Below are 102,496 nucleotides of genomic sequence, written 5' to 3'. Positions count from 1 at the left end.
AACTCTCATGTTAAAAGTTTGATTTTCTGGTCTCGAATGCGCTAGTCTGTCATTCGTTTCCTTCGCTTTACTGCTTTTAGGTTTGTTATGTCTCCATAACGCGTTCTTTAAAAAATTCTCTCGTTTAGAATCTTTCAAGGTTGTTTCATTGTTCAGTTATCAAAGAGCTGTTCTCATTGCCGCTCTCGGCGACAACTTCTATATCATATAATTTTCATAGAATGTTGTCAAGCGTTTTTTTGAGAAAAATAAAAAAGATGTTTGAAACATCTTTTTTATCAAACGGAGAAGGAGGGATTTGAACCCTCGCGCCGGTTTCCCGACCTATACCCTTAGCAGGGGCACCTCTTCGGCCTCTTGAGTACTTCTCCGTATTGCCTACCGATTTCTCGATAACGCAAGTGATATTCTAACAAAGTATTGATTCTTTGTCAAACAATATCTTCTGTCTTTTATTCATAACTTTTATTTCTGTATTTTTTCGGTGCTTCCTCATAGAGGTTTCCGCCATGATCATCATTGACTACAATGACCGGAAAATCTTTGATTTTAATCTTTCGAACAGCCTCTGCTCCCAGATCCTCATATGCAATCACTTCGGAGCTTATAATTTTTTGGGATAGAAGGGCTCCTTCTCCTCCAATTGCAGCAAAATAGACGCAATGGTTTTCTTTGATTGCTTCGAGTACTTCTTTCGAACGCTTTCCTTTTCCAATCATTGCCTTTACGCCTAACTTCAAAAGGCTTGGTGTATATTTATCCATACGACTGGCCGTTGTCGGACCCGCTGATCCGATCACTCTGCCCTCCCTGGCCGGAGACGGGCCCATATAATAAATGGTAGCACCTTGGGGTTCAAAGGGAAGTTTTCGTCCTTCCTCCAGGCATTCCATAAAGCGCTTATGTGCGGCATCTCTTGCAACATACACTTCTCCTGACAAATAGACATAGTCACCGATCCGGAGAGAATCCGCTATTTCATCTGTGATTGGCAGTGTCAAATGCTTTTCCATGACAGGCTCCTTATCTCTTCTGTATGATTTCCACTCATCTTTGAACGATCCTCATTAGAGAATCCGACTTACGTGACGATTGACATGACAGCAGATATTGACTGCCACAGGAAGGCCTGCAATATGAGTCGGATAGGTATTCACATGCACAGCCAATGCTGTAATCCTGCCTCCGAGTCCGGCCGGTCCGATACCGAGATCATTTATTCTTTGAAGCATTTCCTTTTCCAGCTCTTTGACCCACTTTTTCTGCTTTAATGGCTCTTCTTCTCTGGTTAAGGCTTCTTTTGCCATTTCCGCTGCTTTCTCAAAATCGCCTCCGATTCCAACGCCGACGACCATAGGGGGACAGGCATTAGGACCGGCGTCCTTGACTGCCGTAAGAATAGCATTTTTCACACCATCCAAGCCTTCAGCCGGTTTCAGCATAAAAATTCGAGACATATTTTCTGATCCGAATCCCTTGGGGGCGACTGTGATTTTCACCTTGTCTCCCTTGACGATTTTGGTATGAAGAATGGCCGGTGTATTGTCATTCGTGTTTAGCCGTTCGATGGGATCCATAACAACCGATTTTCTCAGATAACCGCCGACATAACCCCGTCGAACCCCTTCATTGACTGCATCTTCCAAATATTCCCCGGTCAGATGCAGATCCTGACCGATCTCAAGAAAGACAACCGCCATGCCGGTATCCTGACAGATTGGAATCTGGTCATTCGATGCAATTTCCAGATTTTTTTTCAAATCCGATAGGATTTTCTGTCCGAGTTCGGATTCCTCCATTTTCTCTGCCTGGTCTAACTTCATCAGCATGTCATCCGATAAGGAGTAATTTGCTTCCATGCACATGGAAGCAATCTGGTCCCGGATCAGATCTGTATTAAGTTCTCTCATTTCCTTTTCCTCTTCCTTTTTTCTTAATTTCTTAAAAATCTAAGCCTTTTTTCCTGGAATAGTTCTAGAGCACATTTGGATTTTATATAGATCCCCTGGAAGAAAAATACAGGGATCCATCGGATCCCTGTAAATGAAAAACGATCAATTGTCATCATTCTCTGATTCCGTATCATCATCGAAATCATCAGAATCAACTGCATCCATATCCCTATCCAACTTTAAGTCTTCTTCCTCCTCAGAGTCCGATGCATCAATATCCATATTGGTATCCTGACGGACCTTAGCCATGGAAGCTACGAAAACATCCGGATCCAGATTGATCAGTTTCACACCGGAAGTAATTCTGCCGGAAAGAGCTGTATCTACAACTTTGATCTGGATGACAGTACCCTCTGTCGTGATCAGCATCATTTCGTCATCTTTATTGACTGCCTTGACACCAACCAGATTTCCTGTCTTCTCCATAAGCTTATAGCACTTGACTCCCTTGCCTCCTCTATGCTGGGTCGGGAACTCCGAAATCAAAGTACATTTACCAATGCCCTTGGCGGAAACGATCATCAGAGATTCCCCATCTTTTGCCAACTGCATATCGATCACATCGTCTCCCGGCGTCAGAGACATACCGATCACACCCATGGAATCTCTTCCTGTGGTCCGGACATCGTCTTCGTTGAAACGAATACTCATCCCATATTTGGTAAAGAGCATGATTTCATCCGAACCGGAAGTCTTCTTAACACCGATCAATAGGTCGTCATCTCTCAGACGGATGGCCATCAGACCGGATTTCCGAATATTCTGATACTCTGACAGTCTGGTTCTCTTTACAATTCCGGACTTCGTTGCCATGAAGAGGTAGGAAGTATCATCCATTTCTTTCATTGAGATCATAGATGTGATCCTCTCATCCGGCATGAGCTGGAGGAGATTGACAATTGCTGTTCCCTTTGCAGTTCTGGATGCTTCCGGAATCTCATATGCCTTCAAACGATAAACTCTGCCCAGATTGGTGAAGAAGAGAATATTATGATGCGTTGTTGTCATCATCATTTCAACGATATAGTCATCGTCCAAGGTTTCCATTCCCTTGATTCCCTTACCGCCTCTATGCTGAGCCTTGAAATTATCCGGTCTCATTCGCTTGATATAGCCGACCTTGGTAAAGGTAATGATCGTATTCTTATCCGGGATCAGATCCTCCATGGAAATTTCATCCTCGTCGAATCCGATGCTGGTACGGCGATCATCACCATATTTATCTGCAATCTCCTGAATTTCATCCCGAATGACGATCAGAAGTTTGTTATGATCTGCCAGAATTTCCTTCAATTCCGCAATTTCCTTCAAAAGTTGCTGGTATTCGCCCTCGATTTTGCTTCTTTCCAAACCGGTCAGAGCACGAAGACGCATATCAACGATAGCCTGCGACTGTGCATCTGACAGTCCAAACCGTTTCATGAGTTCATTCTTTGCAATCTGTACCGTCTCGGATGCACGGATAATAGAGATCACTTCATCGATATGATCCAGTGCAATCAATAATCCCTGCAGAATATGGGCCCGGTCTTCCTTTTTATTTAAATCATAACGAGTCCGTCTTGTAACGACATCTTCCTGGTGCTTGAGATAGACATTTAAAACATCCTTCAGAGTCAGGATCTTCGGCTCGTTATTGACAAGCGCCAACATGATGACACCGAAGGTATCCTGAAGCTGGGTATGCTTAAAAAGCTTATTCAGCATAATATTGGGATTGACATCCCGACGGAGTTCAATGCTGATCCGCATTCCTTCTCTGGATGACTCATCTCTTAAGTCTGTAATTCCATCCAGTTTCTTTTCCTTAACGAGATCCGCAATATTCTTAATCAAACGTGCCTTATTTACAGCATAGGGGAGTTCGGTTACAACAATTCTGTGCTTGCCGTTTTCCATCGGCTCAATATCTGTAACCGCACGAACACGGATCTTACCACGTCCGGTTTTATAGGCCTGTTCGATTCCGGAATGACCGAGGATCATGCCCCCTGTCGGGAAATCCGGTCCCTTGATATCCTCCATTAATTCTTCAATTGAGGTCTCCCGGTCTTCATTGACCCGGTTATTGATCATACGGACACAAGCTGCAATCACTTCTCTTAAGTTATGAGGAGGAATATTGGTTGCCATACCTACCGCAATACCAGTTCCTCCATTTACCAAAAGGTTCGGAAAACGAGCCGGCAGAACCGTCGGTTCTTTTTCGGTATCATCGAAGTTCGGCATGAAATCAACCGTATCTTTATCGATGTCCTTCAAAAGAGCCATGGAGATCTTACTCAGTCTGGCCTCGGTATATCGCATGGCAGCTGCGCCATCTCCATCGACCGATCCAAAATTTCCATGTCCGTCGACCAGAGGATAACGGGTAGACCAGTCCTGAGCCATATTAACCAGAGCTCCGTAGATGGAAGAGTCTCCATGCGGATGATATTTACCCATGGTATCACCAACAATACGGGCACTCTTACGATGAGGCTTGTCCGGTCCGTTATTCAACTCGATCATGGAGTAGAGAACACGTCTCTGTACCGGTTTCAATCCATCCCTGGCATCCGGAAGTGCTCTGGATACGATTACACTCATGGCATAATCAATATAAGAGCTCTCCATTGTTTCTTTCAGATCGACATCTCGAATCTGATCAAAAATCTTGTCATCCATTTAAAAACCCTTCCTCCTAGATATCCAGGTTCTGTACATATCTCGCATTTTCCTCGATGAACTCACGCCTCGGCTCAACCTGATCACCCATCAGAACGGAAAATGTAACCTCCACATCAGAAGGATTATCCTCATCCATATTTACACGTTTCAGAATTCGGCTTTGCGGATCCATCGTTGTCTCCCAGAGCTGGTCTGCATCCATTTCTCCAAGTCCCTTATAACGCTGGATCTTATTATTCTGGTCTCTTCCAATCTCACTAAGGATCTGATTCAGCTGTTCATCACTATATGCATACCAGACCTTTTTGTTCCGCTCGATCTTATACAAGGGCGGCGTTGCCAGATAAACATGACCCTGACGGATCAATTCCGGCATAAAACGATAAAGAAAAGTCAGCATCAATGTTGCAATATGAGCGCCATCGACATCGGCATCCGTCATGATGATGATTTTGTCATAACGTAGTTTCGAAATATCAAAGTCATCATGGATTCCCGTACCAAATGCCGTGATCATAGAACGGATCTCGGCATTATCATAGATCCGGTCTTCTCTTGCCTTTTCTACATTCAAGATCTTACCACGGAGGGGCAGAATTGCCTGGGTTGCCCGGCTTCTGGCCGTCTTTGCTGAACCGCCGGCGGAATCTCCCTCGACGATGAAAATCTCACATTTACTTCTGTCTTTTTCTGTACAGTCGGCCAGTTTTCCGGGAAGAGAGAAGGAATCCAAAGCAGACTTTCTTCTGGTCAGGTCTCTGGCCTTTCTTGCCGCATCCCTTGCCCTTCTGGAATCAATAGATTTATCACAGATTATTTTCGCCGCATCCGGATGCTCTTCCAAAAAACGATCCAGCTGCTCTGTAACAACGCTTTCAACCGCTCCTCTGGCTTCGCTGTTTCCCAGCTTCTGCTTGGTCTGTCCCTCAAACTGAGGCTCTTCGATCTTGATACTGATAATCGATGTTAAACCTTCACGAATATCATCTCCGGAGAGGGCATCCTCATTTTCCTTCAAGAAACCGTGATCTCTGGCATATTGATTGACTGTCTTCGTCAATGCATTACGAAAACCTGTCAGATGAGTGCCGCCTTCCGGCGTAATCACATTATTGACAAAAGAATAGCAGGATTCCTCATAGGAATCGTTATGCTGCATGGCAACTTCGACTTTGATTCCATCCCGGATCCCTTCGCAGACAATCACATCCGGATAAAGCGCCTGCTTGCTCCGATTCAAATAAGTGACAAACTCTGCGATGCCACCCTCGTAATGGAATACTTCTTCTCTTTCCTGGCCTTCTCTATGATCGGTCAGAGTGATTTTTAAGGCCTTGGTCAGAAAAGCCGTCTCTCTCAGGCGGACACGAAGCGTATTGTAATTATAAACTGTCGTCTCGAAAATGCTTTCATCCGGTTTAAATGTAACCCGTGTTCCAGTCTGACCATCATCATAGGTGCCGACCTGTTTCAGAGGATACATGGTTTTCCCCTTCTCATATCGCTGTTCCCATATGATGCCGTCCCGCTTGACCTGAACGACCAGCCAGTCGGAGAGTGCATTCACAACCGAAGCACCTACGCCATGAAGACCTCCGGATACTTTATATCCTCCACCGCCGAACTTACCGCCGGCATGAAGAATGGTAAAGACAACCTCAACGGCCGGAATTCCGGCCTTTTTATTGATTCCGGTTGGAATACCACGTCCGTCATCCGTAACCGTAATGGTATTATCCGGATTGATTTCCACATGAATATGGGTACAATAACCAGCCAAAGCCTCATCTACAGAATTGTCGACGATTTCATACACAAGATGATGCAGACCACGCTCGGAAGTAGAACCGATATACATACCCGGACGCTTTCGAACAGCTTCCAGACCTTCCAAAATCTGAATCTGATCTGCTCCGTATTCTCTATTTTCTGCCATAAAAGAAAACCCTTTCTATCTGTCCATTTTTCCATCTGTCACATGGAAAACTTTATTCACCGGAAATTGACGCCGAATGAAATCCTCCATACCCGTGCAGGTAATGAATGTCTGTATATGTCCTATACCGGAAAGCAGATCATCCTGACGGCTCTGATCTAACTCCGAAAGAACATCATCCATGAGAAGAACCGGCTTATCCTTGATTATTTCTTCCACCAAACGAATCTCAGATAGTTTCAGAGAAAGAGCACAAGTTCTCTTCTGTCCCTGAGAACCGAATTTTCGCATTTCAATTCCATTCGATCGGATCAAAAGGTCGTCCCGGTGCGGCCCTAGGGAAGTCTGAGCAAAACGAATATCCTTTTCCCGGGCAGATCGTAACAAGTCCGAAAAATCGGAAACTTTACAGCTTGGCTGATAAATGACTTCCATGTCTTCCTGTTTTTTTGTAAGGCCGCTGTGGATCTCATGCGAGATCTCATTTAATTCATCGGAAAAATCCTGCCGTCTCTCTATGATCCGGCTGCCATAATGAACCAGCTGCTGGTCCCAGACATCCAGGGTTCCTTCCAGATCAGGATGAGTATAGAGATCCTTTAACAGTCTGTTTCTCTGATCCAGGACCTTATGATAGTTCTTCAAATCTTCGAGATAGATCCGATCCAGCTGGCAAAGTTCCCGATCCATGAAGTTTCGCCTCTCAGCCGGACCCTCTTTGATGATATCCAGATCTTCCGGCGAAAAGAAAACCAGGTTCAGAATACCAAACAGTTCACTGGCACGATGGATGGGCAGTCGATTGACAAAGATGGTCTTCGTTTTATTTCTTCGTAAATGTAAATCGATCCGATCCTTCCGACCTTTTTTTGAAACTTCGGTTCGAATATGAGCCTCTTCACAACCAAAACGGATCATTTCCCGATCCTTACTGCCGCGGTGTGACCGACTGGTTCCGCAAAGATAGACCGCTTCGAGAAAATTGGTTTTTCCCTGAGCATTGTTGCCATAGAAGATATTGATTCCCGGATCCGGACGAATCGAAAGCGCAGGATAATTGCGGAAATCCTTCATTTCAACTTCTTCTATGATCATTCTCTGACAACCTGATAGCTCTCATCTTCGAAGGTAAAGACATCCCCTTCGACCAGCTTTCGTCCTCGTCTTGTTTCTGTATCTCCATTCACCTGAACCTGACCATCCTGGATCATAATTTTTGCATCCAGGCCGGAACCGACGCATCCGGCCTTTTTCATGGCCTGGCCCAGGCGAATAAAGTCATCTCCTTCTCTCAATGTCACTTTTTCCATGATATGCTCCCTATTGGTTTCTATTTAACGATTGACCGGAAGAATGATATAGATATAAGTCTCCTCATCATCCTTAATGGAGCAGGGTGCCTTGGAATTGATGAAATAGAAGGTAACCTCCTCATCATCAATGACACGAAGAGCATCATTCAAAAACTTCGGATTGAAGGCAATATTGATATCCAGACCTTCCTTCTCAATTTCAATCTTTTCATCAAAAGAAGAATTCATGGTACGAATATTTAATTCCATCAGTCCATCTGTGACATTAATCACGAAGGGTTCTTTCTTTCCTTCGATTGTATAGAGAAGATTGGCACGATTGATACAATCCAAAAGTTCCTTTCGATTGATCCGAAGCTTGGTCTGATATTCCGAAGAAACCATCTGATCGATATTGTAATAACCGCCCGGAAGAAGAGTGGAGATCACCTTTGTCTGATCGAAGTCAAAACGGATAAAACGGGTCTCATTCATACTATTTTCCGAAACTTTGGAAATATAGATCTTGACCTGGTCGTCTGCACCGCCAGACAGAATCTTCGAGATTTCATTCAGACTCTTACCGGAAACAACAACATCACACTGGAAGGGGTTCGGATTCAAATCCTCATTTAAGAGAACATTTCGAATGGATATCCGATGTCCATCCAGAGATTCGATCCGAAGACGATTATCCTTGATCTTAAATTGCTCACCCGTCATCGGTTTCTGATCATTGCTGTCAGAAATGGAGAAAATGGTCTGCTGAATCACATCACGAAGCATCATCTGAGAAATAATGATTGGCTGCTCCTCTGAAACCAGTGGAAGAGTAGGAAAATCTTCCCCGGATCTTCCCATCGTTTCAAATTTTGCCTTACCACAGACAATCTTGGTTTTAAAAGAATCATCGGATTCGATTGTCACCTCATTCGATGACAAGGATCTTATGATTTCAGAAAAGAATTTTGCATTTAATGCAACCATTCCCCGTTCTTCAATCTGTCCTTCGATCTTCGTTTCAATACTAAGTTGTGTATCTGATGCAGTCAGAACAATTTCATCTTCTCTGGCATCAATTTTAATGCATTCCAGAATGGTTACGGTTGTTCTGGTAGGTACAGCTTTGGAGACAATATTAACTGCCTTTAATAACTCGCTTTGGCTGCAAACGATTTTCATTCGCTTTCTCCTTTCGCAAAAAGAGTATATATATAATTTTTTTAATAATAGTATTCTTAAGGACTGTGGAATGGTTGATAAGGTCTGAAAAAGGCTTAAAATGAAGGATCCTAAGGAAGGATAAATCAGAAAAACATGTGTAGATTCTGTGTTTCTGATTGGGATAAAGGGTAGATAAATAACTTCTCTTCTTTTCCTCTTACATGATCTTATTTTATCTTATTTTTGCTTTCCACAGATTTTACACTTCTTATCCTCTAAAATTTCAGGGCCCATCAACAGGTTATAAACATCGAAATCAGGACGGACTGATTTTCTTTTTAATGGCTTCGATCTGCTGACGGAGGTCTTCTTCCTTTTCATATTCTTCGGCAATTTTATTGGCACCATGAATAATGGTTGAGTGGTCACGTCCTCCAAGGAGATTTCCAATCGCTTCTAAGGGAACCGTCGTCATCTGCTTACAGAGATACATGGCAATCTGCCGCGGGCGGGCGATATTCTTTGCGCGGGCATTACTGGTCATTTGTTCCATGGACAGATTAAAATGTTCCGCTACAACTTCAATGATCAGCTGAGGAGTGATCTCTCTTGGTTTATCCGGAGAAATAATGTTCTGTAATTCCTCTTTGGCAATATCCATGGTAATCTCTTTGTTTTCCAGGCGGGAATAGGCGGCAAGCTTATTGATGGCGCCCTCGATTTCACGGATATTGGACTTAATATTTTCACCGATATATTGCAGAATGTCATCATTCAGGTTAATATGCTCGGTTTCTACCTTATTTTTAATAATAGCCATTCGGGTTTCGTAATCAGGATAGCCGATATCAGCCATGAGTCCCCATTCGAAACGGGAACGGATACGATCCTCTAAGGTCTTCATTTCTTTCGGTGGCCGGTCGGAAGTCAGAATGATCTGTTTTCCTGCGGAATGAAGGGCATTAAAGGTATGGAAAAACTCATCCTGGGTTGCTTCCTTACCTATTATAAATTGAATATCATCGATCATCAGGACATCAACGGTCCGATATTTATTCCGGAACTTGGTCATGGCAGAAGTATTGTTGGTAGAACGGATCGATTCGATGACTTCATTCAGAAATTCCTCGGAGGTTACATAAATGACCTTTTTATTCGGGTTTTCCTTCAGAATATAATTACCGATCGCATGCATTAAGTGGGTTTTCCCGAGTCCCGGTCCGCCGTAAATATAGAGCGGATTGTAGGCTTCCCCGGGCGTTTCCGCTACGGCCAGAGCTGCTCTATGGGCAAACTTGTTATTATTACCGACCACAAAGGATTCGAAGGTATAACGAGGATTCAGATTGCTGGAATTATTGACTTTGATGGTTTCAGAAATTGTTTCTGTTTTTCCGGGAAGGACAAATTCCAACTGATATTCTTTGCCCGTAACCGTAGCAATGGATTCCTTTAAGAGTTTCTCGTATTTTCTTTTTAAGAAATTGATACCAAGGCTGTCATTCTCCTGGGTCAGAATATAGATGGTATCCCCATCTAAATGATCGATTTTAAGCGGACGAATCCATGTCTTAAATGAAATATCCGGAATTTGGTATTCATTTTTTACAGCATCCAGGATTTGATCCCACTTTTCCTCTACTAGTTCCATAATCCTTCTCCAATATTATAAATAGGAAGAAACTCCTTTTACTTATCAACAGAATTACCCATGTTTAAAAAGCAACTTCCTATATAATAAACTACTTGTCCACAATTATCAACAAAATCAATGATCGGAAAGTCGTATTTGTGGAAAAGAGGGATATGTTACATTCACTTTTTCACAATTGCCGGGAAGTCTGTATTTTAAACAAGGAAAGGCTCTTGTTTTACATTTTTCCATCTTGTTTTCAACGATATCTGCAGATTTTATCCACAGACTTATCAACATCTTGTGGATAAGTTTTTAATAGAAACCTTGGTTTTGTACATGTGGATAAAGTGGATAACTTGTGAATAACTTTTGTTAATAAACCATGTTTATCTTCGTCTTTGGTATTATTTTTATCTTTTCTCTGAAAATCATTGAAATTCTGTGGTTTTTCTTGACTTTGAGGGATCCTTTGATATAATTGATGCTAGTGTTTTTTCTAAAAATATCTAAAAAATGAACGAAGGAGGTGGGCACATATGAAGATGACATATCAGCCGAAGAGAAGACAGAGAGCCAAGGTTCATGGTTTCCGTTCCAGAATGAGCACTGCCGGTGGAAGAAAAGTCCTTGCTTCCCGCAGATTAAAAGGAAGAAAGAAATTAACAGTATAATTGTTACTTAAACAGGCCACATTTTTTGTGGTCTTTTCTTCTTTTCAGGTTTATTAACGGGGTAAATATGGTTTTTAGCGAGTCACTAAAGAAGAGTCAGGATTTTCATAAAGTTTATGAAGAAGGTTTTTCCCTTGCGGATCCTTTCCTTGTAATGTATGTCTTGGAAAACCATAGCCAGATGAATCGACTTGGAATCTCTGTAAGCAAAAAAGTAGGCAATAGTGTAATTCGACATCATTTGACGAGACTGATCCGAGAAGCATATCGACTGCATGAAGAGATGTTTGGCACCGGGCTGGATATCGTAGTCGTTGTCAGGAATCGAGCAAAGAAGTCATCCTATTTTCAAATAGAAAAATCTTTGCTTCATCTTGCAGATCTTCACAAAATTACAGTTCAGACTGAGAGGAAAGACAGTTCATGCTGAAAAGACTTTTTATTTATTTGATCCGTCTTTATCAGAAATATTTGTCGCCTTTAAAGACGACAAAATGTCCTTATTATCCAACCTGTTCTCAGTATGGATTGGAAGCAATTGAAAAATATGGCGCATTAAAAGGAGGACTTCTGGCTTTCTGGCGAATCCTCCGTTGTAATCCTTTTTCTAAGGGAGGATATGACCCTGTGCCTTAACTCTAAAGGGGGTTATTTTGACAGAACTATATCTCACGGCATATAATGGTGCCTTCTTAGGACCCATTGCCAAAGGACTTGGTTGGATTATGGATAAGATCTATATTTTCCAAACCAATGTACTCCATATTAACAGTATTCCTCTGGCAATTATTTTATTTACCATTGTAATCTATATTGCTCTTTTTCCGCTGACCTATAAGCAGCAGAAGTTCTCTGTTCTTTCTTCGAAAATGCAGCCTGAAATGAAGAAGATTCAGGATAAGTATAAGAACAAGAGATCTGATCAGGCGGCTATGGCAGCTATGAATGAAGAGACCCAGGCACTTTATGATAAGTATGGCATTTCCCCGATGGGAAGTTGTGTTCAGCTGATTATTCAGATGCCGATCCTCTTCGCTCTTTATCGGGTATTCTATAATATCCCGGCTTATATCAACTCCGTTAAGAATGTATTCACCTCTGTTGTTAATGGTATTATTGCGACGGATGGTTATACTTCTAAAATGAAGTCATTGATTAGCGATGCGGCCGTAAAGAATATCACCAACGTGACCTTCAATGGTAAGGGTGGAGTAGCAGATAAAAACCATATTATCGATGTTCTCTATAAGTTAAGTGATAACGGGTGGGATATTGCAGCAAAGAAGTTTTCATCCATTTCTGATACTTTTGCAGATGCTCACCATCACCTTTCTTCCATTAATAATATTTTTGGTCTGAATGTCTCCGATACGCCTTGGAATATTATGAAGACATCCTTTGAAAGCCATGCTTATCTCATTGTGATTCTTGCTCTTCTTTTTCCTATTTGTTCTTATTTGTCCCAGGTCATCAATATGAAGGTGTCCCAGGTGAATAACAGTATGGGAGATGATGCGGCAGCTCGTCAAATGAAGACCATGAATATCATGATGCCTTTTATGTCTTTGATCTTTGCATTTACCGTACCTCTTGGTTTGACCATTTACTGGATTGCCGGTGCTCTTGTTCGTACCGTACAGCAGGTTTTCCTCAATCGTCATTTTGCTAAGATCAATCTTGATACTATTATTGAAGCAAATAAGGAGAAGGCAAAGAAAAAGGCTGAAAAGCGTGGCATCCGCCAGGCTCAGATTTATAATGCTGCAAATATCCGGACCAGGAATACGAATACCATGTCCGGTAAGGCAAACTCCGTATCCAGTCGTTCGGAAGAAATTGAAAAGGCCAATGAAATTCGTAAGAATGCAAAGAAGGGCTCCATGGCCTCGAAGGCAAATCTGGTCAGTGATTACAATTCGAAGAATACAAAGAAATAAGGGGGTTTGCTATGGAATATCAGAATTTTAAAGGGAAAACAGTCGAAGATGCCTTGACCAATGCATCAATCGCTCTTGGAATGACAAGCGATCACATCTCTTATGAGGTCATTGATAAAGGAAGTGTTGGTTTCCTTGGTTTTGCCAGTAAGGATGCTGTGATTCGGGTTCGCCTCGGAGAGGATTCCGAAGAGGATGCGAAAAAGGAAGAAATTTCTGAAGAAGATGATTCCGCAACTGCAGCGAATCAAGAGTCTGTTGTTGAAAACAGGGAGGAAAAGGATAAGGAATCTTCTGAGCCAGATCAGTTAAAGACGGTATCAGATGATCCTTCCCATGCAAAGGATCAGGATAAGAAAAACCTTTCCATCAGTGACGATGAAATTTCGAAAGTAGAAGATGTTGCTGAAAACTTCTTGAATGATGTTTTTGACAAGATGGGTCTCACTGTTTCTATTAAGAAAGATTATGATCAGGAAAGTAAATCTCTGAATCTGGATCTCGTTGGCCCTGATATGGGTGTGATCATTGGTAAGAGGGGCCAGACACTGGATTCTCTTCAATATCTTACGAATCTGGTTGTGAATCGAAAGACTTCTAATTATGTTCGGGTGAAGATCGATACAGAGAATTATAGAGAACGCCGAAAGGAAACCCTTGAGAATCTGGCTCATAATGTTGCCTACAAGGTGAAAAAGACTCGCCGGCCGGTTGCTTTGGAATCCATGAATCCTTACGAACGTCGTGTGATTCATGCTGCTTTGTCGGAGGATCCTTATGTGACAACGCATAGCGAAGGAGAAGAACCCTATCGTTATGTAGTTGTTACTCTGAAGTAATATTGGCTAAAGCCATAGTCCTTTCAATATCAGGATACAATCATGGCGGGAAGAGGGCTGTGAAATGGAAGGTGGATCATTCCCGCCTGACATTTTCACAGCTCTTTTTTTGAGAATCTCAGTTTATTCTTCTGGTTAGAGAATTTTATCCACTCTCATGGATGGAATGCTTTTTAATGAATAGGAGTTCTTATTTTGAGTGATACAATAGCTGCAATCTCTACCGGTATGAGTGATGCCGGAATCGGTATTATCCGAATCAGTGGAGATGACGCTCTAACAATTGCAAATTCTGTCTTTCAAGGAACCGATTTAAGAAAATGTAAACCGAATACTGTTCATTACGGTCATCTGGTAGATCAGGGAGAAATCGTAGATGAGGTTTATGCTTTGGTCTTTCACGGGCCGAAATCCTATACCATGGAAGATGTGGTTGAATTTGACTGTCATGGAGGAATGCGTGTATTAAGGGATGCGCTTTCTTTGATTTACCGGGCCGGTGCAAGACCTGCCGAAGCAGGAGAGTTTACCAAACGCGCTTTTCTAAACGGGCGGATTGATCTGTCACAGTCGGAATCCGTCATGGATCTGATTCATTCAAAGACCTCCTTCGAGCGTAAGGTCTCTCTTTCCCACTTAAATGGAAATCTATCGAAAAAAGTTCGAGACTTGAGGGAAAAGATCCTTCATGAAGCAGCCTTTTTGGAGGCAGCTCTCGATGATCCGGAACACTATTCCCTGGATCAATATCCTTCGGAATTGGATCAGAAAATAGAAGGTTGTATCCAAGAAATCGATCAGATGATTCGTTCCTATCAGCAGGGGAGCCTTCTGAAAAACGGTATTCGGACAGCTATTGTCGGGCGTCCCAATGTAGGAAAATCTTCGCTTTTAAACCTCTTGTCCGGTAAGGACCGGGCAATCGTGACGGATGTTCCGGGTACGACAAGAGATCTTCTGGAAGAAGAAATTGTTTTGAATGATATTCCTCTTCTCATGATGGACACGGCAGGCATTCATGAAACAGATGATCTGGTTGAGAAGATCGGTGTCAAGCGGTCTCTGGATGCTTTAAAGAATGCGGATCTTGTTTTCTTTTTGATTGATGGCTCAAGACCCTTGTCCCAGGAGGATCTATCTATTGTTTCAGATATTCCGAACGTTCCGACTCTGGTTCTTTTTACCAAATCGGACCTGGAACAGAAGGCGGATCCGGAAATCATTCGGAAAGCTTTGTCTCACCGACAAGAAAGCCGGATTCTTCATGTGAACTGCAAAAATGAGGAGACGGTCTGTATTTTATCTCATGAAATTGAAAAGCTCTTTTTGTTAGGCAATCTTTCGAATCCTGACCAGTTTTTGATCTCTAATGATCGGCAGAAATATGATATGGAAGAGGCAAGGAAAAGTCTGAAACTGGTGCAGAAGAGCATTCGAGATGGTATGAGTGAGGATCTCTTTACAATTGATTTAATGGACGCTTATCGATATCTCGGTTATGTCATTGGAGAAGAAGTGGAAGATGATCTGGTCGATAAGGTCTTTTCGGATTTTTGTATGGGTAAGTAAAGGAGAAAATCGTTGAATTACATAGATGAGACGTATGATGTAGTGGTCATCGGAGCCGGTCATGCGGGCTGCGAAGCCGGATTAGCTTGTGCAAGGCTTGGTTTAGAAACGATCGTTTTCACAGTCAGCATGGACAGTGTTGCTATGATGCCCTGCAATCCGAATATCGGTGGAAGCAGTAAGGGACATCTGGTTCGGGAAATTGATGCTCTTGGCGGTCAGATGGGTATCAATATTGATAAGACCTTTATTCAGTCGAAGATGCTGAATCCTTCGAAAGGACCGGCGGTTCATTCTCTTCGTGCCCAGGCAGATAAAGCCCGTTATAGTCTGGAAATGCGAAAGACCTTGCAGAATACTCCTCATTTGACTCTTCGACAGGCTGAAGTCAGCGAACTGATAGTAGAAGATGGTCATGTCGTAGGTGTGAAAACCTATTCCGGGGCAAGCTATCATTGTAGTGCAGCAATTTTATGCACAGGTGTCTATTTAAAATCTAGGTGCCTGTATGGAAATGTCATTGAATACACCGGTCCGAATGGTTTGAAAGCTGCAAATCACCTCTCTGCATCTTTGATTCAGAATGGAATCAAGCTTCGTCGTTTTAAGACGGGAACGCCGGCCCGAATGGATGGAAAAACCATCGATTTCAGTAAATTGGAACCCCAATATGGCGACCAGCCAATCGTTCCTTTTTCTTTTACCACGGATCCGAATTCGATTCAGAAGGAACAGGTAAAATGTTATCTCACTTATACCAATGAAGAGACTCATAATATTATTCGTGCTCACCTCGATGAATCCCCGATTTATGGTGGAGTGATTGAAGGAATTGGCCCGCGGTATTGTCCTTCCATTGAGGATAAAGTTGTTAAGTTCAGTGACAAGAAACGCCATCAGGTCTTTTTGGAGCCGGAAGGTCTGGACACGAATGAAGTCTATGTAGACGGCATGTCTTCTTCCATGCCTGAGTATGTCCAGTATCAGATGTACCGAACGGTTCCGGGTTTGGAACATGCACGTATCGTTCGGAATGCCTATGCAATCGAATATGATTGCCTGGAAGCAAATCAGCTTCTACCCAGTTTGGAATTTAAGGCAATTCATGGCTTGTTTAGCGGCGGCCAGTTTAATGGCAGCTCCGGTTATGAAGAGGCTGCCGCCCAGGGATTGATTGCAGGAATCAATGCTGCACGAATGATCCAGGGAAAAGATCCCTTGATTCTTGATCGGTCGCAGGCTTATATCGGAGTTTTAATTGACGACCTGGTGACAAAGAATAATACGGAACCTTATCGTATGATGACCAGCCGGGCTGAGTATCGTCTTCTTCTTAGGCAGGATAATGCAGACCTCCGTTTGACTCCAATTGGATACAAAGTTGGCCTGATTTCTGAGGAGCGTTATCAGAGACTTCTTAGGAAGAAAGGACTGATTGAAAATGAGATTCAAAGAGTAAGCGATATCTATTTTGGCGGTACAGAAAAAGTACAAAATTTTCTTCTTTCTCATGGATCAACCCCGCTGAAGAAGAGCCTTTCTTTTAAGGATCTTGTTTGCAGACCGGAATTGAATTATGACCTTGTTAGTGAATTGTCTCCTTCCGGTCAGGAACTTCCACAGGATGTAAGAGAGCAGATCAATATTCAGATCAAATATCAGGGTTATATTGATCGGGAAAGCAAGCAGGTTGAAGAATTTAAAAAATTGGAATCTAAGAAGATTCCGCAAGGCTTAGATTATGATCAGGTACCATCTCTTCGAATTGAAGCCCGACAAAAACTAAAGCAGGTTCGACCGATCAATATTGGACAAGCATCTCGTATTTCCGGTGTTTCACCTGCTGATATTTCTGTATTGCTGATTTATCTCAAGTCCGGAAAGTATTTGGAACAGGCAGAATAAGATATTTGACCAGAGAATTTAATGAGGATCTATCTATGGAATCTATCTCTTACCAGTATCTATGTGATTGTTTGGAAATGTTTCACGTGAAACCTTCCATGGAAGTTTATGAGAAACTAAATATCTATTATCAAATGATTGTAGAGAAAAACAAAGTAATGAACCTGACTGCTATTACGGATCCGGTGGGTGTTACTTTGAAACATTTTGCGGATTCTTTAGCCATTGCAAGTATTATGGACATGAGTCAGGACATGAGCTTAATTGATGTAGGAACCGGTGCAGGATTTCCTGGAATTCCAATCAAAATCTGTTTTCCCAATATACGTATCACTTTACTGGACTCGCTTCAAAAAAGACTGAATTTCCTGGACGAGGTGATTGAAAGACTTGGATTAGAAGAAATTAATTGCATTCATAGCAGGGCTGAGGATGGGGGAAGGAATCCGGACTTGCGTGAAAAATATGATATTGCAGTTTCAAGAGCAGTTGCACCTTTACAGATTTTATCGGAATATTGTCTTCCATATGTCAAAGTTGGGGGAGCTTTTATTGCCTATAAATCCGGTGAAACAGAAAAAGAAGTAACCGAAGCAAAAAACGGCATTCGTAAGCTGGGAGGCGGAAACATTTCCTGTCAAAAATTCACGCTCTATGATTCAGACATTCATAGGAGCCTGATTAAAATTGATAAGCTTGAGGCAACAAGTAATTTTTATCCGAGAAAAGCCGGAATGCCTTCAAAGAAACCTCTTCACTAAGAGGGCAAAGGAAAGGAAGTATGTTTCACGTGAAACATACGGAGAGAGCATACGGATAAAGAAAGACTATGATAGAAGCAAGGTAATTGCAAAGTCAGAAAATCAGAGCTTTGATCTCCATTTCGCACAAATCGAAGGAAAAATGAAATCACCGGAAGAAATCACCGAAAGAAATCACCGGAAGAAATCACCGGAAGAAATAGCAGTGAAGAATCATCATAATTCGCATCCAAATCAAGGAAGTTAGTAAGCAAAGAAAAGCTCATCGTGATATAATCATAATCATGAATAAGTGAAAAAAGAGGGAGAGGTGTAAATGAGCAGAATTATCGCGATTGCAAACCAGAAAGGTGGAGTCGGAAAAACAACGACTGCAATCAATCTGTCAGCATGTCTTGCAGAAGCGGGAAAACGTGTCCTTGTAATAGATATGGATCCGCAGGGAAACTGTACCAGTGGATTCGGCTTGAGAAAAAATGAGATAGAGAATACGGTATATGAGTTGATTCTGGGACAGAGTTCGTTGAAACAGTGTATCTATGATGTTGAGGATCAGGAAAATCTGCAAATTATTCCTTCCAATGTTAATCTTGCAGGTGCAGAGATTGAACTTCTCGATATAGAAAATGATCGCGAATATATTCTGAGAAATGAAATCGACTATGTAAAGGATGATTATGACTTTATTATGATCGATTGTCCTCCTTCATTAAATTTACTTACTGTAAATGCAATGACGACTGCAGACTCCGTTCTTGTTCCGATTCAATGTGAATATTATGCATTGGAGGGAATCAGCCAGTTAATACATACCATTGATCTGGTAAAAGACAGATTAAATGAGAAACTTCGAATCGAAGGTGTTGTATTCACCATGTATGATGCAAGAACAAATCTCTCCTCAGAAGTAGTAAATAATGTGAAGGAAAATTTGAACACAAGAATATTCCAGACCATTATCCCGAGAAATGTAAAACTTGCAGAAGCACCTTCTCACGGTCTGCCCATCAATCTCTATGACAGCAGATCCGCCGGAGCAGAAAGCTACCGAAATCTGGCAAAAGAAGTTCTTGAAGGAAAGGAAATATAAGATGCCGGCAAAGAAGAGAAGCAGGGCCCTGGGAGCAGGCCTTGACGAATTAATACCGAAGAAGAATACTAGCGAAAAGAAAGAAAGTATATCTTTTGAAAAGGGCACGGAGATCATAGTTCCTATCTCTAAGGTGGAACCGGATCGAAATCAGCCGCGTAAGAATTTCAGTGAAGACTCTTTACAGGAGTTGGCGGACTCCATTAAACAGTATGGAATTTTTCAGCCGCTTTTGGTACAAGACAAAAAAGATTACTTCCAGATCATCGCAGGAGAAAGACGTTGGCGTGCTGCGAAACTTGCCGGATTAAAAGAAATACCGGTCATCGTACGAAATCTTTCCTCTCAGGAGATTGCAGAGGTACAGCTTCTGGAAAATATTCAGAGAGAAGACCTGAATCCAATCGAAATAGCAGAAGGATATAAGGAACTGATTGAAAATTACCACATGACACAGGACGAACTGGCTGATCGTGTTTCAAAATCCAGAACGGCGATCACAAATTCTCTTCGTTTGTTAAAACTGGATGAGCGGGTCAGGAAGATGGTCGTAGAAGAAATGATCACAACCGGCCATGCCAGGGCTCTTCTTTCTATTTCAGATCCGGACAAACAGTATGAATTTGCCCAGAAGGTTTTTGATGAAAAGATGTCTGTCCGGGAAGTCGAAAAGGCTGTGAAGAAGCTTGGCCAGAATCATAAGGTTACAAAAGAAAAAGTCGACAGCCAGTTGAAGGCAGTCTATGAACAACTCGAAGAAAATTTAAAAGAGCTGACAGGAACCAAGGTCAGGATACATGCCAAGGATGCTTCAAAAGGAAAGATTGAAATCGAATACTATTCTAAGGAAGATTTGGAGCGTATCGTTCATTTGATTAGAAAATAATGAAAACTACAACAATAGAACATATGTTTGGAGAATAAGATGTTTGAGAAATATTTAGGAATTTCAACAGATTATATCGTAATTGGTCTTGCAGCTTTATGTCTTCTTCTTTTGATCCTGCTTGTGGTAGCCCTTGTTAAAATTGGAAAACAGAGAAAGAGGCTGGACGTCTTTTTCAAAGGAAAAGATGCCAAATCGCTGGAAGATACACTAATTCAAAGGCTCAATCAATTAGACGAAGTTGCGGAGCAGAACCAGGAAAATAAAAATGGGATTTTTGCTTTGAATAAGCAGATCAAATCCGCCTTCCAGAAGTACAGTATGTTGAAATATGATGCTTTTGAAGAAAACGGTGGGAAGCTCAGTACCATCCTTGTCATGCTTGATGAAAAGAATAATGGCTATATTATCAATTTTGTCCATGGAAATAATGGAAGTTATACCTATACAAAGGAAATTATTGACGGTAATTCAATCGTTCAGCTAGGAAAAGAAGAAGAGGAAGCACTGGACAAGGCGATTCATGGGGAACAGGTGTAAGGTGACATCTTACTATAAGGGATACATATGCATAAATATCTGAAGAGTATCGGTTTTCGAGGAATTGATCATGATGATCTGAAGATTCTGAAAGAGGATGTGCAGGCTCATCCGGATATGCAGAGCCTCTCTACGTCTTTGGAAAATGAACGAATCATGGAATACCGGAAAGACTATAGTTATCATTTGGGACTGGCACTGGTAGGCCAGGAAGATCCGGAGGATGGCTTTGAAAGTGACTATTTCTACCCCTATTTCATCGGAAGTTCCATTTCTTCAAATGAAGACCTGGTTGAGATCGTCAAGAATTCGGAGAGAAATAGTTATGAAGGTGTTTTGAATGATCCAAGACTTGGGATAGATTTGATCTTCTTCCTGACGGATGATATCGCTTTGATCGAAGAGGATTCGAGGTCCGGTCAACCGGTGAATCACGGTTCGATCCGCTTGAGTGGTCTGGCGGAAAGAGCAGTGGTCCTCCTTCCCCTGGAGGAAAGCATGAAACCGGAGTCAGACCCGAAGGAAGCAGAAGGATATGACGATCTGAAAGAGGCTGTCGGTGAAGATAGTAGTGACGCAGAGGAACTTTTTTCCGTCAGAGATCTTCAATTGACGATGTCTGCCTATGGAAGGATCGAAAAAGAAGATATACTTACGGTGGTTTCGACCTATATTATGCCCAATGGAATCGAATGTGATAAATATTCAGTTCTGGGAGAAATTTTGGATTGTAAAAAATTCATGAATGAGGCTACAAGACAGACCGTATTTGTGATAACATTAGATTGTAACGGCGTCAGGATGGATGTTGTAGTGAATACCGCAGATTTGATTGGTGAGCCCATGGTCAAAAGAAGACTGCAGGCAGATATCTGGTTACAGGGAAGCATTACATAATCCAAGGAATTTGACAAAATTGCAGATAGAGGTTTCTGTAGCTCAGCAGGATAGAGCGTTCGCCTCCTAAGCGAAAGGCCGGCGGTTCGAATCCGCCCAGGAACATGAAATACGCTACCGAAGATTTCGGGTGGCGTATTTTTTTAAAATAATTGTAAAGAATGACTGAAGAAAGTATTAGATATGTAAGATTATTGTATAAAGTAAATAATTTATATTCTGCATTCCAGACTTCAATGATATAATAAAAACTACGGGTAAGAAAGATAAAAAAGGTTCCAAACAAACGAGATCTTTTCATTCTTCCATTTGGCCCTTATAAAATCAGAAGTCACAGGGAGGCAGAGTAAGAAAATGCAGACAGGGAAACACGGCAATGGAATCGGAAACCGACTCATGTATGGGGCCGGCGAATTTTTTAATGGTGGTGCTTTTGTCATCATTAATTCTTTTTTCACAGTATTCCTGATCAAGGCAATGGGGATGCCGGCAGCACTGGCTGGAACCGTACCTTTGATTGGCCATATCTGGGATGCCGTTACCGACCCGATCATGGGAAATATAACAGACCGGACGACCTCCAAAATGGGAGCCAAGCGCTTTTATATGCTGATCGGATCTTTTGCTACGGCGATTACATTTGCGACATTGTGGATCCCTTTCCGAACAGACCATCCTGTTTCCATGTTCATTTTTTATGTTCTGATGTACTGCCTCTTTTCTACGGGATCAACAATACTTATGGTTCCTTATAATGGTCTGCTTCCTGATATGATCGATGACTACGATAATCGGTCTAAATTTTCCAATGTTCGTATGATCTGGTCGACCCTGGGAGCGATGGTTTGCGGTGTTCTCCCGACGATTTTAATCTCAGATACCAGAAATACGACCATGTATCTTCGCTGTGGAGTTCTCTTCGGCCTTCTCTTCCTGATCACTTGCCTGGTAACCGTTGCAGGTACCTGGGAAAAACAGCATCATCCGGTGAAATCCAAGCTGTCGGATAGCTTTGACCATGCCGGCAGTGCTTTTCGAAGCCGTTCCTTCCGTCTCTTTGTCGGCATCTATCTGGCCGGCCAGTGCGGCATGGACTTTGTCTCCGGCATGGCTGTATATTACGTTGATGATGTGATCAATGGATACAAAAACCACTATGTCACCTATCTTATGGCCGCCCTCATCCTTGCTCAGCTGATCGGTATGCTGATCTGGGGGCCGGTGATGGCGAAGACATCCAAGAGAACAACAATTCTGATCGGTGCCCCGATCCGGATCGTCAGTACCCTTCTTTTGATCCCCTTCTCCCATGAAGGAGCCAGCATTGTCCCTATCCTGATTCTTGCAGTCGGTATCGGTATCGGAAATGCGGCAACACTAACCAGTATTTTTGCAATCATGGCAGATATGCCGGATGTTGACGAATTGGTGACTTCAGTTCATCGCCCCGGTGTGGTTTCCGGTATGTCAACCTTTGCAAGAAAAATCTCTTCCGGACTTTCCGCATGGCTGATCGGTGTACTTCTTGCAGCCGTCGGCTACAGTGAGAAGTTAGCAAATGCAGGCACAAGGCAGTCCCTGTTTACACAGAGGGGAATTGCGATGATTTTCATTTTTATGCCGGTATTCTTATGCATTCTGCTTTTCATTTTCGGTTATCGTTTTCCGATGACGGAGAAAGAATTTAATATCATAAAGACAGAGATTCAGAGACGAAAGGGAAAGGACCAGTCAAAGGCAAGCCCGGAGGAGATCAAGGTCTGTGAGAGAGTGACCGGAATATCCTATGATAAACTATGGGATCCGGCAAATCAGTGGGTAGGTAAGGGTCATCGTATTCACAAAAAAACAAAATAGAAACCGGAAAAACGCTTGCATTCGGAAAACCATTATCATATAATAGTTTTCGTGCTGATGAGCGGGCGCGATTAGCTCAGCTGGCAGAGCACCTGACTCTTAATCAGGGTGTCCAGGGTTCGAACCCCTGATCGCGCATCGGAAGGTCTTAATTTTGCGGTTCACCGTGGAGTTAGGACTTTTTTTTATACCAAAAGGAGCATACGATATGAGACTCAGACATATTAAGGAAGCGGATCCTGCAATTCAAAAAAGCCCCTTCTGTATCAATGAGCCGACATCCTGTAAAGGACATTGGGCAGAGATCTTCGGAAATCAGAACCCGATCTACCTTGAGATCGGCATGGGAAAAGGGCGCTTTCTTATGGATATGGCCGAAGCTTATCCGGATAGAAATTTCCTTGGTCTGGAACGTTATTCCAGTGTTCTCTATCGGGCCGTTCAGAAGATCGAAGCAAAGGAAGAGCCGCCAAAGAATCTCTTCTTTCTTTGTGAAGATGCAAGAAAACTGAATGAGATCTTTGAACGAGGAGAAGTGGAAAGAATTTATCTGAATTTTTCCGATCCATGGCCGAAGGATCGGCATAAGAGACGGCGGCTTACTTCTCCGGATTTTTTAACGATCTACAAGGAACTCTTGAATGAAGGAGATCAGATTGAATTTAAGACAGATAATCGAGATCTTTTTGATTATTCTGTGGAGACCATTCGTGAATTTCCAGGCTTTCGTCTGGATGCCGTAACATACGACCTCCATCATGATGAAAAAATGAATGCAGGGAACATTATGACGGAGTATGAAGAACGCTTCTCAAAGGAAGGGAATCCTATCTGCAAATTGATTGCAGTAAGGGAGTTCAAATAAAAGCCGAATATCGGGAAGTCTTATGGGAGTGAAAATAATGAAAATGAATCATTGGAAGACAAATAAGACAGCAGGGAAAAGAATTGGAGCAGGGTTTCTTATTTTAGTGACAGCATTTTGTTTGACCTTTCCTTTTGGCGGAAATCAGGGAGTAAAGGCTTCGGAAACGGCGACAATATGGCCGGATCCGGGAGCTCTCCAGAGTCAGACTGCCTGCGTCATGGATATTGACAGCGGATCTATTCTCTATGGAAAGGATATGGACCAGAAAGAATATCCGGCCAGTATTACCAAGCTGATGACAGCACTCATTGCAGCGGAGCATTCTTCCATGGATGAGACGGTCACCTTTTCACAGGAGGCAGTCTTTGGCATTGAAAGAGGCTCTTCCAGTATTGCAAGAGATGTCGGAGAAAAGATGACCATGGAGCAGACGATGTATGGCATGCTTCTGGAATCTGCAAATGAATGTGCAGCAGCAATCGCAGAGCATGTTGGAGGCGGAGATTGCAATAAATTCATCGACATGATGAATGCAAAAGCAAAGGAACTCGGCTGTACCAATACTCATTTTGCCAACCCTCACGGCCTGCCAAATGAAAACCATTATACCACTGCCCATGATATGGCCTTGATTGCAGCAGCTGCATATAAGAATCCGGTTGTCGCCAAAATTGTCGGCACCAAGCAGTATACGATCCCGCCAACAAATAAGCATGTAGATCCGACGCCTTTAAATAATAACCATAGGATGCTGAATAACTATAAAGGCAATCAATGGCTTTATGATGGATGCCTGGGAGGAAAAACCGGTTATACCGATGTGGCTGGAAATACCCTGGTCACCTTTGCCAAACGGAATAACATGCTTCTTGTAGTTGTAATTTTGGGAGCGAAAACACCGGGACACTATCAGGATACAAAAACTCTTTTAGATTTCTGTTTTGCAAATTTCAAAGAATACAAGATCTCTGATCTTCTGAATAAGGATCAGGTAAAGAATGAGGGACTCTTAGGAAAAAACGAGAATCTTGTTAAAATTGGCGACGGCAGCATTGTTCTGCCTGTAAATGTAGACCCGTCTGCGGCAAAATGCTCCCTGGAGAAGGCAAAGGACACTTCTTCGAAGGAAGCTGAGAAAAAAGCCGGTAAGATTACCTATACCTACAATGGCAGGGATGTCGGCAGCGCAGAACTGACCTATACGGAACAAAAGAGTAAGACCTATCCTTTTCAGAATGTTGCAGCTAAGGATGGAGGAAGCCAAAGAAAGGCAATAAAAATCGACTTCCGAAAGGTCCTTCTCGGAATCATCCTTGTGATCTTTGTCTTAATTCTAATCCGGATCGGCATCCTTTACTGGAGAAAAAGGAGACTTCGTCATCCGAAGAGAGCAAAAATCTATCAGCAGGATTTAAGCAAATATAAGAAGATAAAAAATAATGATTCAAATTCCAAACGAAGGACCGGAAAGAAATAAAGCCTTTGGGCAGGATGATCTCGAGGACCGCCTGCATTCCTATGCAGAATCAGATTTTTACCCCTTCCATATGCCGGGACATAAGAGGCAGAGCCTGGGCATGGGAGATCCATACCGAACGGATATCACGGAGATCTACGGCTTTGATAATCTGAATCATCCGAAAGAAATCTTAAAGAAATTGAATGAGGATTATGCCCGGCTTTATCAGGCAGATGCTGCATATCTCATGGTGAACGGGTCCAGCGGCGGAAATCTTGCGGCCATTTTCTCTGCCTGCAAAAATATGGACGGGGTCCTGATCCAGAGAAATTCCCATAAAAGCATCATCCATGGTTTGATGTTGAAGGAAGTACGGACAGTTTATCAGATACCGAAAGCATGGCAGGAAAATCCGGAAATACCGGGTCTCCTGGATCCGGAGGAGACAAGGAGGATCCTGAAAAAGAATCCGGATATCCGGGTCATGATCGTTACATCTCCCTCTTATGAGGGGGTTCTCCAGCCGATCCGGGAACTTTCAGAGATTTGTCATGAGAAAAATGTAGCCCTGATCGTAGATGGGGCACATGGTGCTCATCTTGGAATTTCACCGGAATTTCCGAAAAATCCGATTCAGGAAGGAGCAGACCTTGTTGTCTTAAGTCTTCATAAAATGCTTCCTGTGATGACACAGACGGCTATGGTCCTGTATCGGGCCAATCCATATGTGAAGAGGGAAGACTTGGAAGACGCGATCCGGATCTTTCAAACGAGTTCCCCATCTTATGTCTTAATGGAATCTGCAAGCCGCGGTTTACATTTCCTCGAAAAAGAGGGAAAGATGCGCTTTCAAAAGTGGAAGGAAATGCTGGATTCCATCTATCATAAACTGGAAACGGATGGACCGGGGATTCGTCTCATGTCTCCGGTTGGCAGAGATCCTTCCAAGCTGGTTCTTTTTTCACGAGAGCCGGGTTTTCGTGGGGCGGATCTGATGCGGACTCTAAGGGAGGAGGACCATCTGGAACTGGAAATGGCCCTGGGAAATTATGCTCTGGCCATGACTTCCTGTATGGATACGGAAGATGGCATGAGACGCCTGACAGATGCGATCTTAAGAAGGAATCGCTCTGAGATTGAGATGAGGCGGGCCTTTTCAGGAGAAGACCGGAAAACAAAATCCACAGAGCTTCCGGCAAAGGCATTGGAAATCCGGGAAGCCTGGGATAGAGACTGGGAGAAGGTATCGATTTGGGATGCGGAAGGAAGAATCGCCCGGGATGAGATCTGTATCTATCCACCCGGAATTCCCCTGGCCGTTCCAGGCGAAGTGATCGGCCAAAACTGTATCCGGGAACTGGATCAGGCGATTCGGGACGGTCTTGAGATCGATGGATGCGATGAGGATGATAGGATTCGTGTTTTGAAATAGGAGAGCGTCATGGGACATATCTACATCTTATTAGGAAAAAGCGCGAGCGGAAAAGATACGGTGGCAGAGAAAGTCCTGTCCGATTTAAAGGAGAGGATCTACCCCATCATCCCCTATACGACGCGGCCGATCCGGGAAGGCGAAAAAGAAGGCGAGAGCTACCATTTTGTCACGGATCATGATCTGGAGGACCTGGACAGGCGAGGACTCATTATTGAAAGAAGGGTCTATCAGACTGTGGCCGGTCCCTGGACCTATTTTACGGTCGATGATGGAAATATAGACCTGGACCATAGAGACTATCTGACCATCGGGACCCTGGAGTCTTATCAAAAATTCGCTGCCTATTTTCATGAGGACAGGGTCCTTCCCATTTACCTCTATGTGGATGACGGAGTACGCCTGGAAAGAGCCTTGAAAAGGCTGAGAGCTGAGAAAGATCCAAACTATCGAGAACTCTGCCGGCGTTTTCTGGCAGATGAAGAAGATTTTTCGGAAGAAAAATTGAAAGCAGCTGGTATCGAAATTCGGATTCCGAATGAAAATCTGGAGGATACCGTTGCTAAAGTGGAAGAATGGATCATCGGTGAAAAAAGCCTGATCCATAAGACTTAATCAATAACAGGTTTTTCGGAGGCGGATATGAATCAGTCATTTGATGAGATTCAAGGCGAAAATGATTTGAAAAACTACTTCCGGACCGCTGTAGAAAGCGGAAAGGTAGGACACGCCTATATTTTAAGCGGGGAGAAGGGCTCGGGAAAACATATGCTGGCGGAGGCCTTCGCTGCAGCTCTTCTATGTGAATCACCCGAGAATGGTCAGGCCTGTCAGACCTGCCCTTCCTGCAGGAAATTCCGGCATCACAGTCATCCGGATCTGGTGGAAGTCCTTCATGAAAAGCCTAATGTGATCTCCGTAGATGAGGTACGAAGCCAGCTGGTCAATGTCATACAGACCGGCCCTTTGGAGGCCCGCTACAAGGTCTATTTGATACCGGATGCGGAGAAATTGAATCCGGCGGCACAGAATGCGATCTTAAAAACGATCGAGGAGCCGCCTTCTTATGCTGTCATTATCCTTCTGTCAGAAAATAAAAATGCCTTTTTGCCAACGATCCTGTCCCGCTGTATCAGTCTCGAAACGAAACCGGTCCGGCAGGATCTGATCGAGCGTTATCTCATGAGAAACTACAGACAGACCGATTATACGGCAGCTGTCGCTTCTGCCTTTGCTCAGGGAAATATAGGCCGGGCCATCGAACTTGTTTCATCGGAAGAATTTCACGACAGAAGAGAGTTTGTCATCCGTCTGATGGAAAAACTGATGCGGGCCGCAGATTATGAATTTGAAGATGAAATCAAGACCTTGAAAGAAGAAAAAGATGATATCGATGACATCTTGAATCTGATCACGATCTGGTTTCGGGATGTGTTATTATATAAAGCAACAGGCACAGATGAATTTCTTATTTTCACTTCCGAACGGTCTCTGATTCGAAAGATGGCAATGAAAGCCGGTTATTCCTATCTGGAGAAGGCCTTTCGGGCAATCCGGGAAGCAAGAAATAAACTGAAGGCCCATGTGAACTTTGAGCTGACGGCAGGACTTTTGATCCTGCAGTTAAAGGAGATAATGAATGGCTAATGTGATCGGAGTACACCTTAGAAACGGTGGAAAAATATTTTACTATGATCCGGGTGATAATGAGATCCGTCTCCATGATCATGTCATTGTAGAAAGCAGTCATGGTGTGGAATACGGAAAAGTCATGACAATGCCCCGGCAAATGGATGACAAGTATTTCAAGCATCCGCCGAAAAAGATTCTTCGGATGGCAACAGAAGAAGACGCCGTAAGGGATGAGAAAAACCACGAAAAGGAAGAAGAAGCCTATAAGATCTGCAAGCAGAAGATCCGTGATCATAAGCTCGATATGAAGCTGGTAGAAGCGGAGTATACCTTTGACAATAACAAGCTGATCTTCTACTTTACAGCGGATGAAAGGGTGGATTTCAGAGACCTTGTTAAAGATCTGGCCGGCGTTTTTCGGACACGGATCGAACTTCGTCAGATTGGCGTCCGTGATGAAACGAAGCTGATCGGCGGTATCGGTATCTGCGGCAGGGAACTCTGCTGCAGATCCTATCTGGAAGACTTTGCACCGGTCTCGATCAAAATGGCAAAGGAGCAGAACCTCTCTTTGAATCCGACCAAGATCTCCGGTGTCTGCGGTCGTTTGATGTGCTGCCTGAAAAATGAAGAAGACGCCTATGAGTATTTGAATAAAAAGCTGCCCCGTAAGGGAGATGAGGTGAAGACTCAGGACGGAAGAGTCGGAGAAGTGCAGAATGTAAACATTCTTCGGCAAAAAGTCCGGGTCATCTTTGAAGTGAATGACACCAGGGAAGTAGAGGAATTTGAAGCAAAGGATCTGATCTATGAGCCCGGCGTTCATAAAAAGGCACATCATAATAAGAATAATGCAAAAAATGCTTCGGTAAAATCCGTGAAGACCGGAAAAGATGCAGGCGAAAAGCTCCCTCAGGATCGAAAGACAAAGAATCGGGGAGATAACAGGAAGGCAGCTTCCCAGGAATCCGGCACGGAGAAAGAACAAAATCCGGAGGGAGAGAGAAAGCAGAATCGCCGTCCGAAAAGAAACCGTGACAGAAGAAATCAGAATTCAAATCCGAATTCCAACCCCAACCGGGGCCGGGAAACGACGGAAAACAGGAAAGTGACCGAACATGACAGCTGACAGCTTCAGAAAAGAGGGCGAAAGAATCGATGATCTCCAACGAAACGGTTTGAAGATCCTTCAGGACCCCAGTCGTTTCTGCTTTGGTATGGATGCGGTTCTCCTTTCCGGTTTTGCAAAGGTCAGAAGAAATGAGCGGGTGATGGATCTGGGTACAGGAACCGGGATCCTCCCGCTTCTTTTATCTGCCAAGACAGAAGGAAGAGAGTTTATCGGTCTGGAAGTCCAGGCAGAAAGTGCCGATATGGCAGAGAGATCCGTCAGAATGAACGGTCTGTCAGACCGGATCCATATTATACAGGGGAATGTAAAAGAGGCATCAGAACAATTCGGCCGATCCTCTTTTGATGTTGTTGTTTCCAATCCGCCTTATATGATCGATCACCACGGAATACAGAATCAGGCTGACGCCAAATGGATCGCCAGGCATGAAGTCATGGCGGATCTCGATGACTTCGTCAGGGAAACAGCAAGGCTTCTTCGGCCCAAAGGCAGGTGCTATTTTGTCCACAGACCCTTCCGACTGGTTGATCTCTTGGATTCTATGCGCCGGTATGGTATTGAGCCGAAACGCATGCGGCTGGTCTATCCCTTTCTTGACAAGGAGCCGAATATGGTGCTGGTGGAAGGCGTTCGGGACGGAAATCCGCGTCTCACGGTAGAGAAGCCACTCATCGTTTATAAGGCAGTCGGAGAATACACGGATGAAATCCTTGATCTATATGGCTTCTAAAGAATCCCGGGAAAAGGTCATCGGAGAATCTTCCGCTGACATCCATCGCGGATCTGTCTTTATTTTAAAGATTTTAAAGCGATATAGAAGATAAGCACGGAGGGAAAAATGGCTGGAACCTTATATCTTGTCGGGACGCCCATCGGAAATCTGGAGGATATGACTTTCCGGGCGGTCCGTATTTTAAAAGAAGCGGATCTCATTGCAGCGGAGGATACCAGAAATTCCATCAAGCTTCTTACACACTTTGATATCCATACACCAATGACTTCCTATCATGAATTTAACAAGCTGGATAAGGGAAGAGAATTGGTGGACAAACTGAAGGCGGGGACCAATATAGCCCTGATCACGGATGCAGGCATGCCCGGGATCTCTGATCCCGGAGAAGAATTGGTTTCCATGTGCTATGAAGAGGGCATTGAAGTGACGACCGTGCCGGGTCCGACTGCTTTTGCCTCAGCTGCTGTCATGTCCGGACAGCCTTGTCGGAGACTGGCTTTTGAAGCATTTCTTCCTAAGGACAAGAAGGAACGCAGCCGGGTTCTGGAAGAGATCAAAAAAGAAACACGAACCATCCTGATCTATGAAGCACCCCATCATTTGAAGAAAACCTTGGAAGAGCTGAGTGATGTCCTTGGAAGAGACCGGGAAGTTACCGTTACAAGAGAGATTACAAAGCGCTTTGAAGAGAAAAGGAAGACCAGCCTGGGAGAGGCTTTGGACTATTATCAGACAAACACACCCCGTGGGGAATATGTACTGGTGATCCATGGAAAAAGCAAAGAAGAAAGTGAAGCGGAGAAGAAGAAACAGTGGGAGAGCTTTTCTGTCGCTAAACATTATGAGAAATACCTCTCTCTTGGAATGGATCAAAAGGCCGCAATGAAGCAGGTGGCCATGGACCGCGGGATCCGAAAAAGGGACGTCTATCAGGCTCTTTTAAAAGAGAAGATGTGATCTTATTTTATTTTAGAAAGATAAACAGAGAATGAACAATTCAAAAACAATTTCGAAAACTGCTTGAATATCAGCGCTCTTCATGTTAAGATATTGACTCGTGGTAAATGATATTTCCTTGCTGCTCTGATGTAGTGCAGAGGGGCCAATAGACCAGAAGGAGGTTAATCGCATGAACAAGTATGAATTAGCACTCGTAGTGAATGCCAAGATCGACGATGATGCGAGAACAGCTACAGTAGAAAAGGCAAAAGAGACAATTGCCCGCTATGGTGGAACTGTTACGAACATTGATGAAGCTGGTAAGAAGAAGCTTGCTGTTATGATCAATAAGATGACAGAAGCATATTACTACTTCATTCAGTTCGATGCAGAAGCTGATGCACCTGCAAAGGTTGAAGCTGATGTTCGTATTATGGACAATGTTCTTCGTTTCTTAGTCGTTCGCGCAAACGAGCAGTAAGACTGAGATAAGGAGAGTAAGAGTATGAATAAAGTCATCTTAATGGGCAGACTTACAAGAGATCCGGATGTTCGTTATGGCGGAGCCAATAATACAGCTGTTGCAAGATTCAGCATTGCTGTGGACCGTCGTTTTCATCGGGACGGAGATCCGACAGCGGATTTCTTCAATTGTACTGCATTTGGAAAACAGGGTGAGTTCGTAGAGAAATATCTCCACAAGGGAACCAAGATCGTTCTCGATGGAGAGATCAGAAACGATAATTATACCAATAAAGAAGGTCAGAAGGTCTATGGTACACAGATCATTGCCAACTCGATCGAATTTGCCGAATCCAAGAATGCACAGTCTGCATATGATTCCGGAAATTCCGGAAATTCCGCATCTCCTGCAGGAAACGCAGGTTCGATGGGAAATGCCGGCGATGATTTTATGAACGATCCGAGCGGTGTGGAAGAAGACCTGCCGTTCAACTAAAATAACAGGAGGTAAAAACCATGGCATTCAATAAGGAAGAGCATGCAGGCGGACCTAGAAGACGTCCCATGCATAGAAGAAGAAAGGTTTGTGTATTCTGCGGAAAGAATGCAGTGATCGATTACAAGGATACCAATCTTCTGAGAAAGTATATCTCTGAGAGAGGAAAGATCCTTCCTCGCCGGATTACCGGTACTTGCGCTAAGCATCAGAGAGAGCTTACGACAGCAATCAAGAGAGCTCGTCATCTTGCTCTTATGCCTTACGTTCAGGATTAATAGAATTCGGTAAGAATAGAAACCGTATTCTGAAGCGTAACAAGAGATATTAAAGACTGTCTCCTTTGGGGGCAGTCTTTTTTTGCAAAAAAATGAACGTGAAGGGATGGGATTTCCTACCTTTCCTGTAATTTCCAATAAGAGCAGCTTTTTTTTGCAAGAATAAACCTTTCGAATTGGATTTGGTTTCGATTCAAAATCAAATAAGCCATACTTTACTATTCTTGCAAATTCGATTATGATTAAGGCAAGATTTATTGAAAAGAGGTTTTGCCATGACGAAACAGAAAAAGAAGCTGGAATTTCGATATTATACCTTGCCGGAAGGAGATTATGTACTTCCGATGCTTGGGAAGGGCTGGGAACAGGAATACGGTCTCGGCTATGGCGAAATGCAGCATTTTCATAATTACCTGGAGATTGGTTACTGCTATTACGGTAATGGACGTCTTCTGATAGAAGACAGGTCCTATCGTTATGGTGCCAACATGTTTACCATTATTCCGGCAAACATTCCACATACGACCATCTCAGACCCCGGTCATGTGGATAAGTGGGAGTTCCTTTTTATCGACCTGGATGAATTTATCAAGAATGAGATGGAATCTTCCAGGCTTTCTACGGATGAGATCATCCGGACGATCAATAAGAGAGGAACCCTGAAAACGAAAGCCAATCACCCGGCTCTCTCCAACCTGATCCAGAGCATTATCCGGGAATGCCGAACCCAGCCTCTCTATTATAAAGATGCGATCAAGGGCTATCTCATGGCATTGACCATAGAGATCCTCCGCCTGGATGATGAAAGACTTCAGGTTCGAAAAGTGGATCGGTTCAGCGAATATATTAAGACAGCTGTTCGTTATGTGAATGAGCATTATTCCGAGGAGATCCGCATTTCTGAGATGGCTTCTACCTGCGGCTTATCTGAGTCCCACTTCAGAAAGATCTTTGAAGAAGCGATGAATATGAAACCGAACGACTATATCAATTCGGTCCGGATCCAGGAGGCATGCAAGCTCATGCGGAAGGAAGAACTTTCCATGGAGGAACTTGGACTGAGAGTAGGATATCAGACACCTTCCACCTTCAATCGGAATTTTCGTAAACTGACCGGAAAGACTCCCTATCAATGGAAGTCGGATGCCAGAAGTCATAAAGATCTTCTGACGGACTTCAGGATCAGCGCCGAAAAGGGATGGGAAGGAAAGGTTTAAGTCAAAGCTGATCAGGACCTCCTCGATGAAACCTGACCAAAGACAGCGGTAACGAAGGCAGACAGCTCTTTGTTACCGCTTTTTTTGCTCATTTTCCACGGGCAGAAATTATTCAAAAAAAATTTCACAGATCCGAAATTGTAGAAGAGTCATAAAAAATGCACAAAAAACCCGAACATAATGGTAACGTTTCCATCATTTTTTAGGCGAATATGCAAAGAATAGAATACTTTCTACACTTCTATTTTACGTCCTGTCGGTTATAATAGACATACATTCAAGAGAAAAGGGAACAGAATCTGTACAAAATTCACAAGGCATTAAGCCTGTGAAGTTGGTTATGGCAAAAATGTTCCCGATCGTACAAGGAGGGTTTTTGTATGAAAAAGAAAGTATTGTCCATTATGCTGGTAGGGGTACTGGCAGTTGGAGCTCTTGCAGGATGCGGAAGCAGCAGCAAGAGTAAGAGCGGATCGAAGAAGTCATCCGGAAAGAACATCACGGCTTCTGAGGATAAGAATACGCTTTCCGTATACGCTTGGGATAAGAACTTCAATATCCCGGCTCTGAAGGCAGCAGAAGCTGCATATCAGAAGAAGAATCCTGACTTCAAGCTGAACATCATTGAACAGTCTGCATCTTCTGATGTTGAGACCGCTGTTACTACAGCAGGTTCTTCCAAGGATTATTCCGCACTTCCTGACATCGTTCTTTTCCAGGATCACTACATCCAGAGATATGTACATGATTATCCGGATGCATGGCAGAATGTTGATGATGCCAAGGTTGACTGGACACAGTTCTCTCAGGATAAGATCGGTATGTCCACGATCGGGGGCAAGCACTATGGCTTCCCTGTAGATAACGGTACTGTTATCATGGCTTACCGTACAGATTATCTGCAGCAGGCCGGTCACAGCGTTGATGAAATGACCGGAATCTCATGGACAGATTTCGAAAAGGTTGCAAAGGACGTTAAGGATAAGACCGGTAAGTATATGATGTCCATGGACCACTCCGGAGATGACTTCCCTTACATGATGCTCCAGGCAGAGGGTGTATCCCAGTTCAAGGATGGCAAGCCTCAGCTTACCTCTGAGCCAAAGGTTGCTCAGGTTGTTGATGTGATTGCTTCTATGGCAAAGGATGAAACCATTCTCCTGGCAAACTCCTGGGATGAGTACACAGCATCGATCGCAAATGATCAGGTAGCAGGTGTATTCAATGGTAACTGGATCATTGCTACAATGAAGCAGAACAAGGCCGCTGCAGGTAAGTGGGCAATCACTACGATCCCGACTCTGGAAGGAAACGGACAGCAGGGATATGCAGCAAACGGCGGTTCTTCCCTTTATATTACAGCAGCCTGCAAGAAGGCTGACCTTGCCAAGGACTTCCTTTCTTACACATTCGGCGGCGGCGACGGCGCAATTGAGACTTATGATAACGCTCTGAAGAACGGCGGTGTTATTTCTACTTACCTTCCTGCAGTTCAGGGTGATACCTATCAGCAGGCAGATGATTTCTTCGGTGGTGCTAAGGTTTACGCAACTCTGATGGAATACTCCGGTAAGGTTCCTGCAGTTGAGCAGAACGACTTCCACTACGAAGCAAGAACTGATATGGGTGAGGCAATCACCAATGTGATCAACGGAACTGCCACTAAGGATGCTCTGAAGGATGCACAGGATAAGCTTGAGTTTGCAATGGAAGACAACAGCTCTAAGTAATTCCGGGATCCGGTAAAAATTCGGGGAATCGGACTTCCGATTCCCCTTTTTTAACCGTAAGGTCTTAGAAAGAAGGGAGAGTAAATTTGGAAAAGAAAAAAGGCATAAGCCTGCAGGAGAAGCAAAGCCTGGCAGGGTGGGGCTTTTTGGCACCTGCATCAATCCTGATCTTCATCCTGAGCTTTTACCCCATGGTAAGAGCCTTCATCATGTCTATGCAGACAGGGTCGGCCGCAAACATGCAGTGGCAGCAGCCCATCTTTCGGAATTATACCAGAATGATCCACGATACGACCTTTATCCGGTCGATGGGGAATACCTTCCTCTATCTGATCATCCAGGTACCGATCATGCTGGTTCTGGCAATCCTCCTGGCACAGCTTTTAAATAACAAGGATCTGAAATTCCGCGGCCTTTTCCGAACCATGGTCTTCCTTCCTTGTGCGACCTCATTGGTTTCTTATTCTTTGATTTTCCGTTCGATGTTCGCTCAGCAGGGTTTGGTCAATTCCATCCTGATGAAGCTTGGCATCATCGAAAAAAATATCAACTTCATCGGTACGACCGGATGGGCGCGTTTTGTTATTATCTTCGCATTGATCTGGAGATGGACCGGTTATAACATGGTCTTCTATCTGGCAGGTCTGCAGAATATCGAATATTCTGTATATGAAGCAGCTAAAATTGATGGAGCAAATGGCTGGAAGACCTTCTGGCATATCACAGTTCCTCTTCTTCGCCCGACCATTATCATGACATTCATTATGTCAATCAATGGTACTCTGCAGCTCTTCGATGAGTCTGTCAACCTGACAAACGGAGGTCCGGCAAATACTACGATCACCATGTCGCATTACATTTACAACCTTTCCTTTGGTAAGGGCGTTTCGAATTTCGGTTATGCATCCGCCCTTTCCTTCGTTGTATTTGTCCTGGTTGCTATTCTGGCAGCTATTAATCTGAAAGTAGGTGATACGCGTGACTAAGGCTAAGAATAAATCCGCAATTCAGCGCAGACTGATTCCAACCTATATTTTCCTGATCATCTGGAGTCTTTTCTCTGTATTCCCTCTTTACTGGATGATTTCCGCTTCCACGAATACATCAAAGGATATCCAGGCCGGAAAGATTGTTTTCGGAGCTGCATTTATCGAGAATTATGAGAAGCTGACTTCTCAGAATGATCTCTGGGGAACTCTTGGAAACTCCTTCTTCTATTCGATTGTGCAGACCATTCTCTGCCTCTTCATCTGCTCCCTTGCCGGTTTCGGGTTCGAGCTCTATCACACCAAGATGAAGGATAAATTATTTGACATCCTTCTTCTTGCCATGATGGTACCTCAGGTAGCAACGATGATTCCCCTTTTTAAGTTAGTAAACAGCATGGGAATCATGTATACCGTATGGGCCTTCATCCTGCCGTCGATCTCGACGCCATTTATGATCATGATGTTCCGTCAGAATTCGCGTAATTTCCCTCAAGACATTATGGAGGCCGCAAGACTGGACGGATTGAATGAGTTCCAGATCTACTTCCGTATGTATCTTCCGGTTATGAAGTCAACTTTTGCAGCCGCAGCTGTTATTACCTTCATGAATGCTTGGAATGCATATCTGTGGCCGAAGGTTGTTATGGGAACCAATACCGATGCATGGACCATGCCGATGTTGATTGCAAATCTGGCAGGTGGTTATACACCGGACTATGGTGTTCTGATGCTTGGCGTTCTCTTCTGTTCCATCCCGACAATGATTGTCTTCTTCGTACTGCAGAAGCAGTTTGCAGAAGGTATTACCGGTGCGGTGAAGTAATAGGAGATAGAGACAAAGAAAGCAAGAAAAGGGTTTTGAATGAGAGGGACTGTAGGCTGCCTGCAGTCCCTTTTCAAAAATAAAGGAGAAGTTTATGAAAGAATTCCATTACGACATTGTAAGGGATCCTGAGATTTTCGAGGAAAATCGTCTGCCGGCGCATTCTGACCATCTCTATTATCCGAACAAAAGTGCCATCTATGGAGATCCGACCGGCTTTCGGTTCAGCCTGAATGGAATCTGGAAGTTTTCTTATGCAAGAAATGTTGAATCTGCTGTCCCAGACTTTTATCAGAAGGATTTTAGCGCTTTAGGCTGGGACGAGATCCGTGTTCCTGCCTGCATTCAGATGGAAGGTTACGACAGACCTCAGTATGTGAATACCCAGTATCCCTGGGATGGGCATGAAGAAGTGGAACCGGGAGAGATCCCTAAGGAATTTAACCCGACGGCATCTTATCTGAAGGATTTTGAGCTTCCTTCGAATATGACGAAGGGACCGGTCTATATTTCCTTTCAGGGAGTGGAAAGCGGATTCGCACTATGGCTCAATGGCAATTATGTCGGTTACAGTGAGGACAGTTTCACACCCTCTGAGTTCGATTTGACGCCATATATCCAGCCCGGGAGAAACCGGCTGGCTGTCCGGGTATTCAAATGGACAGCGGGAAGTTGGTGCGAAGACCAGGATATGTTCCGCTTTTCAGGCATATTCCGGGATGTATATCTCTATACGGTTCCGGAAGTTCATATCCGGGATCTGAAAATTCAGACCGAGCTCGAGCAAAAATTTACCAAGGCAGAGCTTGTTATTGATATGAAGACGAATAAGCCCGGTTCCTATCAGATGGATCTCGTGGATCCGAATGGTGAGTCCGTCATCAATGGGAAGGGGTCTCTGGACCGGAATACCCACATCCGGATTCCGGTAGATGAGCCCCAGCTCTGGAGTGCGGAGATTCCGAATCTCTATGAGCTTCGAATCGAAGTCCTGGATGAGAAGAATCATTTTCAGGAAGAAGTGGTGGAGAAAGTTGGTTTCCGCAGCTTCGAACTCAAGGATCATATCATGCAGTTGAATGGCAAGCGGATCGTTTTCAAAGGAACAGACCGTCATGAATTCAGCGCAGAGACCGGGCGGGCATTGACAGTGGATGATATTGAAAAGGATATCATCACCATGAAGCAGAACAATATCAATGCGATCCGGACCAGCCACTATCCTAACCGGACAGAGTTCTATCGTCTGTGTGATGAATACGGTCTCTATGTCATAGATGAGACCAATCTGGAAACCCATGGAACCTGGGATCCGGTGATGGAAGGAAGACGTGATATCGAGACCGTAGTGCCGGGGAATCGGCCGGAATTCCAGGAACTGGTTCTGGATCGGGCTCGCAGCATGTACGAAAGAGACAAGAACCACCCTTCAATTTTGATCTGGTCTTGCGGCAACGAGTCTTTCGGCGGAAAAGATATCAATGAAATGACCAAGGCATTTCATGCCTGGGATCCGACTCGTCTGGTTCATTACGAAGGCGTTCAATGGGATAAGCGCTATCCGGATCTGTCGGACATGGAAAGTACCATGTATGCGCCGGTAGCTGACATCAAGGAATTCCTGAAGGATCATAGAGAAAAGCCCTATATTAACTGCGAATATACCCATGCCATGGGAAATTCCTGCGGGGCCATGTCGAAGTACACGGATCTGACCCGGGAAGAACCCCTTTTCCAGGGTGGTTTTATCTGGGATTATATTGACCAGTCTCTTACCAAAAAGGACCGCTATGGCAGGGAATTCCAGGCCTATGGCGGTGACTTCGATGACCGGCCCTGTGATTTCAGTTTCAGCGGTAACGGCATCTGCTATGGCAAGGATCGTGATCCGTCCCCCAAGATGCAGGAAGTGAAGTACAACTACCAGAATATCCGGGTTTGTGTGGAAGAAGACCACTTCTTTGTGGAAAACAACGCACTTTTCACACCGACCGGTGCATATGACTGTGAAATCCTTCTGGAAAAGGATGGAGAGTTCCTGGATGCATATATGTCAGAGGTCAATGTAGACCCGGGCGAAAGCAGATCCTTTGATATGCCATTTAAGATCCCGGACGAAGGTGGTGAATATGTCGTTACGGTATCCTTCCTTTTGAAGAAGGATGAACTCTGGGCAGACCAGGGGCATGAAGTTGCCTGGGGCCAGGGCATCTTCGAAAGAAAAGGAGAAGAAAAAGAACATAAAGGACATATGACTATTGTACATGGCTGGAAGAATCTGGGTGTTAAGGGTGACAACTTCGAAGTCATCTTCTCCCGTCTCTTCGGCGGATTGGTTTCTTATGTCTATGGTGGCAGGGAACTCTTAAAGACCATGCCAAAGCCCAATTTCTGGCGGGCTATGACTGAGAATGACATGGCAAACCAGCTCCCTTTCCGTGCCGGTCAATGGAAAGCAGCTTCTATGTATGTATCACATAAGTATCATCATGGAAGAAGAGGAACAGATTATGAGGTCGAGGAGAAGGAACAGTCTGTTACCATTACCTATACCTATCATCTGGCGACCAAGCCGGCTATGGATTGCAAAGTGACTTACACGGTCTTCCCGGATGGTGAGATCAAAGTCAACCTTTCTATGGGAGACAGCCATGAAGTCGGTGAGCTTCCGGAATTCAGCATGATGTTCGGCTTAGATTATGATCTCCATCACTTAAAATGGTATGGAAAAGGACCGGATGAGACCTATATCGACCGGCAGCATGCCAAGGTCGGGGTCTATGAAAATGATGTTATGGATAACATGGCCAAATATCTGGTTCCTCAGGAATGTGGTAACAAAGTAGATGTGCGTTATGCAGAATTGACCGATGACAAGGGCAGGGGTATTCGTTTCAACTGTAATCACCTGGAATTCTCCGCCCTGCCCTATACACCTCAGGAAGTGGAAAATGCGACCCACCAGAATGAGCTGCCGCTTCCCATCCGGACCTGTGTCCGTGTCGGTAAGCAGATGGGCATTGGAGGAGACGATACCTGGGGTGCCTTGACACATCCGGAGTTCATGTTAGATAATAATAAAACGATGAGCATCACATTTTCCTTCCGAGGGATCTGATGATTCATAGATTGCCCGGGAAAAGTGTATGAAAAGAAGGACAGATCAAAGACGGAGGTAAAGCATGTATCAGCAGGATATATTTCATGAGTGCACAGTGGAAAGAAAAACACCTGGCAGTATTAAGGTCATGGCCTATATTTCCGCGATTTTCGCATTCCTGTTTTTCCTTATGATGATGGTTTTTCCTCCCATGCTGCTTATGGCTCTTTTATTTGCACTGCTGGCCTGGGTTAATTTCCAGTATACGAAGATTGCCTTCGATTACAGCTATACCAATGGAGAACTGGACATCGATAAGGTGATCGGCGGGCGTAAGAGAAAGAGCATGGTTGCGACCAAGGAAGCCAATATTGTCGTGATGGCTCCAACACATAGCGATCCGGTTCAGCCCTATATCGGAAAGAGCATGCCGGTCAAGGATTGCTCTTCCCATATTCCGGGGAAAAACTATTACGTCATGATCATAAAGGATGATGTGACTGCGCAGGAAACAAAGGTGATCGTAGAACCGAGTATTGAGATCCTGGATATTCTGCAAAGGATGAATCCTTCCCGGGTGACTCTGTCAGATGAAGACAGAGCCAAGGCCAGAAAACTGGCCTATTGATCCCTGACTGGATTGAATGTAAGGATCAATCGCTCCTCATTTTAGGAATCCATCAAGCAGGAGCGTCAATCGCACAGAAATTGCATAGAGATCGCATAGAGTTAGAAAAAGTCCTGAGGGTTTTAACTCCCTCAGGACTTTTTTAGATAGGCTGCAATCATCATTCCGATCCGACAAGTGATTGCATCATCGAAATTCCGAAGATCCAGTCCGGTAGAACGCTTGAACTTGTCCAGACGATAGACCAGGGTATTTCGATGAAGATAGAGGATCCGCGCGGTCTCCGCAATGTTCAGTCCACTGGCGAAAAAGGTCCGTATGGTATGCCCTGTTTCCTCATCGATTTCCGAGAAATCCACGCCGGGAAGGGATTCTTCCAGGTAATCCAGACAGGCTTCCCTGGGCAGGCGGGAAAGGAGCTTGCCGAGGCCAAGATTTCGATAATAATAAATATTGTCAGAAGATAAAAAGATACTGCCGATCTTCATGGAAAGTAAGAGATTTTGATAGGTGGCCGGAAGGTCGGAAAGATTTTCAACGGCCCGATCATAGGCAATCCGTATGGTAAGCATTGCTTCCGCTGTGATAGTGTCCAGAAGCTGGGCTGCCGTTTTCCTCAAGGATTCTGTGGAAAGAAGCTCCTCAGAATTAAATAAGAGGACCAGGTCATGGTCATTCATATCAAGATAAAAGGTCGAAGAAGGTTCTGTGATCTCCCGTAAGATTGCCATGATATCAGAGTTATTGGTATAAGGTTTATTAAAATGGAGAAGGAGAAGGCCGAGGCAGGCGCCGGTACGGAAATGACAATTCTCCAGTTGTGCTTGACAATCATCCAAGGTTAAATCTCCCTGGAGAAAGCGACGGAGAATATCGGAAGGGGTCGACTTTCGAGGCCGTTTTTCCGGCTCTTTTTTCAGATCTTTTAATAGAAATGTAAGGCGTTCCTCCAGCTCATCTTCCGGGATCGAGTCATCTTTTAGTTGAAAGGGAATGCCGGTCAGAGAGCAAATTTCATCCAGTGTCTTCTGAACCTTGGAAGAAATCTGTTTTTTTGTTTCCTGCATAGAATTTCCTGTTCTTTGAAATTCAACGATAAGTTTCATATCTATTATAACGAATATTGGTAAAAAAAAGAGGACCTTTCCGGTCCTCTTTTTTGAATCTCAGTGACTGAGATGAAAATCCTAGTTTGTGATGGTAAGCTCGGTTTCCTTGTCGAAGAAATGAGTCTTAGACATATCCAGAGTGAAGGTTGTCTCCTGGCCCATCTTTGCAGGGGTAGAAGGATCAACACGAGCGGTCATCTGAGTGCCGCCGAAGTCGAAGTAGAGATAAACTTCAGCACCGAGAAGTTCGTAAACACGAACCTTAGCAGTAATCTTGTTCGGATTATCATGCTCATCGATTGCAGCATCATTCAGGTGCTCAGGACGGATACCCATAACAACGGTCTTTCCGACATAACCCTTTTCCTTCAGAGCCTTAGCCTTTTCTGCAGGGATCTCAAGCTTAGCATTGTCGACGGTTGCATAAAGCTTACCGCCATCTTCAGAAATCTTGGCATCCAGGAAGTTCATCTGAGGAGATCCGATGAATCCGGCAACGAAGAGATTGCAAGGAGCGTTGTAAAGAGTCTGAGGAGTATCAACCTGCTGAACAACACCATCCTTCATAACAACGATACGGGTACCAAGGGTCATAGCCTCGGTCTGGTCATGTGTTACATAGATGATGGTAGCGCCCAGACGATCATGCAGACGGGAAATCTCGGTTCTCATCTGAACACGAAGCTTAGCATCCAGGTTGGAGAGAGGCTCATCCATGAGGAAGACCTTAGGATTACGTACGATGGCACGTCCCATGGCAACACGCTGTCTCTGTCCACCGGAAAGAGCCTTCGGCTTACGATCCAGATAAGGCTTCAGGCCAAGGATATCAGCGGCCTCGTCGACCTTCTTCTTGATCTCATCCTTGGGAACTTTACGAAGCTTCAGACCGAAAGCCATGTTATCAAATACGGTCATATGAGGATACAGAGCGTAGTTCTGGAATACCATTGCGATATCACGGTCCTTCGGCTCAACATTGTTCATAACTTTTCCGTCGATCTTCAAGGTACCGGAAGTGATATCTTCAAGACCTGCGATCATACGAAGTGTGGTAGACTTACCACATCCGGACGGTCCTACGAAAATGATGAATTCCTTGTCCTTAACATCAAGGTTGAAATCATCAACGGCCTTTACGCCACTGGGATAAACCTTGGTTACGTTTTCAAGCGTTACACTTGCCATTGTAAAAACCTACCCTTCTAAAACTGTTATTCACGATGAAGTCTTTTCAGGTTTTGAGGATTCATATTCCTTAAAAGCTTCACCAACTATGGTCAGTATAGACAAAGAAAGCCTCTTTCACAATGTCATTATAGACAAAAATAATAAAAATCTTCCGTCAAAGTAACAAAGTCAGAAGGGAGGACTCTCGCCACACCCCACGCATGTGATATAATAAGCAGCATGAAAAGGATGATTCGAATGGAGAGATATCAATGGAGACTTTGAGATATCATGGGAGGCTGAGAGCCTACTTTCTTATGCCGATCCTGAATATATTCCTGCTTGCGGGAGTAAGCATCGGTTTGGATTTCTATGATCTGCATGCCGGCCTTTTCGTTTCGGTAGTCACAGCTCTGTATACGGTGATCGTTTTAGTTCTCTTCTTTTTTGTAAAGAAAAAGCTAAACGAGGAGCTCATCAATTTTGCAACCCATTACGGAACGGTTCAGAAGAAGTTCTTAAAAGAACTGCAGCTGCCATATGCACTTTTGGATGAAGGCGGCCGCTTGATCTGGATGAATCAGGAATTCCGGAATCTGACGCATAAGGATCACAATTTTCATAAAAGTATTGCAACGATCTTTCCTGAGATCACACCGGAGATCCTGTCGCATTCCGAAGACGTGAAGCAGATCATCCGTCTGGACTATAACGGCAGGAAGTACCGGGTGGAACTTCGTCGGCTTTCTTTTGAAGAAGAAGGTACGAAAGGGAAGGAACTCATCACCACGGAGGAACTGATTCAAACCATCAATGCGGTCCTTGTTTTTGATGAGACGGAATTGTATCAGATCCGGCAGTTGAACTGGAACCAGCAGATGGTTCCTGCCATCATTTATATTGATAATTACGAGGAGACCATTGAGGGAATGGAGGTCGTCCGGAGATCACTTCTTGCAGCGACCATTGATCAGAAGATCAGTCAATATTTCCAGCAGTACGAGGGCATCGTACAGAAAATCGAAAAAGACAAGTACTTCGTCATTTTCCAGCAGCGCTGTCTTCCTGATCTGGAGGACAATAAGTTTTCCATCCTGGAAGAAGTCCGCGGGATCCATTTCGGAAACGAAAGTGATGTCACCTTATCTATTGGTGTCGGTGTCGGCGGCAGCAGCTATCCGGAAGTCCTGGAATATGCCCGGGCAGCGATCAATATAGCCCTTGGACGTGGCGGATCCCAGGCTGTGGTTAAGGACCATCACGATGTATCCTATTATGGTCTCCATGGAAAAGAAGTGGAAAAGAATACCCGGGTCAAAGCCAGAGTCAAGGCCCAAGCCCTTCGGGAAATGATGACCAGCAAGGATCGCGTGATTGTCATGGGCCATAAGATCACAGATATTGATGCTTTCGGTGCCTGCCTTGGGATCTGTATTGCAGCAAGACATCTTGGAAAAGAATGTCATATCGTATTAAATACGGTAACGACTTCTTTAAAGCCTCTGGTAGATCTGATTTCCAAGGAAGACGAGTGGCCGGAAAATCTGATTCTTACGACACAGGAAGCCATATATGGGGTAGACGACAAGACCCTGGTAGTTGTCGTGGATACCAACCGGGCCGATTATACCGAATGTCCTGAGCTTCTCAGCCGAAGCAGGAATATTGTTGTCTTCGATCATCATAGACAGGGAGATGGTCTGATTACGAATCCGGTATTGTCCTATATTGAACCCTTTGCCTCTTCTACCTGTGAAATGATCGCAGAGATTCTTCAGTATTTTGCGGAAAGAATAGAGATCCGCCCGAGGGAGGCAGACTGTATCTATGCCGGAATCCTGATTGATACCAACAATTTCGTTGCAAAGACAGGAGTCCGGACTTTTGAGGCTGCGGCCTATCTCAAAAGAAGCGGCGCCGATATGACGCGGGTTCGGAAGATGCTGAGAGAGGACATGAATACCTATAAGGCCAGAGCAGAAGTAGTCAGGGATGCGGAAGTATATCGCAATTCCTTTGCTATTTCGATCTGTGATCCGGCCGGTTTAAAGAGTCCGACCATAGTGGCTGCCCAGGCTGCAAACGAACTTTTGGATATCACGGGGATCAAGGCTTCTTTCGTCTTAACGAAGTATGATAATAAGGTCTATATCAGCGCACGGTCCATCGATGAGATCGATGTGCAGAGGATCATGGAGAAACTGGGCGGCGGCGGACATCTGAATCTTGCCGGAGCTCAGATTGCCGGAGGAAATATAGAAGAAGCCAGAGATTTGATCAAGAAGATTCTGGACGAAGCAGTAGAGAAAGGAGATATTGAATTATGAAAGTAATTCTTTTGGCAGATGTAAAAGCATTGGGGAAAAAAGGTGAGATCGTCGAGGTCTCGAACGGCTATGCCAGAAACGCACTTCTTCCCAAGAAATTGGGCGTAGAAGCAACACCGGCCAATCTCAATAATCTGAAGCTTAAGAAGGCACATGACGAGAAGGTGGCAGAAGAGAATCTGGAGGAGGCCAAGGCCCTGAAGGAAGAGATCGAACAATGGACAGTCGAAGTAAAGATTAAAACAGGCGAGGGCGGCAAGGTCTTCGGCTCTGTTTCTACCAAGGAAGTGGTTGATGCCTGCGAAAAACAGTATGGAAAGAAGATCGATAAGAAAAAGCTGGTTTTGGACGTGCCGATGAAGGCTCTGGGCATTTACAATCTGACGGTAAAACTCCATCCGGAGGTTCAGGCTACGCTGAAGGTTCACGTTTCCGAGAAGTAAAGGAACAGATTGGAAGATGGAAAATCAGACAGACAATCGGAACGAGAATATAAGGCTTAGCCGCATGCCAAGTTCGCCGGATGCCGAACGGTCAGTTCTTGGCTCCATGATCATGGATAAGGAAGCCTGCAATACGGCAATGGGACTTCTGGTCAGAGAGGATTTTGACAATCAGGCTTACGGTCAGCTTTTTGACACGATTGTGGAGCTGACCAATGAAGGTCAGCCGATCGATGTCATTACCCTGCAGGATCGGCTTCTGGATAAGGGAGCTTTGCCGGAGGTCGCCAGTCCGGAATATATCACCGATATCGTAAGTTCCGTTCCGCTTTCGGTAAATATTGAGAGTTATTGCTCGATCGTAAAGGAAAAGTCCATGCTTCGGACCATGATTCGAAAGAATCAGGAGATCGAGAGCGAATGTTATAAGGCAGAACGGCCGGCGAAGGAGATATTGGGAGAATGGGAGGAAATCGCCTTCCAAATGGCTCAGAATCAGACCGGTAATGAAACCGTACCGATCAAGAAAATTGTCATGACGGCCCTGGAAAAAATTCATATCGCTTCCCAGATGGAGGGAAATGTCACAGGTATTCCAACCGGATTTACGGATCTGGACAGACAGCTGTCCGGACTTCAGCCGGCCGATCTGATCCTGATTGCAGCCCGTCCTTCCATGGGTAAAACGGCGCTTGCCTTGAATATTGCGGAATATGTTGCCTTCCATGAAAAACTGCCGGTTGCGATTTTCTCTCTTGAGATGCCGAAGGAATCCCTGGTGAACCGGCTCATGTCTCTGGTTTCCCATGTTGAGGCAGAGAAGATCCGTTCCGGCCAGCTTCAGGACATGGATTGGACCGAACTGGTCCGGAGTGCGGGAATCATTGGGGATTCGAATCTGATCATTGATGATCAGCCGGGTATCACCGTAGCAGATCTCCAGAGTAAGTGCCGGAAGTACAAAATGCAATATCCGGATCTGTCTCTGATCATGATCGACTATCTCCAGCTCATGCAGGCATCCAAACATTCGGATTCCAGACAGCAGGAGATCTCGGAAATTTCCCGCTCCATTAAAATGATAGCGAGAGAGCTGAATGTTCCGATCATAGCCTTGTCCCAGTTGTCCCGGGCTCCGGAACAGAGACCGGACCATCGGCCCATGCTTTCGGACCTGCGTGAATCCGGAGCGATTGAGCAGGATGCCGACGTAGTTATGTTCATTTATCGGGACGATTATTATAATAAGGATACAGATAAGAAGAACATTTCAGAAATTATCATTGCCAAGCAGAGAAACGGCCCTGTTGGCACGGTTGAATTGGCATGGCTGCCGCAATATACCAAATTTGGAAATCTGGACCATAGCCGAAGACATTTGGATGGAGAATAGGGTGAAAAAAAGACTGCTGCAGAATGAACTGCAGCAGTCTCTTGCTTCTTAACGGATGATCGATGATCAGCCCTGAGAGATAGCTCCGGTAGGGCAAACACCGGCACAAGTGCCGCAATCGATGCAAGCATCCGGATCAATGTTGAACTGAGTATCTCCCTGAGAGATAGCTCCTACAGGGCACTCAGGCTCACATGTACCGCAAGAAACACAAGAATCAGAAATTACGTATGCCATGACACATTCCTCCTTAAATATAGTGTTAACGTATGCGTTAAGCAATATCATCATATCCCCAGCCGGAACATCTAGCAAGTATTAAATGTAAAACAGAAATCAATCATTAAATTTTGCTAAACTCAATTGTAAAAGTTGAAAGTGCGTTGTATAATCAACACACAATCACAAGGAGGAAGAATCAAATGAAGATTGAAGTGAATAAGGATACAAGTATTGGCGAGCTTTTAATGATCGATCAGGGTGTTACTCCGATTCTGATGGCTGTCGGCATGCATTGCATCGGCTGTCCTGCATCTCAGATGGAGACCATCGAAGAGGCAGCAAGCGTACACGGGATCGACCCTCAGTCTCTGGTAGATGAGATCAATGATTATCTCAACACAGAGGGAGTTGGTGCCCAGGCCTGATCTGCCGGATCGAGCTGTTACGAATGAGTCGCTCTTGGGATGGAAGTCCTGAAGCTGACGCCGTAAAATAAGAAATTGCCGTCGTAAGATAAGAAATCGACGTCGTAACATAAGAAAAAAGAAGCTTTCGGAATGGATCCGGAAGCTTCTTTTTTTGGTATTTTAAGGTTATTCATAGGGGAACTTTCATCGACGAATTTCCCTTTTAGAGTTTGGACAGCTTCGAAATGGCATTGTCAGGGATCAGGACCTGGTTATGTTCCCTTAAAGTATTCAGATTGGCAGCATTCGGTGCCAGAAGGGAGCCAAATTCGCTGACCATGATGCAGATCCGGTCGAAGTCCTTCGGATCAGCCTGAGAAGGAGCCGTAAGGGATAAAATGAAGACTTCGGGTTCTCTCACCTGATAGACAGAGCTTTCTCCCTGGAAGATCGGCCGGATGATATGAGAAACCTCAATCAGATCTTCCAAAGTTCGAAAGAGAAAATTTCTTTGAGAAGGAAGCGGGGCCGGTTCACCGTCAATATGCTTATCTTTTGAGGCAGCTTCTTTTTCTTTCTCTGACACAGATCCCCGGATCAGATCATTCTTTTCAGCAGACTTCCGATTAGACAGGGCTTTTTCATAGGCTTCCAGGATGTCTCTTACGGATGTGGAAAGTTCAGATGCATTCAGAGAGGACAGCTGATTGGAATCGAAAGAAGCAGTGTCGCCAGGATCCTTTGAAAAGCGTGCAAAGCGGGTATCCAGCATTTCCGGATCACTGACTTTGGTAACGAGGAGATCAAGTTCATCCTTGGAAATGGGGATCGCCTCGACCATCAAGGGTTCATCCTGAGCATTAAAGCCAAGTTCCTGATTGGCACGAGTCATCATTTCAGAAAAAAGATCGCGTGCTTTCTGACTGCCATAGGCAAGTTCACTTAATTTCAGATTTCTTTCTTTTAAATCCTCACTGGTCAGAATGCAGCGGATTTGATTTTCACTTATTTTTAGTATTTTCATTGATTGCTCCTGATAATTTTTGCAATTGATTATATAAAGAAGTGCGGCTAAGGTAAAGAGAAAAATAAGAGAAAATAATAAAAAAATTCTAAAGAAAAATAAGAGTATATTAAGAATCGCCAAATCGCTTGAGAGGAAGGGAGGGATATGTTATAAGTGAATCATGCCACGGCAACAAGGATCTCAGTCAGTTGAGATCATTAGAGACCGTGAATAGAAATGGAATGACCAACCAAGGAAGGAGGGGGAGTGATCTTTCGGACTGCACGTTAAAATCAGTTTTTCTGTTGCAGGAGATATCAGATACCACGAGGATTAATCTCCTTTGACAGGGGAAGCGCATCCTTTGTCAGAGCAGGCAGACGGAAAGAACTGAGGAGATTACTTTATCAAATCGAACACTCTGATAAAATCAAATGAATAAAATCAAATAAGAGAGACAGGAGATAAGGTAATTTGGGAAGTGTAACATTGAATTGGATCCGGGGGGATTTCAGCATGTTCGGAACGAAAGATCAAAAGTAAAAACAGAGGAGTTATCTAAAATTATATGCATTCATAATCCGACCTGTTAACAAGTTAAGAATAAACAGAAGTCCGCTGCCTGTACCAAACGGATTTCGGTGAATGCAGAAGGGAAAACAAGGCCTGAAAGGAATGGATCAAGGATAGAAAGACCCTGTGATCTGATCTTTTTAAGGCCTTTGTTTGTGTTATAATGGCAGACAGTAAACATGCGGAGGACTTCCATGAAAGCTAAGAAAAAACTGATACCGATGGTGATCGGCATCCTGATAGCAGGACTTTTCGCTGCATTTCTTCTATATCGTTATGCACCGACGAGAGAAACCATGTCCTTAAAGGACTACTATACAGATGCAGGGGATGAGACCTGCGCTGTTATTTTCAATGGCAGTTACCAGGCAGCAGAGGCAGGATCTTGGCCCAATGCCTTGATCAAGGACAAGATGGTCTATATTTCTCTGCCTTATCTCAAGAAGAATGCGGATGATTGCTATGTCTATGATTCCACAGAGGGGGTCCTTCGCTATGCAACGGACCGTCAGCTGGTTACGGTTTTGGCCGACAGTAAAACCTATACGGTGGATCAGGAAAACAAGACTTTTGACAGCAATATTCTGATTCAGGAAAAGGGGCAGGTGTATTTGAATCTGGATTGGGTGAAGAATTATACCGATCTTACGGTTCGGCTGGAGAAATCGCCCAATCGGCTGATCATCGAACAGGCTGGTCGGGAGAAGAAAACGGCGAAACTCCGGTCATCGGGTAAGATCAGACTCCGGGGCGGTGTGAAGAGTAAAATCCTGGCAGAGGCGAAAAAGGGCGATGAGGTCGAAGTCCTTGAGGATTACGGTGGCTGGAGCAAGGTCTTATCAAAAAATGGAGTGATCGGCTGCATTGAGAATCGAAAACTCGGGAAAGTGGAGAATACGAAGGTAAAGAAAAGTCTGCCTGAGAGGAACTATCAGCATACTTCTTTTGGAGCAAAGATCGATCTGGTCTGGCATCAGGTGACTTCGCAGGCTGCAAATGACAGGGTGGCCAGTGTCCTGCCAGCTCAGAGCGGAATCAATGTCATTTCGCCGACCTGGTATAGCTTATCCGACAATCAGGGCAATATCACGGATCTGTCCAGTGCTTCCTATGTCCAGACCTGCCATCAGAATCAGGTCAAAGTCTGGGCCCTGGTCAGTAATCTGGGTGAAAACAAGGTGGACAGCAGTCAGGTATTGAATACAACATCCTCCAGGGACCGCCTGATCAATAATCTGATGCAGACGGCATTAAAATCCGGTGTGGATGGTATTAATGTTGATTTTGAGGCCTTGCAGAGCGATGCAAAGGATGGCTACATTGAATTCATTCGGGAACTGGCCCTGAAATGCCGGCAGAATGGTTTGATCCTTTCGGTGGATAACTATATCCCGACCACTTCCTCAGAATTTTATCAGAGGAAGGAACAGGCGGCTTTTGCGGATTATTTGATCATGATGGCTTATGATGAGCATTATAACGGGTCAAAGGAAGCAGGTTCTGTGGCCTCCATTTCCTGGGTAAAAGACGGGATCAAGAAGACACTGAATGATGTGCCGGCAGATCAGCTGGTTCTCGGCATGCCTTTCTATACCAGAGTCTGGGTTCAGGATGAGAGCGGAAAGCTCACAAGCAGCGCTATGGGAATGCAGGACTCTTGGAATTATATGCAGAATAATCAGGCCGAGATCAAGTGGTCTGAAAAAGACGGTCAGAATTACGCCAGCTTCCAGAAGGACGGAAAGACCTATGAATGCTGGCTGGAAGACGAGAAATCTCTGGAGCTGAAGCTTCAGGCCATGCAGGAAAATAAGCTTGCAGGCGGTGCTTTCTGGAAGCTGGGTATGGAGAAGTCTTCTGTTTGGGAGCTGATCCGTCAGTATATCAAGTAATGGAAAACCGGCATGGGTCCGTACAGAAAAGGATCCAAAGCGATATTACAGTATTTACAAAATTCAAAGGACAGGCTATGACAACAAAGATTATTAAAGTGGATAAAGAAAAACCAAGTGCTAAGGCCCTGGAGTTGGCCGTAAAGATGATTCAGCAGGGAGGGCTGGTTGCTTTTCCGACGGAAACCGTCTACGGACTGGGCGGAGATGCAGAAAATCCGGAGGCTTCGAAGAAAATCTATGCAGCAAAGGGCAGGCCTTCCGATAATCCTTTGATTGTCCATATCTGGGATTTCTCCCAGCTGGAGGAGATCGTGTCGTATGTACCGGAGGAAGCCAGAAAGCTGGCTGACGCTTTTTGGCCCGGCCCATTGACGATGATCCTTCCGAAGAATGACAAGATTCCCCTGGAGACAACAGGCGGTCTTCAAACGGTTGCCATCCGGATGCCCAGCCATCCGGTCGCCCGCCTCTTTCTGAAGGAATCCAACGTGAAGATTGCCGCGCCGAGCGCCAATACATCCGGCCGTCCGAGTCCGACAAAGGCAGAACACGTGGCAGAGGATCTTTCCGGTAAAATTGACTGCATTATCGATGGAGGACCGGTCGATATCGGGTTGGAGTCTACGATCGTCGACTTGTCAGAGGGTCAGCCGACCATTCTCAGGCCGGGTTATATTAATAAAGCTATGCTGGAAGAAGTGGTCGGACCGGTTCGAATCGATCCGGGAATTCTGGATGCCAATAAGAATAAGAATATCCGCCCTAAGGCACCCGGTATGCGTTATAAGCATTATGCACCAAAAGGGGATCTGGCCATTGTGGAAGGCGAGGCAAGTGATGTCATTCGAGAGATCAATCGCAGGGTGAAAGAAGATCAGGCGAAGGGTCTGAAGGTTGGTGTCATTGCAACTGAGGAGGATCGGGGATGCTATCAGTGTGATCACATCCTGACGATCGGCAGTCGGACGGATGAGTATTCCATTGCTCATAATCTCTATGCCATCCTGCGGGAATTCGATGCATTAGGAACAGAGAAAATGTATACCGAGAGCTTTGAAACACCGAAAATCGGAAATGCGATCATGAACCGATTGTTAAAGGCTGCAGGTCACGAGGTGATTCGTGCACCGCATGAGGATTAAGTTATGAATGTTCGTCGAGTTGTGATCTGTACGGGTAATGGAACTGCCAGAGCGCCTATGGCAGCGGAACTTTTAAAACGATGGCTGAAGGAAAAGGACAGTCCGATCGAGGTTCTGACCCGGGGTTATGTCGTGCAGTTTCCGGAGCCTATGAATCAGAAGGCCGAAGCGGTCATGGCTTCCGATGGGATCACTGTGGATGGCTTTGAATCCAAGGAACTGAAAAACGAAGAAATCACGGATAAGACCTTGATCTTCACTATGTCGGAAAAGCAGAGAGAACAGGTCCTCCTTCGTTATCCTTCCGCCGAAGAGGACAATACCTTTGTCCTGGCTTATTTCGTCGGAGAGGAATTGGAGACAATGAATCCCTACGGGGCACCGCTTCCGACCTATGGCCTGTGCTATGAGACCTTAAAGGAAACTACTCGAAAGCTTGCTTCTAAACTTCAATCCATGGAAAAGGAGGAAGAGGAGAATGAGCAATAAACGCCTGGACTATATTTCCTGGGATGAGTATTTTATGGGAGTTGCTTATCTGTCTGGCATGCGGTCCAAAGATCCGCATTCCCAGGTGGGCTGCTGTATTGTAAGTCAGGACAATAAGATCCTGTCCATGGGTTACAACGGCTTTCCCAAGGGCTGTTCGGACGATGTCTTCCCCTGGGCCAGGGAGGGAGATCCTCTGGAGAATAAGTATCTCTATGTGACCCATAGTGAATTGAATGCAATTTTGAATTATCGGGGCGGGTCCCTCGAGGGAAGTAAGCTCTATGTGACACTGTTCCCATGCAATGAGTGTGCCAAGGCCATCATTCAGGCCGGGATCCGGGAACTGATCTATGCGGATGACAAATATGAGAAAACGCCTTCTGTGATCGCATCCAAGCGGATGCTCTCGGCAGCAGGCGTTCATTATCGGAAATATGAGGCAACGGGAAGGACCATCTCCTTTAGGGTCTGACAAAAGACCTTAGAAAGACTGGATGTCATCGTCTCCATCCGCTGTTTTATCAATTTTACGAATCTCGACATCATAGGAGACATCCGGACTTACATGGACATGGATCTTGTCACCGACTTTGTGGTGGAGAAGAGCCTTTCCCAGGGGCGATTCCATGTCCAGACGGTTCTCCATGGAGTTGCTTCGGATGGAGGTCGTGATCTTATAGGTCTCCTCCTCGTCGTCTTCCGGGAAATAAATCGTGACGAGATTATTCATGCCGACCTCGTCATCCTTACTGGCATCACTGATGACAATGGCATTCTTCAGAATGTTTTCCAGATAACGGATCCGGGATTCATTTTGATTTTTGGCGCGCTTTGCTGCATAGAGCTCATAGTTTTCGGAATAATCTCCCTGAGCCCGCGCTTCTTTTACTTCTTCCAGAATCTGATGTCGGATATTGACTTTACGGTCGCGGATCTCATCCTGGATCTTCTTTACATCGGATTCGGTAAGCTTTTGACGATAAGCCATAGTAACCTCTTTTCTGCAGGCAATTTTCTTTGCTAAATTCGCTGAAAAAGAAAGAATGCTGCGAACCATGTTCACAGCATCCCATAAGCGGAGACGGTGGGATTCGAACCCACGCACCGGTCGCCCGGCCTAAAGCATTTCGAGTGCCTCCTCTTGAACCTCTTGAGTACATCTCCATCTGTCTTATTTTCTGCTTCAAAGACAGGCACTTAATGATATTACTCTATTCAAATAAATTTCGCAAGAAGGATTTGGAAGAAAGGTGGTTCGTGGTATAATATTTGAAAAAGCATTCCGGAGGTTAATATGGAACGAAAGAATATATCATTTCCGAATATAGAACTTCCCAACATCAACATTATGAAGAAGCCCGCATCTGAAAATGTAGAGCGATCCTTTAACCGGCAGGATCCGGACCGGGATGTCTTCATGCTGAAGGGTCCCTTGGCATCGAAGGGCTATGACTGGTGGTGGCATAGTTTCACAGGGAAAAACAAATATACGGGAGAAGAGAGAAGCTTTTTTATTGAGTTTTTCACGATCAACCCTGCACTTGGCGGTTCGGCTCCTGTTTTCGGTCAGTTGCCGGCAAATCAGGAAAGCGGAAAGAAACCCTCCTATCTCATGGTCAAAGTTGGAAGCTGGGGTAAGGACGCCTGCCAGATTCATCGTTTCTTTGGCTGGGATCAGGTCAATGTCAAGGAAGAGGCACCTTTTCTTATCAGCGCAGACAACTGTTTCCTGTCAGAAACCCGTACCCTTGGAAGAGTCGAAGTTTCAAAAGAGGAGGCAGAGAGTCATCCGGAATACCTCTCCGATGCCGGATCCATGGTCTGGGATCTGAAGATTGAAAAGAAAACTGCCTTCAATGTCGGTTTCGGTGCGGGACGGATGCTGCGGGATCTGGATGCCTTTCAGATGTTCTGGCATGCGGAAGGCATGAAGACCGAATATTCGGGCCAGGTATATTTCAACGGAACCGAGTATCAGGTAACTCCGGGAGAATGCTATGGATATGCCGATAAGAACTGGGGCTCTGACTTTACCAGTCCCTGGATCTGGCTGTCTTCCAATGACATTCGAAGCAAGGTCAGCGGGAAGAAACTGGAAGATACCGTATTCGATATCGGCGGAGGATGCCCCAGAGTCGGCAATCACGAGATCAAGGATACGGTCTTATCTGCCCTCTGGTACGAGGGAACTCCTTATGAATTCAACTTCTCCAAGGTCTGGACCTTAACGAAGAATAAGCTGAAGGTCAAGGAAAGTAAGAAGGAGATCCACTGGTATATCGAGCAGGAGACTCCTCTGGCGAGACTCTTGGTTCATGCCGTCTGTCAGAAGGAAGATATGCTGAAAAACCGTTATGAAGCCCCGGACGGTTCCATGCGTCATAAGAATCTCTGGTGCGGTGGTACCGGTCATGCAGAGCTGAAACTTTATCGTAAGAAGATCAGTTTGAAGAATAAGTGGGAATGGGAACTCGTGGATGACATGGAAGCAGACCATCTGGGTTGTGAATACGGGGTATATTGACAGTCTGCAAAAAAGAATGGAGTAATCTATGTCATACATGGCTTTATACCGGAAATTCCGCCCCCGGGAATTTCAGGATGTAAAGGGGCAGGATCACATTGTAACTGCCTTAAAGAATCAGGTTCGAACCGGTCGAATCGGCCATGCCTATTTGTTCACGGGAACCCGGGGAACAGGAAAGACGACGGTGGCGAAGATTCTGGCTCGGGCCGTAAATTGTGAGCATCCCCTTGATGATGGCAGTCCCTGTAATGAATGTCCGACCTGTCAGCATATTCTGGATGGAAGTTCTCTGAATGTGATCGAGATCGATGCCGCCAGTAATAATGGTGTGGATAATATCCGGGATATCATCGAAGAAGTTGCCTATCCGCCCACAGAGGGGAAATATAAGGTCTATATTATCGATGAGGTTCATATGCTTTCCCAAGGAGCATTTAATGCGCTTTTGAAAACGCTGGAGGAACCTCCGAGCTATGTGATCTTCATTCTGGCTACGACTGAGATCCAGAAGGTGCCGATCACCATTATCTCCCGTTGCCAGCGTTACGATTTCCACAGGATCTCGATCGAAACCATTGCCGGACGCATGAGAGAACTCATGGATCAGGAGAAGGTGGACATCGATGACAAGGCACTTCGCTATATTGCAAAGTGCGCGGACGGATCCATGCGTGACGGTCTGAGTATCCTGGATGAATGCATTGCCTTTTACATGGATCGTCATATCAGTTATGATGATGTTTTAAAAATCCTTGGTGCAGTCGACAACGAGATCTTCCAGACTCTTCTGGTTCAGATCCTGAAAAAGGAGACGGTTAATGCAATCCTGACGATTGAAGGCGTTGTAAATGAAGGCCGGGAACTGACCCAGTTTGTCAATGATTTCGTCTGGTATTTACGAAATCTTCTGCTTGCCAAAAGTATGGATAAGGCCGAGGATCTCCTGGAGATGTCATCGGAGAACTTCGAGGCTTTAAAAGAATTGGCAGTAAAAATCGATGACCACATCCTGATGCGTTATATTCGGATCCTGTCAGATCTCTCGAATGAAATGAAATTTTCTTCTCAGAAACGGATCCTTCTTGAGGTGGCTGTGATTCGAATGTGCCGGCCGGAAATGGAAGAGGATCTGGACTCTCTGATAGAGAGGATCGACGATCTGGAAAAACAGGTAGAAGAGGGAGTGGTTTTTGCTCCGGCTGAGCCAGGGTCAGAAGCCGGGGCAAAAGCAGACAGGTCCAAAGCCCAAAAGAGTGTAAAAAAACAGATGATCCCCGATGCAACACCGGAAGAGGTCAGGCGACTGGCAGGAAAATGGAAAGGCATGGTCAGCCGGATCACGGATGGTTTTTTAAAGACCATCATGACAGCGCTTTTCCCGACCGTCAGTCCGGATGGAAAACTGGAACTTGTGGCTGACTCGACAGATCAGGAAAATGGCGGAAGTATTGCCGCAAGCTGGCTCTTTGACGACGAGATGAAAGAAGAGCATCGGAAGATCATTCAGACTCTGATCAACGATGCGGCGGATGCCCAGGTCGAGATTGTTTATGAAGTAAATAATAGTGGCAGGGATAATAGCGATCTTCATGAGGATCTGATCACTAAATTTGGTTCCGAACACGATCTTGACATTCATGTAGAAATCGATCAACCCGAAGAAGGAGGAAATAAGAATGTCTAAAAGAGGTGGATTCCCGGGAGGAATGCCCGGAAATATGAATAATCTGATGAAGCAGGCACAGCGCATGCAAAGACAGATGGAGGAGGCACAGAAAGACCTCGAGACCAAGGAGATCACTGCCAGCGTAGGTGGCGGTGTAGTCCAGGTAACGGTTTCCGGTAAGAGAGAAGTGACGAAGGTGGAAATCGATCCGACTGTCGTGGATCCGGAAGATGTAGAGGAACTGCAAGATCTTGTGATGGCTGCGGTCAATGAAGCTCTCCGCCAGGTAGATGAGCAGTCTCAGGCCGCTATGTCCAAATTCACCGGTGGACTTGGCGGAATGTTTTAAGGCGGAGCATCAGACAGAGAATGGAATATTATTCGAAGGAGATCAGTTCCCTGATCGAGGAACTGGGGCGCCTGCCCGGCATAGGACCGAAATCTGCCCAGAGACTGGCATTCCATATCCTTCATCAACCTAAGGAGGATGTTGAAAGACTTTCACATACCTTGACGGAAGCCAGAAATAACGTGCATTACTGTAAGGAATGCTGTACCTTAACAGACCAGGAGATCTGCCCGATCTGTAGTAATCCCAAGAGAAACCACAAGCAGATCATGGTTGTGGAAGAAACGCGGGATTTGGCAGCCTATGAGAAGACAGGGAAATATGAAGGCGTCTATCATGTCCTGCATGGCGCGATTTCCCCTATGCAGGGAATCGGTCCGGAAGACATCCGCTTGAAGGAATTGATGACCCGGCTGCAGAAGGAAGACGTGGAAGAGTTGATCATTGCCACCAATTCCAATCTGGAAGGCGAGACAACAGCCATGTATATCAGTAAACTGGTCAAGCCGACCGGGATCCGTGTCACCCGGATCGCCAGTGGCGTTCCGGTGGGAGGCGATCTGGAAAATATAGACCAGGTCACCTTGCTTCGTGCTTTAGACGGCCGGACGGAGCTGTGATTTTAAAAAGTTGCCCCTTTTGCTGAAATAGACAATATAGACAAAGAAGAAAGAAAGCCTTTTTTTGGGCTTTCTTTTTTTATGCTCAAAAGTGCATGTGCAATTGTGGAAAATCCCTAAAGAAAAGCAAGGTCTATGTGGAAAAAGGTGAGAAGAATCATGCAGCCTATACAAAATATTTGACAGAATTTCTTTTCGGCATTTTTTACAAACATCTTTTTGGAAGAAAAAAACTTTGTCCTTTTCTTTTGACCTCTCTATAATGCAGATCACTGGAGGAAAGAAATGAAATGGTATTTACTGGTTTACATTTTCCTGCTGCCGGCAGCGGTGACGGATCGAAGGGACAAGAAGATCAAAAACAGGTGGATCCTTCTCGCCCTGGCTATTGTAATACCACTGGCATTCTGTCATGAGGGGGTTGACCCGGGAACGGCATTGCTTCTTTTATTGAGGCTGATCTGGCCGATCTGCTTCTTCTATCCCTTTTTCCTTTGCGGGGGCATTGGAGCCGGGGATGTAAAGCTTCTGGCCGCTTTATCGGTACTTTTTTGCTTCCGGGAGATGCTGCTTTTTCTGTTCTTTTGTTTCCTTCCGGCGGCAGTTTTTTCCCTGGGCCGTATGATTCGAAAGAAAAGCCTCGGGAAGTCTCTTTGGCAGCTTTTCTCCTATGCGGGAAGAATACCGGTGGAGGGCTTCAAGAAAAAGTATCAGGAGCCGGGACAGGGGGAAAGAATTCCATTGGCACCCTTTCTTCTGGCAGCTTATACAGTCTTTCTTTTTTTAAAATTTTTAAAATGCAGGGGGGTTCTATGAATGGTGTAAGAATTTTGATCTGTGACAGTGACAAAAGCTATGTAAATGCCCTGGTCCGTTATCTCCTGGGGTGCGGGCAGAAGTTTTTCATCTCTTATCTTACGGATCCGTCGGCCTATGAAAAAGAGGAAGGGGCTTTTGAAATCGGTCTTATGACGGAGGAATATATCCGAATCTATGAGAATGACCAGGTGAAAAAGCTTCATATCCGGCATGTGATTCAGCTTTGCGGCAGCGCAGAGATCGGTTATCGGACCTATGATTCACTCTATAAATTTCAGTCCATGACGGCTTTTCTGGACAAGTTGTCCAATATGGAATGGAAGACCCTGTCACCTGGGTCCCGTTACGCAGGAAAGACAAGGATCATGGGCATCTATTCTCCAATGAGACATGAACTTGAGCTTCCCTTTGCCCTGACCTATGCCCGTTATATGTCGGAAAAAGGGAAAACTATTTTTCTGGATATTGAAGAGAATAGCATTATGAACCAGTTGGTGGGCAGGGAAGCTGAATGCAATCTGGTAGATGCCATCTATGAGATGGAACAGCAAGGGGAAAATTTTCGCATTGAGGTTTGTCTGGAATCCTATCATGGATTTTCCTATCTGGCCCCGGTGTCGAATCCGTCAGAACTGGCCCATATCGGTGAAAAGCAATGGCTGGCTCTGATCCATCATATCCAGGAATCCGGTTTTACGAATATTATCATGCTGTTCGGGACATTGCCGCAAGGATTCCTGTCGATGCTGAAGGAAATGGATGCAATCTATCTATTGGGGAAGGCCGGAAGTTATTATCAAACCGGTACCCTGCAATTTGCGGCTTCGGTGAAGAAAATGAATCCGACGATCTCCATACAGGAAGTCCTCCTGCCCTTGAATGCGGGAAATCTCAGCGAGAGTAATTATTGCATGGAGGAACTGATGGATGGAAATCTGGGCCTCTTTGTAAGAAATCATTTTGGAGGAATGCAGTATGCCCGGGCTTGACGCCAGGATCCGAAGCAAGGTCCTGAGACAGCTGGATCAAAATCAGGACCTTGAGGATGAGACGGTCCGGTCCTGTGTCCGACGGGAGGTCTGTCGGGAGGGAAGAGAAAGGCCACTGTCCATACAGGAAAGACAGATGCTGGAAGAGACGGTTTTCAACTCGATCCGGAAACTCGATATCCTTCAGGAACTTCTGGAGGATGAGGAGATCACTGAAATTATGATTAATGGTCCGGATCAGATCTTTCTGGAAAAGCGAGGCCGGATCTATCTGTCTGACCGGAAGTTTGCTTCGGAAGAGAGGCTGATGGATGTCATCCAGCAGATCGCAGCGGCAAATAATCAGATCATCAGTGAATCCTCGCCGATTCTGGATACAAGGATTCATGGGGAACGTGTCTGTATTGTCCTTCCACCGATCGGAATCGATCATCCCATTCTTTCCATCCGAAAGTTTCCGAAGGAGCCGATCCGGATGGATCAGCTGCTGGCAAACGGCTCTTTGTCAGTGGAGATTGCGGATTTTCTCAGGAAGGCTGTGGAAGCCCGCTACAATATCTTTATTTCGGGAGGTACTTCCAGCGGGAAAACCACCTTTTTAAATGCCCTGACGGAATTTATTCCCAGTGACCAGCGGGTGATAACGATCGAAGATTCTGCAGAGCTCGTGGTTCTCGGTATCCCGAATTTGATACGGCTGGAGAGCCGGAACAAGACACTGGAGGGAAAACTCGAAGTAACAATCCGGGACCTGGTGAGAACTTCCCTTCGTCTCCGACCGGATCGAATTATTATTGGCGAATGTCGGGGAGGAGAAGCACTTGATATGGTGCAGGCGATGAGTACGGGGCATCCCGGATCCTTAAGTACCGGTCATGCGAATTCTGCCAGGGATATGCTGTCCCGTCTGGAGGTCATGATTCTGATGGGAGGACAGGCAGATCTCCCGCTTGCCGCTGTTCGTCAGCAGATTGCTGCCGGGATTGATATCATCATTCACTTGGCCCGCTTAAGAGATAAAAGCCGAAGACTTGTAGAAATTTCGGAAGTGGACGGCATGGAAGATGGAGAGATCCGGCTGAACCGGCTCTATCGCCTGAAGGAAGACCGGGAGGAAGGGGAGGCCTATCAATGGGAGAAAGACGGGGAACTGATTCACATAGAAAAGATGAAAAGAGCCGGCTTCGTAACCTGGTGATCGAAGTTTTCGAAGATCTTTTTGTCAGTATCCTTTTTGCTTTCCTGTTTTATCGATCTCCCTTTGGTCTGATTTTAATTCTTCCGATCTCCTTTTTAAATCATAGGCGGATCCGACAGGATAAAGAAACGGAAAGAGAGGAAGAGTTTCATCGGCAATTTCGGGAACTTTTGAATATCCTAGCCACATCATTAAGTGGCGGCTATTCGATTGAGCGCTCTTTTGCTCAGGCAGAAGGAGAACTCTTAGAACTCTATCCGGAAGGCACGGTATTTCAGGAGGATCTTAGGCAGTTAAACCGGAGGGTAGGCCTGAATCAGCCTGTAGAAAAGGCTTTTCTCCAATTTGCAGAAAAGTGGCCTTATACGGAAGTCCGGGGATTTGCTGAGATCTTCGCTTTTGCTAAGAGACTGGGTGGAGATTATGGAATGAATATCAGAAAGACCGCCATTTCCATTGGTGAGAATCTGGAACTTTGCCAGGAAATAGAAGCGGTTATAGCGGACAAAAAACTGGAGCTGAAAATCATGAGTATCATGCCGACTGGGATCCTGGTCTATATTTCTCTGGCATCGCCGGAGTTTTTACAGGCTTCTTATCACAATCCGGCTGGGGTCACGGTCATGACGATCTGTCTTTTCGTCTATCTTTTGGCGGTATTTCTGGGACGAAGAATGATTCAGTCGGCAAGAATGTAAAGCGGGCTATGAAAATTTTGATCGGGGCGAAGAGAAAATCAAAGATCGGGAGAAAGGAATCAATCAGGAGTTAGGAACAAAGGAAAATCGCAAGAATAGAGGGGGAGAAGTTATGATTATTTCATTGTTATGTCTGGCAGGTCTGGCCGGTTTTCTGCATTGGCAGAAGACCAGGGGCAGTCCGCTGCCGAAGAAATTGGTGCGGGTTCTGCTTTTGATCGAGTGTCTGGGACTTGTGCTTTCCGTGGGAGATCTGATTCACAGCCATTTTTTGGCAGAGGATACGGTCAAACGACCGGAATATGGAGAAGGCGCGAAAACCTATGAATTTATCGTCAAGAGTGGAAAAAAGAGACTGACTTACGAAGGAAAAACGGCAGAAAGAAGACTTTCTTCCGCTGAGATCCAAAAGAAGTTCAGTCAGGCAGAAAAAGAAATAGATACTTCGCTGGCGGGGGAGAATAAGAGCCTGTCGAAGGTTGAAAGGGATTTGAAGCCACAATCCTCCTATGTGGACGGCTGGGTTGCGGCAAGCTGGAGATTTGAACCGAAGGATCTCATCAAAAATGACGGGACGGTTCTGAATGCAGGTATTGAAAAGACAGAGGTCATCGGTCAGGTGGAGTTGACCTGCCAGGAGACGAAAGTGACTTTGGAGTATCCTTTGGTTCTTTATCCGGCGGATCCGGGGGAGACAGAAGGACTTCGTAAAATTTTGGATCAGGCCTGGTCGGATGCAGAGGATAAATCTTCGGATCAGAAAAAAATGAAACTGCCATTGAAAGCGGGAAAACAGAAGGTTTTTTGGTATGAAAAAGACAGTGGCAGGGGGAGAAATCTATCCATTCTTGGTTTCATTACTGCCTTCGTACTGACTTTTGCCGGGATGGCAGAAAAAAAGAGGAGAAAAGATCAGTATCTCGAAGCGATGAGAGAAGATTATCCGGGAATATTAAACATGCTCTTTCTCTATGTACAATCCGGTATCACGACCAGGGGTGCAATGGAACGGATCGGTCGGACTTATCTGGCAGGTCGGGAGAAGGGAAAGGAAAAACGTCCGGGCTACGAGCTTCTCCTTATGACCATTCGGGAAATGGAGTCCGGAACCGGAGAACAGAAAGCTTATGAGCATATGGGAAGCCGGGCAGGGGAAAGAAGTTTTCGTAAGCTGTCCCTGCTTCTGACACAGAATCTGGCGAGAGGGACGGGTGACCTCCTTTTGCATTTGGAGCGAGAAGCCAGAGAGGCCAGAGAAGAGTCGAAGAATCGGGTTCGTTCGGAGGGTGAGAAGATTTCAACCCGACTCTTACTTCCTATGATGCTTCTCATGGGAGTCGTATTGGCCATTTTGATATTCCCGGCAATGTATGGGATCCAAACAGGGATGTTTGGGGGATAAAAGAAAAAGGGAGTTATGAAATAGAAAATAGAATGCGAAGGTTATGGGGATGAGAGAGTTATGGGACAGGTGATTTGGAAAAAGGAGGAGCCTATGAAAGCAATCAGAGAAATGGGAAAGAAACTTGAAGTGAAGAGATTCTTTCGGGAAGAAGATGGAGCAGGTGTGGTTGAGGTCATATTGATATTGGTCGTTATTATCGGTTTGGTTCTGATTTTTAAAGAGCAGTTGAATGACCTGGTAGATAATATCTTCAGTAAGATCCAGAGAAATGCAAACAATGTTTAATTCCGGCAGGCCGAAAGGCCTATGGGGAGGAACAAGCATCTTCTTCTGCCTGACTTTACTTTCTCTTATGGCAGTTTTCTTTACCTTGGCAGAGGGAGTCAGGATCCTTGCCTTGAACCGGTCCTGTGATCGAATCACGGAAAATAGTACCAATGCCGTGTTCTCGCGGTTTGTAGACTGTTTATGGACAGATTATGGAATCCTTGGTGTAGATATGACCTGTGCGAATCAGGATGACAGCGGAGCCATGCTTTCGGATTATGGCTTGTCCTATGCGGAGGAATGCGGAAATCCAAAGACGTGGACAGGAACAAGCTACCTTCGGATCAAGGCAGATTCCTGTCAGATAAAAAATTACGGACTTCTGACAGATCAGGGAGGGCTGCCCTTCCTTCGCATGGCAGCACAGACAGCGTTGGAGGACTTACCGGAGGATTTGATCGACAAAGCGAAAGAGGGCGTTTCCGGAGAGGAAGGCCAGAATGCGGCGGATTCTCCGGATCAGTTGATCGAGCATGGGAGTCAGGCTTTAGAAGAGATCGAAAAGCAGAAAACAAAGAAGAACGACGACAAAAAGGAGGAACTTTCCCAGGAAGAAAAGGATCGGAGGGAAAGAGAGAAGAAGAAATGGAAGGGTGTCGAAAATCCAATCGGTCTTGCAGAGAAAATGCGAAGCAAGGATATTCTGGATCTCCTTATGCCAAAAGGCAAAACGGTCAGTGACAAGAAAATTGACCTGTCAGATCGGGTATCTCATCGAACATTACAGCAGGGAAATCAAAGGACGGAAGGACTGTCGCCTGTAGAGAGGGGATTATATCAGCAGTATGCCAAAAAAAACTTAGGATTTTGCCTGGAACCAAAGGAAGACGGTTCTTTATCCTATGGGAGTGAATATCTGATCGGCGGCAAAGATAATGATCGGGATAACTTAAAAGAAACCTTGATGCGAATCCTTGCCTTAAGAGAAGGACAGAATTTCATCTCTCTTATGAAGGATCCGGAGAAGACAGCCTTGGCTGAAAGCTTTGCGGCAGTTTTAAGCATTTTCAGCGGTGGCAGTCTGGAGCAGGCAATTAAACTGGCTATCCTGGCTGCATGGGCATTCGTTGAAAGTGTAATGGATCTTCGGGCACTTCTTTCGGGAGAAAAGATTCCTATCCTGAAAAGTAAATCAGAATGGAGATCCTCTCTTACGAATCTGGGGCAGAGTCTCAGCCGGGGGGAGAAGGCAAAAGGGTCGGATCATGGCTTAAATTATGAGGCATATCTTAGTATTTTCCTCCTGGCACTTTCGACCGAAAGACTGGGGTTACGATCTCTGGATCTAATTGAAGCGGATCTATGTTCTCGTCAAGGGTATGAATCGATCCGTATGGATCATCTGATCTATTGCGCAGACCTGGAATGGAACTATTATGCAGATCCGGTCTTTCTTTCCTTTGTGCCCAGTATTCAGGGGAAGGGCGAACTGTATGACTATAAGAGAGAGAAGACTTTTTCCTATCTCACATGATAGGTAAGAAAGGGAATGGAAGGGGGTGCATAGGGGTGTCTCTGGATGATGAAAGAAGTAGTCTGAGAAAAGATTCGGATGGTAAGAACTGTCCGAAAAATGTCAGCCATGGTTTTAGTTTTAAAATCTCTCTTCTTACGCTTCAACTGCTAAATTCCCCTATATGCAGTTCTCAGACTATGAAAAGGGAGACACCCCCATGCACCCCGGCTTTCAGGAAAAGAAAGTATTCTACGGCTTCCATGACAGTCGAAGCTTCCATAGTTCTTCCACTGATTCTCTGTCTTCTTGTCACTTTGATCTTCTTTATGCGGATTCTGACTTTGCAGCATGAGATCGGTCAGATCATGGATGAAACGGTAAGAGAAGGAGCCATCTATGGAACTCCGGTTTCTTTGAATGGAAAGAGAAATCTGGCTCCGAATGACTTTGATGCCAGTCTGCAGGGCCTTCTCAGTGCTCGTTTCTACCAGAAGGTTTTAGAGTCCGATATCGATAAAAAAGAAATTCAAGGCGGCGTCATGGGGCTGAATCTTCTGGCATCTCATGTGGATCGAACGAAGATCCGCCTGACAGTAAACTATGCAGTAAATCTGGAGCTGCCTTTTTTCGGACAAAAGGGCCTTCGGTTGACACAGACAGCAGCCACTCGGCGGTGGGTTGGATGGAATCCTTCGATGGAGGAAAATGATGAAAGCCGCCTGGTTTATGTCACACCAAACGGCAGGGCATATCACTTGAACCGTTCTTGCAGCTATCTGAATATTCGGCTGGAAGCTGTATCGAAATGGGTGCTTCCTATGAAGCGGTCAAATGACGGGTCGAAATACTATGCCTGTCCATTTTGTAAAAACAGGAAATCGGGAACCTATTATATTGCAAATTACGGCAATCGCTATCACAAGGACCGAAACTGCCCGGCGATCAAAAGATCCGTAAGACAGATGAGCCTGAAGGATGCCAAGGCGCATGGCTGCCATGCCTGCAGTAAGTGCGGGGGATCGTAATAAGAAGTCAAGAAAAAGAAGATAGGCGAAGGACCTGGGAAAGAAAGCGAAGCCATGGTTTACAATGTCGGAAAGGATGGATCGGGATGGAAAGTGCCAGTCTGCTTGGTATGCTCGGAATTCTTAGCATCGAAGATTTTCATAAGAGAAAAATAGCCAGCTGGCAGATTCTGGCTTTTGGGATCCTTGGACTATTCTTTCATCTCCTGTTTCAGAGGCTTTCCATTGAAAATCTGCTTGGGGGTCTCATGATCGGTGTCGCCCTTCTTCTGATCTGCCGCCTTTCCGGGGAGCAGATCGGATATGGTGACGGTCTTCTTTTCCTGGTGTCCGGTATCTTCCTGGGTTTCTGGGACAATATGATCCTGCTATGGTTTGCTGCGATTCTAATGGGATTGACCTCCCTCTTTCTCTATCTGATCGGTAAAATTACCAAGAGGGCAAGAGTCCCGTTTATTCCCTTTGTTCTTGTGGCCTATGTGCTGCTTCTTGGCTGGAGATCCTGACACAAGGCAGATACTCTTAACAATACAATGCATTCCATTTGGAGGTGAGGATTTGGAGGCAAAGGAAAGTAGGAAAGAAAAGACAGGCTTTGAAATGGTCGGCCATGCAAAAGCGTGTCTCTGTTTTTTCAACAGATCCTGGGAAGCATCTTATACGGTGGAAGCTGCCATCATTTTTTCCATCTGTTTACTTACTGTCGGTTCTGTGATCCTTCTGGGTTTATCTGTTTATCAGGAGTCGATTTCCATAACAGCAGGCAGGATGGAGGATATGAATGTGACAAAGCGCTTCCGTTTGATCTCTGCAGGAAAGGATATTCTGGAACAACTGAAATAGGAAGGCTTTGGAGATCTTCGGAGAGGGGAAGGGCATGGAGATACTTTATACCAGAAATGCAAATAAGGCGTATATGATTCTGACAGAGTTGGATTCTCTTGAAGAGGGGGAGGAAGAATCCAATTTTGAGACGCAGATGCTGGAGAAAAATGAACTTCATACCTTGATGGGTTATTATCCGGTCAGCTATAACGGAGAAATCCAATATTGGTATGACATCAGTGGCTTGTCTTCTCTTCGAAATTATCTGGATCGGGAGGGCCTGTCCGGGGAGATCCTTTGCCAGCTGGTTATGGACCTCGGTCTGGCAATGAAAGAGATCAACAACTATCTCCTCTCGGAAGGGAAACTCTTCATCAGCCCGGAGACGGTTTATATTTCGCAAAGAGAGGGAAAAATAGAAACAAAGCTTTGCTATTGCCCGGCATTGGAACGCCCTCTCTGGGAGCAGATGCGGGAACTTTTTGAGTTCTTCCTTCCTCTTGTGGATCATGAGAAGAAGGAAGAAATGAATCTCTGCTACAGGCTTTATCGTATCCTTTCGGAGGAGGATATTTCTGTAGATCGTCTCTTGGAAGAAGTGAGCCCCTTAAAGAACTGCGGCGGAGTAAGTAATATTGAAAAAGAGGCGGTCTCTTTCCGGGAGAATTACGGGAGGCCGGAGCCTGAGCAGCCGGGAAGAAGGGAGGCATCCTTTGGAGAAAAAAATAGTGGATGGAAAGGCAAAGAATCAGAAAAAAACCAGGGAAAGGAACTTGGACAATGGAGGGAAAAGGAAAAAGAGTCCGGGAGAAAAAGGGGAGGCAGACCTGCCTCTCAAAGCAGAGTAGAACTTCTCTTTCAAAGGATCCGTGAAAGCATCCGAAACAAAATACATGGAATCTTCGGCGGATTTCGGGATGACAGGAAACTTCTGGAGGAAGATCGAATCTTTGACCCGGAAGACCCTTCTCTGGATCAAAATGGAAGGTTTCAAAAGATTGAGGTCGGTCCGGCGGAATGCTATACTCAGGGAGATAAAAGGAGACCGGACTGGAAAGCATATTAAAGCCCGGTCAGACAGAAATCTTTTGGAAAAAGGAGTAAGGGATGAAAGACGATCAGTGTATTTTCTGTAAGCTGGCAAACGGAGAGATTCCGACCAATACGATCTATGAGGATGAGGACTTCAGAGTCATTCTGGATGCGGATCCGGCTTCGAAGGGCCATGCTTTAATTCTTCCGAAAGAGCATTATCGGAATATTTATGATCTGGATCCGGCTATTGCCGCTAAAATCTTTCCTTTGGCGCAAAAATTAGCAAAACATATGACGGAAGTGCTTCATTGCGACGGCTTCAATATCTTGCAGAACAATAATGAGGTGGCAGGACAATCGGTCTTCCATTTTCATCTGCATCTGATTCCTCGTTATGTGGATCAGCCCAATAAGAATCTTCTGGAATTTTCTCATTGCGGCATGAAAGAAGATGAAATCAAGGCTGTCTGTGAGAAACTGAAGATGAATTAAAACAGAAAAACAGAGCTGAATCGTAAGGAATCAGCTCTGTTTTTGAAAACAATGAAATCTCCGGCAATCAGCCCTTTTCTTTGATCGCCTGATTGAGAAGTCCCACGATTTTGGTAATGGAGTCGATGCCCTGCTTCTGGTTCATGGCATCGATATAGGTCTGACGATCTTTATAGACTTCCCGGACGGCAGAGGTCAAAATATCGGCATTGATGCTTTCTTCTTCCAATACTTTGGAGAAGCCCTGCTTTTCAAAAGATTTGGCATTCAGGATCTGGTCGCCACGACTGGCATTTTTGGACAGGGGGATCAGAATATTCGGCTTCCTCAAAGCAAGGAGTTCGCAGATGGCATTTGCTCCGGCTCTGGAAATAATGAGATTGGCGCAGGCAAAGAGATCCGGCAGCTCTTTTGAGATGTATTCATACTGGCGGTATCCGGTTCGGCCTTCCAATTTCGGATCCAGATGACCTTTCCCACAGAGATGGATGATCTGGAAGTCCTGCAAAAGTTGATCGAGGGAACCGCGGACGGCATTGTTAATGAAAACGGACCCCTGACTTCCGCCGATGATGAGAAGAACCGGTTTTTCTGAGTTGAATCCGGTAAAGGAAAGTCCCTTTTCAGGGTCGCCCTTCATCAATTCCTGACGAATCGGCGTACCGGTCAGGACACCCTTGCCGGATTCGATTTTCGATACAGTTTCCGGGAAATTACAGCAGACCTTCACGGCGCCCCTCATGGCAATTCGGTTAGCCAGGCCCGGAGTCATATCGGACTCATGGATCAGGGCCGGAATATGAAGGCTTCTGGCAGCCAGAACCACCGGCACGGAAACGAAACCGCCCTTGGAGAAAATGACATCGGGCTTTATTTTTCGAAGAAGAGATATGGATTGAAAATAGCCGTGCAGAACTCGGAAAGGATCGGAAAAGTTCTTCCAGTTGAAGTAACGGCGGAGTTTGCCGGAGGATATGCCGTAATAGGGAACCCCCTGGGCCTCGATCAGTTCTTTCTCCATTCCCTTGTAAGATCCGATATAGGAAATCTCAAAACCGTCTTCACGGAGTGCCGGTAATAGTGCAATATTCGGAGTGACATGGCCGGCAGTGCCGCCACCGGTCAAAACAATTTTCTTCATTACCTGATACCTTCTTCATTATCGATTGTTATAGATTCGGTAGTTATCAATGATTGATTACGCCTTGCTTCGCTGCTTCTCGGCTTCGGACACTATAATCAACATAACAATTAAATGCCCGAAACTACGGAATGTCAAGGCAGATCAGAAACATCTTGAATCCATATCTAAAATATCGTGACCACTGTCGAGAGCATGGCGCAGCCATAGCAGTCATAGAAATTTGACAATTCTGAAAGCTTATGCTATATTGCTTGTAACACAAATGTAACAAACGAAACATTTCGGGTTACATTTTGCAAAAACAGTAGAAATTTGTTCAGAAAAAATTTTAGCTGAGTAGGATGAAGTAACATAAGGCATCATTTAGGAGGCTTATGGGTATATCAAGAAGAAATATCTACCAGGCGGCAGCGGTTTTGGCAGTTGGAGCTATGCTGACGGCCGGCGCTTACCGAATTCCGGAAAGGGAAAGCCGAATGGCGCAGGATACAGTCACAAGCAATGGTCTGGCTGGTGTGACAGCGGCAATCGGAGTGATGCAGGTATCTGCAGGAACTGAGACAGATAAATATGCTGCAAATCTTGTTGCAAGCGGGAAGAATGGAGAAACTTCTGCAGATACAGATCAAGCAAATGCGAGAGCACAGGATGATGAGACTTCTACAAAATCCTCTGCTGTACAGTATCCGGAATGGGCCAATCGCCTGATTGCAAATGTTGATACTTCCGCAAATGTAAGGAATTCTGCTTCCGAATCCGGAAGCGTCGTCGGTAAGATGCGAAAAGGCGATGTGGCAGAGATCTTAGGAGAAGAGAACGGCTGGTATCAGATCCGGTCGGGAAATCTCAGCGGATATATCAGTTCTGCCTATGCTCTGGTCGGTGACAGTGCAAAGGCACTTGCAGATCAGGTCTGCCCGACTACAGCTAAGGTTACAGCGGATGCGGCCCGGGTGCGTGAACTTCCGGATGTGACTTCCGGCATCGTTTCTGCACTTTATCAAAATAACGAAGTATCTGTTCGTACAGACCAGACGCCGGTGGACGGATGGATCGCTGTTTCGGTCAATGGAAAGAACGGATTCATTAAGAGCGAATTGGTGTCTGTTTCTCAGAAGCTTGGAACGGGTATCACCAATGAAGAAGAGGCGGCGCTGATTGCCGCTCAGAAGAAGGCCGAAGAAGAGGCCGCTGCCAAAAAGGCGGCAGCAGAGGCTGCACAGAAGGCAAAAAATGAAGCGAAAGCAAAGGCACAGGCAGATGCTCAGGCCACGGCAGTAAGTCAGAAGGAAAGCTATGCGGCGACGGCGGATGATGTAACGATTCTGGCTGCGATCATTCAGCATGAAGCCGGTAATGAGATCTATCAGGGACAGGTAGCAGTCGGTTCCGTTGTCATGAACCGGGTACGTTCTTCCCGCTTTCCGAACACGGTTCGCGGTGTCATTTTCCAGAGTGGCCAGTTCACCAATGCACAGGCCCTCGACCAGGTGATCGCAAGGGGATTGAAGCAGTCCTGCATCAACGCAGCACAGGAAGCCCTGAACGGAAGCGATGTGGTCGGAGGAAGAGTCTCTTTCCGGCCGGTAAGAAGCGGTCGATCCGGCCTTGTCATCGGAAATCATGTTTTCTTCTGATGGAAGATCAAATGATGATAGTGTCAATTGCCACCATGCGTAATTAAAAATGAGTGACAAAAGGTGCTTTTGACACTCCTATTGAATGATGAGATATGTGAAATAAGGTTTCGAAAGACAAGCTTCGAGGCCTTATTTTTGTCTGTTTTTTGTTTGCCCCAATTTTTGTTTGATCCAATTTTTGTTTGATCCAAGTTAGGGTCTTCGGTAAAAGTCACACCGTCTTCTTCCCTTGTCAGGATTTCACCGCCTTCTGTCCTTGTCAGGATTTCACCGCCTTCTTCCCTTGTCAGGATTCCACCGCTTCTCCATCTCTTCTCAACATTCCAGGAAATCGCCTCTGTCCGGTTTCCATATGGCTTGAAATAGTGTAGAATCGAGTAAATCAGGAAAAATAAAAAAGAAAATAAAAAGAAAATAAAAAAGAAAAGACAAAAAGGAAAGCGAAAAGGGAAAAGAAGAAGGAGGATTAGACAGACATGGCTTCTAATATTGATTTAACAGGCAGAGATTTCTTAAAGCTTCTGGATTACACGCCGGAGGAAATTCAGTATCTGATCGACCTTGCGGCCCGGTTGAAGGCAGAAAAGAAGGCGCATAAGAACCAGAAAGTCTTAGAAGGCCGGAATGTTGCCCTGATCTTCGAGAAGACGTCGACCCGGACCCGCTGCTCCTTTGAGGTGGCTGCACACGACCTCGGCATGGGGACCACCTATCTCGATCCATCCGGATCTCAGATCGGGAAAAAGGAAAGTATCGCCGACACAGCCCGTGTGCTCAGCCGTATGTTTGACGGCATCGAGTATCGCGGTTTCGGACAGGAGATCGTGGAGGAACTGGCCAGATATGCCGATGTCCCTGTATGGAACGGCCTGACCAATGACTTCCATCCGACCCAGATGATCGCCGACATGCTGACCATCCAGGAACACTTCGGTCATCTCAAGGGAATCCGCCTGGTCTATATGGGCGATGCCCGCTATAACATGGGCAATTCCCTGATGGTGACTTGTGCAAAGCTTGGCATGGATTTCGTCGCCTGCACGAATCCGAAGTATTATCCGGCAGAGGACCTTGTTTCGAAATGTAGAGCGATCGCAAAGGAAACCGGTGGCAGCATTACATTGACGGACAGTGTGGAAGAAGGCTGTAAGGACTGTGATGTGATCTATACGGACGTCTGGGTTTCCATGGGTGAACCAACGGAAGTTTGGAAGGAAAGGATCGACGCCCTGCTTCCTTACCAGGTCAATGAGAAGGCCTTTTCATATGCCAAGGATCAGGCAGTCTTCATGCACTGCCTGCCCGCCTATCATGATCAAAAGACCGGTGTCGGAAGGTCCGTTTACGAAAAATTCGGTCTGAAAGAAGTTGAAGTGACAAACGAAGTCTTTGAAAGCCCCCGTTCCATCGTATTCGATGAGGCAGAAAACCGCATGCATACGATTAAAGCCATTATGTATGCAACTCTTGGGGCAGATCGGGCTTAAGAACCATTGACAAGAATCGTGAACTATGCAGAAGATCACACATTTTTATTTTGATGAAATTGACTCCACAAACGACGAATTAAAGCGCCGTTTCCATAGCGATGACAGGCCTGTCGACTGGACGGTCGTCTCTGCCGGTCATCAGACCGCCGGAAAGGGCAGAAGCGGCCATGAGTGGAAATCCCCGACAGAAGATTCGGTGGCAACCAGTCTGATATTCTATCCGAAAGTTCAGATCCGGCATGTACCGAGACTGACGATCCTGTCCGGAATGGCCATGGCTGCGGCTCTGGAAAAACTCTATGCCCTTCCGACGCGGCTGAAATGGCCCAATGATGTCCTGGTCCATGAGAGAAAAATCTGCGGGATCCTCTGCGAGATGGAGCCGGAGGGTGACCACGCGGCCTATGTCATCGTTGGCATTGGTGTCAATGTCCACCAGAAAGATTTTCCGGAAGACATTCGGGATATGGCAACTTCTGTAGATCTGGAATTGAAAAAAAACGGGCAGAAGATGCAGTCCAGCCGGAAAGACATTGATCGGCAGATCTGGCTGGAATTTGCCCGCCTCTATCAGGAGTTCGAGAAAACCGAGGACCTGTCCGATCTTCTGGATGATTATAACAAGCGTCTGGTAAATGTAAACCAGACCGTTCGTGTCCTGGATCCTCTGGGAGAGTATCAGGGGAAGTCCCTGGGCATTGACCGCCAGGGAGACCTTTTGGTCCAAAGAGAAGATGGCAGTATTGTTGCCGTAGATTCCGGTGAAGTCCATGTCCGCGGTATCTATGGCTATGTATGATTGATTACAAGTCAGAAGTCTGCCGCCACGTGTAGTTTTACCTAACATTTCGGATCAGAGAATAAACATTTTTAATCAAAGAAAGACAAGCAATGAATTATCAGAACCAGGTGGTGCTTTGCGGCGCCAGCAGATATACCAAAAAATTTTATTTAAATCCGGATTTTGATTCCCTTCCGGAGGATATCAAGAAGGAATTGAAGATCCTCTGCGTCCTTTTCACAGCGGACGTCGGAGGGACCATCGAGTTGGTTTTCGATGAGACCGGTGATATACAGATCGTAACAGATGCGGAAGAAGGCGATGCGACTTATGATGAGATCGGATCGGTCCTGAAGGTCAAACAGCTTCAAAGAGAGCAGGGAGAACTTTTTGAAAAACTGACGGCCTACTACAGGGTCTTTGCCATGGGCATGGATCCCGAGCGGCTGACGGACCCGGACTACCTGAAGGAATTCGGGATCGATCTGGAAGAAGAGGAAGAAGAGTGGCAGAGGACGACCAAATGATCAAAGAGACAAATACTGATGGAGCCGTTCGGGAGAGCCGGTGCGAAAGGGATCCGGGCATGCCTGAAAGAAAGGCTCTGACAGCAGAGAAAACCACATGGTCCCCGGCCCTTCATCCTTTGAAGATCGGCGGCGTCTCTCTGGAAAACAACTTGATTCTGGCACCTATGGCAGGCGTAAGCGACCTGCCATTTCGTTTGTTATGCAGGGAAATGGGCGCCGGTCTGGTCTGCATGGAGATGGTCAGCGCCAAAGCAATTCTCTATCACAACAAAAATACCAAGGCACTTCTAGAGATCGATCCCAAGGAAAGACCGGTTTCTCTCCAGCTTTTCGGAAGCGATCCCGGAATTATGGCAGAGATAGCAAAGCAAATCGAAGACCTGCCCTTTGATATCCTCGATATCAATATGGGCTGCCCGGTTCCCAAGGTTGTGAATAACGGGGAAGGGTCTGCCCTTATGAAGGACCCCCTTCTGGTTGGAAAAATCGTAAAGGCAGTCTCGTCCGCCATTCAGAAACCGGTTACGGTCAAGATCCGAAAGGGCTTCTATGAAGGAGACAGGACGGCGCCGGAGATCGCCCATGTAGCAGAGGAGTCAGGCGCTGCGGCAATTGCAGTACACGGCCGAACCCGGGAACAGTACTACAGAGGTAAGGCCGACTGGACCATCATTCGCGATGTCAAAGAAAAAGTCCATTCGATCCCGGTCTTGGGTAACGGCGATCTCTTGTCCGGGGAAAATATAGACCAGATGTACGCAGAAACCGGCTGCGACGGCTTCCTCATCGCTCGAGGAGCGCAGGGAAACCCCTGGATCTTCCGCCAGATGATTCACTACCTTACGACCGGCAAAGAGGAAAAACGGCCGGACCTTCAAGAAATGAAGGCCATGATGCTGCGCCATGCCCGCCGCATGATCGAGTTCAAGGGCGAAGACATCGGTATGCGGGAGATGAGAAAGCATGCCGCCTGGTATACCATGGGTTATCGCGGCGCATCCGCCTTCCGGAGAGAAGTGAATCAGGTGACCTCCTACCGGGATCTGGAGAAACTCTTGGAAAATATATAGCAGACTCTGCGCAAGAAAACGAAAACTTTTCGGAAACCGTTCCCGACAAACAAAGCGGTAATTTCAATTCATCCCATTCAAAATTCCAAAAATTCAATTATTTATGCCAAAAAAGCAATAATATTAGCAAATTCGACTGTAAAACTGTGCAACGTGCATAAAATTCAAGTTTAAATTCTGTTTAATTCATAGCATTGATTTTGAAAACGTTTACAAATAGAATAGGTTCATCAGCGAAAACGTTTCCGACGTTTTAAGTAGTATTTGAGGGAGGTATGAGATGAAATTTAAAAAAGCCACAGCACTAGTACTTTCAGCAGCAACAGTTGCTTCCATGGTGACTGCATGCGGATCAGGGAGTAAGACGGAGACCAAAACCACTTCGAAAAAGAGCGAGAGCAAGGAAGTGACCCTTACCGTTTGGGGACCTCAGGAAGATCAGTCCGATGAAAACGGCAAGTGGCTTCAGACCGAGTGCGAGAACTTCGCCAAGGAGCACTCAGACTGGAAGATCACATTCAAGTATGGCACATGCTCAGAAGGTGATGCCGGAAAGAACGTCACAAAGGATCCGACAGCAGCGGCTGATGTTTACATGTTCGCAAATGATCAGATTGGTACTCTTGTGAATGCCAATGCGATCTCAGAGCTTGGCGGTGAGACGGTAGATAAAATCAAGAAGAGCAATTCCGATGCCGTTGTGAATTCCGTTACCTACAAGGACGGAATCTATGGCGTTCCTTTCACCGGAAATACCTGGTTTATGTATTACAACAAAGATGTCTTCACAGAAGATGACGTAAAGAGCCTTGACACCATGATGCAGAAGGGCAAGGTTGCATTTCAGCTGTCCAATGGCTGGTATATCGGTGCCTTCTATGCTGCAAACGGAGCAACCTTCTTCGGAAAGGACGGTCAGGATGAAAAGGCCGGCATTCAGCTGGGCGATAATGCATCTCAGGTAACAGACTATTTGATCGATGCTGTAGCAAGCGGAAAGCTTGTCAATGATGCCGACGGATCCGGACTTTCAAACTTCGGTAAGGGCATCGATGCATTCTTCTCCGGCTCCTGGGATTATCAGAATGCTCAGAAGCAGATCGGAGCAGACAAGCTTGGCGTTGCAACCCTTCCGACCATCAATATCGGCGGAGAAGCAAAGCAGATGAAATCCTTCGGAGGATCTAAGGCAATCGGTGTAAACCCGAACTGCAAGAATCAGGAAGTTGCCGTTGCACTGGCATCTTATCTTGGTTCTACCAAGGCTCAGGAAGATCACTATAAGACTAGAAACATTATTCCTACCGATACTTCTATCGATGTAAAAAGCGATGTGCTGGCAACCGTTCAGGCTGAAACCATTGATAAGAATTCCATCCTTCAGCCTTCCTTTAAGGCAATGGGCAACTGGTGGGATCCGGCTGCAGCCATGGGTAACAATATCCTCAGCGGTAAGATTACCAAGGATAGCTCTGCTGAACAGACCGCAAAGCTGCAGGAACAGATCAATGCCTCTGCAGTTGACTGATGAATGAAGCAAGAATTCATCTCTGATGTTTAGGCCGGAATAATTTTACGAAGAAGTACGCGGCTGGAGCTTTCTCTGGCCGCGTTTTTAAATGAATTTTAGAAAAGCGATGGAATCAAAATGACAGCTACGGCACTATCTGAACATAAATATAAGTATACCGTGAAGAACGCTTTGAAATACGGAGACTTTAAGACAAGGCTTTCCTGCATTTTCATGGGATTCGGTCTCATGACGCATAAGCAGTTTTTAAAGGGGCTGATTGTATTCCTCTTTGAAATAGCCTTTGTTGTCTTCATGGTCAAAAATGGATGTGATAATCTTATCAAACTGCCAGGGCTTGGAGATCAAGCACAGGGCAAGGTATGGAATGAATCAAAGGGCGTTTTTGAATATTCCAAAGGAGATAATTCCCTTCTGATTCTTTTGTATGGAGTTATTACATTATTTGTCATTGCGGCAATCGTTCTTCTCTGGGTTCTTCAGTTAAGACAGTCTTATCATTGCCAGGTTCTCATGGAAAATGACGAACATGTTCCTACGCCAATTGAGGATTTGATTACCCTGACAGATAAAAAACTCCATGTAACCCTGATGACACTTCCCTGCTTAGGAATCCTGATATTTAATATCGTTCCGCTCGTATTCATGATTTCAATGGCCTTTACCAACTATTCGGTGGAAGGAGATCATCTGACGCTCTTTGACTGGGATGGATTGAAACAGTTTGGCCGGGTTCTCAATATGAAGGGAAATATCGGGCGCCAGTTCTGGGGCGTTTTAGCATGGACCCTGATCTGGGCTATCTTTGCCACCTTCTTAAACTATATCCTGGGCATGATCCTGGCCTTGATTATTAACCGGAAAGACACACACTGGAAGGCATTCTGGAGATTCTGTTTTGTTTTATCCATTGCAGTACCACAGTTCGTTTCCCTTCTTATTATGAGAACCATGCTGCAGCCACAGGGTGCAGTGAATGTCCTGCTTCAGGAGTGGGGATTGATTTCCAAGCCACTGCCTTTCTTCACCAATACGATTTGGGCAAGAGTCACAGTCATTGTGATTAACCTTTGGGTTGGTATCCCTTATACCATGCTGCAGGTAACTGGTATTCTGCAGAATATCCCGGCCGAGTTGAACGAAGCAGCCAGGGTAGACGGAGCCGGTCCGGCGACGATTTTCTTCAAGATCACCCTTCCCTACATGCTCTTTATTACAACGCCTTATCTGATCACCTCTTTCTGCGGAAATATTAATAACTTCAACGTTATTTTCCTTCTTTCCGGAGGTGGACCGACCGAACTCGGAGATACCGCCGGTAAGACAGATCTTCTGGTTACATGGCTTTATAAACTGACGATCAACCAGCAGTACTACAATATCGGCGCTGTCATCGGCATCTTCACCTTTGTAATTCTTACGGTTATAACGCTTGTAACTTACAGAAATTCAAGTTCCTATAAGGATGAGGAGGCGTTTCGATGAGTCAGATCAAACATGCGACAAGACGGAAATATATAAATGCAAGAAAACTGGTCGTAAACATCATTGTTCACGCCTTTCTGGCGGTCCTGGCTTTTCTCTGGGTCATGCCGATTGTCTGGATTGTGTTAACAAGCTTTCGAAAAGAACCGGGGTCTTATGTGGATACCTTCTTTCCCAAGCATTATACATTGAATAACTATGTAAAACTTTTCACGGATCATAACGTGCTGAACTTCCCACGGATGTTCATCAATACACTGGTGATCGCTGTGGTTACCTGCATTATCTGCACCTTCTTTGTTCTCTCGGTTTCCTACTGCCTGTCACGCATGAGATTTAAGTTCCGGAAGCCTTATATGAACATAGCCATGATCCTCGGCCTCTTCCCGGGCTTTATGTCCATGGTTGCACAGTATTATATCCTGAAAGCCATGGGACTTCTGAAGGGACAGGGTATTATCATTGCACTGATGCTGGTCTATTCCGCGTGCTCCGGCATGGGCTTCCAGATCGCCAAGGGATTCTTTGATACGGTTCCTCTTTCGATCGATGAAGCCGCTATTATTGACGGCGCAACCCAGTGGCAGGTTTTTACCAGGATCACTATGCCCTTGTCCAAGCCGATTATCATCTATACGGTTTTGACCTCCTTCATCGGACCCTGGGTAGATTTCATTTTTGCCAGTGTCATCTGTGGAGCAAATTCAGACCAATATACCGTGGCCATCGGTCTCTGGAATATGCTGCAGAAGGAATATATCCATCAGTGGTATACCTCCTTTGCGGCAGGCGCAGTTGTCGTCTCGATTCCGATCGCTGTCTTATTTATGTTCATGCAGAAATATTATGTAGAAGGAGTTACCGGTGCGGTTAAAGGCTAAGAGAGTTCGTGTTCTTTTCGCTTTTTTCCTCCTTTTGTCCCTCCTTTCGGGCTGTTTTTCCGCTTGCGGAGAGACGGCCCAAACCCCATCCGGAGGGAAAACAGTGCAGATGGATACGGTAAACCGAACCCTTAAGAAATGTAAGGCGGATGGCTTTTATGGGACGACATATGAGATCTGTCCCTATGCCTTTGCCGATACCAATGGAGATGGGATCGGAGATCTGAAAGGAATCGAAAAGAAACTGGATTATCTGAATGACGGCAAGAAGGAATCGGAACAAAGCCTTGGTGTCGATGGCATCTGGCTGACACCGGTTTCAAAAGCCTATTCCTATCACAAATACGATGTTGTGGACTATAAATCGATCGATCCGGATTTCGGCAGTATGGAGGACTACGAGGATCTCATCCAAAAGTGCCATAAAAGAGGCATGAAAGTCTATTATGACCTCGTTATCAACCATACTTCGGATCACCATCCCTGGTTCTTAAGTGCCGCTCAGTATCTGAAAAGCCTGGGAGATCAGAATCCGGATCCTTCGCAGTGCCCTTATTTCGATTATTATCATTTCTCCCGGGAACAAAAAGACGGTTATGTGAAACTGGCTGGGAGCCAGTGGTACTATGAGGCTCGTTTCTGGAGCGGAATGCCGGATCTGAATCTGGACAGCCAGGCAGTCAGAAGTGAAATCAAAGACATTATGAAGTTCTGGCTGGACAGGAAGGTTGACGGCTTCCGCCTGGATGCGGTTACTTCCTATTATACAGGGGATGAGAAAGCCAATATTGCTTTCTTAAAGTGGCTGAAGGATACAGCGGAAGGCATTCGAAAGAATGTCTACCTGGTTGGCGAGGCATGGACCAATCAGCTGGAATATGCTTCTTATTACCAGAGCGGCGTGGATTCCTTCTTTGATTTTGCTTTTGCAGATGACAGCGGAGTTATCACAGGAACCAGTCGGGGAAGCTATAATGCCCTGCAATTTGCCAAAGCCCTGGTCAAAGAAGAAGACCTGTATGCGAAAAATAATCCCAATGCCATCAATGCCCCCTTCTATACCAATCATGATATGGCCCGGTCAGCAGGATACTATGCCGGAATGAAAAAGGCCAGGGCGAAGACCAAGGTCGCGGGTGCCTTGAACCTTATGACCCGGGGCAATGCCTTCGTCTATTATGGAGAGGAACTCGGTATGAAGGGATCCGGAAAGGATGAGGACAAGAGACAGCCTATGCTCTGGACCGGGAAAAAGGATGGCAAGTACATGTGTGATCCTCCGGTCGGTTCGGACGACGTCAAAATGGTTTATCCGGCTTATGATAAGCAGAAGTCGGATCCGCTTTCTATCTATAATTATTATCGGAATGCGATTCGGATCCGGTCAGCTTTCCCGGAAATTGCAGAAGGAAAGACCAGGGTTGACGAGAAACGAAGTACAAAGAATACCGCTGTCATGGTGAAGGAATGGAAGGGAAAGAAGGTCATGCTTGTTTTGAATCTGTCGAAAAAGACCGAAAAGGTGGATCTAAGTGGATCGGGATTCGACAAGCTGGCTGCGGTTTTAAATGTTTCGACGGCAGAGGTCAAGTACGAGAAGAAGTCGCTTACCATTCCTTCTTATGATATAGCAGTACTGACGGAGAAATAACCATAGGGACAGAGAAAGAGAATCAATGACTTACGAGAATGTCATCTTTGATTTTTATGGAACTTTAGTGGACATCGAAACCGATGAAGAAGATCCGAAACTCTGGAAAGAGATGGCAGATCTCTACGGTGTCTACGGGGCCGTCTATCAGCCGAAGGACTTGTATCAGAAATATCATGAGCTGGTCGAAGACGAGACAGAGCGGCTTCGACTGGCCTTGTCAAGCTCTTTCGAAGAAAAGGAGCTCCTGCCGGAAATCGATTTGAAACGAGTCTTCGTAAGGCTCTTAAGAGAGGCCCCGAAATATAGACCATCTTCTTATCGGATTCATGCAAGACACACAGAGGAAGAATTGTTATCTTCCGATTGGGTTGATCTCATGGCGAACACCTTCCGGATCCTTTCCAGGAAAAGGTTTTCTACTTATACCAACACGATACAGGTTTTGGAAACTTTGAAGGAAAATGGAATCCGGGTCTACCTTTTGTCCAATGCCCAGGGAGTATTCACGAGGGCTGAGATCGAGGCAGAGGAGCTGACGGGATATTTCGATGATATCTTCATCTCCAGCGAATGGAGGCTGCGGAAGCCTTCGCGGTATTTTATGGAGGCCTTACTGAAAAAGCATGGTCTCTCCGTGGAGAAATCGGTAATGGTCGGGAATGACTTCCGGTCGGATATGCAGATCGCCGGGAAGGTCGGGATGGATGCGATCTACCTCAATACCTTTCATTTTTCGGAGGAGCGCCTGCAGAAGGAGAAGGAGATCCTGCAATTGCAGTATGGGAGAAGTCCGGTCATTTATCCGGACGGGGATATCGGGCATGTCCTTGAGAGGATGTGACTGCCTGGATTGGTTCGCTGAAAAGAAAGACGGGTTTTATGGCAGATGAAACTGCCGGGAAATATGCAGATGGAAGGATCGGTTTATATTTAGAAAGGATAAGAGTGATATAGATGCCAAAATGGCTGAAAGATGCGGTGTTTTATGAGATCTATCCGCAGAGCTTTTATGATTCGAATGGCGACGGAATCGGGGATCTGAATGGTATTATAGAAAAACTCGATTATGTGAAAGGGCTGGGCTGCAATGCCCTGTGGCTGAATCCCTTTTATGATTCGCCTTTCCGGGATGCCGGTTATGATGTCAGGGATTATAAGAAGGTTGCCCCGCGCTATGGGACCAATGAGGATGCGAAAAGGCTGTTCGAGGAAGCCCATAAAAGAGGCATACACATCCTGATCGATCTCGTGCCGGGTCATACTTCAGATGAACACGAATGGTTTCGGGAGTCGAAAAAGGCCGAAAAGAACCCCTATTCCGATCGCTATGTCTGGACCAATGGTGCTTTCTCCGGTATTGAAGGACATCCCTATATCGCGGGTGCGAGTGAGCGGGACGGATGCTATATGTTGAATTTCTTCGCTTTCCAGCCGGCTTTGAATTATGGATTTGGCAAGGTTACGAAGGATTGGCAGAAGAGCTGGGATGATCCCGCGTGTCAGAAGACTAGAGAGGCCATGAAGGATGTCATGCGCTTCTGGCTGGATCTGGGCTGTGACGGGTTCCGATGCGATATGGCAGATTCGCTGGTCAAGGATGACGATGATTTCGATAAGGAGCATGTCGCCATGATCTGGCGGGATGTCCGGGCAATGCTGGATCGGGATTATCCTGAGGCGGCCCTGGTTTCCGAATGGTCGAATCCGAGGCAGGCCATCGTGAAGGGCGGCTTCCATATGGATTTCTATCTGGACCACTGGAACAATGGCTATAACAGCCTGGTTCGTGATTATGAACCGCATCCAAAGGAAGACCGAAGCTATTTTAAGAAGGATGCCGGTGGTGACATCAATCGTTTTCTGGATGACTACATTAATAAATATAACAGCAGCCGCGATAAGGGATATATCAGTTTCCTGACATCTAATCATGATACGCCTCGGCCGAAACGAACGCTGACCGATGAAGAACTGAAGCTCTTCTATGCTTTTGTTCTGACTATGCCGGGGGTTCCCTTCCTCTATTATGGAGATGAGATTGGAATGCGGTATCTGAATCTGCCAAGCAAAGAAGGAGGTTTCCAGAGAACCGGAAGCCGGACGCCCATGCAATGGGATGACAGCAGGAATAAGGGATTTTCTACGGCAGATCCCGAAAAGCTTTATCTCCCGGTGGATGATGCAGAGGGTGCGCCATCCGTTCAGGCCATGGAGGGGAAAGCCGATTCTCTTCTGGAAACGACAAGGAGCCTGATCAAGCTTCGCCATGAGGAAGAAGACCTGCAGGCTGATGCAGCCTTCCGGCCTCTGTATTCCAGAAAAGGGCAGCCCTATATTTATCAAAGAGGAGATCTGATCCTGGCCATCAATCCGGACGGGGAGAAAAAGGAAGTCATTATTCCGGAAGTGGAAGGACGAAAGATTCGATTCTCGATTCACGAGGTTGGTCTTAAGGGTGCTTGTCTTACGATGGGGAGCCAGAGCTTTGCGGTATTGAAAGGATGATTCCGGGGAGAATAATTTGTTATGGAAGGAATCATTCCGGGGAGAATGAGTTATTGAATATAAAGGATGATTCCGGGGAGAATAATTTGTTATGGAAGGAATCATTTCGGGGAGAATGAGTTATTGAAGATAAAGGATGATTCCAGGGAGAATAATCTGCTGTGGAAGGAATCATTTCGGGGAGAATGAGTTATTGAATATAAGGGATGATTCCGGGGAGAAAAATCTATGATGGAAGGAATCATTCCGGGGAGAATGAGTTATTGAATATAAGGGATGATTCCGGGGAGAATAATCTGTTATGGAAGGAATCATTCCGGGGAGAGTGAGTGATTGAATATAAGGGATGATTCGGGGAGAGTAATCTGTTATGGAAGGAATCATTCCGGGGAGACGGAGTTATTGAACATAGGGAGTTAAGGAGTTATGGAATTTATTGCATGAGGCTTCCGGATCGGGGAACCGGAAGATAGATCGATTGGAATCTTATTCTGCATTGGGGGCAGGCCTGCGATATCGAAGGGAAGGTCATTTTCCGCTATCGCAGGTCTGCCATTTTCTGATTTCAGAGCGGCTCTTGACAAGCAAGACGGCCACACCCTATAATATTTAATCGCGAGCGTAGACTTATAGAACAAGGAAATACTTATGAGACGGCGAATCATCGCTGTTTTCGATGATATGAAGCAGAGAAAGAAAGGGTTTTGATCATGGAAGCTAAGAAAAATATCATGACAGCAGAAAAAAAGAAAATGCTGGAAGATGAGTATTATGATATTAAAAACGTTCGGATGAAGGAAAACTCCGAGAAGATCAAAGAGGCACGTGCCCAGGGCGACCTTTCCGAGAACGCAGAGTACGATGCAGCGAAGGACGAGCAGGCTGAGCTGGCAGGACGTATGGCTGAGATCGAGGCAATCCTTAAGAATGCCGAGGTCGTTGACCTTTCTGAACTGGATACGGATTCCATCAACATGGGTTCTACCGTGAAGATCTTGGATATCGAAGAAGACGAGGAGATGACCTATCGTCTGACCGGTTCTCTGGAAGCCAATTCCGAAGAAGGAACCCTTTCCATCGATTCTCCTCTGGGTGCGGCCCTGATGAAGGCCAAGACAGGGGATATCGTGACAGTAGAAGCACCGGTCGGTGAGCTGAAGTTCAAGGTTCTGGATTTCCAGCCTGGTAATTTAGGAGAGTGACATGGCAAAGAATAATAATGGACAGACACAGGACGTAAACCAGCTTCTGAAGATCCGCCGAGAGAAACTTGCGAACCTGCAGGCAGAGGGCAAGGATCCTTTCCAGATCACCAAGTACGATCAGACCCACCATACCAGTGATATTCGGGAAAATTTCGACCAGCTCGAAATCGTCCCGGAAGTTGATGCGGAAGGGAAGAGCATCATTCCCGAACTTTCCGAGATCCCGTCAGAAAAGGTCGTTTCCCTGGCCGGCCGGATCATGTTCAAGCGTGTCATGGGTAAGGCAAGCTTTATTAATATTCGTGATTTGAAGGGTGACATGCAGATCTATGTCTCCCGCAATGATCTTGGTGATGATGCCTATGCGGATTTCAAGAAGTATGATGTTGGCGATATCGTTGGCGTCAAGGGATTTGCTTTCCGCACCAGGACCGGTGAGATCACCGTTCATGCCAAGGAACTGACCCTTCTTTCCAAGAGCCTGCAGATCCTTCCGGAGAAATTCCACGGACTTCAGGATACCGATACCCGCTATCGTCAGAGATATCTGGACCTCATTATGAATCAGGATTCCAGAGAGGTCTTCATTAAGCGGTCGAAGATCATAAAGGAGATTCGTGATTTCCTGGATCAGCGTGGATTCATGGAAGTCGAGACTCCGATTCTGGTACATAATGCCGGCGGCGCAAACGCCCGTCCCTTTAATACTCACTACAATTCCTTGAATGAAGATGTCAAGCTTCGGATCTCTCTGGAACTTTATCTGAAGCGTCTGATCGTCGGTGGACTGGAGCGTGTCTTCGAGATCGGACGAGTTTTCCGGAATGAAGGCGTTGATACCAAGCACAATCCGGAATTTACCCTGATGGAGCTCTATCAGGCATATACGGATTATAACGGCATGATGGAACTAACCGAATCTCTCTTCCGTGACCTGGCAGAGAAGATCTGTGGCGGCACCACCATCTGGTACGGAGATGAGGAAACAGGTCATGAAATTGACCTCGGTAAGCCTTTCCGCCGCCTGACTATGGTGGAAGCCATCAAGGAAGAGACCGGGATCGACTTCGATCAGGTAGGAAGCGATGAGGAAGCCAAGAAACTCGCTGATGAAAAGGGCATTGCCTATGAAGCCCGCCATAAGAAGGGTGATATCGTCAATCTCTTCTTCGATGAGTTCTGCGAAGATAAAATGATCCAGCCGACCTTCATTATGGACCATCCGATCGAAATCAGCCCGCTGACCAAGAAGAAGCCGTCGGATCCGTCAAAGGTAGAGCGTTTTGAACTCTATATCAATGGCTGGGAAATGTGTAATGCCTACTCAGAGCTCAATGATCCGATCGATCAGAGAGAGCGTTTCTTAGAGCAAGATGCCAATGCGGCAGCCGGCGATGAGGAAGCAGATCACGCAGATGAAGACTTCCTGACCGCTATGGAATATGGTATGCCCCCGACAGGAGGTATCGGATACGGAATTGACCGTCTCTGCATGTTGCTGACGAACAGTCAGGCCATCCGGGATGTACTGTTGTTCCCGACAATGAAGACCCTCAAAGATGGAAATGAAGAAACATCCGGAGATGAGAATACGGAAGAACATGAGACTTCTAATGAGAATGGCTTCTTCACTCCAAATGAGAAAATTGATTTCTCGAATGTGAAGATCGAGCCAATGTTTGAAGAAGAAGTGGATTTTGATACCTTCTCTAAGTCCGATTTCCGTGCAGTGAAGGTAAAGGCTTGCGAGGCAGTAAAGAAGTCCAAGAAGCTCCTTCAGTTCACTCTGGATGATGGAACAGGCAAAGACCGGATTATTCTTTCCGGTATCCATGCTTACTATGAGCCGGAAGAACTGGTCGGAAAGACATTGATCGCCATCACCAATCTCCCGCCGAGGAAGATGATGGGCATCGATTCCTGTGGCATGCTGCTTTCCGCAGTCAATAATAAGAAGGACAGCGATGAAGAAGAGCTTCATCTTTTGATGGTCGATAACCATATCCCGGCAGGAGCAAAGCTGTATTGATCCGGGGAAAATCATAGGGAAAAAACTTTTAAGGCACTCCTTTTCAGAATCAATCTGAGAGGGGGTGCTTTTTTTGTGCAGACAGCAGGAAAAGAGGCCGAAAGGTCTTTTTGTGCCCCGGGTTTTGAAAGGAACTCGGGACACCTGAGTTTAACACGCCGTGAGCAAGAAATCCCCCACTTCTATAAGTGGCGGGATGAATTGCGATAAATACGGCGTTTTTGACTTTTGTATCTTGCTATGTTACGATCTAATTATAAATAGGTCAGTCGTACTTATTATAAAGGTTATAAATACAATGCAATTAGACACAAATAATCATTCGGTATTCATGCTGCACTATCATCTTATCATGTGCGTCAAATATCGAAACAAGGTAATCGATGACGAGATTTCTATACGTCTGAAAGAAATATTTGTGAGGATCGCTCCTACATATAACATAACATTGGAAGAATGGAATCATGATGTCGATCATGTTCATATTCTTTTTAGAGGACAGCCAAATACAGAGATCAGTAAATTTATCAATGCCTATAAATCTGCAAGCAGCCGTATCATAAAGAAAGAGTTTCCTATGATACGTAAATCCCTTTGGAAAGAGATGTTTTGGTCACAAAGTTTTTGTCTGCTGACTACAGGAGGAGCTACTGTAGACATTATCAGGCAATACATTCAATCTCAGGGTAAGAAAGATGGCAAACAGGGCAATTAAGTATCGGATCTATCCGACAACGGAACAAAAGATCATGTTTGCAAAAACCTTTGGCTGTTGCCGTAAGGTTTATAATCTTATGCTCAACGATAAGTTGGAAGGCTATAAAGCGACTGGTAAATTTCCAACGGTTACCCCGGCAAAGTATAAGAAAGATTATCCATATCTCAAGGAAGTGGATAGTCTTGCCCTTGCCAATAAGCAGCTGGATCTGCAGGCAGCTTTTCGCAATGCTTTTAGCAAAACCCGTAAGAAGAAAAATGCTTTTCCAAAGTTCAAATCCAAAAAACACAGCCGAAAATCTTATACGACAAACAACCAGAAAGGTACGGTTGCGATTATAGACAACAGGTATATCAAACTTCCAAAGGTTGGTAAAATCAAAGCTGTGATCCATCGTATTCCTGATAGCAGATGGATCATAAAATCTGCTACGGTTTCCCAGGAATCAGATGGAAAATTCTATACTTCTGTTCTTTTTGAATTTGAGCTGGTCGAAAACGATTATATAGCCGACAAAACAAATGCGATCGGACTTGATTATGCGTCAGATGGCTTATATGTAGACAACAATGGTATTATCGGCTCAAACCACAAATACTATCGTGAAAGTCAAAGAAAGCTGGCAAAGGAACAGCGTAAGCTATCACGAAAAGCAGGTTCTAAAAAGAATGAGATAAAGTCGAATAATTATCTCAAACAACTCCGTAAAGTGAATAAGGTTCACAGACATATTGCTAATCAGCGGCTGGATCATCTACACAAAATATCTACTAAGATAGCCAATCAGTATGATATTGTTTGTGTGGAAACATTGAATATGCGATCTATGGCAAATCATGGGTTCGGTAACGGAAAGGCTACTCTTGACAACGGATACGGTATGTTTCTTTCAATGCTTGAATACAAGCTGTCTGATAGAAATAAGTATCTAGTCAAAGTAGATAAGTGGTTTCCTTCCTCGCAGCGATGTCATTGTTGCGGTAAGATCCATCCGGAGATGAAAAGTTTGCAGACACGTATCATAAAATGCGATTGCGGACTCACGATGAGCCGTGACCAGAATGCAGCAATCAATATCCTGCATGAAGGATTACGATTACTTGCTGAAACAGCCTAAACGAAAGATATAGTAGGGATGGGATAGCCCGAACTGATACGCCTGTGGACATTGTGTAAGACATTGAGTTACGTATCATCGTAGCCAACGCAGTAGTGGTTGAAGCAGGAAGCTCCGACTTCTATAAGTCGGAGTAGTTCACTCTATCATTATTCCGACAGTGAAGGAGATATGCAGAAATGGAAATAGAACAAATAGAAGAGACGACAAAAAAGCAGGGAAAGGAATTGTTCGGCATCTGTCCTTATGTCACCACGCAGACAGTGCTGCAGGGGAAATGGGCAATTCTAATCCTTTATCAGTTGGAAAATGGTCCAGTGCGCTTCAATGAATTGCTCCGTAGAATTGATATCGCCCAGGGAACACTTTCCAACCAGCTCAAATACCTGGAAAAAGAAGGGATGATCCGCCGCAATGTGTACACGGAAGGCGTACTGCGCGTGGAATATGAGCTGACACCGATCGGAGAGAAATTCAGAACAGTATTGCAGTCGATCGAAAAATGGGGGAATGAATATATCACTTATCTGAAAGCAAAGAATGCATCAACAGATAATGAATAAAGAGTTATGGAGAATAAAAATGTTCATTCTCGATCACATATTCTGATTCTTTGCTGAATGCAGTATATCCGGCTCTTGAAGATTGATCATGAATTCAAGGATTATTCTCATTATTATTTTATTAAGGGAGCCTTAAACACAACTATGGGTAAATTTTACTTCGTCCGGCACGGCCAGACAGTATGGAACGTTGAAAATAAGATCTGCGGCGCAACAGACAGTCCCCTGACAGAGCTGGGGCATAAGCAGGCCAGAGAGACAGGAAGAATCCTGAAGCTGAAGATGGATGCCGGAGAAATCACCATCGATGAAATCCTGACATCACCGCTCAGCCGTGCCTATGACACGGCAAAGGAAATTTCTGTGATGACCGGTGTGCCGATGCGGATCGAGCAAAGGCTCATTGAACAGAATTTCGGCAAATGGGAGGGAACCGCCCGAGACGGAAAAGAGTTTGCCAGAGCAAAGCAGAACTTCTGTGACAGCTTTGACGGCGGCGAATCCATGATGCGAATGGCACAGCGCATCTACAATCTGATCGATGATCTGAAAAGGGATCCGGAGAAGACATATCTGCTCGTTGCACACAACGGCATTTCCAGAATTATCGAGTCATATTTTCATGACATGACGAACGAGGAGTTCGCTTCATTCGGTATCCGCAATGCGCAAGTGCGGGAATATGATTTCTGATGCCTTTATCCGTTCAGTTGTCTCGAAAATCAGCAGATTGCAGCTAAGTTGTGCAGAATTGAAATGGTGAAAGATTCTTATACCGGCTCTACGTGGCCCGAAGAGGTACTCACTTTTCAGAATCAATCTGAGAGGGGGTGCTTTTTTTCGTGCAGACAGAAAAGAGGCTGAAAAGTCTTTCATTCCTGTTTGAATATAAACCAGATGGCGCAGATGCCTGTCATTGCAATTTGCGGATGCTTATTTATTATAAATGTGTTAACATATTTTTCATGAAGCAGTTCTGTAGTGTGCCGTCAGAACTGTACCATAGTAAAGAGGGTATTTTATAACGGCACGGGGATATCATTGGAGGTAAGAAAAAAATGGGTGGTATTTTAAAAAGATTTGGTGACATCATGTCTGCAAACATCAATTCTCTTTTAGACAAATGTGAAGATCCTGAGAAGATGATCGATCAGTATCTGAGAGATATGCAGGATGATTTTGGTAAGGTGAAAGCAGAAACTGCATCTGTAATGGCAGCAGCAAAATCCGCACGTCGTGAAGCAGATGAGTGCGAGGAGCAGATTGGTGTAATGCAGAATTATGCTGAGAAGGCTCTGGTAGCTGGTAATGAGGCTGATGCAAAGCAGTTCCTCGCAAAGAAGCAGAAGCTCGAAGGTCAGCTTCAGACTCTGAAGGCAGCTGCTGATACTGCAGAACAGAATGCAGATCATATGCGCCAGATGCATGATAAGCTTCAGCATGATATCTCTGAATTAGAAGAACGGAAGTCTGAAATCAAGGCTAAGGTTGCTGCAGCAAAGACCCAGGAACGTATGAATGATCTTACTGAGAAGATTGGTAAGACCGCAGGTGCCGGTGCTGCTGGAAGGTCTGCATTTGATCGTATGGAGAAGAAGGCTGATGAGATGCTTGATGCAGCAAATGCACGTGCAGAACTGAACCAGTCGTCCGCAGAAGAGCAGTCCATCGAAGACCTTGCTAAGAAGTATGATTCCAATGGCTCTGAGAGCAGCGTAGATGATGAACTTGCAGCCATGAAGGCAAAGCTTGGTCTTTAATTTAAAGTTCATAAGGAATCCTTGAAGCGCGCTGTAGATTGTTATGATATCTGCAGTGCGCATTCTAGGTTCTAAATCCAGGTTTAAAGGGGCGTTATGGAAAAGGAAAACTCATACAAGTGCCAGATGTGTGGCGGTAATATGGTATTTGATCCGGTTACACAGACACTGAAATGTGAAAATTGTGGTACGGAGATTCAGATTCAGGACGATGGTTCCGGAATGGTAGAACATCCCCTGGATCACAGAGCACAAAACACTGTAAAAGCATCTGAGAAAACATCCAAGACCATGAAGTGCAGTGGATGTGGTGCTATGATTGAGGTGGAAGCAAATTGTACTTCCCTGGAGTGTCCATATTGTGGTTCTCAATATGTTTTGGCAGACAAGCAGGCTGATGTTGCTTTACCTGATGGCGTAGTTCCATTTGTAGTGGAGAAAAAGGAAGTCGGCAATATTCTACATAAATGGTTAGAGAAGAGATGGCTGGCTCCGTCTTCTCTTAAAAATCTCTTTCAGAGCGGTAAGATGGACGGTATCTACCTTCCCTATTTCACCTTTGATGCAAAGGCAACTGCAAGCTATACCGGTGAAGGTGGCCGTGTGAGAGTTGAACATTATAAAGACTCGGAAGGACATGACCAGACACGTACGCATACCGATTGGTATCCGACCTCTGGTATCCTACATATGAATTTTGATGATATTCTTGTTACAGCATCTGACAGAATGCCGAAGAAGCTATTATCTGCTCTGACATTTGATACCAAGCATGTGAAGCCCTATGATCCAGAGTATCTGTCTGGATTTCGTAGTGAAGTACTTACCAGAGATCTCTCGGATGCACATGAGGAAGCTTCGAATATTATGCAGTCCAGACTGCAGAATGAAGCACATAATGATATTTGCACAAGATATGATGCGGCAAGGAATGTAGTGGTTCATCCAACATATTCTGATGAGACCTATCGACATATACTCATGCCCATCTATTGTGGCTCTTATATCTTTAAGGGCAAGACCTATACGGTTTGTTTGAATGGACAGACAGGAAGCATTAGTGGTGAGTATCCGAAGAGTCCTCTGAAGATTCTGCTTTTGATTCTGCTTGCAATTATTCTTTTTGCTCTGTTATACATGTTTATTAACAATTAACGAAAGGATATTACATGAGCTTATTCAATCAGTTTGCTAACGTAATCGAATGGCAGGAATACCGTGATGATATTCTCTTCTGGAAATGGTCCAATAAAGAGATTAAAAAAGGTTCCCGTCTTATAATTAAGCCCGGCCAGGATGCTATTTTCCTTTATAATGGCCGAGTAGAAGGTATCTTTGAAGATGAAGGCTCTTTTGATATCGAGTCTCAGATCATTCCCTTCCTCTCTACGCTGAAGGGCTTTAAGTTTGGCTTTAATTCTGGTATTCGAGCAGAAGTGCTCTTTATTAATACCAAAGAGATTACCGTAAAGTGGGGCACGAAGAATGCCATTAATATTCCTGCACAGGGACTTCCTGGAGGAATGCCGATTCGTGCATTTGGTACTTTTAATGTAAAGATTGATGATTATCAGATCCTGATTGATAAGATCGCTGGTATTAAGGTTCAGTATACGGTAGATGATGTCAAAGAACGTGTGATGTCCAAGCTGGATCAGCTTCTGATGAAACATATTTCGAAGGAAGGGCAGGATATGTTCCATCTGCAGGCATATGCAGATGATATTGCAAAGGGTATCCGTGAAGACCTTGATATGGATATGCGTAAGATCGGTATCGCTATCACCGATTTCACTGTATCTTCTTTCAATTATCCGGAAGAGATTCAGAAAATGGCAGAGAAGGTTGCTTCTCAGTCGATGATCGGTGGCAATATGGCTACCTATCAGCAGGTTGCGATGACCGATGCTCTAGCTAAGGGAAATGGTGCAGCTGGTTCTACTGCAGCAACTATGATGGGCATGGGCGCCGGCCTTGAAATGGGCCGCCAGATGGTTCAGTCCATGCAGCAGGCCAATCAGGCGAATCAGACCAGCCAGGCTACGGCAGCAAAGTGGGATAACAGCGAGGGGAATCCCGCTGGATCTGCTCCCAAATTCTGCCCTAACTGTGGAACACCTACCAATGGTGCAAAATTCTGCAGCAACTGTGGTACCAAACTAATCTGATGTAACCAAGGGTGTAGATATCTATGGGAAGCATCATAAGGAATGGAACAAGATCGAGGCTAAGCAACTTTAAGCCTCACTTCATAAAGGAAAGGCTTCCAATCATAATCGAATCGCTGATAGACAGATCGCTCCTTGCATATGCAGGGAGCGATTTTTGTGGTACTTTTTCAATTCACGTCTTTTTTCTTTTCTTCTTTCAGTGTAGGATCCTTGGTGAATACCAGGCTCTTTAGAAGTAATCCGATTCCAAGTGCCAATGTACCAAGAATGAGTACCAGCTTAAATGCACTGATGTAAGAAATGTAGAAGTGGATGCTTGCAATTACTGATACGAAAAACAGGATGCAGAGTCCGATAAAGATGGAACGTGTTACCCAGTTATTCTTCACGATTAAGGTAATGAAGGACACGATTAACAGAATCATTAGGATGCCACCTATGGACACCCCATGATAGACATAGAAAAATGAGAAGGAGCTGACATGTACATTCATGAGAAATAGTGCTGCTCCAATAATTGTTAATACTAAGCCTAAGATTGCGTCGCCTAATTGTTTCATAATTTCCTCTCCCTTTGTAAGACTAAGTTACTAGCAAGTAAAATTATAAATTTTATATTTGCAATGTGCAATGAAAATCCCAAGTTCTCCTTAGTCATCTCTGTTACAAATATAGTGTTGTGGTCAAGGGAGCTTTGCTCCGTTTCTTGGAAACCCTTGACATACATCATTTCCACGACTATCAGATACTTAAGGAATCAAAGGACGGTTTTGCCTTGTAATGGATCTTCTCACACCGCATTATATCTTGCTTCAAAAGGAGTCATGCCGTTATCATATGTATGTGGTCTTTCTGATTGTAGGTCACATCTGCAAAGTTATCCATAGCATCATAGAGTTCTTTTTCAATTTTCTGGACAGGAAAGCAAATTGACAAAATGAGATATATCTCATATAATAATATAGACAAATGAGGATCACTTATGGCATTTGAAATTGAGTTTTATAAAACGAAGGACGGCAAGGAGCCGGTTGCGGATTTTTTGGATTCTTTAGATGATAAAATGGCTGCCAAACTTGTTGGTCTCATGGAAGTGCTGGAGGAAAAAGGTACAGAACTCCGGATGCCGTATTCAGAGTATCTGGATGATGGCATTTTTGAACTGCGTTGCAAGCAGGGAAGTAATATAACAAGAGTGCTGTATTTTTTTTACATAGGGAAAAAGATTATTGCTACAAATGGGTTTGTGAAGAAAACACAAAAGACACCACCAAAGGAACTAAAACTAGCAAAGGAAAGACGGGCTGATTGGCTGGAACGCCACAAGGAGGTTCGAGATGACACTTAAGGAATATAAGAATAACAGGATGAAGGATCCCGAGTTTGCGAAAGCATATGAGGAGATGCAGCCGGAAATGAATGTCATCCGTGCCATCATAGATGCGCGTATATCACAGAATATGACGCAGAAGGAACTGGCAGAAAAAACAGGGATTGCGCAAACAGAGATCAGCAGACTTGAGAATGGAACCAGAAATCCATCCATCAAGCTCCTTCAAAGGCTTGCGGATGGAATGGATATGGTTTTGAACATTTCGTTCACGCCCAAAGCGAAGACTTATAGATGATCTATGAAAATCTGAATGTCAGAAATTCTGACATGAAAGTATTCGGCATTTCCCGTCCGGCCTCTTATCATCAGAAATGAAGGAAAGCCCTTTTTATCTGCTCTAGAAACTTACCAGCAATAGGAGTAAAGGTCTGATATTTATTCCATATGAGATATAGTTCTGACTTCAGTTCAGGTGAAAGTGGTCTGAATACCATGTCAGTTCCTTCGGTATTTATCAGATCTTTAAATGTAAGAAGTATTCCAAGGTTTTCCCTTGCAAATACAGAGCCGTTATAGGACAGTCTGAAAGAGCCTTCAAGTTTAAGCTCATTAAATCTGTCTTTAGACCACGCTTTGATCTCATTGTTCCAGCTCTGTTCAGAGACAAATAGAGGTTGTCCTATCAGGTCAGAGACATGGATGGATTTTTTCTTTGCAAGGGGATGAGATGAAGATATGATTGCTCCCCATACATCAGCTTCCGGAAATTTTACATATTCATATTTTTTGCTGTCAGGTGTTTCACATAGTACAGCAAAGTCTAAAATGCCCTTATCAAGCTTTTCAGTAACCTGCTCAGTATCTCCGCTGGTTATATGATAAGTGAAGTTGGGGTATTTTTCTTTTAACTTATAGATCTCTCTGGCAAGATATCTGATCTGATAGCTCTCGGCCAGTCCAAAATAAATATCCCCACCTGTTATATCATCTAGGGAATTAAATTCCTGTTCTATCTTATCTGACATAGCCACAAGATCCTGAGCACGGTCACGCAGGAGCATCCCTTCATCAGTGAGTGAAATACTGAAACTGTGCCTGATAAATAGTTTATTCCCAAGTTCTTCCTCTAATGATTTTAATGTCTTTGAAAGAGTAGGCTGTGATATATGAAGCTGCTCAGCAGCCTTTGACATATTTTCTTCCCTCGCAACTGCAAGAAAATATCTGAGACTTTTTATTTCCATGAAAACCTCCATAAAGTTGCGATGAAAGTGTTATTCCAAAAACGAATATCATGATATTTATTTTATTCATTAGCGAAAATCTGGTCAAGGATCTACTATGAAATCAGAAGGAGCAAAAAAGATGGATACCCAAAAGATTCTTGAAAGCCTTACTGACATGGGCTGTGATGAGAAAGAAATAAGCTTTATGAAAAAGATGTATGAAGAAGGGGATACAGATACGCTTCTTAGAGATCTTAGAAAATGCCGGTGCCATCTGATGGACGAACTTCATGATAGTCAGAAGAAAGTTGATAACATGGATTTTTTGATAAGACAGATCCAAAAAGAAAAGTAATTAAAACGGAGGAATGTAAAATGATCAGAAAAGAAGAACTGAACCTTGTAACGGAATGGGATAAAACCTTTAAGAAAAGTGATAAAGTAGACCACAGCAAAGTTACATTTGTAAACAGATATGGAATCACTCTTGCAGCGGATATGTATGTTCCAAAGAATGCAGATGGTAAGCTCCCTGCAATTGCTGTATGCGGGCCATTCGGTGCAGTTAAAGAGCAGTGCTCAGGTCTTTATGCTCAGACAATGGCAGAGAGAGGATTCTTAACAATAGCATTTGACCCATCATTTACAGGAGAGTCCGGTGGGAACGTAAGATATATGGCATCTCCTGATATCAACACAGAAGATTTCATGGCTGCAGTTGATTTCCTTTCACTTAATGAAAAAGTAGATCCTGACAGGATTGGAATCATCGGTATCTGTGGATGGGGCGGCATGGCTGTAAATACAGCAGCTCTTGATACAAGGATCAAAGCTACAGCTGCAATGACAATGTATGACATGACAAGAGTAAATGCAAAGGGATATTTTGACTCCGAGGACAGCGAGGAAGCAAGGTATCAGAAGAGGGCTGCCATGTGCGCTCAGAGACTTGAAGACCTTAAGGCAGGTGAGTATAAGCTTGGCGGCGGTGTAGTAGATCCACTTCCGGAGGATGCACCTTTCTTTGTGAAAGACTATTATGATTACTACAAGACTGACAGAGGTTATCACAAGAGAAGCCTTAATTCTAATGGTGGCTGGAATGTAATCGGCTGTGAATCCTTTGTTAATCAGCCAATCCTTAAGTACAGCAACGAGATCAGAAGTGCAGTTTTACTTGTTCATGGAGAAAAGGCTCATTCCTGCTATTTCTCAAAGGATGCTTATGCAGATATGATCAAAGACAGCAAGTATGCAGATAATAAAGAACTTATGATAATCCCTGATGCGGTGCATACAGATCTATATGATGGAGGAGATAAGGATTATATTCCATTTGACAAGCTGGAGAGCTTCTTTAAGGAGAATTTAAAGTAATGATAACGGTTGAAGAAATACTGGAATATCTTAATTCGGACAGAGTAGAAGATATGACAGAAGAGATGCATGAATGTTCCATGAGGCAGAGCCAGGCTGCCATAAGGCAGACCATGGAATTAAATACCAAGTATCATACGCCAGAGGAAATCGTCAGTATCATGACTGAACTGACAGGTGAGGAAGTGGATGAAAGCTTGAGATTGTTCCCACCTTTTTATACGGATTTTGGAAGAAACATTCACCAACGCCGCAGGGCAGAAAGCCCCGACTTCTGTAAGTCGGAGGAGGAATGCCCGTTTTAGTGGTGTATTTTCTTTATGCGACGTTGTTCTTCGCCAAAATATATAATATAATAATTTTGGCGAAGAAAGTAGGTATAGTATATGGAGCAGACAATTACAGCAAAACTTCAGATTTTAGTAAATCCTTTTGATAAGCAGATACTCTGCGATACCATGAAGGCTTATTCTGATGCTTGTAATTATGTGTCTGAATACATATACAAAACACATAACCTTAGTCGTTATAGTGTACAGAAAGATACTTACTATCAAGTCCGTGAAATTTATGGTCTCCGTTCTCAGATGGCAGTTTCTTGTGTACGAACAGTTATTGCTAAATACAAGACCATTCTCGAAAATCAGAAAGAGTGGATAAAGCCTGTATTTAGACTTCCTCAATTAGACCTTGTATGGAACAGGGATTATTCGCTTAATACAAAAAACGATATATTTTCTGTTAATACATTGAATGGTCGTATCAAGGTTGCTTTCTATAAAAATGGCTTTGAACAATATTTTTCTGACAACTGTAAGTTTGGCACTGCGAAGCTTGTGAATAAACATAATAAGTTTTATTTGCATATACCTGTAACATACGAAATTACCGAACTTAAAAAATCAGAAGTTTCTAATGTTGTTGGTATAGACCGTGGAATCAGATTTCTGGCTGCAACATATGATAGTAATGGACAATCTGTATTTTATGATGGTAATGTCGTTAAACAAAAACGTGCTCATTATAAGTCTTTGCGTAAGCAGTTACAGCAGGTCGGCACTTCATCATCCCGTAGACGAATGAAAGCTATCGGTCAGCGAGAAAACCGTTGGATGCAGGATGTAAACCATTGTGTATCAAAGGCACTCGTTGAGAATAATCCCGTTGGTACTTTGTTTGTCATTGAAGATTTAAGTGGTATCCGTTCTGCTACTGAAAGAGTTAAGGTGAAAGACCGTTATGTTTCCGTATCATGGTCTTACTATGATTTAGAACAGAAACTATCTTACAAAGCCTTAAAGCATCATCAGCTTGTAGAAAAGGTTAATCCTGCTTATACAAGCCAAACTTGTCCTAGATGTGGTCATACAGAAAAGACTAACCGCAACAAGAAAATGCATTTTTTCTGTTGTAAAAACTGTGGTTATAAATCGAACGATGACCGCATTGGAGCTATGAATCTGCATCGTATGGGAATAGAACTATTAGTACCTGATGCAGTTGCTACGGAGTAAATCTCTGTAGTACAGGTACGTGTCAACGTGCCTACGATGTAACGCCACTTTTAGCAGTAATGCTAAACGACTAAATGTGGGAGGATTTATCCGCTATACCACAGGGCAGTTACAAGCTCCGACCTCAAAGCGATAGCTTAGGTCGGGGTAGTTGACAAGGAGATGTTAAGATAACCATCAGCATGGAAGATAACGCATAATAAGTTTCGCAAAATTCATTTCCAGCCACCGTCGTGCGTCAAGGCTGCTATGAGAGGAATCAAAAAGAGAACACCGGTCATTTCTGACCGATGTTCTCAAAAACTATGTTTTACCACTTCTTACTTCATTGCCTGTATCTTATCATTCATCTTTTTTGCTTCTGCACGATAATATCTCATGAAAAGGAACCAGATAAGAAACGCAACAGCCAGCTGAATCGCCGTAATTATAATTTCCTGACCGATGGTTGCAGCCCCACCTATCCATCCGACTGCATAAGCAACGATTGTATAAATCACGCAGCCAATACCCATGTGTATCAACACTCTAATCGGCATTGGAAGATTTTCCTTCCTGTACACAATGGTCGGAACTCCAAATCCAAGGCCAACCAAAACGCAACCGACAACCATCTTTGTAAACCTGTAATTTTCAAAGCTGAAATTCCCTTTGTATCTTACATCAAATACAATTCCAGCCAGACAGAAAATAGCCATAGCCATTCCAATACTGATTACCGTGCTCTTTGCTAAATCTTTTATTGTCTCTTTCATTGCTTTCGCCTCCTATAATCCAAGATATTTTTTGAACTCCGGCAGATATGTTCTCGAAACGTAATCCTTGCATCCATTCTTCAGCTTCAGCAAAAGTGTTCCGCTGAAGCCCGGCTCAATACTGTCCATATAAGACAGATTGATTAGTGTGGATTTTGATATCTGCATGAACTGTTTTCCTAACTGCTGTCCAATCTCATAGAGCCTTTTCCGTGAACGATATTTTTGTTTTTCACCATAAATAATCGTATCTCCATCCTCTACTCTGACCATGTATATTTCCTTGGGCTGCAGAACGATAATATCCTCTTCATTCTGCAGAGCAGTTATGGGAGTTTCGTTTGTGCTGAATAGATCAAGCATTCGCTGTATCTGATGTGTCACCTTGTCAGTGTAGATCACTGCATATGGTTCTTTATATTCAGCAGAAATATCAACACTTATCTTCATGCCCCGGTTTCCTTTCTCTTTGATGATGCAATCATACAATATATCGAAAGTCCTGTCCTGACATTTGAGGTAAGTGACAAAAAACAAGAGGTGAAATGCATAAGCTTCAGAGATTTCCTTTTACTTAAAAAAGGTAACGATTATCAATCGTGAGTGTTGCGTAATTAGATAGGCGCAATTAGTAGAAGGGGTGTGGAGATCGACGTGAATTGCAAAAGTAAATTCCAGTGTCGCAGTCTAAAAAATGTCCGCACCCCCAATGTCGAAAGATAATGCATTTTACTTCGAATTTTGATATTATAGAACTGACTATACGCGAAAGGAGGTAGAAGCGATGCCAGCAGTAAAAGTTGATATCCAACCGGCAATTATTAATTGGGCAATGTCTCAAATTGATGAAAGTCAATTAGGAATAAAACTATTGAATAATATCAAACAATGGCTTGATGGCACAAAAACTCCTACCTTCAAGCAGATAGAAGATTTTAGTCGAAAGGCTAATATTCCTCTTGGTTATTTCTTCCTACAAACACCTCCAGTTGAGAAAATTAAATTAATCGAATATCGCACAATTGATAGTCGGGAACTTGTCAAGCCGAGCCGGAATTTGATTGATACCATAAACGAAATGGAGCGGGTTCAGGATTGGATGAAAACGTATCGCCAAGATACAGGGTTTGATGTTCTCCCTCTCGTTGGGAGCTTAAAGGGACAGACTGAAGTCAGTACTATTGTAGCTAAGATAAGAAGTGACTTAGATCTGGAAAAGGATTGGTACAATCACGGCAAAAATGCAACTGATTCTTTTAATTATCTTAGGAATCAGTTAGACAAAAGCGGGATCATAGTCATGCTTAATGGAATTGTTGGAAAGAACCCACACCGTGCATTAAGTATTGATGAGTTTAGAGCTTTTGCAATGGTTGATGAATGGGCACCATTAATTTTTATTAATAGCGCTGATTCTCAAGGTGCAAAGCTGTTTTCTTTGATTCATGAGATAGCTCATATATGGCTTGGTGAGGACGATTTATTTAATGATCGTAGAAACAGTCATAACGTAAAACCTTTAGAAGTACTTTGCAATGCCGTTGCAAGCGAATTGTTAGTGCCTTTTGAGCTGTTTATTCATGAATGGAACAATGCGGAAGCGAATGACAAGCAGGAGAAAATTTCTCTATTGGCAAAGACTTTCCGATGCAGTGAAAGTGTGATTGCCAGAAAAGCATTGGACGCAAAAAAAATCAGTAAAAAATTGTATGAGGATATAGTTTCTGAAGCTATTGAAGCATGCAAAGTATTAAAGGAAACTCGACAATCTGGTGGCGGAGACTACTATAACACTGCAAAAACAAGGCTTGATGGGTGCTTTGTTAGAGCGCTATGTGAGAGCGTTGCTTCTGGAAGGACAACATTTACAGAAGCATTTCGATTAACAAATACAAGCAGCAAGACTTTTTCTGAGGTAGCCATGCGTCTTGGAGGTGTCATTTGATGAGTGATCAGGAGATATTCCTTATTGATTCAAATGCATTCATGACGCCGTTTAGGTTTTTTTATGCATTTGATCTTGTTCCAGCGTATTGGAAGGAATTAGAAAAGCATATTAACGCAGGCAGAGTTGTTGTGCTCGATGCAGTTAAGGATGAAATTGAAAAAGGCCAAGATGATTTATCGGATTGGCTTTCTTCTGTAGATAATCTGAAAGTTGTGCCTAAAGTCACTGAGCAAACCGTAAAAGCTTACCAAGAAGTTATGAATTTTGTGGCTAGTTCGGGATACTACAAGGAATCAGCAGTAACGACCTGGGCACCAGCCAATATAGCAGATCCATGGCTTATTGCATCTGCAAAAACAAATGGTTATACTCTCGTTACAGAAGAAGTCAAGTCAGGTGGTTTAAGTAAAAAGACGCCCAACAGCTCAGCAAAAATCCCGGATGTAGCCGAATATCTGGGAGTGAAAACCATCGGTGTTTTCGATATGATGCGGAAATTAGGTATACAAATTAAATAATTCATTACATAGCTGGAGGCTTTCAAAAGCTTTCCGGCTATTTTTATGCCCTTTTCCTGCAGGTGCACATGTGGGGAGAGGGCATTTTTGTATCCATATCTCTATCACATCCGCATTACGCGGCAATCACAAAGAAGGTCGTGTGAAAGAACTTTCGTTTTTTCACACGACCTTCATTTTTATACACAGGGTTGTTTGATGGCTCAGAGGGAAGGGGGAGGGTTAACCATGCTGGATCGCTTGCGATCACAATTTGTGCCCTGGGTTTTGAAAGGAACTCTGGACACCTGAGTTTAATCGTAAGCGATTTATCTAAGGGCGGATTTACCGCCAACAGAAAGCCTCCTAAAATGTGAGATTGTAAGCATTTTACTCTATTCACTTGTGAGGAGGCTGACAATGAGTTCCAGAGCCCAAATCA

Annotated in this window: 101 protein-coding genes and 4 tRNA genes; 84 read left to right on the top strand and 21 right to left on the bottom strand. The window is 44.8% G+C overall.

The window, feature by feature from the left end; all coding sequences use genetic code 11:
• Positions 1–283: 283 nt before the first annotated feature.
• The 9 genes from ACKX2L_RS09710 to dnaA all read right to left on the bottom strand — a co-directional run bounded on the left by ACKX2L_RS09710 (position 284) and on the right by dnaA (position 10,665).
• Positions 284–371 (bottom strand) — tRNA-Ser (locus ACKX2L_RS09710).
• Positions 372–452: 81 nt separating this feature from the next.
• Positions 453–1,013 (bottom strand): Fe-S-containing hydro-lyase, encoded by a 561-nt coding sequence (locus tag ACKX2L_RS09705; RefSeq protein WP_497551453.1) that lies wholly within the window; start codon positions 1,011–1,013, stop codon positions 453–455.
• A 54-nt stretch (positions 1,014–1,067) separates the two neighbouring features.
• Positions 1,068–1,910 carry a fumarate hydratase gene (locus tag ACKX2L_RS09700; RefSeq protein WP_497551454.1) on the bottom strand — a complete coding sequence of 281 codons (843 nt, stop codon included), beginning with the start codon at positions 1,908–1,910 and terminating at the stop codon, positions 1,068–1,070.
• A 144-nt stretch (positions 1,911–2,054) separates the two neighbouring features.
• Entirely contained in the window at positions 2,055–4,619 is a 2,565-nt protein-coding gene (gyrA, locus tag ACKX2L_RS09695; RefSeq protein ID WP_497551455.1) for a DNA gyrase subunit A, read from the bottom strand.
• Between the two features lie 16 nt (positions 4,620–4,635).
• Positions 4,636–6,558 carry a DNA topoisomerase (ATP-hydrolyzing) subunit B gene (gene gyrB / locus ACKX2L_RS09690; protein ID WP_497551456.1) on the bottom strand — a complete coding sequence of 641 codons (1,923 nt, stop codon included), beginning with the start codon at positions 6,556–6,558 and terminating at the stop codon, positions 4,636–4,638.
• 15 nt (positions 6,559–6,573) lie between these two features.
• A complete protein-coding gene (gene recF / locus ACKX2L_RS09685; protein ID WP_497551457.1) occupies positions 6,574–7,653 on the bottom strand; it encodes a DNA replication/repair protein RecF in 1,080 nt (359 codons plus the stop codon).
• Positions 7,650–7,868, bottom strand: coding sequence for an RNA-binding S4 domain-containing protein (locus ACKX2L_RS09680; RefSeq protein ID WP_497551458.1), 219 nt, complete (start codon positions 7,866–7,868; stop codon positions 7,650–7,652). The genes recF and ACKX2L_RS09680 overlap by 4 nt, the downstream gene beginning before the upstream one ends.
• A 24-nt stretch (positions 7,869–7,892) precedes the next feature.
• Positions 7,893–9,032, bottom strand: a complete 1,140-nt coding sequence (dnaN, locus tag ACKX2L_RS09675) for a DNA polymerase III subunit beta (protein WP_497551459.1) — start codon at positions 9,030–9,032, stop codon at positions 7,893–7,895.
• 298 nt (positions 9,033–9,330) lie between these two features.
• Positions 9,331–10,665 carry a chromosomal replication initiator protein DnaA gene (gene dnaA / locus ACKX2L_RS09670; protein WP_497551460.1) on the bottom strand — a complete coding sequence of 445 codons (1,335 nt, stop codon included), beginning with the start codon at positions 10,663–10,665 and terminating at the stop codon, positions 9,331–9,333.
• 521 nt (positions 10,666–11,186) lie between these two features.
• On the opposite strand from dnaA, the gene rpmH reads away from it, so the two are divergent.
• The 32 genes from rpmH to ACKX2L_RS09510 all read left to right on the top strand — a co-directional run bounded on the left by rpmH (position 11,187) and on the right by ACKX2L_RS09510 (position 41,520).
• Positions 11,187–11,321: a 50S ribosomal protein L34 gene (gene rpmH / locus ACKX2L_RS09665; RefSeq protein WP_173432051.1), complete on the top strand. Its 135-nt coding sequence runs from the start codon at positions 11,187–11,189 to the stop codon at positions 11,319–11,321.
• A 67-nt stretch (positions 11,322–11,388) separates the two neighbouring features.
• On the top strand, positions 11,389–11,751 hold the full coding sequence (rnpA, locus tag ACKX2L_RS09660; RefSeq protein ID WP_497551461.1) for a ribonuclease P protein component: 363 nt from the start codon (positions 11,389–11,391) through the stop codon (positions 11,749–11,751).
• Entirely contained in the window at positions 11,745–11,957 is a 213-nt protein-coding gene (yidD, locus tag ACKX2L_RS09655) for a membrane protein insertion efficiency factor YidD (protein ID WP_497551462.1), read from the top strand. The genes rnpA and yidD overlap by 7 nt, the downstream gene beginning before the upstream one ends.
• A 17-nt stretch (positions 11,958–11,974) precedes the next feature.
• Positions 11,975–13,258, top strand: a complete 1,284-nt coding sequence (locus ACKX2L_RS09650; RefSeq protein WP_497551463.1) for a YidC/Oxa1 family membrane protein insertase — start codon at positions 11,975–11,977, stop codon at positions 13,256–13,258.
• Between the two features lie 11 nt (positions 13,259–13,269).
• Positions 13,270–14,097 (top strand): RNA-binding cell elongation regulator Jag/EloR, encoded by an 828-nt coding sequence (gene jag / locus ACKX2L_RS09645; protein ID WP_497551464.1) that lies wholly within the window; start codon positions 13,270–13,272, stop codon positions 14,095–14,097.
• A 195-nt stretch (positions 14,098–14,292) separates the two neighbouring features.
• Positions 14,293–15,666 carry a tRNA uridine-5-carboxymethylaminomethyl(34) synthesis GTPase MnmE gene (gene mnmE, locus ACKX2L_RS09640; protein ID WP_497551465.1) on the top strand — a complete coding sequence of 458 codons (1,374 nt, stop codon included), beginning with the start codon at positions 14,293–14,295 and terminating at the stop codon, positions 15,664–15,666.
• Positions 15,667–15,678: 12 nt separating this feature from the next.
• A complete protein-coding gene (mnmG, locus tag ACKX2L_RS09635; RefSeq protein WP_497551466.1) occupies positions 15,679–17,571 on the top strand; it encodes a tRNA uridine-5-carboxymethylaminomethyl(34) synthesis enzyme MnmG in 1,893 nt (630 codons plus the stop codon).
• Between the two features lie 35 nt (positions 17,572–17,606).
• Positions 17,607–18,332, top strand: a complete 726-nt coding sequence (gene rsmG / locus ACKX2L_RS09630) for a 16S rRNA (guanine(527)-N(7))-methyltransferase RsmG (RefSeq protein ID WP_497551467.1) — start codon at positions 17,607–17,609, stop codon at positions 18,330–18,332.
• A 316-nt stretch (positions 18,333–18,648) separates the two neighbouring features.
• On the top strand, positions 18,649–19,422 hold the full coding sequence (locus tag ACKX2L_RS09625) for a ParA family protein (protein ID WP_497551468.1): 774 nt from the start codon (positions 18,649–18,651) through the stop codon (positions 19,420–19,422).
• A gap of 1 nt (position 19,423) precedes the next feature.
• Positions 19,424–20,308: a ParB/RepB/Spo0J family partition protein gene (locus ACKX2L_RS09620; RefSeq protein WP_497551469.1), complete on the top strand. Its 885-nt coding sequence runs from the start codon at positions 19,424–19,426 to the stop codon at positions 20,306–20,308.
• Between the two features lie 39 nt (positions 20,309–20,347).
• On the top strand, positions 20,348–20,848 hold the full coding sequence (locus tag ACKX2L_RS09615; RefSeq protein WP_497551470.1) for a DUF4446 family protein: 501 nt from the start codon (positions 20,348–20,350) through the stop codon (positions 20,846–20,848).
• Between the two features lie 27 nt (positions 20,849–20,875).
• A complete protein-coding gene (locus ACKX2L_RS09610; RefSeq protein ID WP_497551471.1) occupies positions 20,876–21,745 on the top strand; it encodes a DUF3881 family protein in 870 nt (289 codons plus the stop codon).
• 31 nt (positions 21,746–21,776) lie between these two features.
• Positions 21,777–21,850 (top strand) — tRNA-Arg (locus ACKX2L_RS09605).
• Between the two features lie 249 nt (positions 21,851–22,099).
• Complete coding sequence (locus tag ACKX2L_RS09600) at positions 22,100–23,602, top strand: MFS transporter (protein ID WP_497551472.1); 1,503 nt, start codon at positions 22,100–22,102, stop codon at positions 23,600–23,602.
• Positions 23,603–23,667: 65 nt separating this feature from the next.
• Positions 23,668–23,740: transfer RNA gene (locus tag ACKX2L_RS09595), tRNA-Lys, on the top strand.
• A gap of 70 nt (positions 23,741–23,810) precedes the next feature.
• Positions 23,811–24,467, top strand: coding sequence for a tRNA (guanosine(46)-N7)-methyltransferase TrmB (trmB, locus tag ACKX2L_RS09590; protein WP_497551473.1), 657 nt, complete (start codon positions 23,811–23,813; stop codon positions 24,465–24,467).
• Positions 24,468–24,504: 37 nt separating this feature from the next.
• The gene (locus ACKX2L_RS09585) at positions 24,505–25,947 is read left to right on the top strand and encodes a D-alanyl-D-alanine carboxypeptidase family protein (RefSeq protein ID WP_497551474.1); all 1,443 of its coding nucleotides are present in this window, start codon (positions 24,505–24,507) and stop codon (positions 25,945–25,947) included.
• Positions 25,910–27,361: an aminotransferase class I/II-fold pyridoxal phosphate-dependent enzyme gene (locus ACKX2L_RS09580; RefSeq protein WP_497551475.1), complete on the top strand. Its 1,452-nt coding sequence runs from the start codon at positions 25,910–25,912 to the stop codon at positions 27,359–27,361. The genes ACKX2L_RS09585 and ACKX2L_RS09580 overlap by 38 nt, the downstream gene beginning before the upstream one ends.
• A 9-nt stretch (positions 27,362–27,370) precedes the next feature.
• Complete coding sequence (locus tag ACKX2L_RS09575) at positions 27,371–27,976, top strand: nucleoside/nucleotide kinase family protein (protein ID WP_497551476.1); 606 nt, start codon at positions 27,371–27,373, stop codon at positions 27,974–27,976.
• Between the two features lie 27 nt (positions 27,977–28,003).
• On the top strand, positions 28,004–29,008 hold the full coding sequence (holB, locus tag ACKX2L_RS09570) for a DNA polymerase III subunit delta' (RefSeq protein WP_497551477.1): 1,005 nt from the start codon (positions 28,004–28,006) through the stop codon (positions 29,006–29,008).
• On the top strand, positions 29,001–30,122 hold the full coding sequence (locus ACKX2L_RS09565; RefSeq protein WP_497551478.1) for a PSP1 domain-containing protein: 1,122 nt from the start codon (positions 29,001–29,003) through the stop codon (positions 30,120–30,122). Before holB ends, ACKX2L_RS09565 begins: the two co-directional genes overlap by 8 nt.
• Positions 30,112–30,855, top strand: a complete 744-nt coding sequence (locus tag ACKX2L_RS09560) for a tRNA1(Val) (adenine(37)-N6)-methyltransferase (protein ID WP_497551479.1) — start codon at positions 30,112–30,114, stop codon at positions 30,853–30,855. Before ACKX2L_RS09565 ends, ACKX2L_RS09560 begins: the two co-directional genes overlap by 11 nt.
• 108 nt (positions 30,856–30,963) lie before the next feature.
• Positions 30,964–31,815 (top strand): 16S rRNA (cytidine(1402)-2'-O)-methyltransferase, encoded by an 852-nt coding sequence (rsmI, locus tag ACKX2L_RS09555; protein WP_497551480.1) that lies wholly within the window; start codon positions 30,964–30,966, stop codon positions 31,813–31,815.
• A 172-nt stretch (positions 31,816–31,987) separates the two neighbouring features.
• Positions 31,988–32,278 carry a 30S ribosomal protein S6 gene (rpsF, locus tag ACKX2L_RS09550; protein ID WP_497551481.1) on the top strand — a complete coding sequence of 97 codons (291 nt, stop codon included), beginning with the start codon at positions 31,988–31,990 and terminating at the stop codon, positions 32,276–32,278.
• Positions 32,279–32,302: 24 nt separating this feature from the next.
• Complete coding sequence (locus ACKX2L_RS09545) at positions 32,303–32,755, top strand: single-stranded DNA-binding protein (RefSeq protein ID WP_497551482.1); 453 nt, start codon at positions 32,303–32,305, stop codon at positions 32,753–32,755.
• A 20-nt stretch (positions 32,756–32,775) separates the two neighbouring features.
• Positions 32,776–33,033 carry a 30S ribosomal protein S18 gene (gene rpsR, locus ACKX2L_RS09540; RefSeq protein WP_497551483.1) on the top strand — a complete coding sequence of 86 codons (258 nt, stop codon included), beginning with the start codon at positions 32,776–32,778 and terminating at the stop codon, positions 33,031–33,033.
• A 275-nt stretch (positions 33,034–33,308) separates the two neighbouring features.
• On the top strand, positions 33,309–34,250 hold the full coding sequence (locus ACKX2L_RS09535) for an AraC family transcriptional regulator (RefSeq protein ID WP_497551484.1): 942 nt from the start codon (positions 33,309–33,311) through the stop codon (positions 34,248–34,250).
• Positions 34,251–34,630: 380 nt separating this feature from the next.
• Positions 34,631–35,980, top strand: coding sequence for an ABC transporter substrate-binding protein (locus tag ACKX2L_RS09530; RefSeq protein WP_497551485.1), 1,350 nt, complete (start codon positions 34,631–34,633; stop codon positions 35,978–35,980).
• An 86-nt stretch (positions 35,981–36,066) separates the two neighbouring features.
• The gene (locus tag ACKX2L_RS09525) at positions 36,067–36,966 is read left to right on the top strand and encodes a carbohydrate ABC transporter permease (protein WP_497551486.1); all 900 of its coding nucleotides are present in this window, start codon (positions 36,067–36,069) and stop codon (positions 36,964–36,966) included.
• The gene (locus ACKX2L_RS09520) at positions 36,959–37,792 is read left to right on the top strand and encodes a carbohydrate ABC transporter permease (RefSeq protein WP_497551487.1); all 834 of its coding nucleotides are present in this window, start codon (positions 36,959–36,961) and stop codon (positions 37,790–37,792) included. Before ACKX2L_RS09525 ends, ACKX2L_RS09520 begins: the two co-directional genes overlap by 8 nt.
• Positions 37,793–37,886: 94 nt before the next feature.
• Positions 37,887–40,910, top strand: coding sequence for a beta-galactosidase, LacZ type (gene lacZ / locus ACKX2L_RS09515; protein WP_497551488.1), 3,024 nt, complete (start codon positions 37,887–37,889; stop codon positions 40,908–40,910).
• Between the two features lie 64 nt (positions 40,911–40,974).
• Positions 40,975–41,520 (top strand): DUF6106 family protein, encoded by a 546-nt coding sequence (locus tag ACKX2L_RS09510; RefSeq protein WP_497551489.1) that lies wholly within the window; start codon positions 40,975–40,977, stop codon positions 41,518–41,520.
• Between the two features lie 131 nt (positions 41,521–41,651).
• On the opposite strand, the gene ACKX2L_RS09505 is transcribed toward ACKX2L_RS09510, so the two are convergent.
• Together ACKX2L_RS09505 and ACKX2L_RS09500 are read right to left on the bottom strand one after the other, a co-directional pair.
• Positions 41,652–42,587, bottom strand: coding sequence for a PucR family transcriptional regulator (locus tag ACKX2L_RS09505; RefSeq protein ID WP_497551490.1), 936 nt, complete (start codon positions 42,585–42,587; stop codon positions 41,652–41,654).
• A 120-nt stretch (positions 42,588–42,707) separates the two neighbouring features.
• Entirely contained in the window at positions 42,708–43,817 is a 1,110-nt protein-coding gene (locus ACKX2L_RS09500; protein WP_497551491.1) for an ABC transporter ATP-binding protein, read from the bottom strand.
• A gap of 254 nt (positions 43,818–44,071) precedes the next feature.
• Here ACKX2L_RS09500 and ACKX2L_RS09495 point away from each other — a divergent pair, with 254 nt between their 5' ends.
• The 3 genes from ACKX2L_RS09495 to dnaB are packed head-to-tail and all read left to right on the top strand — an operon-like array spanning position 44,072 to position 47,962.
• Entirely contained in the window at positions 44,072–46,126 is a 2,055-nt protein-coding gene (locus ACKX2L_RS09495) for a DHH family phosphoesterase (protein WP_497551492.1), read from the top strand.
• Positions 46,123–46,569 (top strand): 50S ribosomal protein L9, encoded by a 447-nt coding sequence (gene rplI / locus ACKX2L_RS09490; RefSeq protein WP_497551493.1) that lies wholly within the window; start codon positions 46,123–46,125, stop codon positions 46,567–46,569. The genes ACKX2L_RS09495 and rplI overlap by 4 nt, the downstream gene beginning before the upstream one ends.
• Before the next feature lie 16 nt (positions 46,570–46,585).
• Positions 46,586–47,962 (top strand): replicative DNA helicase, encoded by a 1,377-nt coding sequence (gene dnaB / locus ACKX2L_RS09485; RefSeq protein ID WP_497551494.1) that lies wholly within the window; start codon positions 46,586–46,588, stop codon positions 47,960–47,962.
• A gap of 66 nt (positions 47,963–48,028) precedes the next feature.
• Here the strand turns inward: dnaB and fdxA are convergent, their stop codons facing one another.
• Positions 48,029–48,199 (bottom strand): 4Fe-4S ferredoxin, encoded by a 171-nt coding sequence (gene fdxA / locus ACKX2L_RS09480; protein ID WP_497551495.1) that lies wholly within the window; start codon positions 48,197–48,199, stop codon positions 48,029–48,031.
• 185 nt (positions 48,200–48,384) lie between these two features.
• On the opposite strand from fdxA, the gene ACKX2L_RS09475 reads away from it, so the two are divergent.
• The gene (locus ACKX2L_RS09475) at positions 48,385–48,609 is read left to right on the top strand and encodes a DUF1858 domain-containing protein (protein WP_497551496.1); all 225 of its coding nucleotides are present in this window, start codon (positions 48,385–48,387) and stop codon (positions 48,607–48,609) included.
• 205 nt (positions 48,610–48,814) lie between these two features.
• On the opposite strand, the gene ACKX2L_RS09470 is transcribed toward ACKX2L_RS09475, so the two are convergent.
• Positions 48,815–49,615: an adaptor protein MecA gene (locus ACKX2L_RS09470; protein WP_497551497.1), complete on the bottom strand. Its 801-nt coding sequence runs from the start codon at positions 49,613–49,615 to the stop codon at positions 48,815–48,817.
• A gap of 749 nt (positions 49,616–50,364) precedes the next feature.
• On the opposite strand from ACKX2L_RS09470, the gene ACKX2L_RS09465 reads away from it, so the two are divergent.
• The 4 genes from ACKX2L_RS09465 to ACKX2L_RS09450 all read left to right on the top strand — a co-directional run bounded on the left by ACKX2L_RS09465 (position 50,365) and on the right by ACKX2L_RS09450 (position 54,171).
• Positions 50,365–52,062 carry a glycosyl hydrolase family 18 protein gene (locus tag ACKX2L_RS09465; protein ID WP_497553156.1) on the top strand — a complete coding sequence of 566 codons (1,698 nt, stop codon included), beginning with the start codon at positions 50,365–50,367 and terminating at the stop codon, positions 52,060–52,062.
• A 77-nt stretch (positions 52,063–52,139) separates the two neighbouring features.
• On the top strand, positions 52,140–53,207 hold the full coding sequence (locus ACKX2L_RS09460) for an L-threonylcarbamoyladenylate synthase (RefSeq protein ID WP_497553155.1): 1,068 nt from the start codon (positions 52,140–52,142) through the stop codon (positions 53,205–53,207).
• A 3-nt stretch (positions 53,208–53,210) separates the two neighbouring features.
• A complete protein-coding gene (locus ACKX2L_RS09455; protein WP_497553154.1) occupies positions 53,211–53,696 on the top strand; it encodes an arsenate reductase/protein-tyrosine-phosphatase family protein in 486 nt (161 codons plus the stop codon).
• Complete coding sequence (locus ACKX2L_RS09450) at positions 53,686–54,171, top strand: deoxycytidylate deaminase (protein ID WP_497551501.1); 486 nt, start codon at positions 53,686–53,688, stop codon at positions 54,169–54,171. The genes ACKX2L_RS09455 and ACKX2L_RS09450 overlap by 11 nt, the downstream gene beginning before the upstream one ends.
• 9 nt (positions 54,172–54,180) lie before the next feature.
• On the opposite strand, the gene greA (ACKX2L_RS09445) is transcribed toward ACKX2L_RS09450, so the two are convergent.
• Positions 54,181–54,687, bottom strand: a complete 507-nt coding sequence (gene greA / locus ACKX2L_RS09445) for a transcription elongation factor GreA (protein ID WP_497551502.1) — start codon at positions 54,685–54,687, stop codon at positions 54,181–54,183.
• A gap of 88 nt (positions 54,688–54,775) precedes the next feature.
• Positions 54,776–54,863 (bottom strand) — tRNA-Ser (locus ACKX2L_RS09440).
• Positions 54,864–54,993: 130 nt separating this feature from the next.
• Here ACKX2L_RS09440 and ACKX2L_RS09435 point away from each other — a divergent pair.
• The 16 genes from ACKX2L_RS09435 to ACKX2L_RS09360 all read left to right on the top strand — a co-directional run bounded on the left by ACKX2L_RS09435 (position 54,994) and on the right by ACKX2L_RS09360 (position 69,130).
• Positions 54,994–56,223, top strand: coding sequence for a tocopherol cyclase family protein (locus ACKX2L_RS09435; RefSeq protein ID WP_497553153.1), 1,230 nt, complete (start codon positions 54,994–54,996; stop codon positions 56,221–56,223).
• Positions 56,224–56,251: 28 nt separating this feature from the next.
• Positions 56,252–57,910 carry a DNA polymerase III subunit gamma/tau gene (gene dnaX / locus ACKX2L_RS09430; RefSeq protein WP_497551504.1) on the top strand — a complete coding sequence of 553 codons (1,659 nt, stop codon included), beginning with the start codon at positions 56,252–56,254 and terminating at the stop codon, positions 57,908–57,910.
• A complete protein-coding gene (locus tag ACKX2L_RS09425) occupies positions 57,903–58,241 on the top strand; it encodes a YbaB/EbfC family nucleoid-associated protein (protein WP_497551505.1) in 339 nt (112 codons plus the stop codon). Before dnaX ends, ACKX2L_RS09425 begins: the two co-directional genes overlap by 8 nt.
• 20 nt (positions 58,242–58,261) lie before the next feature.
• Positions 58,262–58,861 (top strand): recombination mediator RecR, encoded by a 600-nt coding sequence (recR, locus tag ACKX2L_RS09420; protein WP_497551506.1) that lies wholly within the window; start codon positions 58,262–58,264, stop codon positions 58,859–58,861.
• Positions 58,862–59,146: 285 nt separating this feature from the next.
• Positions 59,147–59,677 carry a prepilin peptidase gene (locus ACKX2L_RS09415; RefSeq protein WP_497553152.1) on the top strand — a complete coding sequence of 177 codons (531 nt, stop codon included), beginning with the start codon at positions 59,147–59,149 and terminating at the stop codon, positions 59,675–59,677.
• The gene (locus ACKX2L_RS09410; protein ID WP_497553151.1) at positions 59,674–60,669 is read left to right on the top strand and encodes a hypothetical protein; all 996 of its coding nucleotides are present in this window, start codon (positions 59,674–59,676) and stop codon (positions 60,667–60,669) included. Before ACKX2L_RS09415 ends, ACKX2L_RS09410 begins: the two co-directional genes overlap by 4 nt.
• Positions 60,656–61,867 carry a TadA family conjugal transfer-associated ATPase gene (locus ACKX2L_RS09405; protein WP_497551509.1) on the top strand — a complete coding sequence of 404 codons (1,212 nt, stop codon included), beginning with the start codon at positions 60,656–60,658 and terminating at the stop codon, positions 61,865–61,867. Before ACKX2L_RS09410 ends, ACKX2L_RS09405 begins: the two co-directional genes overlap by 14 nt.
• A complete protein-coding gene (locus ACKX2L_RS09400) occupies positions 61,801–62,565 on the top strand; it encodes a type II secretion system F family protein (protein ID WP_497553150.1) in 765 nt (254 codons plus the stop codon). The genes ACKX2L_RS09405 and ACKX2L_RS09400 overlap by 67 nt, the downstream gene beginning before the upstream one ends.
• Positions 62,566–62,677: 112 nt before the next feature.
• Complete coding sequence (locus tag ACKX2L_RS09395; RefSeq protein ID WP_497553149.1) at positions 62,678–63,967, top strand: type II secretion system F family protein; 1,290 nt, start codon at positions 62,678–62,680, stop codon at positions 63,965–63,967.
• Between the two features lie 93 nt (positions 63,968–64,060).
• The gene (locus tag ACKX2L_RS09390; protein ID WP_497551512.1) at positions 64,061–64,255 is read left to right on the top strand and encodes a Flp1 family type IVb pilin; all 195 of its coding nucleotides are present in this window, start codon (positions 64,061–64,063) and stop codon (positions 64,253–64,255) included.
• Positions 64,239–65,771: a DUF5702 domain-containing protein gene (locus tag ACKX2L_RS09385; RefSeq protein ID WP_497553148.1), complete on the top strand. Its 1,533-nt coding sequence runs from the start codon at positions 64,239–64,241 to the stop codon at positions 65,769–65,771. The genes ACKX2L_RS09390 and ACKX2L_RS09385 overlap by 17 nt, the downstream gene beginning before the upstream one ends.
• 242 nt (positions 65,772–66,013) lie before the next feature.
• The gene (locus ACKX2L_RS09380) at positions 66,014–66,778 is read left to right on the top strand and encodes a TadE/TadG family type IV pilus assembly protein (RefSeq protein ID WP_497551514.1); all 765 of its coding nucleotides are present in this window, start codon (positions 66,014–66,016) and stop codon (positions 66,776–66,778) included.
• 86 nt (positions 66,779–66,864) lie between these two features.
• On the top strand, positions 66,865–67,284 hold the full coding sequence (locus ACKX2L_RS09375; protein ID WP_497553147.1) for a prepilin peptidase: 420 nt from the start codon (positions 66,865–66,867) through the stop codon (positions 67,282–67,284).
• A 52-nt stretch (positions 67,285–67,336) separates the two neighbouring features.
• The gene (locus tag ACKX2L_RS09370; RefSeq protein WP_497553146.1) at positions 67,337–67,621 is read left to right on the top strand and encodes a hypothetical protein; all 285 of its coding nucleotides are present in this window, start codon (positions 67,337–67,339) and stop codon (positions 67,619–67,621) included.
• Between the two features lie 34 nt (positions 67,622–67,655).
• Positions 67,656–68,669 (top strand): DUF6382 domain-containing protein, encoded by a 1,014-nt coding sequence (locus ACKX2L_RS09365; RefSeq protein WP_497553145.1) that lies wholly within the window; start codon positions 67,656–67,658, stop codon positions 68,667–68,669.
• A 41-nt stretch (positions 68,670–68,710) separates the two neighbouring features.
• Positions 68,711–69,130 carry an HIT family protein gene (locus tag ACKX2L_RS09360; RefSeq protein WP_497551518.1) on the top strand — a complete coding sequence of 140 codons (420 nt, stop codon included), beginning with the start codon at positions 68,711–68,713 and terminating at the stop codon, positions 69,128–69,130.
• A gap of 67 nt (positions 69,131–69,197) precedes the next feature.
• Here the strand turns inward: ACKX2L_RS09360 and murG are convergent, their stop codons facing one another.
• Positions 69,198–70,271: an undecaprenyldiphospho-muramoylpentapeptide beta-N-acetylglucosaminyltransferase gene (gene murG / locus ACKX2L_RS09355; protein WP_497553144.1), complete on the bottom strand. Its 1,074-nt coding sequence runs from the start codon at positions 70,269–70,271 to the stop codon at positions 69,198–69,200.
• A gap of 377 nt (positions 70,272–70,648) precedes the next feature.
• On the opposite strand from murG, the gene ACKX2L_RS09350 reads away from it, so the two are divergent.
• The 20 genes from ACKX2L_RS09350 to ACKX2L_RS09255 all read left to right on the top strand — a co-directional run bounded on the left by ACKX2L_RS09350 (position 70,649) and on the right by ACKX2L_RS09255 (position 93,401).
• Positions 70,649–71,911, top strand: a complete 1,263-nt coding sequence (locus ACKX2L_RS09350; RefSeq protein ID WP_497553143.1) for a cell wall hydrolase — start codon at positions 70,649–70,651, stop codon at positions 71,909–71,911.
• Between the two features lie 491 nt (positions 71,912–72,402).
• Positions 72,403–73,401 carry an ornithine carbamoyltransferase gene (gene argF / locus ACKX2L_RS09345; RefSeq protein WP_497553158.1) on the top strand — a complete coding sequence of 333 codons (999 nt, stop codon included), beginning with the start codon at positions 72,403–72,405 and terminating at the stop codon, positions 73,399–73,401.
• Between the two features lie 25 nt (positions 73,402–73,426).
• Positions 73,427–74,203, top strand: a complete 777-nt coding sequence (locus tag ACKX2L_RS09340; RefSeq protein WP_497553142.1) for a biotin--[acetyl-CoA-carboxylase] ligase — start codon at positions 73,427–73,429, stop codon at positions 74,201–74,203.
• 92 nt (positions 74,204–74,295) lie between these two features.
• Positions 74,296–74,712: a DUF6145 family protein gene (locus ACKX2L_RS09335; RefSeq protein WP_497551522.1), complete on the top strand. Its 417-nt coding sequence runs from the start codon at positions 74,296–74,298 to the stop codon at positions 74,710–74,712.
• Positions 74,713–74,771: 59 nt separating this feature from the next.
• Positions 74,772–75,785: a tRNA dihydrouridine synthase DusB gene (dusB, locus tag ACKX2L_RS09330; protein WP_497553157.1), complete on the top strand. Its 1,014-nt coding sequence runs from the start codon at positions 74,772–74,774 to the stop codon at positions 75,783–75,785.
• A 280-nt stretch (positions 75,786–76,065) separates the two neighbouring features.
• Positions 76,066–77,313, top strand: coding sequence for an extracellular solute-binding protein (locus ACKX2L_RS09325; protein ID WP_497551523.1), 1,248 nt, complete (start codon positions 76,066–76,068; stop codon positions 77,311–77,313).
• A gap of 120 nt (positions 77,314–77,433) precedes the next feature.
• Positions 77,434–78,801: a carbohydrate ABC transporter permease gene (locus ACKX2L_RS09320; RefSeq protein WP_497551524.1), complete on the top strand. Its 1,368-nt coding sequence runs from the start codon at positions 77,434–77,436 to the stop codon at positions 78,799–78,801.
• A complete protein-coding gene (locus ACKX2L_RS09315) occupies positions 78,798–79,682 on the top strand; it encodes a sugar ABC transporter permease (RefSeq protein WP_497553141.1) in 885 nt (294 codons plus the stop codon). The genes ACKX2L_RS09320 and ACKX2L_RS09315 overlap by 4 nt, the downstream gene beginning before the upstream one ends.
• On the top strand, positions 79,666–81,333 hold the full coding sequence (locus tag ACKX2L_RS09310; RefSeq protein ID WP_497553140.1) for an alpha-amylase family glycosyl hydrolase: 1,668 nt from the start codon (positions 79,666–79,668) through the stop codon (positions 81,331–81,333). The genes ACKX2L_RS09315 and ACKX2L_RS09310 overlap by 17 nt, the downstream gene beginning before the upstream one ends.
• Before the next feature lie 25 nt (positions 81,334–81,358).
• On the top strand, positions 81,359–82,177 hold the full coding sequence (locus ACKX2L_RS09305; protein WP_497553139.1) for an HAD family hydrolase: 819 nt from the start codon (positions 81,359–81,361) through the stop codon (positions 82,175–82,177).
• A gap of 113 nt (positions 82,178–82,290) precedes the next feature.
• Positions 82,291–83,841: an alpha-amylase family glycosyl hydrolase gene (locus ACKX2L_RS09300; RefSeq protein WP_497553138.1), complete on the top strand. Its 1,551-nt coding sequence runs from the start codon at positions 82,291–82,293 to the stop codon at positions 83,839–83,841.
• A gap of 710 nt (positions 83,842–84,551) precedes the next feature.
• Positions 84,552–85,043 carry a transcription elongation factor GreA gene (greA, locus tag ACKX2L_RS09295; protein WP_497551528.1) on the top strand — a complete coding sequence of 164 codons (492 nt, stop codon included), beginning with the start codon at positions 84,552–84,554 and terminating at the stop codon, positions 85,041–85,043.
• A 1-nt stretch (position 85,044) separates the two neighbouring features.
• Positions 85,045–87,075: a lysine--tRNA ligase gene (gene lysS / locus ACKX2L_RS09290; protein WP_497553137.1), complete on the top strand. Its 2,031-nt coding sequence runs from the start codon at positions 85,045–85,047 to the stop codon at positions 87,073–87,075.
• Positions 87,076–87,373: 298 nt separating this feature from the next.
• Positions 87,374–87,790, top strand: coding sequence for an IS200/IS605 family transposase (tnpA, locus tag ACKX2L_RS09285; RefSeq protein ID WP_497551530.1), 417 nt, complete (start codon positions 87,374–87,376; stop codon positions 87,788–87,790).
• Positions 87,771–88,910: an RNA-guided endonuclease TnpB family protein gene (locus ACKX2L_RS09280; protein ID WP_497551531.1), complete on the top strand. Its 1,140-nt coding sequence runs from the start codon at positions 87,771–87,773 to the stop codon at positions 88,908–88,910. The genes tnpA and ACKX2L_RS09280 overlap by 20 nt, the downstream gene beginning before the upstream one ends.
• 179 nt (positions 88,911–89,089) lie before the next feature.
• On the top strand, positions 89,090–89,473 hold the full coding sequence (locus ACKX2L_RS09275; protein WP_410043424.1) for a winged helix-turn-helix transcriptional regulator: 384 nt from the start codon (positions 89,090–89,092) through the stop codon (positions 89,471–89,473).
• Between the two features lie 144 nt (positions 89,474–89,617).
• Positions 89,618–90,166 (top strand): histidine phosphatase family protein, encoded by a 549-nt coding sequence (locus ACKX2L_RS09270; protein WP_497551532.1) that lies wholly within the window; start codon positions 89,618–89,620, stop codon positions 90,164–90,166.
• 365 nt (positions 90,167–90,531) lie between these two features.
• Entirely contained in the window at positions 90,532–91,233 is a 702-nt protein-coding gene (locus ACKX2L_RS09265; protein ID WP_497551533.1) for a PspA/IM30 family protein, read from the top strand.
• A gap of 96 nt (positions 91,234–91,329) precedes the next feature.
• Entirely contained in the window at positions 91,330–92,388 is a 1,059-nt protein-coding gene (locus ACKX2L_RS09260) for a TFIIB-type zinc ribbon-containing protein (protein ID WP_497551534.1), read from the top strand.
• Positions 92,389–92,402: 14 nt separating this feature from the next.
• Positions 92,403–93,401 (top strand): SPFH domain-containing protein, encoded by a 999-nt coding sequence (locus ACKX2L_RS09255; RefSeq protein WP_497551535.1) that lies wholly within the window; start codon positions 92,403–92,405, stop codon positions 93,399–93,401.
• A 170-nt stretch (positions 93,402–93,571) separates the two neighbouring features.
• On the opposite strand, the gene ACKX2L_RS09250 is transcribed toward ACKX2L_RS09255, so the two are convergent.
• Positions 93,572–93,829, bottom strand: coding sequence for a hypothetical protein (locus ACKX2L_RS09250; protein WP_497553136.1), 258 nt, complete (start codon positions 93,827–93,829; stop codon positions 93,572–93,574).
• 557 nt (positions 93,830–94,386) lie between these two features.
• Here ACKX2L_RS09250 and ACKX2L_RS09245 point away from each other — a divergent pair.
• Together ACKX2L_RS09245 and ACKX2L_RS09240 are read left to right on the top strand one after the other, a co-directional pair.
• The gene (locus tag ACKX2L_RS09245) at positions 94,387–94,752 is read left to right on the top strand and encodes a type II toxin-antitoxin system RelE/ParE family toxin (protein ID WP_497551537.1); all 366 of its coding nucleotides are present in this window, start codon (positions 94,387–94,389) and stop codon (positions 94,750–94,752) included.
• Entirely contained in the window at positions 94,742–95,032 is a 291-nt protein-coding gene (locus ACKX2L_RS09240) for a helix-turn-helix domain-containing protein (protein ID WP_497551538.1), read from the top strand. Before ACKX2L_RS09245 ends, ACKX2L_RS09240 begins: the two co-directional genes overlap by 11 nt.
• Before the next feature lie 70 nt (positions 95,033–95,102).
• On the opposite strand, the gene ACKX2L_RS09235 is transcribed toward ACKX2L_RS09240, so the two are convergent.
• A complete protein-coding gene (locus ACKX2L_RS09235; RefSeq protein WP_497551539.1) occupies positions 95,103–95,981 on the bottom strand; it encodes a LysR family transcriptional regulator in 879 nt (292 codons plus the stop codon).
• A gap of 121 nt (positions 95,982–96,102) precedes the next feature.
• Here ACKX2L_RS09235 and ACKX2L_RS09230 point away from each other — a divergent pair, with 121 nt between their 5' ends.
• The 4 genes from ACKX2L_RS09230 to ACKX2L_RS09215 all read left to right on the top strand — a co-directional run bounded on the left by ACKX2L_RS09230 (position 96,103) and on the right by ACKX2L_RS09215 (position 98,854).
• The gene (locus ACKX2L_RS09230; protein WP_497551540.1) at positions 96,103–96,318 is read left to right on the top strand and encodes a hypothetical protein; all 216 of its coding nucleotides are present in this window, start codon (positions 96,103–96,105) and stop codon (positions 96,316–96,318) included.
• Positions 96,319–96,338: 20 nt separating this feature from the next.
• Positions 96,339–97,340: an alpha/beta hydrolase gene (locus tag ACKX2L_RS09225; RefSeq protein WP_497551541.1), complete on the top strand. Its 1,002-nt coding sequence runs from the start codon at positions 96,339–96,341 to the stop codon at positions 97,338–97,340.
• Positions 97,340–97,645 carry a hypothetical protein gene (locus ACKX2L_RS09220; RefSeq protein WP_497551542.1) on the top strand — a complete coding sequence of 102 codons (306 nt, stop codon included), beginning with the start codon at positions 97,340–97,342 and terminating at the stop codon, positions 97,643–97,645. The genes ACKX2L_RS09225 and ACKX2L_RS09220 overlap by 1 nt, the downstream gene beginning before the upstream one ends.
• A gap of 81 nt (positions 97,646–97,726) precedes the next feature.
• On the top strand, positions 97,727–98,854 hold the full coding sequence (locus ACKX2L_RS09215) for an RNA-guided endonuclease TnpB family protein (protein WP_497553135.1): 1,128 nt from the start codon (positions 97,727–97,729) through the stop codon (positions 98,852–98,854).
• Between the two features lie 320 nt (positions 98,855–99,174).
• On the opposite strand, the gene ACKX2L_RS09210 is transcribed toward ACKX2L_RS09215, so the two are convergent.
• Positions 99,175–99,609 (bottom strand): DUF3021 domain-containing protein, encoded by a 435-nt coding sequence (locus tag ACKX2L_RS09210; protein WP_497552082.1) that lies wholly within the window; start codon positions 99,607–99,609, stop codon positions 99,175–99,177.
• Between the two features lie 12 nt (positions 99,610–99,621).
• Complete coding sequence (locus ACKX2L_RS09205; RefSeq protein WP_279198561.1) at positions 99,622–100,059, bottom strand: LytTR family DNA-binding domain-containing protein; 438 nt, start codon at positions 100,057–100,059, stop codon at positions 99,622–99,624.
• 334 nt (positions 100,060–100,393) lie between these two features.
• Between ACKX2L_RS09205 and ACKX2L_RS09200 the strand changes: the two genes are divergently transcribed.
• Together ACKX2L_RS09200 and ACKX2L_RS09195 are read left to right on the top strand one after the other, a co-directional pair.
• Positions 100,394–101,554, top strand: a complete 1,161-nt coding sequence (locus ACKX2L_RS09200; protein ID WP_497552081.1) for an ImmA/IrrE family metallo-endopeptidase — start codon at positions 100,394–100,396, stop codon at positions 101,552–101,554.
• Positions 101,554–102,075: a DUF4411 family protein gene (locus ACKX2L_RS09195; protein WP_497552080.1), complete on the top strand. Its 522-nt coding sequence runs from the start codon at positions 101,554–101,556 to the stop codon at positions 102,073–102,075. The genes ACKX2L_RS09200 and ACKX2L_RS09195 overlap by 1 nt, the downstream gene beginning before the upstream one ends.
• A 115-nt stretch (positions 102,076–102,190) precedes the next feature.
• Here ACKX2L_RS09195 and ACKX2L_RS09190 read toward each other — a convergent pair whose 3' ends face one another.
• A complete protein-coding gene (locus tag ACKX2L_RS09190) occupies positions 102,191–102,409 on the bottom strand; it encodes a hypothetical protein (protein ID WP_497553134.1) in 219 nt (72 codons plus the stop codon).
• Between the last annotated feature and the right edge of the window lie 87 nt (positions 102,410–102,496).

The organism is Porcibacter vitabionis (genome assembly GCF_046263795.1).
In the GTDB taxonomy this organism is placed as follows: Bacteria; Bacillota; Clostridia; order Lachnospirales; family Lachnospiraceae; genus Lachnocurva.
This window is presented reverse-complemented; position numbering and strand designations above follow the sequence as displayed.

Coding starts and splice junctions, on each gene's coding strand:
- ACKX2L_RS09560 (WP_497551479.1), top strand. CDS start 30,112: ATGACAGCTGACAGCTTCAGAAAAGAGGGCGAAAGAATCGATGATCTC.
- ACKX2L_RS09240 (WP_497551538.1), top strand. CDS start 94,742: ATGACACTTAAGGAATATAAGAATAACAGGATGAAGGATCCCGAGTTT.
- ACKX2L_RS09575 (WP_497551476.1), top strand. CDS start 27,371: ATGGGACATATCTACATCTTATTAGGAAAAAGCGCGAGCGGAAAAGAT.
- greA (WP_497551528.1), top strand. CDS start 84,552: ATGGAAGCTAAGAAAAATATCATGACAGCAGAAAAAAAGAAAATGCTG.
- ACKX2L_RS09210 (WP_497552082.1), bottom strand. CDS start 99,609: ATGAAAGAGACAATAAAAGATTTAGCAAAGAGCACGGTAATCAGTATT.
- ACKX2L_RS09320 (WP_497551524.1), top strand. CDS start 77,434: ATGACAGCTACGGCACTATCTGAACATAAATATAAGTATACCGTGAAG.
- ACKX2L_RS09625 (WP_497551468.1), top strand. CDS start 18,649: ATGAGCAGAATTATCGCGATTGCAAACCAGAAAGGTGGAGTCGGAAAA.
- ACKX2L_RS09700 (WP_497551454.1), bottom strand. CDS start 1,910: ATGAGAGAACTTAATACAGATCTGATCCGGGACCAGATTGCTTCCATG.
- ACKX2L_RS09435 (WP_497553153.1), top strand. CDS start 54,994: ATGGAACGAAAGAATATATCATTTCCGAATATAGAACTTCCCAACATC.
- ACKX2L_RS09220 (WP_497551542.1), top strand. CDS start 97,340: ATGATAACGGTTGAAGAAATACTGGAATATCTTAATTCGGACAGAGTA.
- ACKX2L_RS09500 (WP_497551491.1), bottom strand. CDS start 43,817: ATGGCAAGTGTAACGCTTGAAAACGTAACCAAGGTTTATCCCAGTGGC.
- ACKX2L_RS09250 (WP_497553136.1), bottom strand. CDS start 93,829: ATGATTCTGTTAATCGTGTCCTTCATTACCTTAATCGTGAAGAATAAC.
- ACKX2L_RS09350 (WP_497553143.1), top strand. CDS start 70,649: ATGGGTATATCAAGAAGAAATATCTACCAGGCGGCAGCGGTTTTGGCA.
- lysS (WP_497553137.1), top strand. CDS start 85,045: ATGGCAAAGAATAATAATGGACAGACACAGGACGTAAACCAGCTTCTG.
- ACKX2L_RS09405 (WP_497551509.1), top strand. CDS start 60,656: ATGCCCGGGCTTGACGCCAGGATCCGAAGCAAGGTCCTGAGACAGCTG.
- ACKX2L_RS09415 (WP_497553152.1), top strand. CDS start 59,147: ATGAAATGGTATTTACTGGTTTACATTTTCCTGCTGCCGGCAGCGGTG.
- dnaA (WP_497551460.1), bottom strand. CDS start 10,665: ATGGAACTAGTAGAGGAAAAGTGGGATCAAATCCTGGATGCTGTAAAA.
- ACKX2L_RS09680 (WP_497551458.1), bottom strand. CDS start 7,868: ATGGAAAAAGTGACATTGAGAGAAGGAGATGACTTTATTCGCCTGGGC.
- ACKX2L_RS09315 (WP_497553141.1), top strand. CDS start 78,798: ATGAGTCAGATCAAACATGCGACAAGACGGAAATATATAAATGCAAGA.
- ACKX2L_RS09400 (WP_497553150.1), top strand. CDS start 61,801: ATGGGAGAAAGACGGGGAACTGATTCACATAGAAAAGATGAAAAGAGC.
- recR (WP_497551506.1), top strand. CDS start 58,262: ATGGAATATTATTCGAAGGAGATCAGTTCCCTGATCGAGGAACTGGGG.
- ACKX2L_RS09585 (WP_497551474.1), top strand. CDS start 24,505: ATGAAAATGAATCATTGGAAGACAAATAAGACAGCAGGGAAAAGAATT.
- ACKX2L_RS09455 (WP_497553154.1), top strand. CDS start 53,211: ATGAATGTTCGTCGAGTTGTGATCTGTACGGGTAATGGAACTGCCAGA.
- ACKX2L_RS09225 (WP_497551541.1), top strand. CDS start 96,339: ATGATCAGAAAAGAAGAACTGAACCTTGTAACGGAATGGGATAAAACC.
- lacZ (WP_497551488.1), top strand. CDS start 37,887: ATGAAAGAATTCCATTACGACATTGTAAGGGATCCTGAGATTTTCGAG.
- ACKX2L_RS09335 (WP_497551522.1), top strand. CDS start 74,296: ATGAATTATCAGAACCAGGTGGTGCTTTGCGGCGCCAGCAGATATACC.
- ACKX2L_RS09565 (WP_497551478.1), top strand. CDS start 29,001: ATGGCTAATGTGATCGGAGTACACCTTAGAAACGGTGGAAAAATATTT.
- ACKX2L_RS09425 (WP_497551505.1), top strand. CDS start 57,903: ATGTCTAAAAGAGGTGGATTCCCGGGAGGAATGCCCGGAAATATGAAT.
- ACKX2L_RS09280 (WP_497551531.1), top strand. CDS start 87,771: ATGGCAAACAGGGCAATTAAGTATCGGATCTATCCGACAACGGAACAA.
- rpsF (WP_497551481.1), top strand. CDS start 31,988: ATGAACAAGTATGAATTAGCACTCGTAGTGAATGCCAAGATCGACGAT.
- murG (WP_497553144.1), bottom strand. CDS start 70,271: ATGAAGAAAATTGTTTTGACCGGTGGCGGCACTGCCGGCCATGTCACT.
- ACKX2L_RS09380 (WP_497551514.1), top strand. CDS start 66,014: ATGACAGTCGAAGCTTCCATAGTTCTTCCACTGATTCTCTGTCTTCTT.
- ACKX2L_RS09305 (WP_497553139.1), top strand. CDS start 81,359: ATGACTTACGAGAATGTCATCTTTGATTTTTATGGAACTTTAGTGGAC.
- gyrB (WP_497551456.1), bottom strand. CDS start 6,558: ATGGCAGAAAATAGAGAATACGGAGCAGATCAGATTCAGATTTTGGAA.
- ACKX2L_RS09615 (WP_497551470.1), top strand. CDS start 20,348: ATGTTTGAGAAATATTTAGGAATTTCAACAGATTATATCGTAATTGGT.
- ACKX2L_RS09505 (WP_497551490.1), bottom strand. CDS start 42,587: ATGCAGGAAACAAAAAAACAGATTTCTTCCAAGGTTCAGAAGACACTG.
- ACKX2L_RS09215 (WP_497553135.1), top strand. CDS start 97,727: ATGGAGCAGACAATTACAGCAAAACTTCAGATTTTAGTAAATCCTTTT.
- ACKX2L_RS09495 (WP_497551492.1), top strand. CDS start 44,072: ATGGAGACTTTGAGATATCATGGGAGGCTGAGAGCCTACTTTCTTATG.
- ACKX2L_RS09705 (WP_497551453.1), bottom strand. CDS start 1,013: ATGGAAAAGCATTTGACACTGCCAATCACAGATGAAATAGCGGATTCT.
- yidD (WP_497551462.1), top strand. CDS start 11,745: ATGCTGAAAAGACTTTTTATTTATTTGATCCGTCTTTATCAGAAATAT.
- ACKX2L_RS09340 (WP_497553142.1), top strand. CDS start 73,427: ATGCAGAAGATCACACATTTTTATTTTGATGAAATTGACTCCACAAAC.
- gyrA (WP_497551455.1), bottom strand. CDS start 4,619: ATGGATGACAAGATTTTTGATCAGATTCGAGATGTCGATCTGAAAGAA.
- rpsR (WP_497551483.1), top strand. CDS start 32,776: ATGGCATTCAATAAGGAAGAGCATGCAGGCGGACCTAGAAGACGTCCC.
- rsmI (WP_497551480.1), top strand. CDS start 30,964: ATGGCTGGAACCTTATATCTTGTCGGGACGCCCATCGGAAATCTGGAG.
- ACKX2L_RS09475 (WP_497551496.1), top strand. CDS start 48,385: ATGAAGATTGAAGTGAATAAGGATACAAGTATTGGCGAGCTTTTAATG.
- ACKX2L_RS09470 (WP_497551497.1), bottom strand. CDS start 49,615: ATGAAAATACTAAAAATAAGTGAAAATCAAATCCGCTGCATTCTGACC.
- dusB (WP_497553157.1), top strand. CDS start 74,772: ATGCCTGAAAGAAAGGCTCTGACAGCAGAGAAAACCACATGGTCCCCG.
- ACKX2L_RS09450 (WP_497551501.1), top strand. CDS start 53,686: ATGAGCAATAAACGCCTGGACTATATTTCCTGGGATGAGTATTTTATG.
- ACKX2L_RS09620 (WP_497551469.1), top strand. CDS start 19,424: ATGCCGGCAAAGAAGAGAAGCAGGGCCCTGGGAGCAGGCCTTGACGAA.
- ACKX2L_RS09510 (WP_497551489.1), top strand. CDS start 40,975: ATGTATCAGCAGGATATATTTCATGAGTGCACAGTGGAAAGAAAAACA.
- ACKX2L_RS09255 (WP_497551535.1), top strand. CDS start 92,403: ATGAGCTTATTCAATCAGTTTGCTAACGTAATCGAATGGCAGGAATAC.
- ACKX2L_RS09465 (WP_497553156.1), top strand. CDS start 50,365: ATGAAAGCTAAGAAAAAACTGATACCGATGGTGATCGGCATCCTGATA.
- ACKX2L_RS09270 (WP_497551532.1), top strand. CDS start 89,618: ATGGGTAAATTTTACTTCGTCCGGCACGGCCAGACAGTATGGAACGTT.
- ACKX2L_RS09390 (WP_497551512.1), top strand. CDS start 64,061: ATGAAAGCAATCAGAGAAATGGGAAAGAAACTTGAAGTGAAGAGATTC.
- rnpA (WP_497551461.1), top strand. CDS start 11,389: ATGGTTTTTAGCGAGTCACTAAAGAAGAGTCAGGATTTTCATAAAGTT.
- ACKX2L_RS09580 (WP_497551475.1), top strand. CDS start 25,910: ATGATTCAAATTCCAAACGAAGGACCGGAAAGAAATAAAGCCTTTGGG.
- trmB (WP_497551473.1), top strand. CDS start 23,811: ATGAGACTCAGACATATTAAGGAAGCGGATCCTGCAATTCAAAAAAGC.
- ACKX2L_RS09300 (WP_497553138.1), top strand. CDS start 82,291: ATGCCAAAATGGCTGAAAGATGCGGTGTTTTATGAGATCTATCCGCAG.
- ACKX2L_RS09535 (WP_497551484.1), top strand. CDS start 33,309: ATGACGAAACAGAAAAAGAAGCTGGAATTTCGATATTATACCTTGCCG.
- ACKX2L_RS09205 (WP_279198561.1), bottom strand. CDS start 100,059: ATGAAGATAAGTGTTGATATTTCTGCTGAATATAAAGAACCATATGCA.
- jag (WP_497551464.1), top strand. CDS start 13,270: ATGGAATATCAGAATTTTAAAGGGAAAACAGTCGAAGATGCCTTGACC.
- ACKX2L_RS09610 (WP_497551471.1), top strand. CDS start 20,876: ATGCATAAATATCTGAAGAGTATCGGTTTTCGAGGAATTGATCATGAT.
- dnaX (WP_497551504.1), top strand. CDS start 56,252: ATGTCATACATGGCTTTATACCGGAAATTCCGCCCCCGGGAATTTCAG.
- ACKX2L_RS09230 (WP_497551540.1), top strand. CDS start 96,103: ATGGATACCCAAAAGATTCTTGAAAGCCTTACTGACATGGGCTGTGAT.
- ACKX2L_RS09460 (WP_497553155.1), top strand. CDS start 52,140: ATGACAACAAAGATTATTAAAGTGGATAAAGAAAAACCAAGTGCTAAG.
- rplI (WP_497551493.1), top strand. CDS start 46,123: ATGAAAGTAATTCTTTTGGCAGATGTAAAAGCATTGGGGAAAAAAGGT.
- rpmH (WP_173432051.1), top strand. CDS start 11,187: ATGAAGATGACATATCAGCCGAAGAGAAGACAGAGAGCCAAGGTTCAT.
- ACKX2L_RS09200 (WP_497552081.1), top strand. CDS start 100,394: ATGCCAGCAGTAAAAGTTGATATCCAACCGGCAATTATTAATTGGGCA.
- fdxA (WP_497551495.1), bottom strand. CDS start 48,199: ATGGCATACGTAATTTCTGATTCTTGTGTTTCTTGCGGTACATGTGAG.
- ACKX2L_RS09360 (WP_497551518.1), top strand. CDS start 68,711: ATGAAAGACGATCAGTGTATTTTCTGTAAGCTGGCAAACGGAGAGATT.
- recF (WP_497551457.1), bottom strand. CDS start 7,653: ATGATCATAGAAGAAGTTGAAATGAAGGATTTCCGCAATTATCCTGCG.
- ACKX2L_RS09385 (WP_497553148.1), top strand. CDS start 64,239: ATGCAAACAATGTTTAATTCCGGCAGGCCGAAAGGCCTATGGGGAGGA.
- ACKX2L_RS09600 (WP_497551472.1), top strand. CDS start 22,100: ATGCAGACAGGGAAACACGGCAATGGAATCGGAAACCGACTCATGTAT.
- ACKX2L_RS09545 (WP_497551482.1), top strand. CDS start 32,303: ATGAATAAAGTCATCTTAATGGGCAGACTTACAAGAGATCCGGATGTT.
- dnaB (WP_497551494.1), top strand. CDS start 46,586: ATGGAAAATCAGACAGACAATCGGAACGAGAATATAAGGCTTAGCCGC.
- dnaN (WP_497551459.1), bottom strand. CDS start 9,032: ATGAAAATCGTTTGCAGCCAAAGCGAGTTATTAAAGGCAGTTAATATT.
- tnpA (WP_497551530.1), top strand. CDS start 87,374: ATGCAATTAGACACAAATAATCATTCGGTATTCATGCTGCACTATCAT.
- ACKX2L_RS09265 (WP_497551533.1), top strand. CDS start 90,532: ATGGGTGGTATTTTAAAAAGATTTGGTGACATCATGTCTGCAAACATC.
- ACKX2L_RS09275 (WP_410043424.1), top strand. CDS start 89,090: ATGGAAATAGAACAAATAGAAGAGACGACAAAAAAGCAGGGAAAGGAA.
- ACKX2L_RS09235 (WP_497551539.1), bottom strand. CDS start 95,981: ATGGAAATAAAAAGTCTCAGATATTTTCTTGCAGTTGCGAGGGAAGAA.
- ACKX2L_RS09325 (WP_497551523.1), top strand. CDS start 76,066: ATGAAATTTAAAAAAGCCACAGCACTAGTACTTTCAGCAGCAACAGTT.
- ACKX2L_RS09395 (WP_497553149.1), top strand. CDS start 62,678: ATGATTATTTCATTGTTATGTCTGGCAGGTCTGGCCGGTTTTCTGCAT.
- greA (WP_497551502.1), bottom strand. CDS start 54,687: ATGGCTTATCGTCAAAAGCTTACCGAATCCGATGTAAAGAAGATCCAG.
- ACKX2L_RS09410 (WP_497553151.1), top strand. CDS start 59,674: ATGAATGGTGTAAGAATTTTGATCTGTGACAGTGACAAAAGCTATGTA.
- ACKX2L_RS09245 (WP_497551537.1), top strand. CDS start 94,387: ATGGCATTTGAAATTGAGTTTTATAAAACGAAGGACGGCAAGGAGCCG.
- holB (WP_497551477.1), top strand. CDS start 28,004: ATGAATCAGTCATTTGATGAGATTCAAGGCGAAAATGATTTGAAAAAC.
- ACKX2L_RS09530 (WP_497551485.1), top strand. CDS start 34,631: ATGAAAAAGAAAGTATTGTCCATTATGCTGGTAGGGGTACTGGCAGTT.
- ACKX2L_RS09195 (WP_497552080.1), top strand. CDS start 101,554: ATGAGTGATCAGGAGATATTCCTTATTGATTCAAATGCATTCATGACG.
- rsmG (WP_497551467.1), top strand. CDS start 17,607: ATGGAATCTATCTCTTACCAGTATCTATGTGATTGTTTGGAAATGTTT.
- ACKX2L_RS09365 (WP_497553145.1), top strand. CDS start 67,656: ATGGAGATACTTTATACCAGAAATGCAAATAAGGCGTATATGATTCTG.
- ACKX2L_RS09260 (WP_497551534.1), top strand. CDS start 91,330: ATGGAAAAGGAAAACTCATACAAGTGCCAGATGTGTGGCGGTAATATG.
- ACKX2L_RS09375 (WP_497553147.1), top strand. CDS start 66,865: ATGGAAAGTGCCAGTCTGCTTGGTATGCTCGGAATTCTTAGCATCGAA.